The organism is Rhodococcus globerulus NBRC 14531 (assembly GCF_001894805.1).
Classification (GTDB): Bacteria; Actinomycetota; Actinomycetes; order Mycobacteriales; family Mycobacteriaceae; genus Rhodococcus_F; species Rhodococcus_F globerula.
This window is the reverse complement of the sequence record NZ_BCWX01000003.1, coordinates 115344-230686: the sequence shown is the minus strand read 5'-3', so window position 1 is coordinate 230686 and position 115343 is coordinate 115344. Positions and strand designations below refer to the sequence as shown.

Genomic DNA, 115343 nt, shown 5'->3' with positions numbered 1-115343 from the left:
TCGAACCCGCAGGCTTTCGGATCCGACGTCGACCTTCTCGTTCGCTACACGTACAGCAAGGGCGGCCTGTGGACCAAGACGTACGCCAAGTGGGACGACACGCCGCAGGCTCAGAGAATCTACGCCACGATGGACGAGGCAACTCGCGAGACGGACCCCGCCAAGCGCAGCACCCTCGTGCAGTCGTACCTGAACCAGATCGCCGAAAACGCTGTCTACTACCCGGTTCTGCATCAGGAACTGCTGACCGCGTGGGATCCGCAGAAGATCACCGACGTCACCCCGCTGCCGTACCCCGGCGTCAACCTGCTTGCGGCAAAGCCGGCCTGATCGCCCGCGCGCGGCAATTTCCCATCAACTGAGAGATCCCCCGATGGCCAGAGTCCTCCCCATGCTGATCAGGCGATTACTGATACTGATCCCCCTGATCCTCGGCATCATCGCGTTTGTTTTCATCGTGATGCAGTTCGCGCCCACCGATCCCGCAACGGCGGCGTTCAACGGTGGTAACCCGACGGCAGAACAGTTGCAGCAGTTCAAGGAAGAGAACGGACTGCTCGACCCACTGCCGCTGCAGTACGTCCACTTCGTCACCGATCTCCTCAGTGGGAACATGGGTGACAGCCTGATTTCCGGTACCCCGGTACTGGATTCGATCTCCACGGCACTGCCGCTGACGATTCAACTCACTGTTCTGGGCCTGGTGATCGCCATCGTGCTCTCACTGATCTTCGGTGTCACCAGCGCCCTGTTCCGTGATCGTTGGCCAGATCAGGTCATCCGGGTGGTTTCACTCGCCGGCGTCGCCGCACCGTCATTCTGGTTGGCGCTGCTCATGATTCAGTATCTAGCTGTCAAACTCGGGTGGTTCCCCACCGGCGGCTACGTCAATCCGGCCGACTCGGTCACGGACTGGCTGTGGTACATGGCGCTCCCCGCCTTGTCTCTGTCACTCCCCGTCGCGGCTCAACTCACCCGCATCATCCGCACGTCCATGGTCGAGGAATTGGACAAGGATTACGTCCGCACGGCCATCGGAAGCGGCCTGCCCTACCCCGTGGTGATCGGGCGAAACGTGTTGCGTAACGCGCTGATCAACCCGCTCACCGTTCTGGGTCTGCGCGTCGGGTATCTCTTGGGTGGCGCCGTTGTCATCGAGCAGATCTTCGGCCTTCCCGGCATGGGTCAGCTCATGATCAACGGCGTCACCAACGGCGACCCTGCAGTTGTCCAGGGTGTTGTCATCGTCATCGCAGTCGGTTTCGTCGTCGTCAACCTCGCGGTCGACATCCTCTACCTGCTTGTCAATCCACGACTTCGGAGCGCAGCATGATGAGAAGAAAACTCACCGAGAAGCTTTCGCGTCCCGGTATCACCTTTTCACGGTTTCCCCTCTCCGCCTGGCTGTCGATGGCCGTCCTCGCGATCATCGTCCTCGCCTGCCTGTTCGCGCCGCTCATCACGCAGTACAGCCCGCTCGAACAAGCTGTGGGTACGTCCGGCCCCAGCGCGGAACACTGGTTCGGCCAGGACAGTCTCGGCCGAGATCTGTTCAGCCGCTTGCTGTACGGCGGACGCTGGTCACTGACTATCGGCCTCGGGTCCACCTTCCTGGCACTGTGCGCCGGCGCCCTCATCGGTTCGGTGGCCGCAACCAGCCGAAAGTCCGTCGACGAGACCATCATGCGTGTGCTCGACGTCGTCATGGCGTTCCCGGGCATCGCGCTCGCAGCCGTCCTCGTTGCAGCGTTCGGCGGTTCGATCCCCGTCCTCATCGTCACCATCGCCTTCCTCTACACCCCGATGGTTGCGCGTGTCGTTCGCGCCAACGTGCTCGCCCAGTACGGCGAGGATTACGTCGCCGCTGAAAAAGTCATCGGGGCAAGCACTTCCCACATCGTCGTCAAGCACGTCGTCACCAACTGCGCTGCCCCTGTTCTCGTGTTCTGCACGGTCATGGTTGCCGACGCCATCGTGCTCGAAGCCAGCCTGTCGTTCATCGGCGCGGGCGTGCGACCACCGGACCCGTCGTGGGGATCGGTAATCGCCGACGGCAAGAACATGGTCCTGCTCGGTGGTTGGTGGGCAACGGTGTTCCCCGGTCTGCTGATTCTTCTGACCGTGCTCTCCCTGAACGTCCTCGCCGAGGGTCTCACCGACGCGATGGCTGATCCGAGCCTGAAGAAGACCAAGAAGACAGCTCTCGAATCAGCCAGCACCGCCGCTGCGGAGGAAACGTCCAACGAGCTCATCCTGGAAGAAGAGGCCGCGCGAGACGCCGAATCACTGGTTGTCAGTGATGACTTCGCCGACTCGAGTGTCATTGTCACCAAGGCGCTGAAACCGGTCGTCGCGCCGACGCCACTCGAAACGCACCTGAAAATCCTGGCGGAAACCGAACGGACACGCACCGATCGTCTTGTCTACGAAGGCGACGCCGCTCCACTGCTCGAGGTACGCAATCTGACGATCCGTTTCCCGGAACGCTACGGCGACACCGCAATCGTCGACAACGTCAGCTTCACGGTCCGTCCGAACGAGACGATGGCTCTGGTCGGCGAATCAGGCTGTGGCAAGTCGCTGACGTCACTGGCGATCATGGGCCTGCTGCCCAAGACCGCAGTGGTGACCGGTGAGATCCTCTTCGACGGCGTCAACGTCCTCGAACTGAACAACCGGGAACGAAACAAGCTTCGCGGACACGACATGGCCATGATCTACCAGGACGCACTCAGCTCCCTGAACCCGGCAATGTTGATCCGCGCCCAGTTCAAGCAGCTCACCAAGAGAGGCGGAACACGTACCGCCGAGGAACTTCTCGAACTTGTCGGACTCGACCCGGTTCGCACGCTTGCCAGCTACCCGCACGAGTTGTCGGGTGGTCAACGCCAGCGCGTCCTCATCGCGATGTCGCTCACGCGTAGCCCGCGCCTGATCGTCGCCGACGAGCCCACCACTGCTCTCGACGTCACCGTCCAGGCTCAGGTGGTGGACCTGCTCAACGATCTGCGGGAAAAGCTCGGCTTTGCGATGGTTTTCGTGAGCCACGATCTTGCACTCGTTGCTTCGCTCGCCCACAAGATCACGGTGATGTACGCCGGTCAGGTCGTCGAGTCTGCGCCCACCAGCGATCTGCTCATCGATCCGCGTCACGAATACACCCAGGGCCTCCTCGGCGCCGTTCTCTCCATCGAGGACGAGGCTCCGCGGCTCCACCAGATCCAGGGAACCGTGCCGTCGCCCGGCAGCTTCGCCACCGGTGACCGTTTTGCCGAACGTTCCCTGCGTCCGGATTCCGATCCCCACCGAAAGCCCGAGATGGTTCGGATCGGCGGGACCGAGCACTGGTTCGCCAACCAGTCCGCGGCACCCGTATCCGCAGAATCGGAATTGGAGAGCGTGCGATGACCACAGCCGAAACACCCATCCTGGAACTGAAGAACATTCACGTCGTCCACAAGACTCGTTCGGGATCGTTGTTCAAACCCGGAACCGTGCACGCCGTCAACGATGTCAGTATCGCCGTGCGACGAGGGACGACGATCGGCATCGTGGGCGAGTCCGGTTGCGGCAAGTCGACGCTCGCGAAGGTCATGGTCGGACTGCAGAAGCCGACGTCGGGCGACGTCGTCTTTCGTGGACAGAGTGCTCTGACCCGATCGGCGTCGGTCCGCAAGGAATTCGGGCGCGCTATCTCCATCGTGTTCCAGGACCCGGCCACCGCGCTCAATGCGCGAATGACGGTGGCCGACATCCTCACCGATCCACTCGACGTACACGGCATCGGGAATCGTTCCACCCGCTCTGCTCGGGTCCGCGAACTGGTCGGACTGGTCGGGCTTCCCCAATCCGCGCTCGAAGTCATCCCGAGTCAGATCTCGGGCGGACAGCGCCAGCGCGTTGCCATCGCCCGTGCGCTGGCACTCGAACCGGACGTGATCGTCGCCGACGAGCCGACATCCGCACTCGACGTGTCGGTGCGCGCGCAGATCCTGAATTTGCTCAGCGACATCAAGGCACGACTCGGGCTGGGAATGGTCTTCATCTCGCACGATATCCAGACCGTTCGCTACGTCTCCGACAGCATTGTCGTGATGAATGCCGGGCGGATCGTCGAACAGGGAACTGCGCAAGAAGTGTTCGACAACCCATCAGACGCCTACACCGCAAAACTGCTCGGCGCGGCCCCAAGCCTGCTGCAACGCACCGTGGATGCGTGATACCCGATGGAGTCGACAAGCGGACATAGGATGAAGGACGTTCAATTCGGAAAAGGGGAATCGATGTCTGTTCGGAGTGGCACACCGCGTGCTCGTTTCAGCGCGCAGAACCGTATGCGCGCACTTCAATCAGACATCATGAACCTGATCCTGGATCGTCGGCTCTCCCCCGGTGATCCGATGCCCACCGAGGCGGAACTCTCCGAAGAACTGGGAATCGGCAGGAACACTCTGCGCGAGGCTCTCAAGGTTCTGCAGGCCTTGGGCGTCGTCGAAATCCGGCACGGTTTCGGAATGTTTGTCGCTCCGAGTAACTTCGACGCGCTGGCCGACGGCCTGACGTTCCGGGGCAGATTGTCACTTCAGGGCACCGGCCACGAAGCGATGGAATTGGTCGATATCCGTCAGGCTCTCGAAACCGGTCTGATCGGCGCCGCAATGGCAGAGATGACCACCGAGGACCACGACGCTCTCGACGAACTCGTCACAGGGATGGAAGTCCGCGCAGCAGCCGGAAAGAATTTCTCCGATATCGATGCGACTTTCCACAGCCGGTTGTATTCACCGCTCGACAATCAGGTGCTTGCACAATTGATGGATGTCTTCTGGCAGGTGTACAGCGAAATCCAGCAGGCAATCGGGCATTCGGATACACCGCTCGTCGATATAGCGTCGAAGCATCGCGCAATTCTCGACGCTATTCGTACCGGCGATGCCATCGAAGCTGCGCACACTCTCGACGTGCATTTCGGTGGTCTACGACAGCGGATCGGAAACCTGCACGCGGACACATCGACCTAGGACATTCAAGGCAGCATTGATCTTCGACACGGTATCTCCCATGCCGACAGATCTTGCGGCAAAATTACAAGTATGAAGAATCCGAACCTGACGCCATCGCGCATCCTCGCGTTGGTCGCCGCCGCTGCCCTGGTCATTTTCGTGATCGCCCGTCGTCGAGACGACGGCGGCGTGCTCAGTCGCGGAGAATGGCTGGCCGACAACGTCGGACCGGACGACTTGGCGGGCTGAAACAACAAAAGGCTCTCGGCCACTGTGGCCGAGAGCCTTTTGCTCTGTCTGCTATTTCATGGAGCTGCTATTTCATGGAGTCGAGACGCGCACGCGCATCTTCGAATCCGGAAACCAACTCCGCCATAACCTCGGCGACCGGACGGATCTCGTTCATCCGCCCCACGATCTGACCGACCGGCATTGCGACGACGTCAGGATTCTCCGACGCCGAAATACGTTGGTGCGCATCACTGACCAGAAGATTCTGCAACGGCATCGGCAACGCGTCGGGTGCGCCGGGCTTCGACCACGCTTCGGTCCACTTCGTCTTGAGCAACCGCGCCGGCTTGCCCGAATAGATCCGGGACCGAACGGTGTCCGCCGACGTCGCTTTCAGCAATGCACGTTGAATTGCCGACGGCCCCTCCCCTGACGCGCTGCCCAGTTTGTACTCCGACGTGGTGAGCCAGTACGAACCCATCCACACTCCGGACGCACCGAGCGCAAGAGCTGCAGCCACCTGTCGACCGCTTCCGATTCCGCCGGCAGCCAACACGGCCGCAGAGTCACCGAGGGCGTCGACGATTTCGGGAACCAGCACCATGGAGGCGATCTCACCGGTATGCCCGCCGGCTTCGTAGCCCTGGGCGATCACGATGTCGACGCCGTTCTCCACATGACGACGGGCATGTTCGACAGCACCGGCCAGCGCCGCGACCGGGACCCCCTTTGCATGAGCCTGATCGATGACATCTTTCGGCGGTGAACCAAGAGCATTGGCGATCAAGGCAATTCGATGCCCCAGAGCAACATCGACGTGCGAGCGGGCAACGGAGTGCAGCCAGCCCAACACACCAGTGGCATGTTCGACATCGTCGGACAACGGCGGCACACCGAGCTCGTCGAGGGTGCGATCGACAAACGCGCGGTGCTCGGCCGGGATCAACTTGTCGAGATCGATCGCGCCGCCCTCGGTGGGAACCTTTGCGGGCATGACGATGTCGACGCCGTACGGTTTACCGTCGGTGTTCTCGTCCATCCAGGTCAGGGCAGCTTCGAGTTCTTCGGGGTCGTTGAATCGCACGCACCCCAGGACTCCGAGTCCGCCGGCGCGAGAGATCGCGGCCGCTACGTGCTCCGACGGCGTGAATCCGAAGATCGGGTATTCGATGCCGAACTTGTCGGCAAGATCGGATCTCATCAGGCTTCCACGCTCTCTGCACTGTTTGCCTCGGGAGCACCGTTGCCGTTGTGGTCGTCGGCCTCACGGGATTCTGTTTCGGCCTTCGCCCACCGGTAGTCCGGCTTGCCTGCCGGGTTGCGCTTGATCTGGTCGACAAACCACACGCTGCGCGGAACCTTGTATCCGGCAATCTCTTTGCGTGCTGCTGTGGCGATGTCGTGCAGCGTCGGAGACGTACCTTCACGAACCTGAACCACCGCGGCAACTCGTTGCCCGAAACGCTCGTCCGGGACACCGACCACCAGCACGTCGAAGATGTCGGGGTGCGCCTTCAACGCGCCTTCGACCTCTTCCGGGTACACCTTCTCGCCGCCGCTGTTGATGGATACCGAACCGCGTCCGAGCATCGTGACCGTGCCGTCGGCTTCGACCTGCGCGTAGTCGCCGGGAATCGAGTACCGAACACCATTGATGGTGCGGAACGTCTCGGCCGTCTTGACCTCGTCCTTGTAGTAACCGAGCGGGATGTTGCCCCTGCGCGCAAGCATGCCGCGCTGACCCGATCCCGGTTCGACCTCGTTGCCGTCGTCGCCGAGAACCGTTGTGGAGGCGTCGATCTTGACCGTCGGACCGCCAGTGTGCTTCTGCCCCTTGGAGAGAACCGCCAAGCCGCCGAAGCCGGTCTCCGACGCTCCGATGGAGTCTGTGAGCAGACGGTTGGGCAGCAGCTCCAGGAACTGCTCCTGAATGCTCGGCGAGAAGAGCGCCGCGCTGCTTGCCATGACGTACAGCGACGAAAGATCGTAAGGCTCACCCGTTTCCGAGTTTCCGGCAATCAACGCGTCGAGCATCGGTCGAGCCATCGCGTCGCCGGTGATGAAGATGAGGTTGACCTTGTGCTTGTCGATGTTCTGCCACACCTCGTGGGCGTCGAACTCAGGGTGCATCAAACAGGTTCCGCCGCCGAAGAGACTGTGGAACACCGCCGACTGCGAGCCGCCGTGGATCATCGGAGGAATCGGATAGCGAACCATGCTCGGGTTGGCGGCGCCGACCTTCGCCATCTCGTACTCGTCCTCGACCGCAACTCCGGTGACGAAGTTGATGCCACCACCGAGCACGCGCCACCAGTCTTCGTGGCGCCACATGACGCCCTTCGGGCTACCCGTCGTGCCGCCGGTGTAGAGCATGAAGATGTCGTCGTTGCTGCGATCCTCGAAATCGCGCTCGCCCGAACTCTGCGCCAGTGCGGCTTCGTACTCGATGCCGAACGACGAGTAGTCGCCGTCGGTGCCGTCTTCGATGACGACAACCGACTTGACGAGGGGCGCGTTCGGGAGAACGTTCTTGATCTTGTCTGCGTATCGACGCTCGGCGACCAGCGCAACCATGTCCGAATTGTCGAAGATGTATTGCAACTCGTTCTCGACATAGCGGTAGTTGATGTTGACCATCACCGCCCGGATCTTGAAGATCGCGACCATGGCCTCGATTGCCTCGATGACATTGCGGCAGTAGATGCCGACCTTGTCACCCGGCTTCACGCCATGTTCGCGCAGGTAGTGACCGAGCCTGTTGGCGCGGTCCTCGAGTTGCGCGTACGTCACCTCCCGATCATCGGAGACCAGTGCAACCCGGTCCGGAACGAGGTCGATCGAGTGCTCTACGAAGTCTGCGATGTTAAGGGCCACGCCCTTCAAAGTAGAACGTGTTACCTTTTCTGGCAAGACCCAATTTGAGAGCCAGCTCACAGACGCCCCAGGAGCCATCAGTGTCCTCTACGACGACCGAAAAATCCGACACTTCGGAAACTGCACCGCACTGCCTCGTGGAGAAACGCGGTCACGTCCTGATCATCACCATGAATCGCCCCGAGCGGAAGAACGCCATCACCGGCGACATGATGGCGATCATGGTCGACGCCTGGGATCAGGTCGACAACGACCCAGACATCCGCGTCGCCGTCCTCACCGGAGCCGGGGGCGATTTCTGCGCCGGCGCCGACCTCAAGAACATGTCCGCCAAACCCCCGGGAGACGCCTTTGCCGGCGGCGGCGTCGACATGTCCAAAATCGAAGGTCTCCTCAAAGGCCGACGGCTCACCAAGCCCCTCATCGCAGCCGTCGAAGGCGCCGCCATCGCCGGCGGAACCGAAATCCTGCAAGGCACCGACATCCGTGTTGCCGGCGAAAGCGCCAAATTCGGAGTGTCCGAAGCCAAGTGGGGACTCTTTCCGCTCGGCGGTTCAGCAGTGCGCCTGGTCCGACAGATTCCGTACACCATCGCCGCGGATATTCTGCTCACCGGACGCCACATCAAAGCCCCGGAAGCCAAGGAAATCGGTCTCATCGGCCACGTCGTCCCGGACGGTCAGGCTCTCGACAAGGCACTCGAACTTGCCGACCTCATCTCCGCCAACGGACCTCTCGCAGTCCAGGCGATCCTCAAGACCATCCGCGACACCGAGGGCATGCACGAGGAAGAAGCCTTCCGCATCGACGCGGAGCTGGGCATGAAGGTCTTCATGAGCGCGGACGCAAAGGAAGGCCCCCGAGCCTTCGGCGAGAAGCGGGCGCCCAAGTTCAAGGGAGTCTGAGGCTCCTCCCACTCCCCTTTTCGAGCGAACGTACCTTTCGGCGCATCCAAGGCGACGAAAGGTACGTTCGCTCGGTCTGTTTCGGTCCACTTCGTCCCGCTTATGCTGATTCTGATCAGTTCGCGACGGCGGACACTTGTGGTCGCGGACGAGAGCAAGCAAGCGCAAAATGTCTCTTGAGGTCGTCGATGACACGTTCAGGGTCGGTACGCAGCGCGCTCGGCACCGTGGGAAGCACGATAATTCCGGCGTTTTGCATCCGCGTCCGACGCTCGACCGTGCGTTTGTAGTCCGTCGGCGACAAGTGCCACTCCAACGAATCGATGTCCCACGCGAATGCGACGGAGTCGATCCATCCATCCGGAATTGCGATGAATTTTCCGTCCGCGTCGCGTATCTCTTGGTTGAACAACATGTCGGGCAGACCACTTCGCTTCCACAATTCGCGCGCCTCGATTTCCGGGACGGAATGCAGATTGGCGTTCACCTCACGCAACACTGCCCGAGGAAGGGCGGACCCACGACAACTTCCCGCATCGAGTTCCTTGGCGAGTTCACGCACCGACGCATCACCTCGTTGAATGACCTCCGCAATCAGCGCCCGAGTAGGACCGATGCCCCTACATCGCCGGGCCGCGTCGAGCAGTGAACGCGGAAGCGGCGCACAACGCAGGCCGCTCCGCGTCTCTGGTTCAGGTAGCCGAATAGTGCGCTCCGCCACCACAAATCCGACCGACTGCGCACGTCGATGGATCGGTATCAGAACCTGCACGTCACCCGAATTGCTGCGATATCCGTACTCTGCCAACGCGGACCGACCCGTGAGCATCGCGTCGGCGCCACTGAACATGAGCGCGGCTACCGCCCGCTGCCGTGGGGTCGGCTGCCCGTTTCCGAGCATGATGACCCCGGGAAGTATCCGTTGCCACGGCCCGCCGGCTCGGCATCTGCCGTGAACGGCTGAGTTCGACACTCGTAGTCTCGCCAACTCCGACACTCGGATTACTCCGCTCGTGCTGGCTCGGTAAATCTCATCGGGGTCCCGCCCCCACTCGCCTCGACGCATGAGTGCAGCATGACGCACAAGTCACCCTCACCATCGACGGCGACCTGGGGTTTTACCGGCACCTGTGGATAACTTTCGCGGTGCGAAAGTGGCGTTGATCGCCTCAGATGCGCTGAAAGGTACGTTCGCTCAAAAAATGTCAGCCCCGCACCGCTGCCGCCAATTCCCGCACATGATCGGCGTCGCGGCAGGTCACGAGGAGCATCGTGACGCCGGCCTCTTCCCAGCGCTTAACGCCGGTCCGAACTTCGTCGAGGTTGCCGATGATCATGGTCTCGGTGACCATTTCGTCGGGGACGACCGCCGCAGCTTCTTCCTTGCGACCGGACATGAAGAGCCGGCCGATCTCGTCGACCTCCTTCTCGTAACCCATGCGCTTGTAGACCTGGGCGTGAAAGTTCAACTCCGGTGCGCCCATTCCGCCCACGTAGAGGGCTGTCATGGGTTTGAGCTTGGCGATGGCTGCTGCGCGATCGTCCGTGACGATGACCTGGCAGGTAGCAGCTACCTCGAAGTCTTCACGGCTACGACGCGCTCCGGCGCGCGCGAATCCTTCGTCAAGCCACTTGTTGTACATCGGTGCGAGCCTCGGGGTGTAGTAGATGGCTAGCCAACCGTCGGCGATTTCGCCGGCGAGGGCAACATTCTTGGGTCCTTCGGCGCCGAGCCAAATGGGGATGTCGGCGCGCAATGGATGCGTAATCGCCTTGAGCGGCTTGCCAAGACCCGAACTTCCGGGCCCGTTGTACGGCAGCGGGTAGTGCGGTCCGGAGCTGGCGACGGGTTTTTCGCGAGCGAGGACCTGGCGGATGATGTCCACGTATTCACGGGTGCGCGCGAGCGGCTTTTCGAACGGTTGCCCGTACCACCCTTCGACAACCTGCGGCCCGGATACGCCGAGCCCCAGGATGGTCCGACCACCACTGAGATGATCGAGTGTGAGCGCGTGCATTGCGCAACTGGTGGGCGTGCGTGCAGAGATCTGGACGACGGACGTGCCCAACCGAAGGTTCTCTGTTCGCGATCCCCACCAGGCGAGTGGCGTGAAAGCGTCGGACCCCCAGGACTCCGCGGCGAAGACCGAATCGAAGCCCGCGTTCTCGGCTGCTTCGATCAGTTCCGGAGCGTTCGTGGGGGGCTGTGCGCCCCAGTATCCGAGTTGCAACCCAAGCTTCATCTTGCGCCTCCACGTCTCCGGTGATCAGAAGTGACCCTTGCCACAATCTCTAGAACCTGTTCTACTCGATCTTGTGACCATCGGAAAGAGCGGGGTGGCCGAAAAGCCACTGAGCGCACCACTGAATCTCCATTTCGACTACACCAGATCGACGGGGCCGACCATCGGCGCATTCGTAACTGCCTTGCGTGATCGCAAGGTGATCGGGGCGCGCGGGTCGAACGGTCGAGTTTTTGTGCCGCCACCCGAATTCGATCCGGATACCGCCGAACCACTCACAGACTTCGTCGGAGTGTCCGACGGCGGAACCGTCGTGAGTTGGTCGTGGATGCCGGAACCGATCGACGGGCAACCGCTCACGAAGCCGTTCGCGTGGGCCCTCATCAAGCTCGACGGCGCAGACACCGCCATGCTTCACGCGGTCGACGTCGACTCCCCCAGCGCAATCAGCACCGGTATGCGCGTGCGCGCTCGGTGGGCGTCGGAGCGAGTCGGTCAGATCACGGACATCGAGTGCTTCGAGCCTGGCGAAAGCGAAAATGGTATCGCCTCAGTCGATTCGAGCGCGGATCCAGTCACCATGATCACGACGCCTATCGACTTGAACTTCATGCACTCCGCGTCGGCTGAGGAGAGCTTCTACCTCCGCGGGCTCGCCGAGGGCAAACTCATCGGCGGACGTAGCGGCCCGGGCGACAAGGTCTACATTCCCCCGCGCGGCGCCAATCCCACCAATGGATTTCCGACGAAGGAACAGGTCGAACTGCCGGACAAGGGCACTGTCACGACGTTCTGCATCGTCAACGTTCCGTTTCTCGGCCAGCGGATCAAGCCTCCGTACGTCGCGGCTTACGTGCTGCTCGATGGCGCGGACATTCCGTTCCTGCATCTGATCTTGGAATGCGACGCGGCCGACGTGCGCATGGGGATGCGCGTCGAGGCCAAGTGGAAGCCACGCGAGGAGTGGGGTTACACGCTCGAAAACATCGAATACTTCAGGCCGACCGGTGAACCCGACGCCGAGTACTCCACCTTCCAACACCACCTGTGAGGGCTTCTGACATGACTTCTGCAGACATCGCAGTGGTGGGCTTTGCACAAGCCCCGCACGTACGCGAGACCCACGGCACCACCAACGGCGTCGAAATGCTGGTCCCCTGTTTCCAGCAACTGTACAAAGACCTGGGAATCACCAAATCCGATATCGGTTTCTGGTGCTCGGGATCTTCCGATTATCTTGCCGGACGATCGTTTTCCTTCATCTCGGCTATCGACTCCATCGGTGCCGTTCCGCCCATCAACGAGTCCCACGTCGAGATGGACGCGGCCTGGGCGTTCTACGAGGCCTGGATCAAGATCTTGACGGGTGAGGTCGATACCGCACTCGTGTACGGCTTCGGCAAGTCGTCCGCAGGACACCTGCGCAAAATCCTCACCATGCAACTCGATCCTTATCTTGTTGCGCCACTGTGGCCCGACTCGGTATCCATTGCCGGACTGCAGGCACGACTCGGTATCGACGCAGGCAAGTGGACGCACGAGGATATGGCCGAGGTAACCGCTCGTAGCCGTCGTCACGCGATGAGCAATCCCAACGCGCAGCTCGCCGGCGAGGTCGACATCGAGGCTTTGCTTGCCAGTCCCTTCCTCGCAGATCCGTTGCGCGCCCACGATTGTGCGCCCATCACCGACGGAGCAGCCGCTATCGTTCTGGCATCCGGCACCCGCGCTCGTGACCTGTGCGAGCGCCCGGCCTGGATTTCCGGCATCGAACACCGCATCGACTCTCCGAACCTCGGAGCACGTGATCTCACGACATCACCGTCGACGGCATCCGCCGCGAAGGCTGCTACGGGCGGCGATGTCAGCAACATCGACATCGCCGAACTCCACGCACCGTTCAGCCATCAGGAACTGATCCTCAAAGAGGCAATCGGTCTCACGGATGCAACGACGATCAACCCGTCTGGTGGCCCACTGAGCGGCAACCCGATGTTTGCGGGTGGTCTCGAACGTATCGGTTACGCAGCGCAGGCAATTTGGGGAGGCCAGGCGAATCGCGCACTGGCCCATGCAACCAGCGGCCCAGTGCTGCAACAGAACCTGGTAGCAGTATTGGAGGGACGGAACTGATGGCCGGAACGCCACAACTCGCGGCCGTGCTCGGCACCGGCCAGACTCATTACGTCGCAAAGCGTCACGACGTGTCGATGGCCGGCTTGGTCCGCGAAGCGATCGACGCCGCGATGCTCGACGCACATGTCGGCTGGGACGACATCGACGCCGTGGTGATCGGCAAGGCCCCCGACTTGTTCGAGGGATCGATGATGCCGGAACTCGCCATGTCGGATGCTCTCGGCGCCAACGGGAAACCGTTGCTTCGTGTCCACACTGCCGGGTCTGTCGGTGGTTCGACAGCGATCGTGGCATCGAGCCTCGTCAAATCCGGAGTTCACAAACGGGTTCTGACGGTTTCGTGGGAGAAGCAGTCGGAGTCGAATGCGATGTGGGCACTGTCCACGCCGATTCCCTTCAACATGCCGGTCGGCGCCGGGGCCGGCGGTTACTTTGCGCCGCACGTCCGTTCGTATATCCGTCGCTCGGGGGCACCCTCGCACATCGGTGCCATTGTTGCCGCAAAAGACCGTCTCAACGGCAGCATCAACCCGTACGCGCACCTCAAGCAGCCCGATATCACCGTCGAATCCGTTCAGGCGTCACAAATGCTGTGGGATCCCATTCGCTACGACGAGACGTGCCCGTCCTCTGACGGCGCGTGCGCGCTGGTGATCGGCAACGAAGAGGCCGCCGCCGAGGTCGAGGCTCGAGGCCGTACCGTCGCGTGGATTCATGCAACGGCGATGCGCACCGAGCCGACAACCTACGCGGGTCGCGACCAGGTCAACCCCCAGGCCGGACGCGATGCTGCGGCAGCGCTCTGGAAGGCCGCCGGAATCACGGATCCGCTCAGCGAGATCGACTGCGCCGAAATCTATGTGCCGTTCTCCTGGTTCGAACCGATGTGGCTCGAGAACCTCGGATTTGCCGAGGAAGGACAGGGCTGGAAGCTCACCGAAGCCGGCGAAACAGCTATCGGCGGCAAGCTCCCCGTCAATCCGTCGGGCGGGGTTCTCTCGTCCAACCCGATCGGCGCGTCCGGCATGATTCGGTTTGCCGAATCCGCGATGCAGGTAATGCGCAGGGCAGGCGACCACCAGGTAGCCGATGCACGCAAGGCCCTCGGTCACGCGTACGGCGGTGGCTCACAGTACTTCGCGATGTGGGTCGTCGGCTCCGAACGCCCCACCACGTAAACACGCCAACCGTCGATCAGGGAGAAGTCGAGAATGAAGTACACCGTCGGGGTTGCGATGAACCCCTTGGATCAGCTGCCCGGTATCGCCAAAACCGCTGAAGAGTGCGGCTTTACGTCCATTGCATTGCCGGATTCACTGTTCTTCATGGAAACCCAGACGGCGGACTACCCGTACACGCCGGACGGGTCTCGGATGTGGACTGCCGAAACCCCCTGGGTCGATCCGCTGATCGCCGCCGCCGCGATGGGCGCTGTCACCGAAAAAATCGAGTTCTACACGCAGGTACTGAAGCTGGGTAGCCGTAATCCGGTGCTCCTCGCCCGCCAAGTGGGGTCCGTCGCCGCTTTGACGAACAACCGTTTCGGCTTCGGCGTCGGAATCGGCTGGGCTCCGGAAGAATTCGAGTGGTGTGGGGCTCCCTACGAGCGTCGCGGTGCCCGGGTAGACGAGATGATCGACGTCATCAAGCTGATCCTCGGCGGCGGTATGGTCGAGTACCACGGCGAGTTCTTCGATTTCGATCGCCTACAGATGAGTCCGACTCCCACCAAACCGGTTCCGTTCTACGTCGGTGGCCACACCGAGGTTGCTCTCAAGCGCGCGGCGCGGGTGGGTGACGGCTGGACGTCGGCGATGATCAAGTTCGACGATCTTGTCGGCGTCATCGCCAGACTGCGCGAACTGCGCGCCGAGTACGGCAAGGAGAACGAACCGTACGAGATCCAGACCGTGTGCGTGGACCGGTTCGGAAAAGACGGCTACGCCGAACTCGAGGACGCCGGTGTCACCGACATCATCACGGTTCCTTGGGTTTTCGACGGCATCGGCTTCGACGCACCACTCGAGGCAAAACAGGATTCCATGCGCAGGTTCGCCGAGAAATACATTCAGTGAGGGAAACGATGACCACCGAACATCCCGCCCGTGTAGCGGGCAATGCATCGCGGGCAGCGGCAAGTGGGAAGAACAAGGAAGCCTGGCTGGATCTCTTTGCCGAGGACGGCTGGGTCGAAGATCCCGTCGGCCCGTCGGGCTTCGATCCCGAGGGCAAAGGCCATCACGGCCGCGAAGCCATTTCCAAGTTCTACGACATGACGATCGCCACCACGGAGTCGCTCGAATTCCTTATCGACGATTCCCTGGTGTGCGGTAACGAGAACGTCAACATCGGGAAGATTCGGAGCACGGTTGGTGGCATGGTCGTCGATGCGGAAGGCGTGTTTGTCTACCGCGTCAACGACGAGGGCAAAATCCAGTCACTTCGCGCGTTCTGGGAAGTGGAGCGCGCCATGAAAACAGCTCGCAAAGCCTGATCGTACAAACAAACAATTGAGGGCTCCGGTCACACTGACCGGAGCCCTCACTGTTGCGCCGGCTTCACGGAAATGGTTTCCTGGTTTTTATCGTCGCGTGTCGATGGCGGACTGCGCCAGGCATGGAGGCGTCGTACCCCAAGGGTTCTTCAATGACCATTTCGTTCAATCACACCATCATCGCCGCGCAAGACAGACAAGAGTCTGCGTGGTTCTTCACCCACATTTTTGGTCTTCCGGATCCTGTGCCGGCCGGATACTTCCTCTCCGTCGAACTCGAGCACGGAGTGATGCTGGACTACGCGCAGGTCGACGAAGGCGCTGAGATTTCACCGCAGCACTACGCATTCCTGGTATCCGAGAACGACTTCGACGGAATCTACCAGCGGATACTCGATCTGAGACTCGATCATTGGGCCGATCCTCGAAAATCGAGCACGGGCTTCAACACCAATGACGGTGGGCGCGGTGTCTACTTCCTCGACCCGTCGGGGCACTTCCTGGAAGCCATCACAAAACCGTACGGGGGCTGAAACAACCCGCCCCCGGAACTACAAACGGTGGCGCCTGCGGGAGATGAGGGATCCCACAGACGCCACCGTAGTTCCAAGTAGCCAGCTAGTGGCTCCTCAGAACGTCAACTGTAGTTCTGTGCAGTCGAAAGCGCAGCGCCAACCTTCGATTCCGTACACATACCTACATACACATACTTACCTGCCGGTTACCCTCTCAGTATAGGGCTGGTTCAGTGTTTGACCGGACAGCCGCCGGTCTTGTAATCAACCTGAAACTCTTTGATGCCGTTGAGCCAGCCCGAGCGCAGACGACGAGGATCTCCGAGCCGGCTGATGTCGGGAAGATGATCGGCGATCGCGTTGAAGATCAAGTCGATTTCGAGGCGAGCCAGATTCGCGCCGACGCAGTAGTGCGCACCGGTGCCGCCGAATCCGAGGTGCGGATTGGGGTCGCGCATGATGTCGAACTTCGTCGGGTTCTCGAAGACGTCTTCATCGAAGTTGGCCGACGCGTACATCATCACGACGCGATCACCCTTCTTGATCTGCTGTCCACCGAGCTCGGTGTCCTCGAGAGCGGTGCGCTGGAAGGACGTGACCGGCGTGGCCCAACGAACGATCTCGTCGGCAGCCGTCTTGGGTCGCTCCTTCTTGTACAGCTCCCACTGGTCGGGATTGTCCAGGAACGCCACCATGCCATGTGTGATCGCATTGCGAGTGGTCTCGTTTCCCGCGACTGCAAGAAGGATCACGAAGAAGCCGAATTCCTCAGGGGAGAGCTCATTTCCGTCGATGTCAGCTTCGATGAGCTTGGTGACGATGTCATCGGCGGGACACTTCTTGCGCTGATCCGCCATCTGGTACGCGTACCCGAGAATCTCCATCGACGCGGCCTGCGGATCGATGTCGAACTCCGGGTCGTCGTACGACGTCATCTGGTTGGACCAGTCGAAGAGCTTCATACGGTCTTCCTGCGGCACACCGAGAAGCTCGGCAATCGCCTGCAACGGAAGTTCCGACGCCACCTGCGTGACGAAGTCTCCGGCACCACTCTCGGCAGCGGTCTTCACGATCTGCTCGGCACGCTCGGTCAGTTCGTCGCGCAGGCTGTTGATCGCTCGCGGCGTGAACCCGCGCGAAATCAGCTTGCGGAGTTTGGTGTGCTCGGGAGCATCCTTGTTGATCAGGATGAATCGCTGCATTTCGACGTTCTCACGCGGGATGTCGTCGGCAAAACGCGGGATCGCGGTGTTCTCGTGGGTCGAGAAGATGTCACTGCGCTGCGAGACGTCCTTGACCTCTTCATGCCGAGTGACCACCCAGTAGCCCTCGTCCTGGAACCCGCCGATCTCCGGCGGCTGCGGATTCCACCACACGGGAGCGGTCTTACGCAGCTGAGCAAATTCCTCGAAAGGCATCCGCTCTGCGTAGATGTCGGGGTCCGTGAAGTCGATCCCCTGGGGGATTGCGGGCTGTGCCACTGATGTCTCCTGCCATGAGCCTTTTCATCACCGAGGTGATGACCATCCGTAATGTGGAACACGTTCTACTTACATTGAAACACAAGCCTGCTTACTAGGAAAGGAAACAGTAGACACCTCTTGCTTCTTGCTAAGAACTTGTTCTACTTTTTCAATACAAGGAAAGGAACCCACCGTGGGCACACCAGTAATCGTCGAGGCCGTCCGCACACCGATCGGTAAGCGTGGAGGCTGGCTCGCCGGCCTGCACGCTGCCGAAATTCTCGGAGCTGCTCAGAAGGGTCTTCTCGATCGCTCGGGAATCGACCCGATGTTGATCGAGCAGGTGATCGGCGGCTGCGTCACCCAAGCCGGCGCACAGTCCAACAACATCACCCGCACCGCATGGCTGCACGCCGGACTGCCATGGCAGACCGGTGCCACCACCGTCGACTGCCAGTGTGGATCCGCTCAGCAGGCCAATCATCTGATTGCCGGCTTGATCTCCACCGGCGCGATCGAGGCCGGAATCGCCTGCGGCATCGAAGCGATGAGCCAGGTCCCGCTTGGGGCCAATGTCGGAACTCTCGCCGGACCACGCCGTCCCGCCACCTGGGACATCGACATGCCCGACCAGTTCGGAGCCGCCGAGCGCATCGCACGTCGCCGCGGACTGACCCGTGAGGACCTCGAAGCTCTCGGCGTCCGCTCCCAGGCCCTCGCCAAGCAGGCCTGGGAAGAAGGCCGCTTCGACCGCGAGGTGCTCGAACTGTCCGCACCCCAGGTCGACAAGGAAGGCAACCTGACCGGCGAGACCAAGCTGGTCAATCGCGATCAGGGTCTGCGTGACACGACGGCCGAGTCCCTGGCTCGGTTGAAGCCGGTCATGGAGGGCGCAATCCACACTGCCGGAACGTCTTCGCAGATCTCCGACGGTGCCGCTGCCGTCCTGCTCATGGACGAGGACAAGGCCCGCGCTCTCGGCTTGAAGCCACGCGCCCGCATCGTCGCGCAGGCCCTCGTCGGATCCGAACCCGAGTTCCACCTCGACGGTCCGGTTCAGGCCACGACCCGTGTACTCGAGAAGAGCGGCATGAAGATCGGCGACCTCGACCTGTTCGAGGTCAACGAGGCCTTCGCTTCGGTTGCACTGTCCTGGGCTCAGGTTCACGAACCTGATTTCGACAACGTCAACGTCAACGGCGGCGCGCTTGCACTCGGCCATCCGGTCGGCAGCACCGGTTCGCGGCTGATCACGACGGCTCTGCACGAACTCGAGCGGCGCGACGGTTCGACTGCGTTGATCACGATGTGCGCGGGCGGCGCACTGGCAACCGGCACGATCATCGAGCGCATCTGACATGAGTACTCCCCCAGCTAAACCCAAGGGACTCGACGCTCCGGTGACAGTCACGATCATCAAGTGGATGTCGAAAGCCAACGTCGCGATGTATCGGGCGACCGACGGAATGCTGGGCAGCAAGTGGCGGGTCGGCAGCGCGTTTCCACGCGGGCTGCCGATCTGCCTGCTCACAACCACTGGCCGAAAGTCGGGCGAGGAACGGATCAGTCCGCTGCTTTTTCTCGAGGACGACGACAACGTGATTCTGGTGGCGTCACAAGGCGGTCTGCCGAAGAACCCGATGTGGTACCTCAACGTCAAGGCCGATCCTGTGGTGACCGTCCAGATCAAGTCGCGCGTGCAGTCGATGAAAGCTCGTGTCGCCACAGACGAGGAACGCGCCCGACTCTGGCCCAAACTGGTCGCGATGTACGCAGACTTCGACAATTACCAAGCCTGGACGGATCGGGTTATCCCGGTCGTCGTCTGTGAGCCGCTCGCAAACAAGTGAACAACTTGTTTACAACGAAGTGTTTACATTGCCAACGGATCGTGCAAACCTGAAAAGCATGACCGATGACCCATTTCGACCGATCGAGCCCGGCCGTGAGCGCGCACATCGCGAGTACGCCGGGCTCTTTCGCATCAACGAACGCCACGGATCAACAGAGGGCCAACGCGCCAGGCAATCCCTCCCCCACATGCTCGAACCGTACGGCGCGATCCGCGTCGTCGGCGGCCTCGCCGCGGGCAGCAGCACACGCGAACCCGGTGAACCGGACGTCGACGACGCCGACATCATGGCCGCCTTGAGTCTCATCCCCAAGGCTCGCGCCGAAATGGACCAGGACGAAGCACTCTTCCTCGCGCTCGCACGCAAACGCGGAATGACGTGGCAGGACATCGCGTTCGGACTCGGGCTCGGCAGCACCCAGGCTGCACGTCAGCGCTACGAACGGCTCGTCCGCCGCACCACAGGCTGAACACGTGCCATAACGTGCAAGGTGGAGCACTATTGACCAGTACGGTCCGCACGGCAATCGTTTGTAGCCTCGAACAACGTAGCCTCGAACAGCAAGGAGTCGCATTTATGACGACGCACATTCAAGATCAGATCCTGGACCGTCGCGAGCTCACCGCCGCACTTGTTCGCGCCTTGGAACGCCGACACGAGGTCCTGGACGCCGTTGTCGACAGCGCCGATCATCAGGCAGCAGTCGCGACGGTTGCAGAACTGCTCGGGACGTCGGAGTCCAACGCGGAAGCCGTGTTGGGCCTCAAGTTCAGCGCACTGACCAAGGCGGCACGCGACCGTATCCAGGGCGAACTCGAGAACCTCGACGCCACCTTGGAATGGACCGCCGTGGATCGCCCGGCAAGCAGCGGCGCGAACTTCAACCTGCGCCCGTTCACCGACAGCACCGACGATGCCGCACTGTTTGCGGAACGCTCCACGGAGCAGTTCGACGACGGCGGCGCTCCGTGGGCTTCGGATCGCGTCGAATCGGAGCGCGCCGCAGGCTTGGGGCGGATCGACGACGAAAGCGCGGCTTGGTTTGTCGCCGAGGACCTTTCGTCTGATACCCCGAAGAGCGTCGGCCTGGTTTTCGGTGAGCTCACCGATCAGGAAGTGAACGTCGCGATCTGGATCGCTCCGCAGGCACGGAAGAAGGGCTACGGCACCGCGTGCATCAAGCACGCTCGCCGCGAACTTGCAGCCGAGTTCCCCGGCACTGTTCTGGTGGTTCGGGCGAAGGCTTAGCGGTAAGCCCCTGTGCGCCTTTTTGGTAGTGGTCGCTACCAAAAAGGCGCACAGGGCCGAAGGCCCTACCGCGCATACATGATCACGCCAACCCCGACCAGGCAGATCAGCGCGCCGGCGATATCGAAACGGTCAGGGCGGAAACCGTCCATCACCACTGCCCACAGCAAGGATCCAGCGACAAATATGCCGCCGTACGCGGCCAGGATTCGACCGAAGTTCGCGTCGGGCTGCATCGTCGCGACCAGCCCGTACAGGCCGAGTGAGATCACGCCGAGGCCGACCCAGATCCAGCCTTTGTTCTCGCGAATTCCCTGCCACACCAGCCAGGCTCCACCGATTTCGAGTACGGCGGCAAGAACGAACAGCAGAAGCGAACGAGCAACGGTCATGCCCAGAACTGTAAGGCGCTTCTAGCGGTTCCAGTCACCCAGTCCGTCGGCGCCGCTGAGGATTCCACCGGCAGTGTTCTGCACGATCACGGGGTCGCCCTTGCCTGCGTTCTCGAAGAACCACTTGGCGTTCTCGGTACTGACATTGAGGCAGCCATGGCTCACGTTGGTGAATCCCTGTTGCGCAACGGACCACGGTGCCGCGTGGACGAAGATTCCACTGTAGGAAATTCGTGACGCGTATTCGACGTAGGTCCGGTAGCCCTCGGGTGAATCGATCGGAACGCCGTAGGTGGACGAATCCATGTACATGTCACGCAGTTGCTCGCCGACGATGTACGTGCCGTTGGGGGTTTCGTGGCCCGGCTTGCCGAACGACGTCGGCATGGTGCGCACCACTTCACCGTTGCGAGTGACGGTGATCTGCTTCGTGTTGTCGTCCGCAACCGTGACGAGTGCATCGCCGATGCTGAACGTGGAATGCGAATCACCGGCGTCGACGGTCACCGCGATGTTCGCGGGCCAGAACTGCGTCGGCTTCCACCGCACCTGGCTGTTGTTGATCCAGTAGAAGTTTCCCTCGACCGGCGGATTGGTGGTGACGCGAATTGCGCGTTCCGCGGTGGCGCGGTCGTCGATCGATTCGTTGAAACGAATGATGATCGGCTGAGCGATTCCGACACGCTCACCGTTGGACGGGTTGACCGACGGTGCCGAGAAGTTGGGAACCGGGGCGGGAATCTGATCCGCCGTGCCCATGAAACCCGGGAGCGCCGGATCAAGGCCGGCAACACCGGCGACGACGGGTACTGGAATCTCCGGACCACCGGGAAAGAGCGGGAAAGCCGCTGCCGGTCCGGCAAATGTGAGGCCTGCAGCCACTACTCCGACAACCGCTACAGCTATCCGGGATGTCCGACGCACTCGCTTGCTGACCATCTCACTACTTTCCTTCGACAACGTGCATTTGCTGGTCATGCGAGGCTGGCGTCGATACCCGCCTGGCATCGACGCCAACGCGCCATTCGGAGCAAACCGCACAATTCCCTTGTAATTAACACATAAAACGAGAAATCCAGCAATACGAAGGTTCGCTGAACCGTAGCTGTCAACGGTCGGGGAGCACGGTGTTCCAGGTTTGGCGGCATCCACTTCGGTGAATCCGCTTTTCAGCTTCCGTACCCGACGGGATCGCCTTTTCCGTTCTGCGACGGAGGTGCACGTGAACTGGAGCACCGCAGTTCCGGACAGTGCGCTGTGGCTGGCGAAGGCTTATACGATCACCGCCGCCGCCCTCGCGATCACGGCAATTCTGCTGGCCCGCTTCACTGCCTGGGGCAGCCAGTTTCGACGGATGGCCTGGCCGTACTTCAACCCCAGGCGCAGCCCCGTTCCAATACTGATTCTTGCAGTACTGCTGCTGCTCACGGTGTGGGCTGTGCGCGTGACGGTGTTGTTCTCCTACTGGTACAAGGATTTCTACGACACGATTCAGAACCTCGACGAAGCCGGGTTCTGGCACTATCTCAGAGTGTTCGCCGTCCTGGCGGTCATCCACGTCGTGAGTTCGCTCCTCACGTACTTCGTCGGCCAGGCCCTCGACATCAAGTGGCGCATCTGGCTCAACAACACCCTGACCGACGATTGGCTCGACGGTCTTGCGTACTACCGCGGCGAGTTCCTGCATAACCCGATCGACAATCCAGATCAGCGCATCCAGACCGATATCACCTCGTTCGTGACCTATTCCCGCACGTTGTCGATGGGTGCGGTCACCGCGATGGTGTCGATAGTGAGCTTTACCGCGATCCTGTGGAATCTCTCCGGACCGCTGACCATTTTCGGTACCGAGATTCCGCGCGCGATGATCTTCCTGGTCTACATCTACGTATTGGTGACCACCGCGCTGGCATTCTGGATCGGCCGACCGCTGATCATGTTGAACTTCCTGAACGAGAAGCTCGGCGCGACCTTTCGCTATGCCTTGGTGCGATTGCGGGAGTACGGCGAAAGTATCGCGTTCTATCGCGGCGAGGACGTCGAACGTCGCACGCTCGCAACACGCTTCGCTGCGGTGATCCGCAACATGTGGGCAATTGTCTTCCGGACGCTGAAGTTCAGCGGCTTCAATCTGGCGGTGAACCAGACCGCCGTCATCTTCCCGTTCTTGGTGCAAGGCTCTCGGTTGTTCAAGGGGCAGGTCACTTTCGGCGACGTCATGCAAACCGCGCAGGCGTTCGGCCAAGTCCACGAATCTTTGTCGTTCTTCCGTGAGTCGTACGCCGATTTCGCGAGCTTTCGCGCCACCCTCATACGCTTGACCGGCCTCGCCGACGCCGACAAGCGAGCCCGGGCACTACCGACGCTCGACGTTTCCGACGCCGGAGATCAGCTTGTCATCCGAAAACTCCACGTACGCAAGCCTTCCGGAGAGACTTTGATCGCCGAGCTGGATCTGACACTCGATCACGGCGACGCCCTGCTCGTCAAAGGTGCGTCGGGAAGCGGTAAGACCACCTTGCTGCGAAGCATCGCACAACTGTGGCCTTACGCGGACGGTTCGGTTACCCGGCCGGTGGGCAGGTCGCTTTTCCTTTCCCAGCGCCCGTACCTGCCGCTGGGGTCGTTGCGCACGGGACTGGCGTATCCGGATCGTTCGATCGCCAAGGACAGCAGGCTCCGAGCGGTACTTGACCAGGTGCATCTTCCGCATTTGACCGACCGTCTCGACGAAGTAGCCGATTGGACCCGAATCCTCTCTCCGGGCGAACAACAGCGACTGGCGTTCGCCCGGGTAGTTCTGGCCAAGCCTCGCACCGTGTTCCTCGACGAAGCGACATCCGCGATCGACGAAGGCCTCGAGCACACGCTCTACCGCATGCTGCGCAGCGAACTGCCCGACAGCATTATGGTCAGCGTGGGACACCGCAGCACGCTCAACGTCTTTCACAATCGGCAACTCGAACTGCAGGGTTCGGGACAGTGGTCTCTCACCGAGCACGTAGGTTGAACGATCTCCGCTAGCTTTCCTCGCGAGCGGCCGCAAGCATCGATTCGATCGAAATGAGCTTGGTTCGCGGACGACCGACAGCCGCCCCGGATGCGCGCTCGGCCTTGTCGATCCGCTGCCAACCTTGGTAGTCCACCTGATCCGGTGACCTGTCGGCCAGAAGTACCGTCAACTTCTCCGCTTCCGCACTTGGCGTTGCAAGGCGCCCAGCTGCGAAGTCGTCAAAAATCATGGACACGGTTTCAGCCGAGCAGTACTTGTTCGTGCCGATCACACCGGTCGGGCCACGCTTGATCCACCCCGCAGCGTAGACGCCGGGCATGGGCATCCCCGATTCCGGATCGATCACGCGGCCGTTCTCGTTGGGGATCACGCCTCGAGCATCGTCGAACGGTAGGTCCGCGACGGGCGTTCCTCGGTAACCGACCGAACGCAATACCAGTCCGGTGTCGAGGGTCTCGGTTTCCTCGGTGGGCCGTGCGGACAGTTGACCGGTGGGTGTTGCGACCAGTTGGTTCTTCACGATGCGAACCTGCTCGACACTGCCGTCGCCGAGGATCTCGACCGGGGAGGTGAGGAATCGCAGAACTATGCGCTTACGTGTGGGATCGGCTGTGCGCGAGGCAAATTCCTGGGCCTGCTTCACCTTGAGTAACACCGACGGCTCTGCGGCGTCGCTCTCGACAAAAGCCCGACTCGAATCGTCGAGTTCTGCCTCCACCGGATCCACAATGACGTCCACATCCGCCATCTGGCCCAGCGCCAGCAATTCGGGGTTGGTGTACGCGGCCTGCGCCGGACCTCGACGACCGAGAATCACCACTTCACGAATATTGCTGTTGCGCAACGCTTCGAGGGCATGATCCGCAAGATCCGTCTTGGCCAGAACCTCCGGGTCGGTGACGAGGATGCGGGCGACGTCGAGTGCAACGTTGCCGTTGCCGACGATGACGGCCCGCTCCCCGGACAGATCGAAACTGCGATCGGCGTAACTCGGATGACCGTTGTACCAGGCCACGAATTCGGTTGCAGCATGGCTTCCCGGAAGATCTTCGCCCGGGATATCGAGCTTGCGATCACCTGCCGCACCTACCGCGTAGATCACCGCATGATGATGCTCGAGCAGTTCGGTATGCGAAATATGATTGCCCACCTCGACATTGAAGTGGCAGTGCACCGTCTTCTTCGACACGACAGCGCGGAACTGGTCGGTGACGCCCTTGGTACCCGGATGATCGGGAGCCACGCCTGCTCGGACCAACCCGTACGGCGTCGGTAGGCGATCGAAAATGTCGACCTCGACCCGCGGCTTGCCGGCCAGTTCCATCGCCGCGTAACACGCCGCCGGCCCTGAACCGACGATGGCGACCCGCAGCGTCCCCAACTCGGGAGCGATCTTGGCCATGGTGATCGGCTCCGGCCAGTCCGGCCCCATCGGATGCTTCTCGAAGTACGACGCGTTCATCTCGAGGTACGGCGCGTCGGCTTCAGCAAGTTCGTTGTCGGAGTAGATGGCATCGACCGGGCACTCATCCACACACGCACCGCAGTCGATGCAGGTGTCCGGGTCGATGTAGAGCATTTCGGTGGTGGCGAACTGGGCTTCGTCAGGCGTCGGATGAATGCAGTTGACCGGGCACACGTCCACACATGAGGCGTCGTTACAGCACGGCTGCGTGATCACATACGCCATAGCTCTCCCCTATCCCTGAAACACATAAGCACATCCACTTTCCAGACTATAACGTGTTCCAATTTGGCGCGAGAACGGTTTTCAGATCACGCTATTGCGTTTCAACAGGGCAACTGCCGAAACTGTGGCATGACCACGCCATTCAAGCACGGCAGCGGGTGAATAGCTGTCGAAATCCACCATCCATCCGCCATCGTCGCACTGCCTCGCCGCCAATGCGGACAGTTCCTCATCGATCACTCCCGCACTGAACAGCGTGCGGGTCGGACCTGAAGGATACGGCGAGAAATCGAGCGGACGCATGTACTCGTCGACAGCTCCCCCGTCCACGTGCACCAATCCGTCCGGAGGAATGAGCGCACCGAGTTTTGCCACCAACCGGACCTCGTTCGCCGCATCGAGGAACTGCAACGCAAATGCCAATTCGAGAGCACTCAACGTCTCGGCACGCTCGATCGCACCCAGGCAGAACCGAACCGCCGAATCGAGCCAGGGATGTTTGGCCACTGCGGAATCGAATTCGGCTACCCGCAACGCCGTGGCGCACACGATGGCCGTGATCTGCAACGACGATTCCGACGGATCCGCGTCGACCCAGAACGGTGCGCACCCAGCCGGTTCGGAAATCGGAAGAGCAAAGGGCAGACCACCGTCGACGGTCGATACCGTCTGCAGCCAGTCACACAATTCCAGGGCCCGCGGGGTCACCGCGGCGACATCGGCAAAAACCTCGAACGCATGCAGTGCTCCACCGGGTTGGCTACCTGGCGAACGCAGGTCCGGCTCGAGACCCCAGCCGTATCCGCCGTCGGGATTTCGGTAGCCGTCGACCGCCGCCAATGCAGCATCTCGATCGCCTTGCCCCAGAACTAAATTCAACCGGTGACGGTCGAGTATCCGGCCGTTGCCGGCCAGAAATCGTGTTGCTGCCGCAAGATCTACGACCATTTTCACCTCACTCGTTATCCCCGACGCGCGAGCTCCTGTGCTTCGGCTCCCAGCCTGGCGAGACGAAGGTCGCCAAGTGCTGTTACGGCACTACCCAATCGGTTGGTCGTGAAACCCAACGACAAGCCGCTGTCGAGGTCGGCATACGCGCCCGAACCACCGACGCCGTAGTGTCCGATGGCGTTTCGCGGTTGACGCCGTGCCGCGATGATCGGCGGGTGGTAACCCAGCGCCCAATTGGGCCGAACCGCGAGTACGTAGTCACGCTCTCGCGTTTGAATGGTCGCCATCTGATCGATGGTCGACTCTGTCAGGAACCGCTTTCCGTCGAGCATGCCGCCGTTGGCGATTGCCGCATACATCCTCGCCAGCGCCCGCGCGCTGAAGACTCCGTTCCAACCGGGCATCACTGTGTCATGCACCGCCGGATTACGAACCATCACGTCGAATCCGTCGGGCATCGCAGCCTCGGCCAGACCGCGAGTGGGGCCGACATGAGAGAGAACCGTAGACGCAAACGCCCAGTTGAGACCCGCTGGATTGATGTGCGGAAACAGCTTCGCGATACGCGTCCGCTCGGAGATGAGTACGCGGAACCAGAATTCGTCGACACCGAGCGGCTTCGCGATCTCCGCCTCGACGACGTCCGTGAAGGGCAGTCCCGTCACCCGCGCAACCAATTCGGCTACCAACCATCCGTATGTCACCGCGTGATATCCGGGGCCCTTCAGCCGGCGCGGATCCGGCTTGCTCGCAGCCAGTGCGGCAACAACTGCGTCGTAGTCCATGAGATCGAGCGGATTGCGCATCAATCCACGCACCTTGTGCAGGCCGGCGCGATGCGTCATCAAGTCACGAACGGTGATCTTGTCTTTGCCAGCGGCACCGAACTCGGGCCAGTACTGCGCGACCGGCGCGTCGTAATCGATCAATCCACGCTCAGCCAAACGATGTACGACGGTACTGGCCACACCTTTGCCCGTGGAGAACGAAAGTGAGATGGTGTCGTGGTCCCAGCGGCGGTCACGGTCGGCATATCCGGCCCAGATGTCGAGGACCTTCTCGCCACCCTGGTAGGCAACCAAAGCGCCGCCGCCTTGCTGCGGTTGCCGGTACATCGCAAAGAACCGGTCTGCCAGTGGCAGGAATCGACGATCGACGTACAGTTCGGTCCGCGCCGGCACCTCTGTGCGTGCGATTGAACCGCGTCGTGCGTTTGCAGTCATCGCGTCCTCCGATCCCCGTTTGATCACGGCAGCTGCCCTGATCGACCCACCACAGCTTTACATCTTTGTGACCGGTGTCACGAAGTGAACTGTAGTGCGGGGCACCGTCACGGCAGCGTCCAGGTCGAAATTCCATCGCTGAAACATCCCTGAGCAGTCGCGATATTGAAAACCAGCGCAGGACCCCCGGCGCAGATTGCGCCAACGTCGGCATCACCGACAGCAGCGCGACCGCCTGGGCCTGCCAGGACGACCGCAAACGGCGATGCGGTGCGCCCGAGAGCTAACGAATCCCGCCCGAAAGCAACGGCAGCAAGCATTCCACCGCGAGTTTCCGCGGCCGCGACGCCACCGAACATCGCAAGCCCAGCAGACGTGCCGCCGTCGCGCGAGTCTGCGGCCCCTACTCCGTCACCTTCGACATGCGAGATGGCGGAACTGTCCGCATCGGCAACCGCCCGGCACGCCGACGAGCCGTCCACCAGAGTCTGATCGAGCCCTCTCGCAGAGCAGTCCAATGTTGCGGCCGACGCCTGCGAAGTAGCGCCGACAATGCTCAGAGCTGCGATTATCCCGCCGCCCACTATCAATCCTGTAACCCGTGCGCCCCGGTGATCCATTTCAACCTCACAATGCACTCGCGAGTCTCGGATTTGTCCGATTCAGACGCTACTCGGTTTCTGTCTGCTTCCGATCTCGATCGCGACTCGGTTGTACCCGTTTCGGTTCACCCGGCATTTTGGGGTAGTTGGGCGGATATGGGAGGTCTCCCAATCCTGCTGCGATGTCCTTCTCGAACATTTCCAGGAGAACATCGAGTTCAAAGGCCTTCTCGTGCATCGCTGCCATCGGATCACCGCGGTCGGCGAGCAGATTCGGGACCGTCGCGATAGTGCAGTCGTCGGGGTGTACGTCGCGCAGTTCGTCCCACGTCACCGGCGTCGACACGGTTGCAATCGGAGTTTTGCGCGCAGAATAGGCCGCGGCAATCGTTCTGTCCCTGGCATTTTGGTTGAAGTCGATGAAGATCCGCTCACCACGTTCTTCCTTCCACCAGGCCGTTGTCGCCCGATCGCCGCTGCGTCGTTCGACTTCACGAGCCAGTGCAATTCCCGCGTGTCGAACCTCGATGAAATCCCAACGCGGCGCGAGCGGAATGTAGACGTGCAGGCCCCGTCCACCGGACGTCTTGGGGAACCCTTCCAGGCCCAGTTCCGAGAGAAGTGGACGCAGTACCTCGTCGGCGATCGCGACGGCCTCCGCAAAACCGGTTCCGGGCTGCGGATCAAGATCGATCCGCAATTCGTCGGGATGATCGGTGTCCGGGCAGCGCACTGCCCACGGATGAAACGTGATGGTTCCGAGGTTTGCCGCCCACACGATGTTGGCAGCGTTCTGCACTCGGAGGACGTCGGCCTTGCGCCCGGACGGAAACGTCACCTCACAGGATTCGACATGTTCAGGTCGTTTCGCCGGCAATCGTTTCTGGTAGACCTCTTCGCCCTCGATACCGTCGGGAAAGCGTTGCAGGTGTGTCGGTCGATCCTTCAGGGCGGCCACCGCGGCGCCCTGCAACGCCACTGTGCGGTAGTACTCCACAAGATGACGCTTGGTCCCGCCGTCGGTGCCCAATTGCGGATAGTAGATCTTGTCGGGGCTGGAGAGACGGACCGCGATTCCGTCGACATCCAGTTCCACTGCCGGACTGGCCATCACACACCACCTGCAAGGACATCCGCGAAGTCGTACCGCACCGGAACCTCCAACTGATCGAACGTGCACTCGTCGGGAACCCGATCCGGACGCCACCGCAGAAAGCGCGCTGCGTGCCGGAAGCGTTCCCCTTCCATTTGGTCGTACGCCACTTCCAATACCCGCTCCGGGCGGAGCGGGACCCACGAGCGGTCGGCTGCCGACTTCCATCGACTTGCCTCGCCTTCCGCCACCACGTCGTCACCGACGCGTAGTGGTTCGAGTTCTTCCAGCAACTCGATTCGCCGCGCCGCGGTGAATGCCGAAGCGCCACCGACCATCTTCAAATCGGAGCCGTCGAACAAACCCAGCAGCATCGAACCGATACCCGGTTGACTCTTGTGCGGACGGTATCCGAGCAGTACGACATCCGCGGTTCTGGCGTGCTTGACCTTGATCATCTCGCGCTTGTTCGGCAGGTAGGGGCCGACCAGCTTCTTGGCGATCACACCGTCAAGACCAGCGCCTTCGAACATCTCGAACCACCGCATCGCCTCACCGCTGTCGAAAGTTGCAGCTGTGACATGACAGCTCGGACCGCCGCCGATCGTGTCGACCAGCAATGCGCGTCGAACGGTGAAATCTTCGGAGGCTACGTCCCGATCTCCCAACGCCAACAGGTCGAATCCGACAAATTGCGCTGGTGTCTGTTCGGCGAGCAGCGTCACTCGACTGGCTGCGGGGTGGATGCGCTCGGACAGCGCTTCCCAACTCAGCCGCGTCACGCCGTTCACTTCCCGGGGCACGACAAGCTCGCCGTCCACCACACATTTGTCCGGCAGTTCCGCCTTCACCGCTTCGACGATTTCGGGGAAGTACCGAGCCAGGTCTTTTCCTCCGCGTGAACCGAGGACTACCTCGTCCCCGTCGCGGAAGATTATCGACCGAAAGCCATCCCATTTCGGTTCGTACGACCACGTCGGCTGGTCGGATTCGGGTTGTACCGGCACTGTCGTAGCGGCCTTCGCCAACATCGGGGCGAGCGGCGGCATCTGAGGGAGGTCCACCCACTCATACTGACAGCCCGATTCGCTATTCGACTAGCAGTGAAGTGGAATAGAGCCCGAATAATCCAAGATCAGCAAGGGAGACTTGAATGTCCGGAATCGTCGGACGGCTGTGCACAGCACTGATCGCGACGTCTGCAATCGCCATTTTCGCCACTGGGTGCGGATCTGACGTCGAGCCTAAAGCCATCGCGGAATCATCATCCACCGTGGCAGATTCGAACACCACGTCAGCGAGCACCACCACCTCGAAGATCGACGGCCAAGAGGGCACCGACGCGGGCGGCGACGTTGATATCGACGTGAACATCGGCGACTGCGTCAAGATCGGCGGCACCACGAACGACGCCGAAATCGACCACGCCGTGTGCGGCAGCGACGAATCCAACTACAAGGTTGTCGCCAAAGCCCCCACGTCGGATGAGTGCGCGTCCGACATCGATCAGACCTACTACGAGACTCTGCTCGGCCAGGAACAGGGCGCGGTCTGTCTCGACATCGACTGGGTCGTCGGCGGATGCATGGACCTCGGACCGGGTGGCCTCGACGACGAGCCGGCCCGTATCGACTGCGCCGATTCGGGAAGCGACGTAGTCCAGGTAATCGAAATCCTCCAGGGTTCGACGTCCATCGAAGATTGTGGTTCCGAAGCAGATTCGGGATTCGAGCACGCCGAACGCAAGTTCACCGTTTGTACGGCAACGCTCTAACCTGTTGTGCGCCTTTATCAACCGCCCGCGGTTGATAAAGGCGCACGGTCAGAGCCAGCCTCGCCGCTTGAAAATCGTGTAGAGACTTCCACACGTCAGCACCATCATCGAGAGCGCAAACGGATAGCCCAACTGCCAGTGAAGTTCCGGGATGTCGTCGAAGTTCATGCCGTACACAGTTCCGATCAGTGTCGGGGCAAAGAGAATTGCCGCCCAGGCCGACACTTTCTTGATCTCCTCGTTCTGCGCGTAACTCGCCTGCGTGAGATTTCGCATTTCCTCGTTCTGATTCTGCGATACCAGGGTTGCATTGACGGTCAGGATGTTTCCCAACAGTTGACGGAACCCGTCGGCCTGCTCGACCACTGTTGTCGCGTGGTCGGTGACATCGCGAAGATAGCGCTGCAGTTCTTCGTCGGTGTGGTATTTGTCGAATCCTGCCGACAATCCACGGAGCATCCCGAGCAACGGCCGTGTGGCCCTCTGGAATTCGATCACTTCACGGGTCAATTCGTAGATACGACGCGACACTCCGGGATCGCCGCTGAATACCTCGGTCTCGATCTCGTCGATGTCGTTCTGCAGGCCGGCGACAACCGGCGCATAGCCGTCGACAACGGCGTCGAGGATTGCGTAGAGAACAGCTTCGGTCCCCAGACGGAGGAGGTCGGGATCGTTCTCCATTCTGGTTCGCACGGCCGTGAGATCCGGTGATTCACTGTGGCGGACAGTAAGAACGAAGTTGGGACCGCAGAACACATGCAGTTCACCGAATTCGACGCGTTCGGTCTCGTCGCGATAGCGCGCAGCGCGCAACACGACAAAGAGTGTCTCACCGTATCGCTCGAGCTTGGGACGTTGATGTGCGGCAATCGCGTCTTCGACAGCCAACTCGTGAAGATCGAAATGCTGTGCTGCAGCGTACAATTGAGTGTCGTCGGGACGGTACAGCCCGATCCATGCCATCGACTGCGAATCCGGCAGGCACGACAACGCTTCGGCGAGGGTGGACGGCGACGCGATCCGAGCTCCGTCGCGGTACACACCACTATTCACGACCGTGGCTTCCACAGGCGCAATCGCATCGGTCGTTGCGGCCTTCACGATGGTGCGGGCGACGGGCGTGTGACCGGTTCGACTATCACCGAAACCTGCCGAGCGACGCGGGAAGGACGACCGGCGGGACTTGAATTCAGACATGCTGCAACAGCTTTCAAGGAAGAGTGAACGGCCAAGGCGCGCTTCACAGCGAAGCAGAGGCCGATGAACACACGATGAAGCTGCAGCAAAATACCCGGCGACCCGGGCGGTCTACAGCTTCAGTTGGTACTCGGAGGTTGGCCACGCATTACAAGCCACACCTCCTCTTCCCTGAATTACTGCTCGTTCGCCATGCGCTCGGACGGCGCACGACGCCCACACATTACCCCTCTTCTGAGAACGGGACAAACCAAGGATTTTCGCCAGTTAGAGAGTGATCGCGTCCAGCCTGAGTTTGATGAAGTCGGCCGACACGACGGGTTCCAGGCCGGACACTCGCCCGATCGGCAACTCCAACGGGGTGACTAGCGCATCGTGATTGAGTTCGTAGAAGTAGATGAGCGAGACCAGATCTTCCTCCGGAGCGTCCGCTTGGGGAGGAAGTACGCGGTGCCGGCCCGACGGCCAGCGTTTCCCACTCCAGTATTCGAGGAGGTCTCCGATGTTGACCGTCAACGCTTCTGCGTCGTACGGGGCGTCTTCCCATCCGCCTTCGTCCGTGTACACCTGCAGTCCACCGGATCCGAGCTCACGATCGAGAACTGTCACCGTTCCGAAGTCTGTGTGCGGACCGATGCGGAACTGTCCCGGCTCAGGCTCACCCACGACGCTCATCGGTGGGTAATGGTTGATGTTGCACGTCCACGTGGGGAGGTCGGCAAGCCCGTCGAACGGGTTGTTCGCCAAACCTAGTGCAGCTGCGAACATCTCCAGCAAATCGTCCGACAGTCGACGCATCTGCGCGGTGTAGACGGTCAAGAGCTCGTGTAGTTCGGCAACCTCGCTCGGCCAGACGTTGGAGAGAAACCAGACGTCGTCGACCAGCGGATCGCCCGTCCGAGTTTCAGCCCCGATCGCAAAGGTCTCCTTGAGATCCGGCGGGGTCTCGGTTCCCTCCGAGTAGCCGTTGGCCTCCATCCCCGGGCCGATCCATCCGCGTTCACCGACTATTGCGGCGTACTTCGCTTTGGTCGACTCGGGTAGCGCAAAGAACTTCCGGGCCGCGGCTCGCACGTCTGCGGCAAGTTCGCGGGTGATCCCATGCCCGCGCACGAGAAGGAAGCCCGCACGTTGCAGCCCTTCGTCCACCTCACGCGCGACAGCTTCAGCGCCCGGACCGCCCGCCCGCCAGAGGGAAATATCCACGGTCGATACAGCCTTCATTCCGCTACTCCGATGTCTTCGTTCCACAGTGCCGGGTTTGTTTCGATGAACTCGGTCATCAAATCGATGCAGTGTTGATCTCGCAGAACGGTGACAGACACCCCGTTTTCGCGGAGCCACTCGTGCCCACCGGTAAATGTCACGCTTTCACCGACGATCACGGATCCGATGTTGAACTGACGCACGAGCCCGCTGCAGTACCAGCACGGCGAGAGCGTGGTGACCATGATGGTCTGCCGGTAGTCACGTTGCCTTCCGGCCGCACGAAAGGCGTCGGTTTCACCGTGCACCGACGGATCGTCGTGCTGGACTCGACGGTTTCGTCCACTACCGAGAAGGGTGCCGTCGGACGCGAAGAGTGCCGCACCGATGGGAATTCCGCCCTCACTGCGGCCGAGTTCGGCCTCGGATATCGCTGCCTGCAACATTGTCTGGGGGTCGAGAGCGCGGGAAGCGCTCGTCACAGTCGTCGACATCCCTCTACTTTCTGCTGTTCGGACTACATCCACAACTGACACATTGTTGTAACGAGCCGCCCTTATGGTGGACATACTGTCGCCCAGAGTGAGGAACGCCGAACCGATGACTCTGACCGTGCGCGAGCTACTCGACAACCAGTTCCGTGGGGCCGATCCACAGGTTCTGGCCGGTGGCAGTCAGTTGGGACGTGTGGTCCGCTGGGTCCATTCGAGCGAGATCTACGAAATCAGCCCGTTGCTGTCCGGGGACGAGTTGTTGCTCACCACCGGCTTGGGTCTGTCCGGGGTCGATCCGGGGACCAGGCGGCACTATCTGCGAGAGGTCGGGAACCGAAACGTCGCCGGAGTTGCCGTAGAACTCGGCAGAACCTTCGACGCGATTCCGTCGGACATGATCGAGGAAGCGGCGATCATGGGAATGCCGCTGATCGCACTCCGGACTGTTGTCCCTTTCATCGAACTGTGTCAGAACGCAAATACCGAAATCATTTCGCGTGAAGTCGCTGTGCTGCGCCTGGGAAATGATCTCGCTCGCGTGCTCGAACTCGAGTTGATGGCGGGCAGTGGTGTGGCCACTCTGCTCGAGCGCATCAGTGACGTAACGGGGTGCCCTTTGATCGTGACAAGCGGCAGTGGCGCCCTCGTCGCAGCACATGGCGTCGACGACGATCGGTCAGCCTGGCGTGCCGCTGACGCCGGAACTGCCACTGCCGCTATCCATTCCAGAGACGGAGCCTGGGGGACTCTGACGGCCGGGCCTGGTTCGACACTGAATCCGGCAACGTTGCACGGGCTGTTGCAACGCTCAGCCGGTTCATTGGGGCTGGCACTGACCTATTCGGGAAACCTAACCGGTCGTCCCCAGCGGGCGGCCGCTACTCTCGTGTCGGATCTGCTGGAGCGCACCGACGTACGGCAGATCGACCTTCGCGTCAGATCCGCGGCCGCTGGGTTCCATCCCACTCCCGGCCACCGCGTCGTTGCGATCGCGATCGACTCCCCTGGTTCGCGAATCGCCACTCGCCTCCTCGATTCCGCGGCCAAACTCCTCGGCCAACCGAACTTGGGAGCCGAAGTACATGCCAGCACGTTCGGTCTTGTTGCAGTGCCGGCCAAGACGATCGATGCTGTCGGTGCCGTGAGTGCGGCATTCGGAACATCCCTGTCGTCCAACATCACCGACGGAGTCACGGTGGTGATCGGAGACCCGTGTGCGTTCACTCCGTCCGAGGTCAGTGCGGCACTTCATGCTGCCCGATCAGGGCTTCGCCTTGCGACGTCGGCTCGTCGGACCTGGCTCGCCGGGCGCGTGGTGACAACCACTCGTGAACTGGCCCCGGAACTCGCGGTGGACCAGTTGCCGGTGGACGTTCGGGAACGGATGGTTGCCGTCGTCGCTCCCCTGATTTCCTGGGACGACACCCATTCGAGTGATCTCACCAGAACACTCGAGGTTCATCTCCGTCATGGTTGCAGCGCAACACGTTCGGCGGCTGCGCTGCACCTGGGCCGGCAATCGCTCTATCAGCGACTCGACCGTATCCGGGCGCTACTCGGATACGACCCGTCGACGCCGTCGATGTACGCGACTCTGCTTCTAGCGCTGTGCGCTCACCGGCTTGTCGCGCGAGATCTTCGAACCGTTGACGAGGAGGTAAAGCCCGCCCGCGATGACAAATCCCACGAAGAACGTAATGTCGCCCAGCTCGGGGACTGACCGTACGACGTACCCGACAAACTTCTCTTGGTTGGAGAACAGCAGAACCGAGGTGAGGAGTGCGATCACGAAAGCTGAGAATCCACCCCAGTTGGTGTGTTCCGGGTCGTAGAGGAGATTGTCGATGCGCTGCCCGCGGCGCAGGTATTGGTCGGCGAACATGATGCCGAGCCACGGACCGATCCAGTAGGCGACGACAAGGAGGAAAGCTTCGTAGCTTGCTGCTGCGTCGGCGAGTGCCCACCACGCAACCAGGAATCCGACAACTCCGAAAACCATCGCGACCATGGCTCGCTGCGTTTTCACCGGGAGTTTCAATCCGATGGTCACAAAGGCCATCGAGCCGGAGTAGACATTGAGCGCATTCGCGGCGACGGCACCGAGCGCGATGGCCAGTAGCGTCAGATTGGCAAGTGCCGAAGGAAGATTGGATGTGAACGCGTCGGCAGGGTTATCCGACGACGGCGCGCCGATCGTGACCGATGCCGCACCGACCACCGACAGTGCCACGCAGGAGACAAACAGTCCGGCCGACGCGAACAGACCTGTTCGGAATGTCGAGACCGACGCCGGAAGGTAGCGCGTGTAATCAGCGGCATAGGGCGTCCACCCGGCGGCGTACCCGAACGCGGTGCCCACGGTAAGGAGGAAACCGCCGAGTCCACCGACGCCGCCCTCGATCGCCGGCGCACCTGGATTGGCTTTTGTCAGAATGACAATCGCAGTGATGGCAAAGATCACGGCAAGTACGGGAAACGCATATCGCTCGAAAGCCTGAACCAGGTTGTGCCCGAAGAAAGCGAACACGGTCTGGATGACGACGATCACCAACAGTGAAGGCACCGGCGGCAATCCGGTCAGGGTGTTGAGCGCAAAAGCGCCGCTGACACTGTTGGTTGCAAACCATCCGACGCCGCACATGATCGACATGAACGCCGACGGCAGAGCGTTACCTCGGTATCCGAAACCCAATCGGCCGAGCACCATTTGCGGCACACCGTGCAACGGTCCGCGTGCCGACAGCACGAAGTGCGCGGCCGCACCGAGAGCGGTTCCGACGACCAGTCCGAGCGTCGCCTGCCAGAACGTCATCCCGAATACGGATACGGAGAGAACTCCGATGAAGATCGTGGCGAATTCGAGGTTCGGGGACATCCACGTCCAGAACAGCTGACCAGGGGTGCCGTGGCGATCCTCGTCGGGAATGAACTCGTTTCCGCCAGGTTCGACGGCAAGTACGCGATCTCCGTACTCGCGATCCACCCCGGTCTGCTCGCCGGTTACACCCTCGGTAATTGCCATAAGAGAACCTTGGGGTGCGGCGAGAGCTGCGACAACCGACAGACTGTCTGCCACGACAGTCAGTTCTACGGACAGTCTGGCGCCGCGCTAGTGTTCCGCGCGCAACCCGCCGATCAGGAGTTCGACGATCTCGTCTGCCAGCGCCTCGGTTTCGGCGACCGACTGGCCCTCGCGACGGCGATACCAGAGATCGATACCGTTAAGGCTACTGAGCAGAACCTTTGCCGCCATGCGCGGTGACGAGGCGCGGATCGAACCGTCTGCGACTCCTTCGATCATCACCTGTTCGAAAAGCTTCTCGTAGTCCAAGCGCAGAGCGTTGAGTTCGACGAGCGCCTGCTGCTGGCGCGGCTTGAGCGCCGAACTCATCTGCCCCCGCACGCCCTGGTGGATTGCATGATGATGTCCGAGGTGCGTCATGAGATTGATCAGATGCGCCCGCGACATCGCCGCGAGCTTGACCAATCCGGTGCCGCCCGCCGCCACTTCTCCGTCGACTTCCGCTCTGAGCCTGCTCATACCCTGCTCGAAAATAGCCAGGTAGATATCGAATTTCGACCGAAAATGGTAGTAGACAAGACCCTTGGTGGCGCCGACGCGATCGGCGAGGTCGTCAATGGTCGTGGCGGCATATCCGTCTGCCGCAAATGCGTCTGCCGCGGTCTCGATGATCACCGAGCGCATATCAGGTGCGTCAGCACTCATCGTTCGCCCTTCACTGCCTTGACTTGTTTCCACATTTTGACATAGTAATACTCAGTAGTATCCCAGATCAGAGAGGTTTTTCCCATGTCATTGGATTTCTCAGGCAAGGTCGCGATCATCACTGGTGCAGGCGGCGGTCTCGGCCGAGCTCACGCCATGGCGCTCGCCGCTCGCGGCGCACGCGTTGTAGTCAATGACATGGGCGGATCCGTCAACGGCAGTGGCGGCGCCGATACCGCAGCCGCGAAGGTAGTAGCCGAAATCGAGACTCTTGGCGGCGAAGCGCTTGCAGATCACTGCGACATCACCGACGCCGACGCAGTTGCCGCCATGGTCGCCGCTGCTATCGAGAAGTGGGGGCGCGTCGACATCCTCATCAACAACGCCGGCATCCTGCGCGACAAGTCGTTCATCAAGGCCGACTTGGACGACTTCCGCAAGGTCATCGACGTTCACCTCATGGGTTCGGTCATCGTGTCCAAGGCTGTCTGGCCGCACATGGTCGAGCAGAACTACGGCCGTATTCTCATGACCACGTCCGCGTCGGGCATCTACGGCAACTTCGGCCAGGCCAACTACGGCGCCGCCAAGTCGGGCGTCGTCGGTTTGATGAACGTGTTGTCCATCGAAGGTGAGCGCAAGGGCATTCGAGTGAACTCACTTGCCCCGACAGCGGCTACCCGCATGACCGAGGACCTGCTCGACGAGAAGACCCTTGCACTCCTTGCTCCCGAGTCGATCTCACCGGGCGCGCTGTTCATGGTCTCCGAGGACGCACCAACCAAGACGATCCTCAGCGCCGGCGCCGGCGTGTTCGCGATCGCCCGGATGGAGGAGTCGCAGGGCGTCTACATCCCGCAGGAGGCGCTCTCGCCCGAGGTGGTCGCCGAACGCTGGGCTGAAATCAGTGACATGACCAACTCGATCCAGGTAGCCGCTGCATTCGATCAGACCCACCGTTTCGTGGGGAAGGCAGTGGCCGAGCAACCTTCAGCCTGACGGACGTCGCCGCCCGTGGTCCCGAGCTCGGGCCACGGGTCGCTCGAACAAACGAATATCGTTGCTGCACTTCTAATTTCGCCGCCAACCGGACCGATCTTCGCCGAGGACATCACCGAACCGTTTGTCATCGAGGACGGGCACATCGCTGTGCCACAAGGGCCGGGCTTCGGTGTGACTCCGCGCCTGGAGGTGCTGGAGCGATTTACTGTCGGGACCGACTTAATGTGACTGTCGGGTCCGACTCAATGTAGGTCGAGAGGCTTCGGGCCAGTTCTTGTCGGTGCCTGCGTGCATAGTGAACCGGACATGAACTTGAACACCGAAAGGCCCCCGATGAACAACTGGTCCGATCGCCCGATCTGCGCGTTCGACCTCGAGACCACGGGGCGCGATCCATCCACAGCCCGGATCGTCAGCGCGTGTGTTGCCGTCGTGGATGGCTCGAGTGTCGAAACCCGCACGTGGTTACTCGACCCGGGCGTCGATATTCCGGCCGGGGCCATCGCTATTCACGGCATCACCACCGAATATGCGGCTGAGCACGGTCAGGACTACGCCGAGGGCTACGAGGAGATCCGTGAGGCTCTCCACAATTCGTGGGCACGTGATCATTCGGTTGTTGCGTTCAACGCGTCCTACGACCTCACGGTCATGCACTCCGAAGGCCTACGAATCGGCAAACCGGCGCTGGTTCCCGGCTTGGTTGTCGATCCCTACGTGATCGATCGCGCGATGGACAAGTTCCGCAAGGGAAAGCGAACGCTGTCTGCGGTCTGCGAGTTCTACGGAATCACACTCGAATCCGCGCACGAGGCAGAGGCCGACGCGATGGCCGCGGCAGCTCTGGCACGAGAACTAGCACTGCGTTTTCCGGAGATCAACGATCTTGATCTCATGGTCGATCAGGCACAGTGGCACGCCGAACGTCAACGGGATTTTGCCGAGTTTCTGAGCAGTCAAGGGAAAGACGTGTCAGATGTGAACGGCCAGTGGCCTATTCATTTCGTAGCTTGATACCTGTGCGTACAGGTCACAATCTCTGCGAAACCTGCTTGCGTAGTTCTTCTCGTGATCGTTTGCCGGTGTGCGTTGTCGGGAACATCTCCAGCTCGACAAAGATGCGCGGCACCTTGTAGGCACTTAACCGTTCCTTGCAGAAATCGATCAGATCCTCGGAATCGACGGAGTACCCGTGGACCGGAATGATGCAGGCAACCAGCCGTTGTCCTTGCCGTTGGTCGGCCACGCCGATCACCGCGACTTCGAGAATCAACGGGTGATCCATCAATACCGTCTCCACTTCTTGCGGGTAGACGTTGAATCCGCTGACGATCACCGTGTCTTTGGCCCGCGAAACGATATACAGGTGCCCCTCGTCGTCCGACCAACCGATGTCGCCGGTTCGCAACCAACCGTCACCGTCTACTGCGTCGTCGGGCGTTGATTCCGGATCGTCTACCCCTCGCAGATATCCGTGCATGATGTTGTACCCGGAGCAGAGAACGTGGCCGTCCTCGTCCGGAGGCAGCGGATAGCCGTAGTCGTCGACAATCCGAATTTCGAGTCCGTCGACGGGGGTCAACATCGCGAGCGAACCCGATTCGCCTTCGGTGATACTGCCCATGGCGACGGTTCCACAGGCTTCGGTAAGCCCGTAGCCGACAACCATATTCACGATTCCGAGTTCGCGGCACGCTCCGCGCATTCTGTCGAGTGGCACTTCGGAACCGCCGCTCACCGCCATTCTGCATACCAACCCGATGTCGTCGCGGCCACTGCCGACCAGATCGAAGAGGATGGTCGGCGGCCCCATCACCACGCTGACGCGGTCACGGACGATCACATCGGCAAGGTCGGCTCTGTCGTAGTGTTCGACGACGCGCACCGAGGCTCCGGCGCACATTGCGGTCAGCAGCACACCGTTGAAACCGAACGAATGTGCAAACGGGACGGCACCGATCACTCGATCCGCACTGGTCAGCTCGAGCCGGTCTGCCACTGCCGAGTACAACCGCGACAGCTGTCCGTGGGTCATGGGAACTTGCTTGGACACCCCGGTCGAGCCGGAGGTCGAGAGAATCACCGCGATGTCGTCGGGCCCCGCTGCCGGTCTATCCGGGTGAGGGGCGGTAGTTCTGGCGGCTGCCATGATGTCGGCGATCCGTGGTTGGTCGACTACGAGCGCCGGTTCGGTGACATCAAGGATCCGTGAATATTCGGGACCACTGACACCGTGGCCCACCGGAACAACGGTTGCCCCAGCGCACAGTATCCCGAGTGCGATACAGACCCAGTCGGTGGTATTCCGGCCGCTGAGGACCACCCGTGCACCCGGTCGCACACCGGAATCTGCCAGAACAGCGGCCACTCGCAGTGCCTGATCGGTCAGTTCGCCGTAGGTGATCTCCTGGCAGCCGTCGAGCAATGCCACCCGGTCTCCGCACCGGTGTGCCAAATCCACACAGAGCGCGTCGAGCGTCGATACCAAAAGATCACGCGGCATATCTGCATTGAAACACTCGGCCGACGTAGGCTTGACGCCTCTCCCGCTCAGTGGTCCTACGGGAGCGGCACGCAGACAGCTGTTCACAGGCACCTTCTACGACATATTGCCAGCATATTTCTAACCGAAATACTCTCTTTAGGTCTACCGCCAGGTAATCTTTCGACTATGGCAAAGGACAAAACACCTGCAGACGCGCCCACTCTGCGACCGACAAGTTGGGCCGTCCTGGGTCTGCTGTCCTTCGGATCCGAACTCTCCGGTTACGACCTCAAGAAATGGGCCGACTGGAGCCTGCGATTCTTCTACTGGGCACCGTCGTACAGTCAGATCTACAGCGAACTGCGTAATCTCGAGGCGCACGGCTTTGCCACGTCCCGCGTGGTGAGCACAAACGACGTCAAGAGTAAGCGCCTGTACGCGATCACTCCGGCCGGAACCGACGCGGTAGCGACGTGGGCAAACGAATCGCCGGTCGAACCCGCAGTGCTCAAACACGGCGTAATGCTCAGGATGTGGCTCGGCCATCTGGCCGACCCTGACAAACTGCAATCGGTACTCACCGAACATCGCGACCAGTCCGAGAAGATGCGCATCCGCGCAATTGCCGACGCCGAAGGCGCGTCCGAAGAAGCTGGATGGGCATATCCCGAACTGGTGCTGCGATGGTCCGAGATGTACTACGAATCCGAGCGTGACCGCGCAAACTGGATGTTGGAGAACATTTCTCGACTCGGATCCGACAAATCCAGCGCCGGCAAAGCACGCCGGAAGAAGCCTGAACCCCGTACCCCGGACGAGCTCCGCAAACACGAAGACTAATGCTCGTATCGCTCTGATACTGAAGGTGTCAGAGCGCTAGAGGCCGATATCTCAGCAGAGCGCTCGAGGCCGATATCTCAGCAGAGTGATGTCTCGATCCGGATAGTCGCAGAACACGGGTTCCACGCGCATACCGACAGTCAGTTCCAGATCGCCGACATCGACCAGTTCGGTACTGAACCGCGGCCCCTCGTCCCACTGCACCACCGCCAACATCTGCGGCAACGCATCCGACCACGGCGGTGCTGTGGGACGGTCAGCCACCGTATAGGTGTAGAGCGTGCCCAATCCACTGATCTCACGCCACTCGAGGTCGTCGGCCAACGTGCGCGGAGCCAGCAATCTCGGATAGAAGACAAATTCGTCCGATGACGGCGAGTACTGAATCTTTATCTTGCTTTCTCGCAAAGCATTCCAGAACGGTGCGGACACCGGCGTCGGTTCCGGAAACGGCTTTTCGTTCGACATCCCTAATCTCCCTGGAGTATCAGTGCGACTTGCTCACTCATGATGCCGCCGTTCCCGGTCACGAAAGCGGTATTGCAGTCGGCAACCTGCGCCGCCCCGGATCGGCCCATCACCTGACGTACGCCATCGCATACGTGGTGCATCCCGCCCGCCATTCCGGCTTGCCCGTAGGATAATTGGCCGCCGGCGGTATTCAACGGGAAGTCCCCTCGGAAGGTCAGGTCTCTCGACGACACGAACTCCATACCCTTCCCCTTCTCACAGAAGCCCGCGTCTTCGAGGCTCATCACCACCGTGATCGTGTAGCAGTCGTAGATCGACGCGACATCGATTGCCGAGCGTGAGATACCCGCCATGTCGAATGCCGTGTCCGCAGCCTTCGCAATCGGGGTGCGCACCATGTCTTCTGCATAGGTCGGTGTCTTGAACGACAGGTGTTCGCCAAACCCCTTGACCCAGACCGGCCTGTTGCGACCGCGACGCGCGATGTCAGCGTTCGCCACGACAATGCCTGCTCCACCTTGCACCCGCATCACAACCTCGAGCATCCGAATGGGATCGGCGATCATCGGACTCGCCAGAACGTCGTCGATCGTGATCGGCTTTCCATGGAACACCGCACCGGGAGTACTGCAGGCGTTGGTTCGCTGGTCCACCGCGATCTTGGCGGTGGCACGGTCGTCGTACCCGAATTCCGACGCATACCGCCGAGCGATCTGGGCGTACGGCGCGTTCTGGCCGAGATTACCGTACGGAATCTCGAATTCGGCTTGAGGAGAACCGAACTTGCCACTCGAGGCACCGAGATACCCTGGATCCACAGCGGGCTGAATCTGCGACTTCGGTGTCATGAACGACCCAGGAACAATGACCAGTACCGCGTCGCAGATACCGAGTTCGACGGCTGCGGCAGCTCGCCACACCATCCCTGCCGCCGTTGCGCCGCCGAGGTCTACTCGCTCACCGAAGTTCAAGGGAATCCCGAGATACTCGGACAACGTGGCCGGGGCAAACATATCGGATTCAGCAATACCATGCGTGACAAGACCATTGATCTGCGACGCCTTCAGACCCGCATCCTCGATTGCCAGCTTCGAGAGCATTGCCCACTGCTCGATGGTGAACAACTCAGGACGGGTCTGCTTGCGCTGGGCGGGCAATTCACAGAACCCGACGATGGCGGCCTCACCGCGCAGTCCCGCCATCAGGACGCTCCGGCGGAGACAGCACTGTCACGGCGTGGCAGCAGCACGGTGGCCGTTCCCGGCATCAGCACCTCACCACCCCGCACTCCGGCAAGTTCCAAATCGACCAGCGCTCTACCGTTCTCGTCGCGTTTTCCGGTCACTGTCCCCGTGAATTCCAACGGTTCGCCGGGAAAGGCCACAGCCCGGTTCGAGGCCGAGAAGTTCACCAACGATCCCCCGCCACCGATCCAGTCGGTGACAACGCGCGCCAGAAGCGCCGCCTGAAGCGGGCCCTGTACAACGACGTCCTGATAGCCCTCGACGTCGACAGCCCAACTCCGGTCGTAGTGAATGCGGTGCCCGTTGTACGTCGCTGCGCTGAAGAGGAACATCTGCAGTGCAGTGACACTGACAGCCAACACCGGAATCGTGTCGCCGGTGTTGATATCATCGAAATATACTTGTGTTGACATAACTTTCAACTCCTCGCGCTACGGTCGGGCGATCATCGAGGTGGTCGCTTCGGCAACAACCTCGTCGTTCTGATTGGTATACGTGGTCTTCCACGTCACCAGGACGAATCGGCCGGACCGACCGCGCTTCTCGACCACCGAATCCACGACGCGCACACTGGTGATCACATCTCCGTCGTAGGCCGACCGAAGAAAGGTGGTGTTCTCGCCACCTGCCATTCGCTTGGGGCACAACGGGAAAACAAGATTCCCGGAGGCAGCACCGGATGAGCCGTCTACCCGAAGTTCCGGTATCGGCGTCACCCCGAGAATCGCGTACTGCAAATACAGCGGCGGAGCGACAATATCGCGATAGCCGTGCTCACGGGCATAGTTGCTGTCGAAGTACAGCGGGTTGGTTTCGCCGACGGCCACAGCCCACCGTTGCCAGTCCCGCGCGACCACAGCTCCGCTCGCCTGGGAGACCACCTCCCCGACACGCTCGGCAACATTGACGGGGATCAGAGATTCCGAATCCGGAATCACGGCTACGTTTTCAGTCATGTTCTTTCTCTCTCACGCTATTTGATGGTCGGTGACCAGTCCGGAATTCTCGAGTTCGGCATACTTCTCATCGGAATAGCCGAGGATCTTCTTGTAGACGTACTCGTTGTCTTCACCGAACCCTGGGAGTACCCGCCCGAATGCCAGATCGAATCCCTCTACCCGCCAGGGATGTCCTGGATATCGATAGGTTCCCACCGACGGATGTGACCGCTCCTGGAACCAGTCACGCTCGCGCAGATGGTCGTCTTCGAGCAATCCGGTTTCGCTCATCACTTCACCTGCGGGAACGGCACACTCCTGCAACACCGAAACAACCTCGGAAGCCGACATCGAGCGGGCCCACTTCGCAATTCGATCCCTGATCGACGCGGAGTTTGTCCGTCTGGCGACTGTATCGGCGCCCATTTCTGCAAGTTCGTCCCCGCCGATTACCGAGGCCAATGCCGTCCACTCGCGATCGCTGCGAACGGATATCGCCACCCACCGATCCTCATCCGCACTGAGGTAAACATCCTGCAGCACATGAGGATCGGAGTTGCCGAGGATCTCCGGAACTCTCCCGTTCACCTGCGCGTCGAGCACGAACTCCCCGATCTCCGCCATGACGTTCTCCGCCTGCGCAAACTCGACAAGTCCCCCAATGCCGGTGTGCTCGCGGTCCAACAGTGCGGCCATCACCGCAAAGGCCAAACCTGCCGGAGCTGCCTCGTCCATGTGGTAGTTCTCGCCGGCCGAGTCGGCTTCCTCACCCTCGTAACCGTCCATCGCGGCAATCCCCACCAGCGAGTTGAAATTGGGGCCGTAACCGAGATAGTCACTCATCGGTCCGGCCATTCCGAGGGGTGGCATGCGAGCGACGATCAATCGAGGGTTGAGTTCGAGCAAACGCTCGTGCCCAAGCCCCAACTTCTCGAGAGTTCCGTTGGAATTGTTCTCCACCAGAACATCACTGACTTTGATCAGTTCGATCACAGCTGCGTGTCCCTCAGCGGTATCGAGATTCATACACGCCGACAGTTTGTTCCGGGAATGCCAGTTGAAGAGAGCTGTGCGGTCGTACGGTCGCTCGCCGGGATCCTTCTCCGGATAGGTGCCGCCGTGATACCCGGTCTGCGCGATCGATTCCTTCGTTGTCTTTGCCGAAACTTGTCGGCTGACGCGGTTGTTCCCCTCCACGCGTATCACTTCTGCGCCCAAGTCCCCCAGCATCGCTGTCGCACCGGGGCCGGACCACACAACCGTCAGGTCGACAACACGAATCCCTTCGAGCGGATAACTCATACTCGCTCCCCTGTTTGTGTCAGTGACTCACGGATCTGTGGGCCGTGCTGGTCGAGAGTTGGTGCGGTATGACGCAACTGGTACCCGTTGGCCATCCGCCACGGCGCACCCGTGTACTCCAACGTGCCCGCAACCGGATGTGTACCGCTGACAAATGCGCCTCGGCTACGAAAGTGATCGTGACTCAACAATTCCGAGACGTCGAGATACGCCGTGACGGGAATACGTGCCGCCTCGCACTGTTCCATGATGGCGACTTTGGGCCGCTGCGCGAACCACTCGGTGACATATTCCATGAACTCGTCACGATCCCTTCCCATGATCGTCTCGCGCCCGTGGTACCGCGTATGGAACGCGTCGTCGTGCTCGCCGACTATGTCGACCAACCGATTCCAGAAGGCCTGATTGGTCACGTACAGCATCACAAATCCGTCCTTGGCCCGGAACGGTCCGGTGAACGTCGCGCCGTGACGGTGCGGGCTTCGCACTCCGCGTGGAGCATTCATGCCGGAATACGCCGCCGAAACGAGGTACGACGCTCGCCGGTCGGCGCCGGCGAGCAGAACCTCCTGCCCGGACACGTCGATCACGGAACCTTCTCCTGTGCGCTTGGCGCTGAAGATTCCCGCCATCGTGGCTTCGCCGGCGGTACGGCCGATCGTGTAGTGCTCGAGCAGTCCCGGTTTACGCAACGGCGCACGATCAGCCGCACCAGTTGCGTTCATCGGGCCACCGGCAGCCTGAAGGACCAGGCCGCTCGCTTCACGATCCCGGTACGGTCCGGTCTGGCCGAAAGCACTGATCCGCGTGATCACCAGCGATGGGTTGCGCGCGTGCAGCACTTCCGGTCCGAGGCCCAATTTCTCCAGCTGGCCGGGACGGAAGGACTCCACCACCGCGTCCGCCGTGTCCACGAGGTTCAGGAGAACCTCCCGATCGGAATCCGAGGTCAAGTCGAGGACAAGCGATTTCTTGTTGGTGTTCAGATGCAGGAAGAGTGCGCTTCGCTCGACGTTCGGAATGTCGCCGGGGAACGGTCCCCACGCCCGCGTCAAGCTGCCCGTCTCCGGCTTTTCGACTTTGACAACGTCCGCACCAAAATCTGCGAACATCTTTGTTGCGTATTCTCCTGCCACCCACCTCGACAAATCCACGATCCGAAGATCCTGAAGTGCCTGCCGCGGTCCGGGTTTCGCTTCGCTAGGCAAGGTTCAGCTCCTTCTGCAGCCAACCCGCCGCAATATCTGCTGTGCCGTATCGGATTTCCGTGACCTTCGCCCGCTCCGACCACAGGTGCAAATCAGTCTCGAGGACGTATCCCATACCACCGTGCAATTGATGTGCATCCAGGGTCGCGCGCTTGTAGGCCTCGTTGCACTGCATTTTTGCAATCGCGACCGCACGGGTGGCGGATTCACCGCGAGCCACCCACCACACCGCGTGCGCGGCAGCCAAGCGGGCACCTTCGAGCGCGATGTGCATGTCCGCGACAATGTGTTGTGCGGCTTGGAAACTACCGATCGGACGCCCGAACTGCTCACGCTGGGCAATGTAGTCGACGGTGCGATCCAGAACTGCGGCGCCGCCGCCTGCCATCTCCATGCATTGAAGCGCCACTGCCGCATTGGCGACCCACCGAAGATCGTCGGCGCTCAGCCCATTTCCGCTGCCCCCGAGAGAAACGGCCGCATCCGAGGCGAACACGTCGACAAGTTCGACGCGAGATAGCCTCTCTCCGGACATGTTCGACAATGGGACGGCATTCCAACCTTCGGCTGTCGGCTCGACGAAGGCGCAGATCAACCGTTCCGGTTCGGCAAACACCGATGTGCGAGCGGTCACGAGAACCACGTCGGACATCGAGGCGTTCACGGCAAATGGCAGGGTTCCGTTGAGCAGCCACCCACCCGGAGCTGGTGTTGCGGTCAGAGTGGGTCGAATATCGCCGGCGTCCCCGGGATTCCAGGCGGCAACGCCGGCGCGAAGGCGACCTTCGGCCAGCGCAGGCAGATAACGCCTGCGTTGTTCCGACGTAGCCAGTCGCCCGACGGCAATACCGAATTGCAGTGTGCTGTAGACAATCGACGGGCAGAGAACCCGACCGGCCTCCCGAAAGAACACACCGAGTTCGTACAGGCTGGCTCCACCGCCGCCGTATTCTTCATCGATCGCCAGGCCAAGTACACCAACCTCGGCAAGCGCCGTCATCAGTTTGTCCGGGCTGCTTTCGGACATCGGCTCTGCCAGTTCTCGTACCACACTGATCGGGCATTGTTTGGCCAGGACGGCAGCCGACATTGCCTGCAGATCGAGTTGGTCTTGGTTAGCAACAAGTTTCATCGGCAAACTCCTACGCCGTCAAGGAAGGTCGGAATCATGTCAGCGTCCGTAACTCGGTAGAGAGTGCCCGCGCTGGGCGATAACATCTCGCAGAACTTCGTTGGCTCCGGCACCGAATCGCAGCAGTGGCGCGGCGCGGTACAGTCGCTCGAATTTTCCTGCCATCACTGCGTGAGGGTCCGATCCCGCGATCAAACCTGCCGGACCGAGCATCGCCGTGCCGACATCGGCAATCCGTTGTCTGAGTTCACTGGAGAAAATCTTCTCGACGCTGACGAGCACCGACGGAATGGTTCCACTTTCCAGCAGCGACGACGCCTCGAATCCCATGAGCTGCGCGAGTTCGACATCCGCATCCAACTGAGCGAGCTTGCGTCGTACATCTGCGTTGTCGAGCGGACGTGTTCCGTCTTCTCGGATCTCCCGCGCGAGAATCAACAGATCGTCGACGGCTCTGCGCAGGTCGCCTGCATTCGTGAGGGCACCACGTTCGAGATCCAGTGCACCGGTGATGTACTTCCATCCCTTGTCGACTTCACCGATCAGGTTGGTCGCTGGAACACGGACGTTGTCGAAGAACGTCTCGTTGGTTCGATATCCGGACCACGCGGTGATCGGACGAATCACAACACCGGGAGCGTCGATCGGCACGATGATCACCGAGATACCCTTGTGTTTGGGCACCTCGGTATTGGTGCGAACACACAGCCATTCGTGAGTGACGCGCTGCGCCATACTGTTCCAGATCTTGGAACCGTTGATCACCCACTCGTCACCCTCACGCACCGCCCGGGTTTTCAGACTCGCAAGGTCTGTTCCGGCATTGGGTTCGGAATAACCGACGGCGCAGGTCAGTTCACCTCGTGCAATGGGCGGCAGGAATTCTTCCCGGTTCTGTTGCGTGCCGTGGCGCATGATCATCGGAGCCACCGACGTAACGGTCAAGTCCGGTCCCGGCACGCCCCAGTACTCGAATTCGCTGACCAGAAGATGCTGATACACCGCACCGAGACCAAGCCCACCGAACTCCTTGGGCCAATTGAGCCCGAACCACCCTTTTGCCCCGATCTTCCGGCGAAAGGCCGTGAGCTCGCCGCCGATGAACTCGAGATCGTGCTCGGCCATCTCCGCGCGCAATTCCGGTGTGACATTGTCGCGAAGAAACGTGCGTATCTCCTCTCGCCACGCTCGCTGATCTGCGTCTAGTTCAAAATCCATGAGTATCCGTTCCGGAGTGGCTGATGGCCGCAGAGCCTTGGTTGTTCATTGGGAGACCTGAAGGCTCTCGGCCAGTTCAGGATCCGAGCGCAACGCAGCGCGCACCGCAGCCTCCCAGAAGCCGTGGTAACTGTTTCCGTCACTACCGGCCATTCGATCGAGCCACCAGTCGGGCAGAGCTGTCTTCTCCGGTCCACCGGCCACCCTGACCATCCAGGCATTCTTACAACGTTGTTCGAGAGCGACCGCCCGCAAATAGACTGCTGCGGCGGTACTTCCGGTGACAAAAACGCCATGCCCTGCCAGGAGTGCGCGATCAGCGGGCCCGATCGACCGGATCGCGACCTCGGCTGCCTCCATGTTGTCGACGCCGCCGTCGTACTCGTCGACCAGCACTACCTCACCGCCGCCGAGGCTGGAACTCTGATCGTAAGCGGGTGGAACCTCGCCCAGATCAGCCCAGACCGTTCCGAACTCCGAATGATTGTGTAGCGCAATGCCGACATCGGGACGTGCTCGGTGAAGCGCAAGGTGCAGAGGAATTCCCAGCGGGACAGGCCAATCACCCTGTAGGACATTGCCGTCGATGTCGATGCGAATGATGTCGGCGGGGAGGATCTCCTCCCAGGTGAGCAGCCACGGGTTGCACAGCATGGTGCCGTCACCGAGGTTGTACGTGATATGCCCGGCGAGATGATCCCGGTATCCCTCCGCCCACAGGGCGCGTGCAAGCAGAACTATCTCCTCCGCCGGAGTCAGGTTCGGGATCAATTGATCGACAGTGGGTTTGAACTTCTTCACAGCAACCTCTCGGTAGTGCACTGGACCGCCAGCGGGAAGGAAAGTGCGAACTTTCAGGAAGATCGTCTTCACAGCAAGTATCTCTATGTGATACTGTGTATCAATTCTTTAATCACAGTAGGGGTGATTCAGATCGCAGTCAAGACAATCAGTGGACTCACGCGCGGACTCCGCGTCATCGAAGCCATTGCTGCCCATCAGCCAATCGGCTTGACCGCGCTTTCACGGCTACTCGAGGTCGACAAAAGCGCCATGCAACGCACCCTGGCAACCCTCCATGAAGCGCAATGGATCCACCCTGTCGGCGAGGCTCCACCCCGCTGGGAGCTCTCCACCCGTTGTGTTGTCGTAGCCGGACAGGTCTACAACGGCTCGTCGCTGGCTGCCCGAGCACAACCCGTCATGACCAAGATCCGGGATACAACCGGCGAGACAGTACATCTCGCAGTCGCGGAGGAAGAACACATGATCGTCCTCGGGGTGGTTGAAGGTACCCACATGGTTCGGACAGGCCTGAAGCCCGGGCAGATACACGTACCCGAGACAAGTGCAGCGGGACGGGTCATCCACGCGTACCAGTCGCAGGAAGAACGCATGAACAGCTCGGGTCAGCCCGATCTCCTCCTCGCAGATGCCGAGTACCAGGAGATTCGCAGGCGTGGATGGGCCGCAAGCGAGGAAGCCGTCCAGCAAGGATCAACCAGCCTCGCCGCAGCGGTGCTGGATGCGTCGGGATCGCCACTGGCTGCGATCGTGATCAGTGGTCCGGCGACTCGACTCACCGAGGAGTACTTCGCGCGGTACGGCGAGCTGCTCCGATCGGCGGCGGATCAACTCGGCGGCTCCTACTGAGTGGGCTCACTCAGCGTCGCGAAGACAACCAGGGCCAGGTTCGTGCGATCGGACTGTCCCGAAAGCCCCTCCAGTGCAACAGCAGACTCGAACGGAATGAGACTTCCCGACGGCAATGTACGGTCGCCGAACGCAACACTGCCGGACAACACAACTGCATACCCCCGACCCACACATTCAGCGAGCGCATCGGCGGTCAATACCCCACCGAGGTCGAGCGCAACACCGAATGCTGCGGCGCCACGTCTGGTACGGGCCAGTAGATCCAGCTTTCCCGTCTCTCCTGCGGCGTCGTCGATCGCACAGGTGAAATGTTCGCCGGCTCGCGTCTCACCTTTGACGCGTGATTCTGGCATGTAGTTCAATCCAGCGGCGGGGTCGAGCCGAAGGGTGAAGTACGACAGACCGTCGGGAGCGTCGGCGAAGATCGGCCCGTACACCGTGTACGCATCGCTGTAATGCACAGTGCCCGCGCCGATGGCGTGCCTACCGAGGCGTCCACTGCCGTCGAGAACTACCTGAAACTGATCCACCTCGTGATAGTGGGGCCGAAGCTTTTCCGCCTTCTGGCCGACAAGATACGCCTGAAAGCCCCCGGTTGCCGATCCGTCGGAGTGCTCACCTAGATAGTCACTCATCAGAAAGTCGCCGGACTCCGTGGTGCGCAATATGGTTCGAGACTGTGCGGGTGCCACTGCCATCGGTGCCGATGTCATCGAATTCTCCTCAACTGACAGGTTCGGCTCGGACGCCCTCGAATTCCTGCCCACGGACAGATCGTGGAACGGGTACCGGAATAGCGTCGAGCAATGTTCGGGTGTACTCCTGCTGCGGGCGACGGAAGATGTCCTCCACCGACCCACTTTCCACAACCTCACCGCGCGCCATCACCAGCACACGATCGGCGATCACTTCGATCAACGCCAAATCATGACACACGAACAGATACGCAAGACCCAGTTCCTCTTGCAGATCCCGCAACAAGTTCAGCACCTGAGCCCGCACCGAAACATCCAGCGCAGCAACAGGTTCATCACAGACGATCATCTTCGGATTCAACGTCAACGCCCGAGCAATAGCAACACGCTGAAGCTGCCCACCGGAAAGCTCCGCCGGATACCGGCCGAAATAACGCGAACCGATCCCCACCTTGTCCAACATCGCCGTCGCCAACTTCTCACGCTCACCCCGACCCATGTCGGTATGCACGATCAGCGGTTCCACCACGGCATCAACAACGGTCATCCGTGGATTGAGAGAACTGTGCGGATCCTGGAAAATCATCTGCATACCGCGGCGCATCGAACGCAACTCGGCAGGTTTTGCGGCCCGCACGTCAACGCCATCGAACGTGATCGAACCGGTATCCGGCTCGATCAACCGCAAGGCAATCCGGCCCACCGTCGACTTACCCGCACCCGACTCCCCGACCACGGCAAGACATTCACCGGCTTCGAGACTGAAACTGACGTCCTTGACCGCATGCGACCACTTGGTGCGACGGCCCAGAAAATCGCGGCCCGATGCAAACGACTTCGACACGTTCTTCACTTCGAGAAGACTCATCGCACACTCACTCCCTGCAGATCGAGGTCCTGCACACGCAGGCATCGCGCCTCTCCGGTCGGAACCTGCGCCATCGCAGGATGCTCCACATCGCACAGTCCCGGCGCCACATGCGGGCACCGCGGCGAGAACCGGCATCCTGTCGGCCAATCGGCCGCCGCGGGAATCCCGCCCGGGATCGCATGCAGCCGACGATCCGCATTCAGTCCCGGCTGCGGGATCGAAGCCAGCAAACCCGACGTGTACGGATGCTGGGGACGGAAGAACACTTCTTCTGCCGCAGCGTTTTCCGCGATCTCACCGGCGTACATCACCACCACCCGCTGACACAATTCCGCCACCACCGCAAGATCGTGACTGACGAACAGCAACGCGACACCGGTCTGCTCCTGCAAATCCCGCAACAGATCGAGGATCTTCTCCTGCACCGTCACATCGAGCGCAGTGGTCGGCTCGTCCGCGATCAGCAACCGCGGATTACATGCCATCACCATCGCGATCATCACACGCTGACACATGCCACCACTGAACGCGTGCGGATAATCGCCTACCCGCTCCTTCGCCCGGGGAATCTGCACCAATTCGAGCATCTCCACCGCCCGAGCCATTGCTTCCTTGCGGCTCAAACCCAAGTGCTTGCGCACGGATTCAGCGATCTGATCACCGACCGTGTAGGCCGGATTGAGACTGCGAATAGGCTGCTGAAAAATCATGCCCATTCCGGTACCGCGGAGCTTGCGCCACTCCCGCTCCGGAACCTTCGTCAGATCACGACCGTCGAATTCGATGGAACCCCGCGAAATCCGGCCGCCGGTAGCCTGCGTCAAACCCATCACCGCAAGCGAGGACACCGTCTTGCCTGATCCGGACTCACCGACCAACGCCACCGACTCGCCGGCACCGACGTCGAACGAGACACCTTCGACCGTCGTCTGCCAACCGCCTCCGCCGCTGGGGAATTCGATGGTCAGATCCCGAACCCGCAACAGTGGTTCAGTGCTCGCATCGAACTGCTCTTTACGCATCAGATCAGTCATTGTCACCATTACGACTCCGTAGCAAAGATCGGCGAACACCGTCGCCCAGATAGGTGAAGGACAGGACCGTCAAGAAAATCATCACGCCGGGAGGCCACACCAGGTACGGCGCCAACTGCATATTCGACGCCGCGGTGCTGAGCATCGAACCCCAACTCGCCGCCGGAGCCTTCGCCCCGAGACCGAGGAAACTCAGGCTCGCTTCCGCCGCAACCGCAGCACCGAGAGAGACGGAGATGACCAGCACCACCGGCGGCATCACGTTCGGAAGGATATGCCTGATAATGGTTCTGCCCGGACGACAGCCCAACGCGATTGCGGCCTCGATGTATGTCTCGTGCCGCACATCCATCGTCGACGCCCTTGCAACCCGGAAAAACCTGGGCGCCATGACCAAACCGATGGCGAGCATCGCGTTGGTGATTCCCGAACCGAGGACCGCGACGATCGTGATCGCCAGCACCAGTGACGGAGCCGACATCAACGCATCCATCACCCGGGTGATCAGCGAATCGACCCAGCCGCCGCGATAACCGGCGATGACACCGAGTGGAAGTCCCAGGATCAGCGCCACACTCACCGCCTGCAACGACGCCGTCAACGAAATCCGCGCGCCGTAGATCAACCGGCTCAACACATCTCGGCCGTAATCATCGGTGCCGAGCAGATGATTTGCACTCGGCGGCTGCAATCGGTTGACCAGGTCCTGCACATACGGATCGTGCGGCGCCAGAATCGGAGCGAACACCGCCATGATCACCAGAAGCAGGATGAAAATACCCGCGACCATCGTCACCGGCTTACGCAGAACAGCTTTCAAGCCTTGGCCCCTCGCAGGCCGCTCCGCCGTCTCGGATGTGGTCACTACCTTCGGATCAGTCATGCGCGAACCTTAGGGTTGAAGTAGCCGTAGGAAATGTCGACAAGCAGGTTCACCAGCACCACCACCACGGTGGTGAACAGGACAAACCCGAGCAGCACCGGAATATCGTGGTTCTGGACACTGTTCACGGCCAGAGAGCCCAACCCCGGCATGCTGTAGATGATTTCGATGGTCACCGCACCGCCCAGCACTTCCGCGACACGGAAACCGAGCACCGTGACCACCGGGATGCACGCGTTCTTGAGTCCGTGCTTGAACACGACACGTCCGCGCCCGAGACCCTTCGCCTCCGCGTTGAGGATGTAGTCGCTCTTGAGTACCTGCCCCAGCGACGACCGCAGCTGCAACGTCACCTCCGCCGCAGGCAACAACGCCAACGCAGTACCCGGCAAAATGAGGTGCTGAATCCACGGCACAAACCCGTCTGAGAGTGGCGCATACCCGAAGGCCGGGAAGATCTGATTGGTCACCGCGAATACCGACACCAGCACCAGACCGAACCAGAACGCGGGAATCGCGATCGCAATCGACGCCACCACATTCACCAGACGATCGACAATTCCGCCGGGACGAAGCGAGGCAACAACACCCAGGATCAACCCGATCGTCACCGCAAGCACCATCGCAAAAACAACCAGCGACAACGTCGTCGCCATCCGGCGGAAAATCAGCTCCGTCACCGACTGATTCGACAGAAACGACGTACCCAGATCACCCTGCAGAACACCGCCCACCCACCGGACGTACCGCAGAAAGATGTTGTCGTCCAAGTGAAGTGTCGACCGGATTTCGGCCAACCGCTCCGGAGTCGGATCATCACCGGCAAGAATCGCAGCCGGATCCCCCGGCGCCAAATCGATCAACAGAAAAATCATCAAAGGCACAATCAACAACAGCGGCACCGCCGCCAGCAGCCGTCGCCCCGCGTAACGCAACATAAGCACCCCTCACCGGCGCTTACAGCCGGTCTTGTCGGCGGTTCTCCTTCGCAGGTGATGCGTCTGCGTGAATTCTTTGTCGCATCACCTGCGAAGCAGATCGGTCTATCAGCAAGATTTCTGAATCTGCAGTGCTACTTGGTCATTCCGACGTAGCGCAGATCGAAGATTCCGGTGTCAACCCACGGGATGTTGTCGGCGTTGACTACCTTGTCACTGAAGATCGTCGCGTTCGTCTGATTGCAGATCGGGACGAACATGGCCTCGGCCAGTGTCTTCGACCAGATCTCGTGGTACAGCCCGGCCCGCTCGTCCTGCGACAACGTCGGGTTGGCAGCCTTTGTCGCCAGTGCGGCGATCTCGGGATTGCCGTTGCCGAAGTCGTAGGGACCCACGACAAAGGTATTGACGGTCTCAGCGGGGTCTACCTTGGGGCTGAAGCTGTTCGACACCATCGACTGGAAGGTGCCGGCGATGTAGCCGGGCTCGTTCTGGGTGTTCGGAACGGGATTGAGCTCCGCCTCGAATCCTGCTGCTGCCAGCGAGGACTGGATAACGTTGGCAGGCTTTTCGGTATTTGTTCCGGCACCGAAGGTCAGTGTGATCTTGGCTCCACCAGCACTCTCGACCAGGCTCTTGGCCTTGTCCACGTCGAAGGTGTACGGGTACTGGTACGACGGGTCGGCCGCCCAGCTCGATTCCGGATACATCTGTCGGTACGGGGTGCAGGTTCCCGAGAAGAGCGCGCTGATGGCCTCGGGATCGATGGCGTGTGCAACAGCCTGGCGCACTTCGGGTTTCGCGAGGTCGTCACGTGCTCGCATGAAGACACCAAGCACATTGCGGAACTTAACCTTGTCGATACCCAGCACGTTGCGGTCCGCGAGCGACTGCGCCTGAACGATCTCGTTGGCCGAGCTCACCCAGCTGATATCGGTGGCGGCGGTCTGCATTCCGTTCAAACGCGTTGTCGCGTCCGGCATGGTCTTGAAGCTGATTCCACCGAGCAGTCCGGCCGCTGGATCCCAGTAGTCGCCCTGCGCACGAGTAACCTCGAGAGATTCCTCGGGTACGTAGTTGGTGACGGTGTACGGTCCGGATCCGCTCTGGCCCGGATCGTTTCGGATGTCCGTGCCGGCTTCTATGGTCTTGGGGCTGACCATCATGCCGACATTGGTGCTGAACAGCCCGGGTAGCTCCACACCGGAACCCTTGGTCAGGTTCAGCCGGGCAGTAGTCGGGTCGACAACATCAACGGACGTAATGTCGTCGAGCGCGGCGACAACCGTGCTGCCTGCCATCGTCTTTCCACGCTGGACGTTTGCGGCGAGGGCGGCGGCGTCGAACTTGGTGCCGTCGTGGAACGAAACGTCGTCTCGTAATTTCAGCTCGAGATAGCCACCGTCAGAGGAAAACTCCCACGACTCCGCAAGTCCCGGAACAAGATTTCCGTCCTTGTCCACCATGGTCAAGCGATCGAACATCGGAGTCAGATATCCCCAACCGCCGTAGCTGGTCTGGAGGTACGGATCGAGGTTTCGGGTCGGCGCAGACGCGGTGACGCGAAGTACGGCCGCTCGGTCGATATCCGCGGCCGATGCAGTGGAGCCGCCTGCAGTGCTGGTGCCGCCGCCCCCGCCGCATCCCGCGACGGCCAAGGCAGCCACCAGCGACACTGCGGCAATTTTGCCTTTGCCGTTCCATTTTCCGCTCATCGAATTCCCTCTCGAGATAGATCAAAGTCGGCGAGAAACCCCACGCACACGGTCTCTTCGGCTCACAGGCAGACTAACCCGGATATGTCTATTAGGTATACGTTTTTTCGGAACTAGTTTTGACAATGGCAACCTGCACAGGAGTTATCCATCCTTGTCCCGATCACCGGGAAGGTGACTATCGAAAAACGTCTGCTCAGGAGTCTGCGTTCGCTGCTCGTCGTTGCTCCAGCACCGAACGTGTTCTCGCTCGGGCGTCCTCGTACTCTGCGACTGTTTCGCGAACTACTTCCGAAAGGGGGCTGCGTCGTTTCACCCCCGACACCGAATGGCCCGCACTCCAGACGTCGGTCCACCTTCTCGGCCCCGGTTCTGATGACCCCGGTCCGAACAGCTCGGCCGATTCTTTCACGGAGATCTGCTCGTTCAGTGTGTCGGGATCAAGCCCCTGCGCTCTGATGGACGGTGCAAGCATGTTCGTCCGCAGTCCGGTGAAAGCGTTGGTCAGCACCACGTCGTCCATCGTGCTCTCGACCAGCATGTCCTTGTACTGCGCCGACGCCGAACTCTCGTCGCTCGCGATGAAACGTGTGCCCATGTACGCCGCGTCGAAGCCTGCCACCTCGGCAGCCCACAACGCCTGCCCGTCGGAGATTCCGCCCGCGAGAATCACTGTGCCGTCGAAGAACTCACGGACACCACGGATGAAGGCAAACGGGTTCATCCACCCCGTCTGCCCACCCGCTCCGGCCGAGAGCAGCACGAGTCCGTCCGCACCGGCTTCAACTGCCTTTTCGGCATGACGAAGCGTGCCGACGTCGGCAAAGACCGCAGCGCCGATATCGTGGAGCGGTCCGATGATCGGGGCCGGTGAGCCTACGCTCGCGATGACCATTTCCACTCGGCGGCGAACCAAGCACGCAACGTCGTCTGCCAGTCGCGGCGCTCTCATGATCAGATTGGGGCAGTACGGTGCCAGTTCTCCGCCGCTCTCCTCATTGGCACGATCGAATGTCGCCAGCCACGAATCGAGTTCCTCTGCCGTGCGCGCGTTTGCCGTCGGAAAGGCGCCGACGACGCCCGCCGCGCAGGCTGCCGAGACGACTTCCGGCCCGCTCACTCTCAGCATGGGTGCGGCGATCAGCGGAATCCGCAGTCGAGCGCCGAATCTGGTCCGAAAGCCCGGTGGCACGTCGGATTTCACTAGGGCAAGTATCCGGTGTGCACTACCGGGGCAACCGGCTCCGCATCTCGCCCACTCGACAGCCTCAGCGCACCGAGCAGCGCGTTGCGTAGTTCGCGTGGATCGATGACGTCGTCGTACGTCACCGAACTTGCCAGACGCCACGGACCTGCAGCCTCGTTCTCAATCAATGCACGCTGTGTCCGCTCGTCCGCCTTCGAGGTGCTCCCACCCACGGCAGCCGGAATACCTCCCAGCATCCCTCCCGGGAACGACAACGACACGGTTTGATTGTCGAAAGCATTCTGACCCATGACCGAGCCCCCGAATCCGAAGGCTTTGCGCACTGTCACATGCATTTTCGGCACGGTGGACCGATGCTGCGCCGCGAACATTCGAGCGCTCGCCCGCAGTATGCCGTCCCGTTCGGACTTACTTCCCGCAAGAACTCCCGGGTTGTCGGCCAGGAAGATCAACGGGATATGGAAAGCTCCGGTCATCTCGATGAACCGGCATGCCTTTTCCGCCGCGGCCACATCCAACGCACCGGCAAGCACCAGTGGCTGATTGGCGACAACGGCGACGACCCGGCCACCCATCCTTGCCAGCACTGTGATGACAGAAGAACCGTGCTGCGGTTGCAGCTCGAACAGGGTGCCCTCGTCCACCATCACGGACAACACGTCGTGCATGTCGTACGGGATACGAGGATTCGGCGGAACTACGTCGAGAAGAGAATCGAGGGAGCGCGGCGCCGCAACCGAAGTGTCAGGATCCGCCAGTGGCGCGCGACTCCACGCGTTCGACGGGAAATAGGACAGGTATTTACGCGTCAACTCGAGCGCCGAGTCTACATCCGCCGCAACATTGTCGGCGATTCCGCTCACTTCAGCGTGCACGGCGCTACCGCCGAGGTCTTCCTTTGTCACCTTCTCGGCGAGCGACGCCTCCACCAGCGGTGGACCGGCTGTGAACATCGCGGCGTGGTCTTTGACCATGATGACAAAATCCGACATCGGTGCAGCAAGAGCCCCGTGCCCAGCCGAGGGTCCACACACAATCGAAACCGTCGGGACCAATCCGGCAAGCTCGGCCATTGCCTGCAGATCGTTGGGCGCCGGCCGGTGCGGGTGCAGTGCGTTGGTTGCCCTGTGCCCGGCACCTTCGAGCATCATCACCAGTGGAGTGCGCTCGCGCTTGGCAAGTTCTGCGATCCGGGCGCGCTTGGTGGCCGCTGCCGTTCCGATGGATCCGCCGGCAACCGTGAAATCCTCCGAACCGACCAGCACCGGACGGCCGTCGACAAGTCCGGACCCCGCAACGAAGGCGTCGGACGGGATCGACGCGTCGCCGGCCAGTACGCCGATTTCCTGAAATGTATCCTCGTCCAGGAACTTCGATACTCGTTCGCGCGCATCAACGCGCCCGAACCGCCGGTACCGCAGTAGCTTGTCGGGGCCACCCATCCCCTGTGCAGCCCGACGACGCTCGTCGAGTGCCGTCAGCAGCGAAGTCCACGCATGACGATTCTCCGAGACTATCGCCGGTTCGCCGTCAACGTCGAGTTGTTTACGCACGACCTTTCCGGTTGCATTGCGCGGCAACGGTTCTGTGGTCAGTCGCCATCGGGAAGGCACCTTGTACTTAGCGAGACGCTCCCGCACGTACCCGAGCAACTCTGCCTCCGAGACGGATCCCGGCTCCTCGACCACAACAATTGCGGCCACTTCTTCGCCGTAGTCCGCGTGGGGAATTCCGATCACCGCGCATTCCTGCACCGACGGGTGCTCACTCAGGACGTTCTCGACTTCGACGGGATAGACGTTCTCCCCACCACGCAGAATCAAGTCCGATCTACGACTGCTGACGCGGAGGTGACCGTCGGACATGAATCCCAAATCGCCTGTACGCAGCCATCCTTCATCGTCGAGCGCGGCGGCCGTCGCGGCATCGTTGTTCCAGTAGCCCACCATCACGTGCGGTCCGCGTAGGCAGATCTCACCCTCGTAACCGTCCGGGAGCCGATGACCGTTGTCGTCCCGGATCTCGACGCTCATCGTGACGACGGGGCGGCCCACGGAATCCGGGTACTCCTCCAGATCGGCAGCTGTCGCCAAGGTGGCTCCTGTCGACGACTCGGTGAGCCCGTACGTCGTCCCCAACGAACGCCCCGCCACCGGCAGCAGTTCGCGAACCTTCTCCTTCAGAGCGGTTGACGACGGCGCCGATCCCAGTGACATCGTCTTGAGCGAGGACAGATCGTATCGTGACAGATCACCATGTGAAACAAGGCGATTCGCCATGGTCGGCACAGCACCCCAGTTGGTGACCTGCTCGCGCTCGATCAACCGGAGCACACGTTCGATCTCGAATCGCCCGCTGTAGATAACTGCGGTGTCGCCGATCGACAACCGCGGCACGGCGAGGTTGTGCAGTGACGCGATATGGAACAGTGGATTCGACAGCAGAAACCGACGGTTCGCGGGTGGGTTTCCGAAATGCGTTGCCAAGGCGTCGTTGAATCGATGAAAGTCGTTTGCCGTGATGATGTTCCGGTGCGAGTGCGTCGCACCTTTCGGCCGTCCGGTTGTGCCACTGGTGTACAGGATGACGGCAGGGTCGTCCTCGTTGATGGCGCAGGTCGACAGTTCCGCGTCGGCGTGCAACGTGGACAACCGAGGTACGTCGACTTCGGTGGACAGCACCGGCACGCCGACCTCACCGAGCAGTTCTCGTCGTTTTGCATCGGCGACAACAAGTTTCGGAGTGGAGTGCTTCATGCCGTAGTCGATCTCGGGAGCGGACCACATCGAGTTCATCCCGACCACTATCGCCCCGAGGGACGTCGCCGCCCAGAAGGTGATGATCCACTGTGCGTTGTTCGCAGACAGAATCGCCACGCGGTCGCCCTTGCCGATCGAATACGCGCTTCGCAACTCCTCGGCCATTGATGCCACACGAGCGAAGTGATCGGTGTAGGTAATCCGCAGTTCGTCGCACACCAGATACTCGGTGTCGCCGTGCTCGACCGACGCCGCCAGAAGCTCACGGAGCGTGTGCGCACGATTCTTGAACACCGGCATGACGTGCCCGCGCACGGGTTCTTCAGCCACCTCGAACAACTGCCCCGGGCCTGTCAGTTCTGCCACGGCCAGAGAGCGCCGATATGCCATGTCCGGTTGAACGACCATCCTTGATCCATTTCTGTGACAACGCAGTTCGATCGCGCTGGGCGGCCCCGTCCGTGTGGATCGGAGCCTGTTCGCTCCACACCGACGCAACTACTCACCACCGCTCATTGTGGATACTACGCAGAAAAGTCGTTCGATATGCGATATTTCGATTAGAAATACTTTTTGAATTTCCGCGGGCTTGTCGAACGCCTCCACACACGACAAAGCGGCCCGGCAGCGGGCATGAAACCACCGCCGGACCGCTACTGCGCACTGTTATCCCTGGATCGGCGGCCACACCGGAGCGATGGACCACGGGCGCGCCGTTTCGAGTTGCGACGCAACCTGAATCAGCACATCTTCGCGCCCGAAGGCGGCAACCAACTGGACGCCGATAGGCACACCGGCCGAGTCATGACCCATCGGCAACGAAATCGCCGGCTGACCAGAGCTGTTGAACGGACTGGTCAATCCGCTGTATCCGGCCGAGTGCTCCCAGATCGACATGGGATTTGCCGTATCGAGGAGACCAAGCGGAGCGGCCGGGCGAGCCATCGTCGGGGTCAGCAACAGGTCGTGATCGACGAAGAACGCACCGATCACCTGCGCTGCTCGCTCGAGTTCCTGCAGCGCCTTGACGACGTTGGTCGCGGTTTCGGACTTCGCGCGGTCGTAGATCATCCGAGCCATCGGTTCGAGGTCGTCGTCGCGGATTGCGCGGTTCACGGCCTCGAGTCGTGCATCGACCTCGATGGTCATCGGTATGCCCATCAACACGGAAAGCCCGGAAGTCAGTGCATCGAGCGGAAAGTCCGGGGCGCCTTCGGAAACATGGTGGCCGAGTTCTTCGAGCAGACCGGCGACGCTCGAGGTGACGGCCGCACACTCCGGGTCCACCGGCGTGCCGTCCGGCAGCGCGTTGCTCAGAGCAATCCGCAAGCGTCCGGGATCTGCGCCCACTTCCTCGACGTACGGCCGCTTCGGCGCCAGGATCACGTACGGATCGCCCACAGTGGGTCCAGCGGAAAGATCGAGGAGCAGAGCGGTGTCGCGCACACTGCGAGTAAGCGCGTGGTGAACACCCATCGGCGACGCAAACAGAGTTCGTGCCGGCGCCGTCGGGGTACGACCACGGCTCGGCTTGAGACCAACCAGGCCGCACGCAGACGCCGGGATGCGGATCGAGCCGCCGCCGTCACTGGCATGGCCCGCGGGCACGATTCCCACTGCAACAGCTACAGCCGTGCCTCCCGACGACCCACCGGGTGAGCGATCGAGGGCGTAAGGGTTGCGGGTAGGGCCGAACAGTGCAGGTTCGGTACTCGCATTCTTGCCGAACTCCGGAGTGTTCGTCTTACCGACAATCACCAGCCCGGCACGACGGTATCGCTCGACGAGCGCCGAATCCTCCTGCGCCACAGCGTCGGCGAACAAACGAGATCCGTTGGTACTCGGCAGACCCGCGACATCAAGTCCGAGGTCCTTGATCACGAACGGCACGCCCTGCAGTGGGCCTTCGGGAAGACCGGCAGCGACCTCGTTCCGAGCTTCGTCGCGGCGTTCGCTGATCACTGCATTGACGGCCGGGTTCCGCTCGTCGAGGCGGTCAAGGCTGAACTCCAGGACCTCCTTGGCGGATACGTCCCCCTTGCGAATCGCCCCGGCCAGGCCCGTCATGTCACTGTTGTCGAACAAATCCTGCATCGATGCCCTCATCACTCGTGTGCTGCTTTGTACGATTGTGAGGTCCGTCATATCAACCACAACGGCGGCGGGTCTCGAGGATTCCGCTTACCGGGACAAGCGCGATGGCGGATCGCAATCAAGCAGGCCATCGCCGGTAAGGGTTCGTGAAGGCCGAAAATAACTTTCACGTTCCAGATCGGCTACGCGTCGGATTTCCCGGCCGGCCCGGGCAGCGCTACGACGGGAAACTGAAAGAACGCACAGGTAACACCCTTGTACTCGCGCATGTCCACAAAATCGAAGCCAACCTTCTCGAGCACCCGCATACTCGCTCGATGTCCGGCCTCTACATGCGCGCACAGACCACGCGACGACAGGTCGAACGCCGGATATTCGAAGTGCCAGTCCACCAACGCCGAGGCAACCTCAGTGGCAAATCCGCGTCCCCACTGATCCCGCCGAAAGGCATACGCCAGTTCACGACTCGAGCCGAACTCACCGAATCCTGCCCGGCCGATCATGTCGCCGGCGCGGTTCTCCACGCGCCACTTGGTCCAACCCCGAGTTCTCTGTTCATCGAGATACCCGTCCAGCCGCGACTGCGCCTCGTCCCGAGTGTCTGGTCGTCCGTACCCGATGAACCGCATGGTCAGGGCATCAGCGTGTAGCGCAGCGAGGTCCTCGAAGTCGGACGGGAGCCAAGTCGTCAACGTCAGTCGTTCGGTATTCAGAATGATGCGACGACCCATGCCGGTATCTTTGCACCTCTATTTGTGCGTGATCACAGAATCAGACCGTGACGACGAGCTTCGACAACCGCCTCATGACGACTTCGCACATCGAGTTTGGCCATGAGATTGCGCATGTACGTCTTGACGGTTTCGACGCTCAAGGACAGACGCTCCGCGATTTCGGCGTTGCGCAGCCCCAACGCGACGTACCTCATCACGTCCGTTTCACGCGGCGACAGCACTACCGCACTCGCGATCTCTGCAGGCGCCGTCAAGGCCCGAAGTTTTGCCTCGACGGCGTGAACCTGCGCACTGAGTTTCTCGTCCTGCAGACCTGCCACGATCTCACCCAACGCGAGGAAACTTTCCGTCAACGTCTCCGATACTTTTGCCTCGCGGATCGAAACCTGTTCCACCGCAGCAGTGTCGATCATCGCGACACGACGATCAACCTCGTCGCGGATCTCGATTTCGCGTGCCAACGAGTACGACGCACGCATCATCTTGTCTGCAACAACATCTCCGATCGGCAGGTTGGCGCGCAGTCCGCCATAGAGCGCGCCGCGGGTTTTCCCTCGAACGACCACGGGAACCGCCATCAACGATTCGATTCGCTCGGTGCCGACCTCGTAGTCGTAGTCGTGGGTGATCTGAGACGAATTGGCGTAGTCCTGCACCACAGCTGTGCGCTGCTCGGCGATAGCCCGCCCACCGAGTCCGCATGCCGCGTTGATCTCGAGGTTGCGCAGCAGAGTGCTGTGCGTACCGACGTAGCTGGTGATGGTCAAGGAGTTGCCGCTCATTCCCCCACCGAACAGGACCGGCAGTTCCGTCTGCGGCTGCAGCCGGCGCAGCGCCGCCCGCAACGCGTCGTCGTCGCTCGGCCTTAAAACCCTGTTCACGTGCACTCCTGGTCGGGGAAAACGCGGATACCCACTTCGTAGGGTAGCGGCCGGTGGGCTAGCCCAATATCGTCCAACACGAGCGTTTGTAGCGCCGATCACATTCACCGTGACGGGTGAGCTGCAACGTCCGACCACGCGAACCTCGGAGGAACCCGTGTCTGCACCCACCGCACTCACAGCCAACAACACCCCGCTCAGCCCGCTGCGCTTTCTCGAACGCAGCGCGTCGGTGTTCCCAGATCGCACCGCCGTCATTCACGGTGATCGGACGTACACCTACCGCGAGTTCGGCGAAGAGGTAGCCGCTCTGGCACGTGTTTTGCGGGACCGTATCCAGCCCGGCGATCGCGTCGCTTACCTGGCGCCGAACATTCCCGAAATGCTGTTTGCGCATTTTGCCGTGCCTCTGGCCGGCGGAATCCTGATCGCCCTCAACTCGCGCCTCGCCGGACCTGAACTCGAGTACATCCTTGATCACTCGGGAACCACGATCCTGTTCGTAGACTCCGAGTTCGTCGGTTCCGTCGCGTCGTCGAAAACAAACGTGCCGAGCCTGCGCGAGATCATCGAGATCCCGGACTCCACCGTCCCGTACCCGGAGGTTCCCACCGGAATCGTCACCGGGCAGTACGCCGATCTGTTGGCAGAAGGTGAAGCGATCGCCGATCAGCCACTGCACTGGGGGGTCGACGACGAGCAGCAGTGCATCGCCATCAACTACACGTCGGGTACCACCGGAAAACCCAAGGGCGTCATGTACTCCCACCGCGGCGCGTACCTGAACTCCCTCGGTGAAACCTTCCACAACGGGTTCACCGGCTCCACCAAGTACCTGTGGACACTGCCGATGTTCCACTGCAACGGTTGGTGCACACCGTGGGCAGTTACCCAGGCCGCCGGCACCCACATCTGCCTGCGCGCCGTCCGCGCCGATTCGATCTGGGATGCGATCGACAACCTGGGCGTGACCCACCTGTGCGGCGCACCAACTGTCTGTTCCACCATCGCCGACGCGGATCAGGCCCACAAGGTCGACGCCCTTCGCATCACCACCGCAGGTGCTCCCCCGTCGCCGACGATCATCGGCAAGCTCGAGGACATCGGTGTGACCGTCGTCCACGTGTACGGCCTCACCGAGGTGTACGGGCCGTACACGATCTGCGAATACCAGGAAGCCTGGGACGAGAAGCCACAGTCCGAACGCGCCGCGCTGCTTTCCCGGCAGGGCGTTGGCATGGTCCAGGCGGAAAATGCACGGGTCGTCGACCCCGACATGAACGACGTTCCCGCCGACGGTCAGACCATGGGCGACATCGTGCTCCGCGGCAACAACGTCATGCTCGGGTACTACCGTGACGAGGCCGCAACCGCGGAAGCCTTTGCCGGCGGGTGGTTCCATTCAGGAGACCTCGGCGTCATGCATCCCGACGGATACATTCAGCTCAAGGACCGCGCGAAGGACATCATCATCTCCGGTGGCGAGAACATCTCTACCGTCGAGGTGGAGCAGGCGATCATGAGCCACCCCGCCGTGATCGACGTGGCCGTCGTCGGCGTTCCGGACGAGAAGTGGGGCGAGCGCCCGAAGGCATTCGTGGTGCTGGGCAAGGGATTACAGGCATCCGCGGATGACATCATCGAACACACCCGCACCTTGCTGGCCGGGTACAAGGTACCCCGCGACATCGTCTTCCCACTCGACCTTCCCCGCACCCCGACCGGCAAGGTTCTCAAGTTCGAGCTTCGGGCGTCGAACTAACTCGGCCGTAGGGGCTCAGGGCACCGGAGTGGAACGCCGACGTAGATCGACAGGTTGTCCGTCGGACGGGAACGGCAGGGATGTGAAGTTGAGTGGGGCGACATAGTCGGCGTCGACGTGCCAGTCGAAGCGTAGGAGTAGGTGATGCACGATTGCTTTGATCTCGGCACCGGCGAAATGCATTCCGAGGCATTTGTGCACACCACCGCCGAAGGGCTCCCACGCGAATCGATGCACCTTGTCTTCGCGTCGATGCTCCGCGAAGCGGTCGGGATCGAAACGCTCGGGATCAGGCCAGTACTGCGACATGTGGTGGGTGAAATGAGGAGCAACCGCGGTATACGTTCCCGCAGGCACGAAGTGCCCCTGCACTTGGGTATCGCGGATCGCTCGGCGCGCCATAACCGGTACCGGAGAGACGATTCGGAGACATTCCTTCATGACCAGATCAAGGCTGGCCAGTCCGTCGAGATCTGCATAACTCGGCGTCGACGTCCCCAACGCGAGCGACTCCGCCCGGCACCTGTCCTGCCACTGTGGGTGTTGGCCCAGGTATTGCATCATCGTGGAGATGGTGATCGTGGAGGTGTCGTGCGCGGCCATCAGGAGGAAAATCATATGGTCGATCACCTCGTCATCACTGAAGCGTTGTCCCGCTTCGGATTCGATGTGACACAGCACGGAGAACAAGTCGTCGGTTTCGCGATTTCGACGCGCCGGTAGGTAGCGACGAAAGAAAGCTTCCAGGACTCGGCGGCCGTCCAGCCCACGCTTCCATCGAGTCCCGGGTACGGGATAGCGGACCAACGAGGTTGCCGCCTGAACGCAATCGACGAAAGCCTTTTTCACCGCCGATATTTCGCTTTCGCTACTTCCTTCCGCCCCGCCCATGAAGATGTCGGTGGCGAGATCGAGGGTGAGCGTTTTCAGTGCCGCATAGGCACGAAATCCGTCAGTGGGCGTCCATGCGTCGAGTGCCGAGTCGATCGCCGGGTTGAGAACGTCGACAGTCTTCTCGAGTCGTGATCGGGTGAACGCCTGCTGCATGATTCGACGATGTCGTAGATGTTCGTCCGAGTCGAGAAGCATAAGCCCGCCGTGAAAGAAGGGGCCGATAAGGACCGACCAGCCGTCACTGTTGACGAATGCTCGATCTTTGTTCTGCAGCACTTCTTGGCACGCGTCAGGTCCGAGAACAGCGATCCAACGCCTACCGACCATCGAAAACCAGGAGACCTCGCCGTAACGATCCCAGTTCTCTTGCATCAAGGCGAGCGGATCACGGATGTACTCGAGTGCGTGCCCGACGAAGGGCAGCCCTGAGCGGCCCGAAACCGGGTGTAACTGCGAGTGTGCGGGTGGGCGAGCCAGGATCTTGGACACTATGACCTCTACTCCCGTTCTATCTGACATTGCATCCTGTCAGATGTATGTAGTCTGCGTCACACCTGCTGCGTCTGTCAATATCGACCTATGACTCCTCCGATGCCGCGTCGATATGCCGGCCTGAGCGGCGATCAGCGGGCAGCGCTGCGGCGGGAAAGCTTGCTAGAGGCAGGGCTGGAAGTATTTGCTGCCGCAGGTAATCGCGGCGCCACGATGACCGCAATTTGCGCCCAGGCCAAGTTGACGGAGCGATACTTTTACGAAAGCTTCACCAGCAGAGACGAACTGCTGCAGAAGGTATTGGACAAAATCGCCGACGAGGTCCGCGACGCGGGCCTGGCCGCGCTTCGAGCGAGCACCGGGACGCTCGAGCAACGCGTACGAAATGCGATCGCGTCGTTCGTCACCCTCCTCACCGACGATCCCCGCAAGGGGCGTGTGGCAATGATCGAATCCGCTGCATACGAACCCCTCCGTGCACACCGGCGCGCGGTACTGCACGGCTTCGCGCAAATGGTCGCGGACGAAGCCACGCGAATGTACGGCGACCGAGCGTGGCCGCCACATCAAGGTCAGATCAACGGACTGCTGTTCGTAGGCGGCCTTGCCGAACTGGTCACCGCGTGGTTGAACGAGGAGATCTCCATTACGCCCAAGGAGATCGTCGAGGCGGCAACATACCAATTCACGTCCACCGCACACCGTTGAGAGACAGCCGATCCGGTTACTGCCCCATCACACCGGGTAACTAGCGTCAGGCGCAATACTTGTCCCCATGAGTGAACGCGCAGACATACCCGGAACTGACCCCGCGCAGTTTCGGGTGCACGTCGCATCTCAAGCGATCCGGTTGTTCTCGGAGAACGGCTACGAAGCCACCACCGTCGAGCAGATTGCCATTGCTGCCGGGGTATCGCGTCGCACGTTCTTTCGGCAGTTCCGTTCCAAGGAAGACGTGATCTTTGCCGATCACGAGTCTCTTCTCACGCATGTCGCACAGTTCCTGTCCACCGAATCCGCGGACCCGTGGGCATCAGTCTGCGAAGCTGCCGGACTGGTCTTCGACTTCTTCCAGCAGAACCGCGATCTGTCGATGCGGCGATACCGCGTCGTGCAGCATGTTCCCGCTCTCCGCGACCGCGAACTGGTCACCGGGTTCCGGTACGAGCGACTTTTTGTCGACTATCTGCGGAGCGCTGTCCCCCGTGAACCGGTGCTCGAGGTTGTCGGATTCGCGGCCGCTGTCACCGCGTGCCACAACTATCTCTTGCGCAGCATGATCAAGGGCGATTCCGACGCCACGGCCGATGCACTCCGCCTAGCGCTGCTGAATGTGCGTCGTACGTACGGAGTTGCCCCTGGGTCCAAGACCAGCACCCCCGCCGAGAAGTCTGTGCTGGTAGTAGCGTTTCCTCCAGGCACCTCGGCCGACGAAATCAGCAGAAAAATTCACGAACAACTCGGCTGACACGCATCGTGCACCACAACGTCACACTCCGTTTCCTTGACCTGGCACTGAGTGCCGTGTTTGACTGACGTCATTGGCACCAGTCCGCCGACGGGCCATGCTGGTTCTGTTGGCGCCGTTCGATCCACCTTCCATCAAGGAGTGCTCCCATGGCCGGAAACCCAGACTTCAATCTCTTCGCACTGAACGAAGAGCACGACGAGCTGCGGGCAGCTATCCGCGGACTCTCCGAGAAGGAAATCGCGCCGCACGCCAAGGACGTCGACGAGAACGCCCGGTTCCCCGAGGAAGCACTCACCGCGCTCAACGCGTCGGGCTTCAACGCCATCCACGTCCCCGAGGCCTACGACGGCCAGGGCGCCGATTCCGTTGCCACCTGCATCGTCATCGAAGAAGTTGCCCGCGTCTGTGGCTCCTCCTCACTTATCCCCGCCGTCAACAAGCTCGGCACCATGGGCCTGATCCTCAAGGGCTCCGAAGAGCTCAAGGCCAAGGTTCTCCCGGACCTCGTGAACGGCGGAATGGCGTCGTACGCACTGTCCGAGCGCGAAGCCGGATCCGACGCAGCCGCCATGCGCACCCGCGCAAAGGCTGACGGCGACGACTGGATCCTCAACGGCTCCAAGTGCTGGATCACCAACGGCGGCAAGTCCACCTGGTACACCGTCATGGCTGTCACCGACCCCGACAAGGGCGCAAACGGCATCTCCTCCTTCATGGTCCACAAGGACGACGAGGGCTTTGTCGTCGGACCGAAGGAAAAGAAGCTCGGCATCAAGGGCTCCCCCACCGCTGAGCTGTACTTCGAGAACTGCCGCATCCCCGGCGACCGCATCATCGGCGCACCAGGCACCGGCTTCAAGACGGCACTCGAAACCCTCGACCACACACGTCCTACCATCGGCGCACAGGCCGTCGGCCTTGCTCAGGGCGCCCTCGACGCGGCACTGGCGTACACCAAGGACCGCAAGCAGTTCGGCAAGTCCATCAGCGACTTCCAGGCTGTGCAGTTCATGCTCGCCGACATGGCAATGAAGGTCGAAGCCGCACGTCTGATGGTCTACACCTCCGCTGCTCGCGCAGAGCGCGGCGAGAAGAACCTCGGCTTCATCTCCGCTGCAGCCAAGTGCTTCGCTTCCGACGTTGCCATGGAGGTCACCACCGACGCAGTGCAGCTGTTCGGCGGCGCCGGCTACACCACTGACTTCCCCGTCGAGCGCATGATGCGCGACGCCAAGATCACGCAGATCTACGAAGGCACGAATCAGATCCAGCGCGTCGTGATGTCGCGTGCGCTGTTGAAGTAAGGCGCTTCGCGCCCCCGTGCGCCTTTCTGGTAGTTCTGACTACCGGAACGGCGCACAGGGGCTTGCCCCTAATTTTGAGGAGAATTGTGGAACTTGTAGGCGTAATCGGCGGCGGCACCATGGGTGCCGGCATTGCCGAGGTATGTGCAAAAGCCGGTAGCTCGGTACTGGTGCTGGAAACCAAGGAAGAATTTGCCGCTTCCGCACGCGAGCGGATCGCCAAGTCGATCAACCGCGGCGTAGCCAAGGGCAAGATCACCCAGGAAGAAGCAGACGCCGCCATCGCTCGCGTCCGCGTCACCCTGGACATGGAAGAGTTCGCCGATCGCGATCTGGTGATCGAGGCTGCTCCCGAGATCGAAGCCCTCAAGTACGAGATCTTCGGCAAGCTCGACAAGATCGTGAAGCCTGCGGGAATCCTGGCGACCAACACGTCGTCGATCCCCGTCATCAAGATCGCCAAGGCCACCTCGCGCCCCGGCCAGGTTGTCGGCGTTCACTTCTTCAACCCCGTGCCGGTCATGCCGCTCGTCGAGATCGTGGTCAGCCTGACCACGTCCGAAGAGACTGTCCTCGCGGTCACCGACTACGCGAAGAACACGTTGCGCAAGAAGACAGTTCGCGCGGGCGACCGTTCGGGCTTCATCGTCAACGCACTGCTCATCCCGTACCTGTGCCAGGCAATCCGGATGCTCGATTCCGGCTACGCCACCGCCGAAGACATCGACGAGGCAATGAAGGGCGGCTGCGGTTACCCGATGGGCCCGCTGACGCTCCTCGACACCGTCGGCCTCGATGTTGCTCTCGCAGCGGCAGAGTCGCTGTACGCAGAGTTCGCCGAGCCGCACTACGCTCCCCCGGCACTGCTGCGCCGCATGGTCGACGCCGGCCGCCTCGGCAAGAAGACCGGTCGCGGCTTCTACGACTACGCGTAACCTGTTCGGCATTTGCATTCGGCCCCATACTTTTTCGAAGGTGTGGGGCCGAAAGTCTTTCTGTATCCTTCAGCTCTCGTAGGCAGACTTGTTGAATCTCTCCAACAATGTGACGAACGTCGACACATCCTCTGGAGACCAATCGCCGATCGCGGCGGCGATCCGATCACGATTCACCCTGCTCGCCTCACCGAACTTTGCCGCAGCGTCCGGCGTCGGAGAGAACAGCGAGACCCGGCCGTCATCCGGATCGGATTCGGACACCACGTAGCCCTGCTTGGTAAGAGCAGTCAGATTTCGACTCACGACACTTCGATCCAAACCTGTAACCGCGATGACGGCCGCGGGAGACACCGGAAACATGTCGACGACGCGCGTCATGATGACAAAAGCAGCGGGAGTCATCTCCGGTACAGCCGCACCCGCGTCGGCGATCAGCGTCTTCCGGGAACCTTGCACCAGTCGCCGGATCGCCCATTGAATCGCGTGAATATCAGCTTCAGGTTTTGTCGACCTCACCTGGTCAGCATAGGACCTTCCACGTCACCCGTTCCGCAATATAGTTGCTGAAATCAACTAAATGTGATTGACTTAGGTCACATACTTTGACGGCTAGGCGAGGAACCCCATGACGGAATCGACCGGCGAAAGCGGACCAGCGCCGACAATGTCTCGACGCCAAGTGAACGAAGCATTCGGCGGAATCCTCATCGGAATGCTTGTCGCCGTGTTGTCGACGTCGGTGATCAACACGTCCCTCCCGCGCATCGTCACCGATCTCCATGGCGATCAGACGACCCTTACCTGGGTCGTCACCGGATCACTGCTCGCAGTCACCGTCTGCACACCGATCTGGGGCAAGCTGGCCGACCTCTTCAGCCGTCGACTTCTACTGCACATCGCGCTCCTGATCTTCATGGTCGGCTCACTTGCGGCCGGTTTCGCGAGTGAACCCACACTGATGATCGCAGCGCGGCTGGTTCAGGGAATCGGAACCGGCGGGCTGATCACCCTCTCTCAGATCGCCATCTCGGACATCATCAGCCCTCGCGAACGCGGCAAGTACATGGGCGTCCTCGGGGCTGTCGTCGTGGCAGGCACCGCCGGCGGACCTCTCGTGGGCGGCCTCGTCACCGATACCATCGGCTGGCGTTGGAACTTCTACATCGTCATTCCCTTTGCGGTAGTCGCGATGATCGTCATCCAGTTGAAGCTCATCCTGCCGAGACGAAAGGGCACCGGACGGATCGACTACATCGGATCGGTCCTTCTCACTGCCGCGATCTCGACACTCCTCATCTGGCTCTCGCTCGGCGGCAAGGTATTCGAGTGGAACTCCGCGGTGTCCTGGTGCATGGGCATCGGCACAGCGGTGCTGATCGCCGTGACGCTGGTTGTCGAGAGCAAGGTGAAGTACCCCGTACTCCCCCTGCATATGTTCCGCGGAAAAACCTTCACCCTGTCGATCGTTGCCAGCGTGTGCGTCGGGATAGTCCTCTACAGCGTCGCCATTTTCATCAGCCAGTACATGCAACTCAGCCGAGGCGCATCGGCCACCGGAGCGGGCCTGATCACGCTCCCCCAGGTCGCCGGAAACCTCATCGCATCCACTGTCGTGGGTGGGCTCATCTCGCGCACCGGGCACTGGAAACCATGGCTGATCACGGGAGCATCTCTACTTACCGTGGCCAGCATCCTGCTCTCGACCTTGCGAGTCGACACCAATATCGTCGTGCTCTTTCTTGCTTTACCGCTCGTCGGTCTCGCCCTCGGCATGCTGCTGCAGAACCTTGTCCTTGTTGTACAAAATGCCACGGACGTGCGCGAAATCGGCGCGGCCAGCTCGGCCGCCGCATTCTTCCGCAGCTTGGGCGGCGTCCTTGGCGTGACGATGCTCGGAGCATCCCTCTCTGCGCGAGTCGATACCGAAATCGAGAACGGGCTACAAGAATCCGGTATCGCGAGATCGGCAAGCGGACTGACGGAGGGGGCACTCCCGAACATCGACACGTTGTCAGATCCCGTACGCGACATCGTCGAATCGGCATACGGGCAGGGAGTCGGGGAGGTATTCCTCATCTCGATTCCGTTTGCCGTCATTGCCCTGATCTGCGTCATCTTCCTCCCGAATGCCGTTCTCGGCACCAAGACCGGTATCGAGCAACTAGCGGACATCGAGCAAGACGAGCCGGCGGACGCCTCCACTACCCTCAAGGTTCCGTAGTCGCATCACCACTCACACGGCCGGTATCGTCGTGGCCATGGCCCAACTACCTCCCGACGCGATCAGTGTCCGCGTGGACAGTTGGACGTGGGCTGTCCGCCTCTTCAAGACCCGGTCCCAGGCTGCGGCGTCGTGCCGATCCGGCCATGTGCGGGTGAACGGAACTTCGGCAAAAGCTGCTCAGCAAGTGAAAGCCGGCGACGAGGTTCGGGTACGCGTTTCGGGCGTCGAACGCATCGTGGTCGTGGTCAAGCCCATCACCAAACGAGTTGGCGCAGTGCTGGTCGACGATTGCTTGAAGGACATTTCACCGCCGCCCCCACCCCCGGAATTGCTGGCGTCGATACCGATGCGCGATCGCGGAGCGGGCCGCCCCACCAAACGTGAACGACGCGATCTCGAGAAACTACGGGGCATCGATCTCTGAACTTCGATGGCGTCAATCTCCGCATAACCATTGACATTTCTGCCCGGTGACGCGAAAGTCGAAACATGACAACATGCGTTGTCATGTCCGCGCGAGAGACAGAGGTCACCGGAATGACCAACGATGCAGATACGGTTTCCGAGAAGTCGGTCAGCAATCCCGAGCCGCGAACACTTCGAGCTGCTCCCATCGGACCCGGCTCCCTGACGTGGTTGCACTTCGGCGACATTCGCGGCTTGCTGTACCTCGCACGCGCTGGAACCCTTCAGAATATGCATCCAGCGGTCAGCGGTGCGCTGCAAGATCATTCGAACTTCTTCACCGATCCTCTCGATCGGCTGTTCCGCTCGCTTCCCCCCATTTACGGCGTTGTGTACGACCGGAACGATCACGGCACCGGAACGCTCGTCCGTAACTTTCACACCGAACTCAAGGGAACCGACGAAACCGGCCGGCGGTATCACGCACTGGCTCCGGACACTTTCTGGTGGACCCACGTTACGTTCTTCGAGGTAATCCTCGATTTCAACGAGCGGTTTGCGTACAAGAAATTCACCGAAGAACAGAAGGATCAACTCGTCCGCGAAGCCGTAACGTGGTGGCGCTGTTACGGTCTCACTGATCGGCCGGCTTTCGACAACTACGCGAGCTTTCACGCATACTGGGAAGACATGCTCGACAATCAGTTGATCAATACCCACACCACCAAGTGGTCGACACGCGTCGCCGAACACCGAATCGCCCCACCACCCAAGGTGCCACGTTGGGCGTGGACGCTCATCTCGCGCCCGACGGTTGCTGCCTCGAACTGGATCTGCAAGGCACTGATGCCCGACAAGGCACGTCAGACCCTCGAATGGGAATGGACTGCGCGAGATGAGCGCATATACGTCTGGTTCGCGCGCTTTCTGACGTTGTCGGATCGTTTCTGGCATCTTCTACCACTTCGCGCACGATATGCACCACGCGCGTATGCCGGGATCCGCAATCACGGCCTCGAAACAGGCTGACGCAGAACCGTCTTGAGCTTCTCGGGCTGCGTCCGGCGTGCATCACTGAGGTAGATCTCGTGATGATCACCGTTGAAACTCAGATTGTTCGCCGGAATGAAGGTGTGGTGCAGGCGATCCAAGGTCGGAGCTTCGTCGTCGTACGACCCGATGTGGAGGATCTGCACAGACAGGCCCTCCTCCAGTTCGAGGAACCGCACCTTGTCGAGAGCTGCGAGGTTCTTCTTTGCACCGACTGCGGTAATCGAGGCAGTGAGTTCGGCTGACGTGATCCACTCCGGTTGCGAGATCATCATCGTCCAGTCCCACGACGCTTTGTCGCGCGTTACGAACGCCTCGGGGTCGTCGGCCCGCCACAATCCTTCGAGCGGGCCAACCACATAGTCCCGGTCCAGTTCCTTCTTGCTCGCAAATTTGGTGGCATAGGACACTGCATAGAGCGCTTCGAGCGCCTCGGAGTACTCGGTGGCGGTATTGGGATCACCGTGGCCATCGACGGCAAAGTAACTGAAACGCGGCACGGTCACCAGCGAAAAATCGCGCCGACTCGGTGCATACAGTTCCTTGTATGCCTTTTTGACGTCGAACTTTTCCATGTGCCACCCACCTGGTCTCGGGTCGAGTTCCAACGCCTCGCAACCTATCCGAAGGTACCGACGTCCAAATAGCGGACCGCCGTCCCCTTGTTAATAGACCACTGGACCTTTACTCTGGACGGGGTGACTACACCACCGGCGACCGAAGTTGCCCACGTCCAGCGCCGCAAGCCACTGAGGATCGTCGCCATCAGCGCGATCGTCGCCTCGATCTTGGCATTGCTGTTCGCCTATCCCTGGTGGAGCTTGGTCATTCGACCGGACTGGCCGGGCGCCGTGACGATTATCGGCACCGTCGTGTTTGCTGCCCTCCTGATCGCCCTGCCCGCCAGCATGGTGCTGAGCAACGGACACACCGATCGTGATCGACTTCGACTGGTCGGCGATGCGCTCCTCGGAATCATCTGGGTCGTGTTCGTCTGGACATTGCTCGGCGAGGTCTTGCGGCTCGGCCTACTCGTCGGCGGGGTGGAGAACCCACTTCGCGGACGCGTTGTTGCCGTTGCGGCACTGATCATCTCGGCAGCTCTACTGATCTGGGGTTATCGCGAAGCGATGCGATTGCCACGGATCAAGCACGTGGACGTCACGATTCCGCGCCTCGGCGCCGGCATGGACAAGCTTCGTGTCGTCGCAATCACCGACACCCATTTCGGTCCGATCAACCGGGCGAAGTGGTCGTCTCGGGTTGTTGCCGCCGTCAACGAACTCGACGCGGACATCGTGGCCCATGTCGGAGACATCGCCGACGGAACAGTCGAGCAGCGACGCAACCAAACGTCTCCGCTCAGTTCGGTGGACGCCAGGCTTGCCCGCGTCTACGTGACCGGCAATCACGAGTACTTCCATGAAGCACAGGAGTGGCTCGACTACATGACGTCGATCGGCTGGGACTCGCTCCACAACCGCCACATCGTTGTCACCAAGGGCGACGACAGTCTGGTGATCGCCGGCGTCGACGACGCCACCGCATTGGGGTCACGGCTGGAAGGACACGGTGCGAACTTCGAGGATGCATTGACAGGAGCCGATCCTGAACTGCCCATCCTGATGCTCGCCCATCAACCGAAGCAGGTTCCCCAATCCGCTTCTGCCGGAGTTGATCTACAGCTGGCCGGACACACCCATGGCGGTCAGATCTGGCCCTTCAACTTCCTGGTCAAACTCGATCAACCGTCAGTGTCGGGGCTCAGCCGTCACGGCGAACGCACCCAGCTGTACACGAGCCGCGGCACGGGATTCTGGGGCCCACCGTTCCGAGTCTTCGCGCCGAGCGAGATCACCGTACTGACCTTGCACAGCTCCTGAGATGTCAGTCAGCTCGTTCGGGTTGCCGCCCGTGCCGACAACCCGACGAGTTGATTGACCAGACCTTCCCGGAGCCCCGTGGCAAACATTTCCGCGGCGGGTGGCGCGTGCATCTCACCCAGAACAACAGCCATGGACTTTGCCGGTTCAGCGTATGGCCACATTCCTGCGACGATCACCAGAGTTGCCTTGGCAAAATGTGCCGCGTCCTCATCTGCAAGATCAGGCAATTGCGAATGCACAAGTGATGCAAGCCGAGTCGTGTTGACCGCTGCACGTTTCTTGAAGTCGCGGGCAAAGTCCTCCGAAATGTTCTTCTCGAGAACACTCCCCATCACGCTCAGCAGTTCGCACAGCAAACGCTGAGGGACAAGCGATTCCGCGATGGTCGACGCCAGATGGATCTCGGCGGCAAACGGCGAGCTGTCGTCGGTCGGGATCACCGAGGCTTCCAAACCGTCGAGCCACGCCACCCAGTTCTCGTCCAGAACTTCCAGGAAGATGGCCTCACGACTGTCGAAGTACCGCAGCACATTCGACTTTGCCAGTCCGACGGTTTCACTGAGTTCACGCAAACTGATGTCTGCAACGGACCTGGATCCGAGTAGAGCGCGGGCGGTGTCGAGAATGGCGCATCGCCGAGCCTCGATCTGCTCCGGTTTGCGCGCGCGCTGAAATCCGTGAGTCGCCACCATCCGGCCAGAATATCAGACCACCAGTCTATTGTTATCTGCCCAGCGAATCAGTTCTCCGACGGCGAGCGCCGCGGCAGAGCACTCCTCGACGCCAATTCGCGGCGCAGCGCATCAGTGTCGACGGACGTGAGATCGACGCCCTGCGCCCGCGTAGCCAATGATCGAACCTCCTCGGCCAGATCCGCCACCTGTTCCGACGTCCACGCAGTGCGGCGGTTCACCGACTTCGACGATTCGTTCATCGGGGAAGTCTGACACCACCGCCTGCGCCGGGACGGCAAAACCCCTTCCGGTTACACAGGTTCAGCGCTCAGAATCCTCAGAGCCTCCGGCACTGCTTCGATCGTGATCGGTAGCGGCCCCACTCGGTCACCGTCGGCGTAAGCGATGATGCCCTCGGAGATGAGCCGGACCTTCTTGGATCGGTACGTCGACACCGCGTCCAGATGGATGTGCGTTCCCTTGTAGACCCGCGGAAAGAGGCGCACCAGACGCAGCCGTGAACCATGCCCGACAACAGTCAGATCCAGCAAACCGTCGGTCTTGGATGCACCAGGCGTAATGAGCATGCCGCCGCCGTAGGATCGCCCGTTACCGACTGCCACGAGCGTCGCATCCATGGTGATCACCTCGTCGTCGAGTTCGATCCGGTACGGCAGCGGCCGCATCTTCGCCAGCTCGGCAAGCATCGCCAGGTTGTAGCGCATTCGCCCCTTGGGCCAGGTCATCTTGTTCGCCCGCTCGCTGACCAACGAGTCGAAGCCACTGGCGATGATTGTGCCTGACCACACAACGGACCCGTCGGCCAGCGTGATCTTCGCGAGGTCTGACTGCTGCACGATCCCGTTGGCAATCACGTCAGCGGCAGCTTCGGGATCACCTGTGGGAATTCCGAATTCGCGGGCGTGATCATTTCCCGTGCCCGCCGGAATGAGTCCGATCGGCGTGTCGGTCAGCGCCGCCGCTTGCAGTCCGATGCTGATGGCACCGTCTCCACCGACCACCACGAGAGCGTCGGTACCGTCTTCGATCGCCCGACGCGCCAATTTCTTGGCGTCGTCAGCATCAGTGCCGATGATCTCGGTGACGGCAACTCCACGTTCACGCAGTCGCGCAACACCTTTGCGGCCGGCTGTGGGCGCATGCCCATGTCCCGCCATCGGATTGATCAGGACGGTTACCTTCTCGATCTGACTGCGGGTTTGGCTCAAGGAATCAGCTTTCCAGGATTGAGGATGCCGGCGGGGTCCACTGCATTCTTTACTGCGCGAAGAATATTCGCGCCCAATTCACCGATTTCGTCCTTCATCCACGGCCGATGGTCCGCACCGACAGCGTGATGATGAGTAATCGTGCCACCGGCAGCGATGATGGCGTCGCTGGCTGCTGTCTTGGCCTTATGCCACTGAGCAATCGGATCTTCGGTCTGAGCGCACACCACGGTGAAGTACAGGGATGCACCGGTCTTGTACGTGTGCGAAATATGGCACATCACAAGCGGCTGGGTGCCCTGCTCGACCAATGCCTTGGTCAATGCCTCTGTGACCGACGAGCGCAGGTTCGCAAGATTGCCCCACGTTGTTGCCGTCTCGAGAGTTTCGCACAGCGCGCCGACGTCGAGCAGTGCGTCACGCAAATACGGTGCATCGAACCGTCCGTGTTCCCAACTGTTTCCAGGCTCAGCGCCGAGCGACGTTCCGCCGTGCGCGGTGAGAATTGCGCGGGCTTCTGCCATTCGCTCTGCGGTATGCGAGGCCGTGCCTTCATAGGTGGTGATGCCGAGGCATCCACCCGTGAAGGCATTTTCGCCGATCTTGTCGGTGGTCGCCAGGTTCACCCCGCTCTCGGCTTCGTCCGACAACCGCAGCACTGTCGGTGCTGACCCTTCCTGGACAAGCTCGCGCAATGCTGCTGCACCGGTTGCGAAGTCGGGAAAACTCCATCCCTCCCGAACCGTCGTCTCCGGAAGTCGGTGAACCCGCACTCGCACATGCGTAATGACGCCGAAAGTACCCTCGGAGCCGACAAACAGTTCCCCGAGATCAGGACCCGCGGCCGATGCCGGCGCTCTACCGGTCTCGAGCACACCACTCGGAGTGACCACAGTGAGACCCTGGACCATATCCTCGAAACGTCCGTAACCGGCCGACGCCTGTCCCGAGGAACGCGTCGCCGCGAAACCACCGAGCGTGGCAAAGAGGAAACTTTGCGGGAAGTGTCCGACGGAGAAGCCGTGCTCGTGCAGTAATTCCTCGGCGCGCGGTCCCGTTGTTCCGCCGCCGAACGTGGCGATGCCGGATTCCTCGTCCAGTGAGACAAGCTGATCGAACCGTCGAAGATCAAGAGAAAGTACCGCGTCGAACCCGTCCCGGATGGGATCCAATCCGCCGACGACGCTGGTACCGCCGCCGAACGGCACTACGGCAATCTTGTTGGCCCCGCAGTACCGCAGAACCTGCTCCACCTCGGCGTCCGTGCCGGGTGTGACTACTGCATCCGGCGCGTCCTGGGGCTCGGTGCTTCGGCGGCGCAACAAGTCCGGGGTGCTCTTGCCACCGGCTCGAAGAATCCGATCCGAATCCTCGGTAGTTATGTACTCCGCGCCGACCACGTCAGCCAGCGCGTCGACGTGCGCCTGAGACAGAGCGGACGGCGTCACTCGCACGTCCCCAATGGCCAGTCGGGATTGCTTCGGGGCCGATACACCAAGAAATCCGGTCAGCAAAGCTACGACCGCGTCCGACAGCTCACGCTTCTTCGCTGGATCGCCCCACGCGTCCCATTGCATCGGCGGTTGCAAGGCAGATTTCTCGGTACTCATGCCTACCAGTGTTACACATCAGTGTGATGTGTAAACATAGGTGGGTCGATCATCCCATTGTCTTGGAACCGTCGATCGCTTCGCGAAGTATGTCCGCATGGCCTGCATGCTGGGCAGTCTCGGCAATGATGTGGAGCAGCGTACGCCGGGCCGACCAGCGCGCACCAGGCTCGAACCACGGCGCAGACGGCAGCGGATGCGAGATGTCGAGACTGTCCAAGGATGCCACCAACTCATCCGTCCTCGCCGCGATCTGCTCATATTCGGCCACAATGCCGGCCAAGGTCTCGTCTCCCACCATGGCAAACTCGTCCACGCGCGCCTGAAGCATCTCCGGCGTGAATTTCGCCGGATCAACATCCCCACCCATACCGGATGGGCCTTCCAGGATGAAATCCACACATCCCCGCTCGGTGTGGGCCACATGCTTGATCAATCCGCCGAGGCACAGTTCACTCACGGTGGGCCGCGACGCTGCCTGTTCGTCGGTCAAGCCCCGAACAGTGACAAGCAGAAACCCGCGATGCTCGCGCAAGGTCTGGATAAGGTCCGCGCGCTCGCCTGTGAGGGTGCTGGTCGATGTGTTCATCGGTTCGTCCTTTGTTTGTGGGATCTTGCCTGTGAAAACAACGGTAGAACCCATTGCGGACAGAAACGGTCCTCATTAGAACTTCTCCACAAAAAAACTCCCGGCATCCGCCGATGAAGGCGGATGCCGGGAGTTCAACCGAACTGGAACGAAGATCAGACGGTGCGAGCCAAACGGTCAGCCAGCAGGCGCGTGAAGTGGGCCGGATCGCTCAACTCGCCACCCTCGGCGAGCAGTGCCATCCCGTACAACAATTGCGCTGTCTCCGTAAGGTTTTCAGCAGAACCATCTGCCGCCTGCGCATCGCGCAGACCCGTTACGAGAGGATGCGACGGGTTGAGTTCGAGGATCCGCTTACTGTGCGGAACCGGCTGACCCGACGCCCGGTACATCTTCTCGAGCGTCGGCGACATACTGAATGCGTCGCCGACGATGCAGGCAGCCGACGTGGTGAGTCGCGTCGAGAGTCGCGTCTCCTTGATGTCGTCTGACAAGGTTTCGGTCAGCCACGTCAGCAGCGCACCGAATTCCTTTTCCTTCTCTTCACGTTCAGCCTCGGCTGCCTTCTTCTCGTCCTCGGTGTCGAGGTCGACCTCCCCCTTGGCGATCGACTGGAAGGTCTTGCCGTCGAAGTCCGAAACGGCGTCGACCCACATCTCGTCGACCGGATCGGTGAGAACCAGAACCTCGAGGCCCTTGGCCTTGAAAGCCTCCATGTGCGGGGAGCTTTCGATGAGGTGGCGAGATTCGCCGGTCATGAAGTAGATCTGTTCCTGACCGTCCTTCATGCGCTCGACGTACTCGGCGAGAGTGGTCACGCCGTCTTCACTGTTGGTCGAGGCGAAGGATGAGATGTCGAGCAACGTCTTACGGTTGTCGGCATCGGCCATCAGGCCTTCTTTGAGTGCCCGTCCGAATTCGGTCCAGAAGGTCGAGTACTTTTCGGGCTCGTTTGCCTTCATGTCCTTGATCGTCGAGAGGACCTTCTTGGTCAGTCGACGACGGATCGCCGAAATCTGACGGTCCTGCTGCAGAATTTCTCGAGAGACGTTGAGCGAGAGATCTTGTGCGTCAACAACACCCTTGACGAAACGCAAGTAGTCGGGCACCAACTCTTCGCAGTCGTCCATGATGAAGACGCGCTTGACGTACAGGTGGATGCCGGCCTTGCGCTCACGCATGAAGAGATCGAACGGCGCCGTCGACGGAATGAACAGCAGCGCTTGGTATTCGAACGTACCTTCGGCCTTCATCGGGATGACCTCGAGCGGCTCGTCCCACGCATGGCTGACGTGCTTGTAGAACTCCTTGTACTCCTCCTCGGACACGTCGTCCTTGGCGCGAGTCCACAGAGCCTTCATCGAGTTGATGGTCTCGGTCTCGATGGTGACCTCGGACTCTTCACCCTCGGCCGGCGTCGACGTGCGAGCGACATCCATACGAATGGGCCACGCGATGAAGTCGGAGTACTTCTTGACCAGTTCCTTGATCTTCCATTCCGACGTGTAGTCGTGCAGGCCGTTCTCGGAATCCTCCGGCATCAGGTGCAGTGTCACGGAACTGCCCTGCGGCGCCTCGTTCACATGCTCGAGCGTGTACGTGCCTTCGCCGGTCGACTCCCAGCGCGTCGCGTGGTCTTCACCGGCGCGGCGGGTCAGCAGCGTCACCTTGTCCGCGACCATGAACGTGGAGTAGAAACCGATACCGAACTGGCCGATCAGTTCCTCGGAAGCTGCGGCATCCTTTGCTTCCTTGAGCTTGCGACGGACCTCGGCAGTGCCGGACTTCGCGAGCGTGCCGATCAGGTCGACGACCTCGTCACGCGACATACCAATGCCGTTGTCGCGGATCGTGAGCGTGCGTGCGTCCTTGTCGATGTCGATCTCGATATGAAGATCGGAGACGTCGACGTTGAGGTCTTTGTCCTGGTATGCCTCGAGACGGAGTTTGTCCAGCGCGTCCGAAGCGTTGGAGATCAACTCACGAAGGAAACTGTCCTTGTTCGAATAGATTGAATGAACCATCAAATCCAGCAGCTGACGTGTTTCTGCTTGGAACTCGAGCTGCTCGGTATGCGCGGTCACTTCGATCCCCTTCTCTTCTCGTTACTGGTCACAGGGATTTTACTTGACCTCGAATGCCCGGGATCGGCGCCCGCGAATCACTTGCTGTGCGCAGCACATTCAGGCCTGCCCGCCCGACTTCTCGACCACCCAGGCTGCGATCTGCGCCCGCGAGTTGAATCCGAGTTTGGTGAGAATGTGCTCCACATGGCCCTGGGCGGTGCGGAGCGAGATCACCAATTTGGCAGCAATCTGTTTGTTCGTCAGTCCCTGAGCGACGAGTTCGGCGACCTCACGCTCACGTTTGGTCAGCACCACCGACGACCCGGTGGGCGTTGCATCCAGAGGTTGCCGGCCGAGCGCAAATGCGACCGCCTCATTCATGCTCATGAGTCGACCTTGACGACGTGCCGTTCCGAATGCCTTCTCTCCCAATGCACGCTGCGTCGTCGCCGCACTTTCCTCATGGTAAGGCTGCAGGGAGGGAAAGACGATCGTAATGCTGCCCACGGAGTGACCCAACTCCTCTGCTGCTCCCATCAGCACGGCGGCGCGTCGAGGATCCGGTTCCGCGGCGGCAATCCAGGCCAACACCTCCAGACATGCCGAGCAGGTGAGTGGATCGTTCACCTGCTCGGTGAGCTGCAACGCCTGCCCGAGCAACGCCACGGCACGATCTTGATCACCCTGCCGCCACACCGCGACAGCCATGGCCCACAGGGTGTACGACCGATAGACCGATTCCCCGTGAGATTCGCAGATCGCGAGCGCTTTTTCGTAACAGCCAACAGACCGCTTCGTTTCACCGAGCAGCTCGTACACCAACCCGAGTATCTGCAGCACGCCCACCTGAAGTGTGAGGTCACCACGGGTGTCGAACACGTCGAGTGCGCTCTCCAGCCCCGAGGATGCGCGGGGAAGATCATCGCGATAAAGCGCCAGCATCCCGTCCAACTGGTCGAGGAGTCCGTGAACAAGGGGGTCGGTGAGGTGCTCGGCAAGAGCGTGACCCTCCTCCACCAACGCGGTTGCTGCCAAAAGATCGCCCTGCACCACTGCCAGGAGGCTGTCTGCGTGTATCGCCCAAATGCGTTCCACCGTGGGCTTTCCGGCGTCGCGGGCCAGGAAAGTATCGAGCCAATGCCGCGACTCGGTGTACAGACCGCGAGTCAGCGAGAAGTGATAAAGCGCGGTGGACATACTCAGTCCGGCGGCGACTCCGTCGTCGTTGTCGGAGAGGCAATACTCGAGCGCCTCCCGCATATTCGGAACTTCCCGGTCTAGCCGATCAATCAACTCGAGTTGCCGGGGACTGATCCATCCGGCTGCCGCGTCGAGCGCCAACTGCTGGTACCAGTCCCGGTGCCGACGACGCAGCACCTCGTACTCGCCGGTCTCGACAATCTTCTCCCGGCCGTAGTCACGGAGCGTCTCGAGCAATCGGAAGTGAACCACTGTGTCCGATTCCTCCCGGATCAGGATCGACTTGTCCACCAGCGACCCCAACGTGTCGAGCAGCCCCTCGGGTGTCAGGTCGCCACGACATATCTCCTCCGCCGCGTCGAGTTCGAAACTTCCCGCGAACACCGACAACCTGCCCCAGAGATGCTGCTCGCCGGGCGTACACAAGTCGTAGCTCCAGTCGATACTCCATCGCAAGGTCTGCTGACGCGTCGGCGCGCCCCGGCTGCCGCTGGTCAGGAGCGTGTAACGATCGTCCAGCCGCTGCAGGATCTGCTCGGGCGACATTGCCCGCAGTCTGGCAGCCGCCAGCTCGATCGCCAGCGGCAGCCCTTCCAGACGCTGGCAGATCCGGGCCACCGTCGCCTTGTTCTCCTCCGTGATTTCGAAGCCGCGCACCGCAGCCGCCGCCCGTTCGGCGAACAACGTCAACGCGTCGTACCGGGGCAAGCCCCGCAGCGACGGTTCCCGATCCGGGTCGGGGACCGCTAGCGGGGACACTCGCAATACGGATTCCCCGCCGATGCCCAGGGGCTCGCGCGAGGTCGTCAGAATCCGCAGCTGCGGGCACGCACGCAGCAGCACTTCGGCCAACCCCGCCACGGCATCGATCACCTGCTCGCAGTTGTCGAGGACCAGTAGCAATGTCCGAGTGGCCAGGAACTCCACCAAAATCTCCGATAACGGCCGCGACGACTGGTCGCGCACGCCGAGTTCTGCGGCCACCGCTCCGACCACAAGCGACTCGTCGTGCAACTCGCCCAGCTCGACCAGCCACACGCCATCGGCGAAATCCCGCTGAACATTGCTCGCGACCCGCAACGCGAGACGCGTCTTACCGACACCACCGATCCCCGTCAACGTCACCAGCCGGGACACCGACAGCAGATTCTTCACCTCGGCCAGCTCGGTGCGACGACCGACGAAGCTCGTCAGCTCCAGCGGCAGATTTCTATCGGCTTTCCGAGCCACTGGAGATGCGGGTGGATGCCATCGCGCCGACGGCGGCTGCGGATCCCGCGGGTCGGCCCCTGGGGCGGCGCGTAGCGCCATCTCATCGACCGGCAAACCGCGGCGGACCTGCAACTCCCTAAGATTCTCACCGAGCACCGACGTAGAAGGACGGTCCCCTGGATCGCGGGACATTGCCTTCTCTATGACGGCACATACGTCGTCGGGGAAACCGTGCTCGCGCATGTCGGGAACTGGCTGCGCGGTGATCCGTAGGAACTGGGCAACAACCTGCTCGCCGCTGCGGCGCTCGAATGCCGCGTGCCCGGTGAGGGCGCTGAACAGAGTGGCCCCGAGCCCGTACACATCCGAGGCGGGACTTGGCGGTTCACCACCGAGAACCTCCGGGGCAGTGAACGCGGGCGAGCCCGTGACAGTGCCGGTCGCGGTCTTGAAACCGTCTGCAATGTGTGCGATTCCGAAGTCCGTCAGGGCCGGTTCACCGTAGTCGGTGAGCAGAATATTGGCAGGCTTGACGTCGCGATGCAGAATGCCGAGTCGGTGCGCGGTCTCGAGCGCCCCCGCCATCTTCACCCCGAGCCGCAGGACTTCCTCCAGGTCGAGCGGCCCGTTCTCGCGAATCTTGGTGTCGACGGACCCTTGACGGTGGTAGGGCATCACCAGATAGGGGCGACCGGTATCGGTGGTTCCAACCTGCAGGACGCCCACAATATTCGGGTGCCCGGTCAGTCTCCCCATTGCTCGCTGTTCCCGAAAGAAGCGTGCCCGATTCTCCTCGTCGAGGTCGGCGGTAAGGACCTTCACGGCCACCGTGCGGTCCAGCCCGGCCTGCGTGCAGCGGTACACCACACCGAAGCCGCCGCGCCCGATCTCACGGGCATCGTCGAATCCCGCCTCTCGCAGCTCATCCGAAATGAACGGAAGCACGTCACGACGCGTTTGGAGTGGATCGTTCTCGTCCATCTGCTACTTCGATTCCGCGGCATCGTCGATGATGCACCGTCGCGTTACCTCTCGATAATGTGCCCACACGGGCCCGGCCGTCAACGCAGCGCGCTTTCGCGACCCGGCCGCAGACGCCCCAAAAAAAGGAGTGCGGTCGGAACGGCCACAGGTGCCGATCAACATACGAAATGTGAGACATATCACTTCATTTTGATGATTAGTTTCAACCCACAATGCCCTACCTGCCACCTATGCAAACGTCCAGGTCAGTGCCCTGACATGTCGAATAGCGCCGACCGTGCCAGGGCTGTAGAACCGATAGCGAGATACTTCAATGTGACTTCGACCACGCCTAAAGTCCACGACCGATCGATAACACCCACTCGAATACCAGTTCTCGGGAAGAGCCACGCGCACCAACCCCGATCATGAGTGAAGGACATGCATGCTGTTACCGATGGCACCCACCGATTCGCTATTTCTTCTCGGCGAGTCCCGCGAGAACCCGATGCACGTCGGTGGCCTGGCGATCTTCACCCCACCCGACGGAGCATCCGCAACCGACATGCGCGCGATGTTCGATATCGCCCTCACCGGCGGCAAAGTAGCCGAAGTGTTCCGTAAGCGGGCCCGGCGCTCCCTCACCTCGCTTGGCCAGTGGGGATGGGAAACCCTCGCCGACAACGAGATCGATATCGAGCACCATGTACGCCGCGACGCACTTCCCACCCCGGGCGGCATGACCGAACTCACCGCATTGATCTCGAGATTGCACGGCACTCTGCTCGACCGCAGCCGCCCACTATGGGAAATGCACTTGATCGAAGGGCTCACCGACGGCCGCTACGCCGTGTACACCAAGATCCACCACGCCCTCGCCGACGGAGCCAGCGCGATGAAACTGCTCCGCGAGAGCATGAGTGAAGATCCCCACCGTCGAAACATGTCCGCCCCCTGGCAGGTTCCGCACTCACTGAGATCGGTGCCGACACCTGTCGCGGCAAAGTCCAGCCCGCAAGGATCGTCCCTACCAGCAACCTTGTGGGGAGCATCTCGGGCCGCCGTCGGTGAGGTGGCCGGACTGATACCGACGACGGTCCGCACCATGGACCGTGCCGTACGCGGCAAAGGCAGCGCTGTCTCCGTGACCGCGCCCCACACGTTGTTCAACGTTCCGATCGGTGGAAGCCGCCACATCGCCGCCCGTTCCTTCCCTCTCGAACGGATCCGATTGCTGGCCAAGCACTCCGACGCCACCATCAACGACATCATTCTGGCAATGTCCGCCGGGACCCTCCGCCACTACCTGCACGAGCGAGACGCGCTACCGTCCGCCCCCTTGGTTGCTATGGTCCCCGTGTCATTGCGCGCCACCGACAACGCCGACGATCGCACCGCTGGCGGTAATCGCGTGGGACTGCTCATGTGCAACTTGGCTACTCACCTCGACAACCCCACCGACCGACTCGACGTGATACGCAATTGCATGAATGAAGGAAAAGACTCACTCCGCGCGATGAGTCCCGCCCAGGTACTCGCCATGAGCGCCCTCGGAATCGCTCCCCTCGGAATGGAAATGCTTGTCGGGCAGCGGGGACCGCAGCGGCCGCCGTTCAACATCATCATCTCCAATATTGCCGGTCCGCGTACACCGTTGTACTGGAACGGATTCCGTCTCGACACCCTCCACCCCCTGTCGATCCCGACAACCGGACAAGCTCTCAACATCACCTGCACCAGCAGCGACGATCAGATTTCATTCGGGCTGACCAGCTGCCGAAGAACCGTTCCGGACCTCAACCCCCTGCTCGATCACCTAGGCACCGAACTCGAACTCCTCGAAACCGGCGCCGGCCTGTAATCCACCACTCCTGCAACGATCGCCACATCCGCAACCAGGACAGGGACATTCACCATGGGCTTCCAGATTCCGCAATCCTCGACATCCCCGATTACCGCCACGAACTCTGCCCCACGCGGTGGAGCAATCAGTACCGCAGAGATCAAAGCTCGGATGGAGGTCATGTTCGCCGACCGTGACCGGGACCGCAGGGCAAGAAATACCCTCTGACACGGACTCTGAATCTTGGTGTTCTGCTTCTATAGAGAACATGCACACCGATACGACAACAACCCGACGACGAACTCTACGTCGCCTCGCGATGATTATCGGGGTGGCGGGAATCGTCGTCGGGCTTGTTGCCTTGATCGCAACGCGTCTGGCCGTAGAGCGCAATGTGGTGATTGTTCTGGCGTCCTTCGCCCCGGTGGCGATGCTTGCACCCTTGATCGGTGGGGTGGCGGCAGGCTTCGGCCGACGCTGGATCTTGTGCGCAGGATCGGCGGTAGTCCTTGGCCTGTTCGCGTGGACGGTGGGTCCGCTGTACGTGGGTGGACCGACCGGCGCCGCGAACGGACCGTCCATTCGAATCATGCAGGCGAACCTGATGGTCGGTTCAGCGGACCCGGAATCTCTGGTTGCCACCGTCCGCGACCGCAATGTGGATGTGTTGACGGTGCAGGAGTTGACGTCAGGTGCGGCCGAAGCACTGAAAACCGCTGGGCTCGAGGATGTTCTGCCCCACCAGTTCTTGGTTCCCTATGGCGGCGGCGGAGGCGGAGCGGGAATTTACAGTCGCTTCCCTCTGTCCGCCACACGAAGTTTGGACGGCTTCTCCCCCGAAACCCTAGCGGCCGAGTTGAATGTCGGCCTGGCGCAGCCGGTCACACTGTTTGCCGTCCACACCGCACCGCCGTACATCTCCCCCGCCTCGATCTGGGCAGCGGAACAGCGCACGCTCGGCAGCTACCTGGCCGACGTCGACGGTCGCGATAACGTCATAGCGAGCGGAGATTTCAATGCAACTTACTCACACAAGGAGTTTCGTGATCTCCTCACGAACGGGTACACCAGCGCAGCCGATCAGGTAGGTGCGGGGCTGATCCCGACCTACCCGACCGACAAGCCATACCCCGCAATAGTCGGCATCGACCACATCCTCACCAGAGGCCCGGTGGCGACGTCACTCGACCGTATCGACGTCAAAGGATCCGACCATCACGGTCTGATTGCCGACATCACGCTGGCGTGAAAGCTAACTGAGCAACCGAGCTTTTGCCGCCGCAAATTCTTCGTCGGACAAGACTCCCGATTGATGCAAGCGACCTAGTTCCTGAAGCTTCGAGACAAGGTCGTCACCGGCCGGCGGCGCTGCCGGGGCAGCCTGTTGCTGCGGCGGCGGCGCCTGTTGCTGCTCGTACTGGTCATACTGCGCCTGCTGCTCGCTCGCCTTCCGCTGGCTACGCCGATCCATGGCATTGGATGTCGCCTTTGCCGTTCCGGCCACCACTGCTGTGCGCGCGACGGTGCCGAGCAATCCCGGCCGTCCTCTGCGTCCACCTCGAAAAACCATGCTGATCTCCTCTGCTTTAAGACGATGCCTGAGCTACCTAGAGCGCCGCAGCGACTGCGGCCACTACGACGTCGTGTGGGATCTGAACATGGAGAACTACCTCGCCACCGCCTGCGCGGGCTTTCGTGGTGAAGTCTCGCGCCCACGTCTGCTCGTAGACGATGACTGCCGCTGAGGTACCTGGTTCCAGGGACTCACGAACCACGTCGAGATCCTCGTCGCTGATCAGAGCTTTTGCCTCGATCGACAGGATCGCCAGGCCGATGTCGGTGAGGTCTTCATCGACGTCGACCTGTCTGATGTTGCCGTCGAGATCTTTGGCGATGTACACGAGATCGAGCAGGGTCACGAACCCACGCTCGACGATATTCTGCAATGCGGCGACGGTATCCGGGTCCACTCTCGAACCTGGGAACCCCAGCACCACCAATTCAACCGGGCCGATGTCCAATGGATCGTTCATCCATCAAGGGTGGTACGAGCGCACATGCACTCGCTTCACCCGTCGCGGATGAATTACTGCCGACGACCTCGGATGACCTCGCGCATCGGACGGAACCGAACTCCGTCTGCCTCGAGTTGGCGTCGGGCTTTGCCCCGGGTGACAAGCACACCGATGATGCCGAGAATCCAGACCGGGTACTGAACCAACCAGGCCACCCGGAAGCCGTCGAAGGTATAGCCGCCCATGTGGCCGAGAATCACACCCATCACCTGGATCACGATCAACGACGCCAGGAATCCACCGATATTGACCATTCCCTGAGCGGTGCCCATCGACGAACTGGGATTGGACGTGCGGGCGTAGTCGAAGCCGATCACCGAACCCGGACCGCCGATTGAGATCACGATGATCAATATCGTCAGCAACCACAGCGGTGACGGTTCGCTGCGGGCCAGCACGATCGTCCACATCACCGCACTGCTCACCATGATGGAAAGGACGAGCCAAGATCGGCGCATCGGATACCGGCCGGTGAGGATGCCGAGGATGGGGCCCGCAACGATGGCGGAGATCACCGACAGGGTCAGTAGCGAACCGACTGTTGCGGCGTCGAGTCCTTGCGCAGACGACAGGTACGGGACTCCCCACAACAGCGCAAATGTCGTGATCGAGAATTGTGTACCCATGTGACTGAAGAAACCGAGGCGTGTGCCCGGACGCATCCAGACCGTCTTGATCTGGCGGCCGATCTCCTTTGCCCCGGCGGGAACCGCAACAATCTCGGTTCCCGGCGGAGAATCACGAATCAGGCTGAGCGCCAATGCAAAAGCGAGTAGCCCCAGACCGGCCGCGCTGCCGTACGCCAGCGTCCAACCGGTCCCGGTCAGCAGCAACATGAACGGCAGGGCCGAAAGTACTTGTCCCAGTTGACCGAGAATTCCCGTGAACTGTGACACCAGTGGTACCTGCCGCGGTGGGAACCACTGCGGAACCAGTCGAAGCACGGAGATGAAGGTGAGAGCGTCGCCGGCCCCGACCGCGATGCGTGCGCCAATCGCGACGGGCAGCGATTCCGTGAACGCCAACGTCAGCTGCGCACACGTCAGAATGAACGCGCCGACGCCGATCATGATGCGAGAGCCGTATCGATCGAGCAACACTCCCGCCGGGATCTGCATGCCCGCGTACACCACGATCTGCAGCACCACGAAACTGGACAGCACACTGGGAGTAATCGAGAAACGTTCTGCTGCAGCCAGACCCGAGACACCAAATGAAGTGCGGTGAAGGACGGCGATTACGTACGCGAATACACCGATACCCCAAACCAACCACACTTTTTTCATCGCGCAATTATCTTACTAGTAGTTCGCCAGGCTTACGGCTTTGACTACTCGCGGCCTTGCGAGATCCAGTTCAGATCTGCCGAACGCTCCCCTTCGGTGATGGCCGCAAGCGCGTCGAGTCGGGCGATCTGATCCTCGGTCAGCACGATGTCCAGCGCGCCGGCGTTCTCGCTCACGCGCGCCGCAAAACGGGTGCCGGGAATGGACACCGACGGCAGACCGTAATGCCGTCCCTTGGCGTCGAGCCACGCCAGTGACACCTGCGCCGGAGTGGCTCCTGATTCGGCGCCCACGTCACGCACGACGTCGAGCACCTTCTGGTTTGTCACAAGCGCTGACTCCGTGAAACGCGGGAAGCGTCGACGCAGATCGTTCTCGCCCCACTCGCTGGGATCGAACGACCCGGCGAGGAACCCTCGTCCCACGGGAGAGAACGGAACAAATCCCACGCCGAGCTCAGCGGCGGCGGGCACCACCTTGTTCTCCACGTCGCGACTCGAGATGTTCCATTCGGACTGAATCGCGGAGATGGGATGGACCGCATAGGCGCGGCGCAGTTCGTCTCCCGTTGCTTCCGAAAGACCGATGTGGCGGATCTTGCCGGCCTTCACTTGCTCTGCCATCGCGCCGACGGTGTCCTCGATCGGAACGCTCGGATCAACACGATGGAGGTAGTAGAGATCGACGTGGTCGACGCCGAGTCGACCGAGCGATTCCTCGAGTGCCTGTGCCACGTAGGCCGGATCGCCGTTGATCCCCCGCTGACCTGCCGACATGCCGCCCACCAACCCGAACTTGGTGGCCAACTGAACCTCGTCGCGCCGACCTTCGAGCAATTTACCCACGGCCCGCTCGCTCGCACCGTCGCCGTAGATGTTTGCAGTGTCGATGAAGGTGATCCCGATATCCACCGCATGATGAAGCGTGGCGAGTGCTTCTGCCGGATCCACCGGGCCGTACACGGGGGCTACCGACATAGCGCCGTAGCCCTGCGCGCTGACGGTCAGACCTTCGGCCAGGGTGACGGTGGAAACAGGCATGAACACTCCTCGAGATCGAATGAAGGAACAACCCTCACAGTGTGTACCGAAACTACCGGCGGCGCATTCAGGCCAGGACAGCAAGCTCCGGCAACCCCGCCACCACAACGGCGAGGTTGTAGCCTGTCATCCGCAATTCACCGTTGTCTCCGGTTCTTGCGTACTCCGCATGCCCGAAGGCGCGTTCATGTTTCACGCCGTCGGGGGTGATTCCCTCCGCTGTGGACAATCGCTGAAACTCCGTACGCGTCGGATCACCACCGAAGCGCCCGAAGCCGGCGATACTGTCCCCTTCGGCCTTCATGACGTAGACGTGTCGATCCGCGATCCCGAGATCCGCCTCCACCTTTGCTCGCACACCCGGAGATCCGTAGAACACCACATCGTCGACCGATGCACTTGCACCCCGTTGCAGCGCAAGCGAAGTCGCGAGGGATCCGTAGGAATGACCGAGTGCGGTGATGTGCACATCCAGCTTCGCAGCGCCCGCTCGCAGGCCGTGAAAGAAGCTCCCCAGCGCATCGGCCGCGATACCCGCTTTCGCGGAACGGCTCACGTCGAAACTTGCCCGACCGAGGTCGAATTTTCCGGGGCCGATGACTTGAGGGGCGTCGTATCCGATCCAGGCGATCGTGGCAACGCTTTCGTCACGTCCGGCACTGTGGAGCTGACGCTGTGCCTCGTCGCGCAATCGTGTTGCCTCCCCGACCATTCCGCGCAGTGAGTCTTTGACATTGGTGTTGAGCCCCGGAACGGTCACGGCAATGTGATCAGCCGTATCCGGATCGCCGATCGCTATCGCGGCAAACCCGCGCTCGCCGGAACGCATATCCATCAGGACCAGCTTGCGATCGGGTTGTTCGTGCAGGAGCTCGTCCAGCGCATTCAGATCCTCGAGTTTCCGCTGCGCATACCAGAGGCCCGCACCGGTATTGCTCAAACGCCCACCGAAATATTCGCGGTGCAGTTCCTGAGAGATACGCACCGAATCATCTTGTAGCCGTGCCCGTTCGGCCTGCACACGTCGCAGATTCACCGGACTGCGCACACCTGTCGGGATACCGTCGAGATTCGCAATCAGATCCGGCGCGCGCTGCACTATTTCTCGTCGGCGCGCCGGACTGAAACCGCGCCACTCTTCGTTGACACGAAAAGCCTTGTCCCGCAGATCCGTACCCACCTGCGACCGCACGGACAGTGCGTGGTGCAGATCCGCGGATACCAGCAGAGCTTCCCCGATCAACTCACGCGCGGCAGCCGAGAGCAGCTCTGCGTGAACGTGAAGGGGATGCCCTTCGGCAATGGGAGCGACTGCCGATACCGAACCGTCTTCGCGGATCTGTAATTCGTCGGAGGCAGCCTCCCTGCGCAACAAGTCCAGCCGTCGTCGCATGTCTCGAACACGGTGCGCAACCAGGACACCCTCGAGTCCACCGGCAAGTTGTTCGAGTGGTTCGACGTCCCACACGTCGATGTCAGTGAGATCCACTCGGGTCAGGACGAACGAGCAGCGATTCGAGCCTGAACCTCGGGTCGGCGCAACGGCGGGACGGTTTGGGGTGGCTGCTTGCGCGGCGGCAGTGCACTCAGCAAACGCGTCGTGGTTTCGGTGACCTCGCGAACTGCCTGTTCAAAGGCATCACGGTTGGCATCGGAGACCTTGGCAATCCCACTCACCTTACGTATGTATTGGCGAGAGGCTGCCTCGATCTCCTCCGCTGTGGCAGCTGGTTCGAGTCCTCGGAGTTCGGTGATGTTTCGGCACATAGTTCGACGATAACCGCGCTCAGCCACCTCGTCACGGACCGATACACGAATGCATCCAAATGGCCACGCAAACCCAAGCATCACGGTAGTTTCAGTAAAATTCTCCCCAAGTGACTGGAAGTGGCCACATGGACTCAGCTCTCACATCGGTCGGTCTTCCGATTGCACTCGCGATCATCATGTTCGGCCTCGGACTCTCACTGACCCTCGAGGACTTTGCCCGTGTCGCAAAAGCACCCAAAGCAGTCTCGATCGCCCTCGTCTGCCAGTTGATACTGCTGCCGGCCGCCGCGTTCGGGCTTGTCACCGCCTTCGATCTCGATCCCCTGCTCGCTGTCGGCATGATGCTCCTGGCAGCATCGCCAGGTGGCACCACAGCCAACTTGTTCAGCCACCTCTTTCGCGGCGATGTTGCGCTCAATGTGACACTCACAGCAGTAAATTCAGTGATCGCCGTGGTTACCCTGCCGGTGATCACCAACTTCGCCCTCGGCTATTTCGAACCTACCGACGCCGACGGCACCCTCGGCCTCCAGTTCACTAAGGTTGTGCAGGTTTTTGCCGTCGTCCTGATTCCGGTGGCAATCGGGATGTGGGTTCGCCTGCGCAGTAGCGCTTTTGCCCAGCGAATGGACAAGCCGGTGCGCATCGGGTCGGCCATCGTGCTGGCGCTGGTCATAGTCGGCACTGTCATATCGGAGCGCGAGAACATTGCGGACTACCTCGTCGACATCGGAGTTGTCGCAGCACTGTTCTGCCTGCTGAGTCTGTCGATCGGATACATCGTTCCCAAGCTTTTCGGTATCGAGGACCGCCAAGCCATTGCCAGTTCGATGGAAATCGGGATCCACAACAGCACCTTGGCCATCACCATTGCCGTCAGCTTGATGGACAACGTGCGTCTGGCAGTACCGGCCGCGGTCTACGGCGTCGTCATGTTCCCGTTGGCAGCGGCCTTCGGTGCGGCCATCACGCGAAAATCTCGAAACATGGCCGAGATCGACTGAGATCGGCCTGTTTTCGCTAATTCTCTTGCGTGCTGCTCAGATCTGTTCCGAGCGCCCCGGCAAGAGTGCGAAGACAGATCACACGCAATTCTTCCTGCGGAATCGACGGTTGATCGAGCCAGTTCAGGCACACCGCACGAACGAAGGCGATCCAGCCGCGCACCGCGACAGCGGCAATCTGCCTGCGCTCGTCGTCGAATCCCAGCGCGTCGAGGATCCGAATCTGTTGCTGTTCCAACTCGCGCTCGACTATTGCCCGGATACCCGCTTCAGCCGACAACGTCCCGACATTGATTGCGCGCACTCCCTTACTGTGCGACTTCACGTACGCAAAGTAGGCATCCAGCCCAGCCGCGATTTGCTCCTGGATGGGCAGCGTCGAATCCGGCGCCGTCACGTCGAGGAGGTGCTGGGACTCTCGCTCGACTATCGCCGCGAAGAAGTCGCGCTTGGTCGGAAAGTAGTGGTACATCAGCCCACGCGAGACGCCCGCGATTTCGGCGACCTCTTCGATCCAGACATCCTCGTACGACCGGTCGGCAAATAGTTGCGCACCGATGTCGAGGAGTTGCGTGCGTCGCTGCTCGCGATCGAGACGCTTACGTGGGGTGACCATGGCGAACTCAGATTACTACTTGACACCGATTCAGTAAGGCGTACTTTGCGTACTAGACACCAATTCAGTAAGCGAACTCTTCTCGGGGGACAACGATGAGCGTCGACGCAACGCCGAACACGGGCGCGCCTGCTATTCCGCATCCGGCCTGGCGCCTCCCCCTCCTCGGCGACATTCTGGGTGTCAACGTCCGTACACCACTGCAGAACTCAGTGAGCATCGGCCGCGAACTCGGCCCGATCTTCGAACGCAATGTAGTCGGAAATCGCTTTGTCTTCGTATCCGGCGCAGACATGGTTGCCGACCTTTCCGATGAGTCCAGGTTTGCAAAACACCTGGCACCAGGCGTCAAAGCCCTACGAGGGATCGGCGGCGACGGACTCTTCACGGCCTACAACAGCGAACCCAACTGGGCCAAGGCCCACAATCTTCTGGCTCCGGCGTTCAGCCAGACGGCCATGCGCTCGTACCACCGCACGATGCTCGACGTGGCCGGCGAACTGGTTGCGTACTGGGACCGTCATGGCACCGACTCCCCCATCGACGTCTCGGCTGACATGACCAAATTGACGCTCGAGACAATCGGCCGCACGGGGTTCAGCTACTCCTTCGATTCGTTCGAGCGCGAAGAACAGCATCCGTTTGTGAAGGCGATGATCGGCACCCTGTCCCATTCACAGCGGACTACGTTCCTCAAATCCACAGCCCTCGGCCGACGCCTCGCACGGCGAGCAGACCAACGCGACGACGTGCGCAAGGCATACATGGCCGAAGTTGTGGACGAGGTGATTCGCGCTCGGCGAGAGAACCCCGGCGGCGCACACGAAGATCTTCTGGAACTGATGCTGCGTGCTGCCCGGGAGAACGATCCCAACCGGATCGACGAGCTGAACATCCGGCACCAGGTCGTCACATTCCTGGTCGCTGGGCATGAAACAACCTCCGGCGCTTTGTCCTTCGCGCTCTACTACCTGTCGCAGAATCCGGAGGTCTTGGCCAAAGCACAGGCAGAAGTAGATGCCGTGTGGGGCACGGAAGAACCGGCATTCGAGAAGATCGCAAAACTGCGGTACGTCCGACGCGTCCTCGACGAATCATTGCGGCTGTGGCCGACGGCCCCGGCCTATGCCCGCGCCGCTCGGCAGGACACCACGTTGATCGGCAAATACCCGATGAAGAAGGGTGACTGGATGCTTGTCCTCATCCCGTCGCTGCACCGAGATCCCGTATGGGGCAACAATCCGGAAGCCTTCGATCCGGACAGATTCTTGCCCGCAAATATCAAAGCGCGCCCCGCCCACACGTACAAGCCCTTCGGAACCGGCGAACGCGCGTGCATCGGAAGACAATTCGCCATCCATGAGGCAGTTCTCGTTCTGGGAACGATCCTGCAGAAGTACACCGTCGAACCAGATCCCGAGTACCGGTTGAAAGTTGTCGAGCGTCTGACCCTGATGCCGGAGGGGTTCACGCTGTCGGTTCGCCGACGCTGATCCATCGTGCCCGAATCGTCCAAAGAGCTGATTCCAGGTCTACTATCAGCGAGGGCCTGCCGGTCCGAGGCTGGAACCGCGCTCACCTGGGAGAACACAGTGAAGAGAAAATACCTTGTCGCGGCAATCTGCGTAGCTGCCGCACTGGCTTCCGGCGCGTGCTCGGCATCGGTCAGCGTCGGCGACAAGCAGGTACCTGCCGACAAGGTCGCAGCCCAGATGTCCAGCCAGCTCGCAGCGACCGTCGGTAGGGCACCCGACGACGTCACCTGCCCAGAGGGACTCGATGCGGAGGTCGGTGCGACTGTCGTGTGCGCCTTGACCGACCAGGGCACCGAGTACGACGTGACGGGAACTGTGACCAGCGTCGACGGCGACAACGTCAAGTTCGACGTGCAGGTGGCGGATACCCCGAACTAACTGCTGTGCGCCGTTGTTAACCGCGGGCGGTTAACAACGGCGCACAGCAGATTTGTCAGAGACGCTCGATAATCGTCACATTTGCGGTGCCGCCACCCTCGCAGATGGTGAGCAGGCCGTAGCGTCCACCGGTGCGCTCGAGCTCGTTGAGCAGCGTTGCCATCAGTTTGGTGCCGGTGGCGCCGAGCGGGTGACCGAGGGCAATTGCGCCACCGTTGACGTTGACCTTGGCCGGATCCGCGCCGATTTCCTTGATCCACGCGAGGACGACGGGAGCAAAGGCTTCGTTGATCTCGACGATGTCGATGTCCTCGATGGTCAGCCCCGTCTTCTCCAGCGCATGCTGCGTTGCCGGAATGGGCGCGCTGAGCATGAAGATGGGGTCGTCACCGCGGGCGCTGAGGTGATGAATCCGGGCGCGGGGCTTGAGGCCGTGCTTCTTGACGGCTTCTTCCGACGCCAGGAGCAGTGCGCTCGCTCCGTCCGAGATCTGGCTTGCGACAGCAGCTGTCATCCGGCCGTCTTCGACGAGGACGTTGAGCGACGCCATCTTCTCGAGGCTGGTCTCACGGGGGCCTTCGTCGACGGTCGCGTCGCCCATGGTGACGATCTCGTTGTCGAAACGGCCTGCTGCGATGGCGGCCTTGGCGCGCTCATGGCTCTGCAGTGCCCACTTCTCGAGGTCTTCGCGGCTGACATCCCACTTCTCGGCGATCATCTCTGCGCCCTTGAACTGCGACACTTCCTGATCGCCGTAACGCTCGGTCCAGCCGACGGAACCGGAAGAGGGAGTGTCGAATCCGTACTGCTGGCCGACGATCATGGCTGCCGAGATCGGGATCTGGCTCATGTTCTGCACGCCACCGGCGATGATCAGGTCTGCGGTGCCGGAGAGGATTGCCTGTGCACCGAAGTGGACGGCCTGCTGGCTGGAACCACACTGACGGTCCACCGTCACACCGGGAACGTGCTGCGGCAATCCTGCTGCGAGCCAAGACATGCGGGCGATGTTGCCGGCCTGGCCACCGATGGCGTCGACGCAACCGAAGATGACGTCGTCGACCTCTGCCGGATCGATACCGGTGCGCTCGACAACCGCCTTGATGACGTGTGCGCCCAAATCGATGGGGTGCACTCCCGACAGTGCGCCGCCGCGCTTACCGATCGGGGTGCGGATAGCATCGACGATGTAAACCTCGGACATGATCTTTACTCCTAGTTCGATAGTGCAGCAGTAGTTTTGGGTGCGGCAGCTGCCGCAGACGGATCAGAGAGTCCGTCGAGAACAATTGCGAGGTACTGAGCTGCAACAGTGTGCGCGGTCAATGTGCCACCCGGCCGATACCAACGCACGGCAACCCAGACGGTGTCGCGCATGAAGCGGAAGACCAGTTCGATATTGAGATCGGAGCGGAAACTTCCGTCGGCGACCCCCGCCTCGAGCACTCCCACCCACAGGTCCCGGAACTCGGTGTTGCGTTCGACCAGGTACGAGAATCGCTCGTTGGCTACCAGGTGCTTGACCTCGTCCTGATAGATCGCGACGGCCGAATGCGACGCGTCGATCGCTTCGTACGACGTGACGATCAGCGCTTCGAGCGTTGCCCGACTGTCAAGACCTGCAGCCACGATCTCGCGGTACTTGCCGAACAAGTCGTCGAGGAACTGGTGCAGAATCTCGTCGACCATCGACTCCTTGGAATCGAAATGGTGATAGAGACTGCCCGACAGTATCCCGGCTGCATCGGCAATATCGCGTACCGTCGTCGCCCGTACTCCGCGGTCGGCAAACAGGCCGGCTGCGATCGCGAGAAGTTCGTCGCGGCGACCGGATTTTCCTGCAGTGTCGTCGGAATTTCGGGATGGCGTCATGATTTCAATCCTATCCAGGGCTTCACTGTGCGCCGCTCTGGTAGTCGGTGCTACCAGAAAGGCGCACGGCAGGCCTACGCCCTCTGCGAAGAAACAGAAACGATCTCACCGGTCATGTATGTCGTGTAGTCGCTCGCCAGCATCGCGATCACCGAAGCGATTTCCCACACCTCGGCCGCGCGGCCATAGGCCTCACCGGACGCCAACTGGTCCAGCAGTTCTTCGCTGGTGACCTTCGCCAGGAAGGCATGGCGGGCGATGGACGGCGAGACGGCGTTGATTCGGACGCCGTACTCGGCAGCCTCGATCGCACTGCAACGCGTCAGGGCCATGACGCCGGCCTTGGCCGCTGCGTAATGGGCCTGCGAATGCTGTGCACGCCAGCCGAGAACCGATGCGTTGTTGACGAGCACACCGCCGTGCTCGACGCTCTTGAAGTAACGCAGTGCGGCGCGCGTCGCACGGAACGTGCTGTTGAGGGTGATGTCGATGACACGATCCCACTGGTCATCGGTCATGTCGACGACCGGTGTTTCCCCGCCGAGGCCTGCATTGTTGACCACGATGTCGATGCGACCCAGCTTCTCGGCTGCGCCGTCGAAGAGTGCGTCGACCTGTGCGGTACTGGAGACGTCGCAGATGATCGATTCGACCTGCTGGCCGGGGAATTCGGCCTTCAACTTCTCGACGGTCTCGCCGAGACGACGCTCGTGGAAGTCGGAGACGAGGACGTCGCCGCCTTCCATCAGGACACGACGCGCGGTCGAGAAACCGATACCCGTTCCCGCGGCGGCGGTGATGACGGCCTTCTTGCCCTTCAGCAATCCGTGGCCCGGAGTTTCCTCCGGCGCTACGGACAAGGGCGAAACCACTGTGGAGTCAGACATTTAGCGAGCCTCTCGGGGAAGACCGAGCACACGCTCGGAAATGATGTTGCGCTGAATTTCGTTGGAGCCGCCGTAGATCGTGTCGGCGCGAGTGAAGAGGAACAGTCGCTGCCACTCGTCCAACTCGAGATGTTCGGGATCGGTGATGTCCGATGGCTGGCCTTCGGAATTCTCCCACGGTGCAACCAACGACGACGCACCTTGGACGTCCATCGAGAGCTGCCCGAGGTCGCGATGCCAGTTGGCCCACAACAGTTTTGCGACGGACGCTTCGCCGCCACCGGTTCCGGCGTCGACCGCGTCGAGAGTACGCATAGCGTGGGCGCGCATGACGCGTAGCCCGACCCAGGCGCGGGCGATCTTCTCGCGGATGTGCGGATCCTGGTCGCTGCCATTGGCTTTCGCCAGGTTTACGACGCCTTGAAGTTCGCGGGCGAACCCGATCTGCTGACCGAGTGTGGACACACCACGCTCGAAAGTGAGCAGGCCCATGGCAATCTTCCAGCCTTCGCCCGGTTCGCCGACCACGAGGTCTGCGTCCGTGACGGCGTCGTCGAAGAAGACCTCGTTGAATTCGGAGGTGCCGGTGAGCTGCTGGATGGGACGCACGGTCACACCGGGCTGATCCAAGGGCACCAGCAGGAAGCTCAGGCCCTGGTGACGCTTGGATCCGACCTCGGTGCGGCACACGACAAAGCACCACTGCGCAACGTGCGCGAGCGACGTCCACACTTTCTGGCCGTTGATGATCCACTTGCCGTCTTCGAGACGGGCCGTCGTCGAGACGTTGGCAAGGTCGGAGCCGGCTCCGGGCTCGGAGTACCCCTGCGCCCACAGCTCGCTGACCGTGTTGATGCCCGGAAGGAAGCGACGCTTCTGCTCGTCGGTTCCGTAAGCGATCAGGGTCGGACCGAGAAGTTCCTCGCCGATGTGACTGACGCGTGCCGGGGCACCCGACTTCGCGTACTCCTGATGAAAGACAACCTGCTGGGAGATGGTCGCTCCGCGGCCACCGAACTCCTTTGGCCATCCAAGGCACGTCCAGCCCGCGGCCGCGAGATGCTTGTCCCACTCGAGGCGTTGCTCGAAGAACTCATGCTCGCTGCCCGGTCCGCCCTTACCCTTGAGCTGGGCAAATTTGCCGGTCAGGTTCTCTGCCAGCCACTGCGAAACTTCTGCCGCAAACTCGTCGTCGGTCATCTGCCCGTCCGGGCTCTCGCTCTGGTCCACATATGTAAGATAACCTACCAAGCACTTGCTAGGTAGCGTGTCAGGTAGGAGTCCAGTGACCGATCAACCGAGAACCATCCCATCAGCCCTTATCAGGGCCGCCGAGGAGTTCGGTGAGCTCGCGGCAATTGCCGATGGCGACACCCGACTGACCTTTGCACAGTTGCACCAGCGTGTTCGTGATTTTGCGGGCGCACTGATCACACGTGGAGTGAAGGCAGGCGACCGTGTTGTCATCTGGGCGCCCAACACCCACCACTGGGTGATTGCACTGCTGGGCGCGCAGTACGCCGGAGCAGCAATTATCCCGATCAACACCAGATACACGGGCACCGAGGCACTCGACATCGTCGAGCGCGTCGACGCGGCTGCCCTGGTAGTCGTCGGCAAGTTCCTCAAGGCCGATCGATACCAGCAGTTGCTCGACGCTAATCCCGACCTGTCGATTCCGACGGTGATCCGCGTACCGGTAGACGGCGACGACGCTCGCGCCGGCGTCATCGAGTTCGAGGACTTCCTCGCCCTCGCGACGGACGACACCCGCACCGAAGCCGACGCTCGGGCTACAGCGGTGACGCCCGACGATGTCAGTGACATCCTCTTCACCTCCGGTACGACGGGTCGCAGCAAGGGCGCCATCAGCGCTCATCGCCAGTCGATCGGCGTCGCACAGGCATGGGGAGACAATGCCGAGGTCACTGCCGATGACAACTTCCTGATCATCAGCCCCTTCTTCCATACCTTCGGATACAAGGCCGGAATTCTGGTCTGCCTTCTCAACGGTGCAACCATCGTGCCGGTGTCCGTCTTCAACATCGACGAGACCCTGTCACTGATCAACCGTGAGAAGGTCAGCATCCTCCCGGGCGCGCCGACGATCTACCAGACGATCCTCGATCACCCTCGCCGCGGCGAGTACGACCTCTCGTCGCTGCGCATCGCCATCACGGGCGCCGCTCCGGTTCCCGTCGCGTTGGTCGAGCGCATGCAAAGCGAACTGTTCGACGCCGTTCTCACCGCCTACGGCCTGACCGAAGCAGTGGTGGCCACCATGTGCCGCACCGACGACGACCCGGTCACGGTGTCCACGAGCTCGGGCCGCGCGACGGCTGATTTCGAGGTCAAGATCGGCGACCAGGGCGAGATCCTGCTTCGCGGACCGAACGTCATGCTCGGATATCTCGACGATCCCGAGTCCACAGCCAAGGCCGTCGACGCCGACGGTTGGCTGCACACCGGAGACGTCGGAACCCTCGACGAGCGTGGATATCTCGACATCACCGACCGTCTCAAGGACATGTACGTCAGCGGTGGCTTCAATGTCTACCCCGCCGAGATCGAAGGAATGCTGGCTCGCCTGCCCGGTGTCCACGAATCGGCTGCCATCGGCATTCCCGATCACCGGATGGGTGAGGTGGGCCGTGTCTACATCGCTCAGCTCGACGGTGCCGGACTGACCGAAGAATCCGTCATCGCTTTCCTCAAGGAGAAGATCGCCGGATTCAAGGTGCCGCGCGAAGTGCGCTTCGTCGATCACCTCCCGCGTAATCCCTCCGGCAAGGTCCTCAAAACAGTTCTGCGCGAGGAACAGTCATGACCGTTCCTTTCGAAGCCGATGTCGTGACCTACGAGGTCCGCGGCACTGTGGCCGTCGTGACCCTGAACCGTCCCGACTACCGCAATGCCCAGAACTCGGTAGTGACGTACGCACTCGACGCCGCTTTCCAGCGCGCTGTCGACGACGACGACGTCAAAGTCATCGTCCTGGCAGGCAACGGCCCGCACTTCAGTGCGGGACACGACCTGGGAACTCCGGGCCGCGACCATCACGTCGAGTACGAGAACAAAGCCGCCATGTGGTGGGATCACGTCGACAAGCCCGGTGGTGACCAACGTTTCGCGCGCGAGATGGAGGTGTACCTGGGAATGTGCCGCCGGTGGCGGGAGATCCCCAAACCCACCATCGCCATGGTCCAGGGCGCCTGCATCGCGGGCGGCCTGATGCTCGCGTGGGTCTGCGACATGATCGTCGCCGCCGACGACGCGTTCTTCTCCGATCCCGTTGTCCGCATGGGCATCCCCGGTGTGGAGTACTTTGCCCATCCGTGGATGGTGGGCTCGAGATTTGCAAAGGAAATGCTCTTCACCGGCGATCGATTCACCGCGCAACGTGCCTACGAAATCGGCATGGTCAACCGCGTTGTTTCCCGCGACGATCTCGAGAAGGAGACGTTTGCACTTGCCGAACGCATCTCCGAGATGCCGCGCTTCGGATTGGCACTCACCAAGAAGGCCGTCAACCAGTGTGAGGATCAGATGGGGATGCGTAACGGCATCGATTCCGTCTTCGGTCTGCATCACTTCGCTCACGCTCACAACGCCGAGGTAGGCAAAGACTCGCTTGGTGGTCTCGACGCCAAAGCTATGGCTGCCAGTGCTCGCACACCGCAGGAAGGAACAAACTAGTGGATCTCGTATTCGACGACGCCACAACCGCATTCCGTGACGAGGTCCGCTCGTTCCTGGAGGCGAATGTGCCCGCCACTCCCCTGAAGTCGATGGATACCGCCGAGGGCTTCGAAGAGCACCGTCAGTGGGAGCACACTCTCGCCGACGCCGGCTACGCCGTTGTCTCGTGGCCCAAGGAACTCGGCGGACGCGACGCGTCACTGCTCGAGTGGGTCATCTTCGAGGAGGAGTACTACCGCTCGGGTGCACCCGGACGCGTGAGCCAGAACGGCATCTTCCTGCTGGCTCCCACACTTTTCGAACATGCAAACGCCGAGCAGCTGGCACGCATCATGCCGCGCATGGCACGCGCCGACGACATCTGGGCACAGGCCTGGTCCGAACCCGAGTCCGGTTCCGACCTCGCCAGCCTGCGTTCGAGCGCGAAGAAGGTCGACGGCGGCTGGCTGCTCAACGGCCAGAAGACGTGGAGCTCACGCGCCAGCTACGCGGACTGGGGCTTCGGCCTGTTCCGCTCCGATCCGGATGCACAGCGTCACAAGGGCATTACCTACTTCATGTTCGACCTCCGTTCGCCCGGCGTCACCGTGCGTCCGATCGATCAGCTCGACGGTGAGCCCGGCTTCGCCGAGATCTTCCTCGAAGACGTCTTTGTTCCCGACGACCCGGCCAACCCGGGTGAGTCCGGTGTGATCGGCAGCGTCAACGAAGGATGGCGCGTCGCGATGAGCACCGCCAGCAACGAGCGTGGCCTCTCGCTGCGTAGCCCCGGCCGCTTCCTCGCGACCGTCGACCGCCTTCTCGAGCTGTACAAGGCCAGCGGACGCACGGACGACAGCGCTCTGCGCAATCAGGTCGCCGACGCCTGGATCGGCGCTCGCGCCTACCAGCTCAACACGTTCGGGACCGTCACCCGTCTCGCCGACGGTGGACAACTCGGTGCCGAGTCCTCGATCAACAAGGTCTTCTGGTCCGAGTGGGACATCGCTACCCACGAGACCGCCCTCGAACTGCAGGGCCCCGAAGCTGAACTGGCCGACAACTGGATGGACGGATACCTGTTCTCCCTGTCCGGCCCGATCTACGCAGGCACCAACGAGATTCAGAAAAATGTCATCGCTGAGCGTCTGCTCGGCCTACCTAAGGCGGACCGATGAGATTCGCGCTCGACTCCTCCCACCAGGACTTCGCTGCGAGCATCGATGCGTTGCTCACCAAGTCCGACATGCCCGCCGTCATCCGATCCTGGAACGACGGTGACACCGCACCAGGCAAGAAGCTGTGGCAGCGCCTCGCCGAGACCGGCGTCAACGGACTTGTCATCGCCGAAGAGCATGACGGCCTGGGCGCCGACGCCGTCGACCTGGTTGTTGCTCTCGAGCAGCTCGGTCGCCATGCGGTACCTGGCCCGGTCGTCGAAACCATCGCAGTAGCACCGACTCTGCTGGCTTCTGTTGCACCCGAGCGCCTCTCCGCTCTTGCCGAAGGTTCGCTCGCCACGGTCGCAGCTCCCCCGCACACACCGTTTGCGCTCGATGCCAACTCTGTTGACCTGGTTCTTCTGGCACAGGACGGCGAAGTCAGCCTCGGCGTTCCCGGCGAAGCCAAGGCGTCGGTTGACCTCTCGCGCAAGCTCTTCGAGGTATCCGCCGGCGAGTCGCTCGGCTCCGCCGACTTCTCCGCCGCATTCGACATGGGCGCCCTCGCCACTGCTGCTCAGCTTCAGGGCCTCGGGCAGACTCTCCTCGAGGTCACCACCGAATACGCAAAGCAGCGCAAGCAGTTCGGCAAGGTCATCGGACAGTTCCAGGCCATGAAGCACCACTTGGCCGAGGTTGCCGTTTCTCTCGAAATGGCTCGCCCGCTCCTACACGGTGCCGCGCTGTCGGTGCGCGATCAGTCGGCCGATGCCTCGCGTGACATCTCCGCTGCCAAGGTTGCCTGCGGCGACGCCGCCTACAAGGCCGCTCGCGTCGGGCTCCAGGTTCACGGCGCCATCGGATACACGATGGAACACGATCTCTCGCTGTGGCTCACCAAGGTACGAGCATTGCTTACCGCGTGGGGCACTCCGTCCGAGCACCGCGCCCGGGTCGTCGCATCCCTGGTTGCGTCATGAGCATCGACACCGAAGACCAGGCAGCATTGCGCGCGTCGGTACGCGACCTCCTGAGCAAGCATTCCGACTCAGCTTCCGTCCGCACCGCCATCACCACGGACAGCGGCTACGACGCCGCTCTCTGGAGCAAGCTGTGTGAGCAGATCGGCGTCGCCGCACTGGCGATTCCCGAGGAGTTCGACGGCGTCGGAGCAAGCTTGGCGGAAGTTCATGTGGTCCAGGAAGAACTCGGACGCACGCTGACGCCGTCGCCGATGCTGGGTTCCGCGATTCTCTCTGCGCAGGCCCTGTTGCTCTCGGGCGATGCCGACGCCTGCTCGCGTCTGCTCCCCGGCGTTGCTGCCGGCGAAAGCACACTTGCACTGTGCTGGGCGGGTGCGAGCGGTTGGGATTCCTTCGGAGTCTCCGCCACTGAAGACGCGTTGAACGGCACCGCTGCCTATGTCCTCGACGGACACGTCGCCGACACCTTACTGGTGCTGACGGCCGACGGCTTCTACGAAGTCGATCCCGAAGCCGAAGGTGTTTCCCGCCGACGCGTCCCCACCATGGACCCGACGCGGACGCTCTCGGAGGTCACGTTCTCCGGTGTTCGCGGGCGGCCTCTCGCATGGTCTGCGGATCTGGTCGATCGCATCCGAACGGTTGTCTTGATTGCACTGTCCGCCGAACAGGTGGGTGCTGCCGCAGCCATCGTCGAACAGACGGTGGAATACACGAAGTCTCGCAAACAGTTCGGTCGCGCAATCGGGTCCTTCCAGGCCCTCAAGCACCGGATGGCCGACATGTACACGCTGGTCGAGACGGCTCGGTCCATGACCTACGCCGCAGTGGCCACACAGTCAGTCGGTGACGCAGCGATCGCCAAGGTCTACTGCTCCGAGGCTTTCCAGCAGATCACCTCCGAAGCCGTTCAGTTGCACGGCGGAATCGCCATCACCTGGGAGCATGACGCTCAGCTGTACTTCAAGCGCGCGCACAGCAGCGCGCAGTTGTTCGGCCAGCCGAGTGCATACCTGCCCGAGTTGGCAACGGCCGCAGGCCTGTAGCAACGACACCCGAAGCCCCCTCAGCCTCGCAAAGGCCGAGGGGGCTTTTGTGTCGAGCACACAGCACGATCACGTTACGAAGTTGCATCTTTCGCCCTAACGCTCGCCGAAGACCTCGCAGCAGGAATACGGTCAAAGAGCTTTGGCGTCAAACTCGCTCCACCCGTGACTCATGGCGGTTGGGGAATGCATGGTCGGCGAGCAGGATTCCTCCTTTCATCTCGCGGTGACCCGACCAGCGCCGCGCTACGTACAGCCTTGCGCTGTACGTAAATTGGATTGCGGCAGTGCGTTAACTGCCACTGGTTCGCTCAGCGTCGACCACCACGTGTTCGCTCAATGGGATAACCCCTGGTTTCGAGCTTTTCTTCTCCGGAGAATCAAAAGTAGCAGCGCCGTTTTCTTCCACAGACCGGAGATTTTTCATGAACCGATTCGACAACAAGCGCATCCTCATCAGCGGTGCCGGGTCCGGCATCGGGCAAGCCACGGTGGCTCGAATCCTGGAAGAAGGCGGCACCGTCGTTGCCGCGGATATTTCCGAAGCAGGACTCGAACTCACTCGAGCCGCAGCAGCTGCCGCCGGCCATGGCGACCGCCTCACCGTCGTCACCGTCGACATCTCGAAAGAGGACTCCGTTCGGCAACAGATCGGTTCTGCGATCACGGCACTCGGTGGTTTGGACGTCCTCGTCAATGCCGCTGGAATTCTGCGCTCCGAACGCACCCACGAGATGTCGCTCGACTTCTGGAACACCGTCATCGGCGTCAACCTCACCGGTACCTTTCTCATGACACGCGAGGCGCTTCCCGCTCTGCTGGAAAGTGGCAGCGGTGTTGTCGTCAACTTCAGTTCCACCTCCGCGACGTTTGCCCACCCGTACATGGCGGCCTATGCGGCGTCCAAGGGCGGTATCCAATCCTTCACGCATGCACTTGCTCTCGAATACAGCAAGCAGGGACTGCGTGCCGTTGCCGTCGCGCCAGGAAGCATCGCGTCGGGAATGACGTCCGACCCCGGATTCCCCGCCGATATCGACTACACGTTGCTCGGCAAGCTGCTACCGGCCATCGGTGACGGTTTTGCTCCCCCGTCCGCGGTGGCAGGCGTGATCGCGATGCTCGCATCCGAGGACGGCTCATTTGTGACCGGAACCGAAATCCGCATCGATGGCGGCACGCATATGTGATCGCCTACTGTGCGCCTCTCTTAACCCCTCGCGGTTAAGAAAGGCGCACAGCGCGAGGCGGCATACTTGTCCGAGAGTCCCCTGGCACCCGTCCGGCGGTACGAACTTCGGTGGGAGCGCGCGATGAGTGAACAGAGTGACACTACGAATCTCGAACCCGTATTGATCAGTCCCGTCGTCAGTGGAATGATCCGCACCTGGTCCGAGGACGAGACCCGTCTGTGGAGCATCGATAATCCCGAAGGTCTTGCCGAGCTGCTCGGTCGTGGACGTATCGCCCGTACCATGATGCCGGACAACAGATCTCGAGAAATTGCCTTCCTGGACACACAGTCTGGCACCCTGTCGGTGCAACCGCGCTTCGCCTCTGCCGACAACGCCGCAGCCGCCGGATCGTTCCAACTCGGCGAACCCATCCCCGTCGACGGAGATCCGTGGGACGAACTCGAGCTGGCACTCGCACACGTTGCTCTCTCCGCTGCGGCGCGCAGCGAATTCTGGCTGGTAGAACAGGGCGGCTGGGACGCTCCAGCGCAGCCGCATTGTCTGTTTGCCGTGATCAGCGAGGACGGCGCAGCCAATGCCGTCATGGAGGCAGCACCCGCACCCGCTGATACCGGCGTCTGGCCTGAGGTTCCCAGCGATCAACCAGGGGTTTCCGTCGCGGCGCCGGCGTCGCAGGAGACCATCGAAGCGGCAGGCATCTTCGCCACAACAGCCATCCAGACGTGGAACGTCCATCCCTGGGATGTTGGCCTGACCTTCGGAAAGCTCGAGGATTTTGCCTGATCCGCAGCCAAGTGAGTTCTACGTCTCCCGCCGCAACAGCAATCGCGGTTCGTCACAACACCCGGTATGACCACGACAGGACGACCTGCAATGGGCATACTGAGGGAACTGGGGTAACTCCCGGTCACAAATACCGTGAATCCGCGTCGGGGCGGAGATGCGGCCATCACAACACGCGAGCGCTGGACAAACCGGCCGCTCCGAAAGGCTCAACCATGGCAACCGATCAATTGCAGACCGTTGTACTGCACGGTGACCAGCTGAAATACGTCGACCAGGGCAAAGGCCCCGTTGTCGTCCTGATCCACGGCCTTCTCGGCGCACATACCAATTGGGAACCGCAGATCGAGACGCTGTCGCGGCGCTACCGCGTCATCGCACCCGACCTGTTCGGGCACGGAGCGTCCGACAAGCCGGCCAGCGACTACTCCCTGAGTGCCCACGCCGCGACCGTGCGCGATCTCCTGGAAGCACTCGACATCCCCTCCGCCACGTTGGTCGGCCACTCCCTCGGCGGCGGTGTTGCCATGCAAGCCATGTATCTGTTCCCCGACCGCGTCGAGCGCCTGTGCCTGGTGGCCAGCGGTGGCCTGGGCCCCGAAGTCAGCCCACTCCTTCGGGCCGCAACCTTGCCCGGCAGCGAACTGGTTCTTCCCGTCCTGGCGTCCAAGACGCTGACCGACGTCACCGACAAAGCTCTCGAACTGTTCAACAAGATCGGGCTGTTCAAATTGGGTGCCAGCGCCAGTGAAGCTCGCAAGAGCCTTGCGACGGTATCCGACGCCGCAACCCGGCAGGCTTTCCTTGCCACTGCCCGCTCGGTGATCAATTACCAGGGCCAAACCGTGGCCGCTACACCACATTTCGCGAAGTTCCAGAACTTGCAGGCACTCTTGGTCTGGGGCGCCGAAGACACCATCATCCCCAACGCGCACACCGAGAACGCCCGCGCCGAACTACCCCTGGGTCGGGTCGAGATCTTCCCCCGCGCAGGACATTTCCCGCACCTTGACTACCCCGACCGGTTCGATCGCGTGTTTACAGAATTCATGACGGACTGCGGCGTGGGCTTCGGACCTAAGGCTGTCACGGGCTGAAATTGCCGCCGCGCCTCGCGTCCACTACCGATGGTCGAATAACAACACGACCCGTTCGAGCGGGGCTACCAGCACGATGTTTGTCGAATCATGTGTGGGGTAGGGCTTTGGCAGAGGAATTCTAGTTGCGCCCGACCCGGAGGAAGCGGTCAACGCCCTGACAGAACTCTTGAAGACGCACCGGGTGTGGGACCGCTTTCGCGCGCCTTCTGCGAACTGAAAGGACAACAAGGTGAGCACCGATCCCCAACCCGCACTCCCCACTGAACGCGGCCTCGACGATGTGTGCGAACAATTGGCAACCGCAGCAACAAGACGCGGTTTGACCGTCGCAACAGCGGAATCACTGACCTCCGGAAATATCGCTGCGCACCTGGGAAAGGCGCCCGATGCCGGGTCTTGGTTCAGTGGTGGGATTGTCGCGTACAGTCCGGCGGTCAAGCATTCCGTGCTCCACGTTCCGGACGGCCCCGTCGTCTGTGAAGACGCGGTGCGAGTCATGGCCCACAGCACTGCAACCCTGATGGGTGCCACGCTGGCTCTGGCCGTCACCGGGGAGGCAGGCCCAGAACCCCAGGAGGACCAAGATCCTGGAACAGTGTGGTTCGGGGTTGTCGATCATGGTGTCGCCGAGACTGAGAAACAGGTATTCAGCGGCGAGCCGGAGGACATTCTCGCCGCGACAGTCGAGCATGCGATCAAACTGTTAGCGCAGCATGCCGCCGGCGGCGATCACACCAGACTGGCGAGTTAGCCGTGGTTCGAAGATGCCAATTCCTCCAGGTAGCTCGCCACCCCGTCCTCGTCGTTGCTCGCCAGCACTCGGTCTGCAAGTTCGAGAATTTCCGGTAGCGCGTTCGACGGCGCCAAGGCGGTACCTGCCCACATCAACATCGGCAGGTCGTTGACGGCGTCACCTGCGGCCGCGACCTCCGACGGGTCAATGCCTTCAGCGGCGCACAACTGTGCGAGTGCACTGGCTTTGGACACCCCGGATGCCGCCATTTCCATGTACGGGGCACCGGAATGAGTGAGTTCGACGCCGGTAATTCCGGCTGCCGCGGCGGTTCGGTAGAGATCGGAACTCGACACGTCCGGATGCCGGGCAACAATCTTCACCATCGGTTCGATCTCCAGCGGCAACGTATCGGCAAGAACCATCTCGTGGACGTGCCTGTGGTGATCCGTGAAGTCGCACAGCGCAGCGTATTCGGGTTCCGCAAAGAACTGTGTCGGCCCGACATTCGCGAACACGACGCCGGGAACGAGTGTGCGGATTTGTTCCATTGCCGTTGCCGCCAAGGATGTTTCGATCGAGACAGTATCGACGATCTTCGGTGTACCGTCGGCAAGATCTAGAATCACAGCACCGTTGGCGCACACGGCCTTGCCCCGAAACCCGCATGAGCTCGCCAACGTATGCACCGAATGCCGAGCCCGAGCCGTCGCCCACACCACTTCGATTCCCGCCAGGCGTGCGCTCTCCATCGCCTGCGCCGTCCGCTCCGAAATCGTTCGATCGGAGCGCAGCAGGGTGCCGTCGAGGTCGGTGGCAAACATTCGGATTCGGGTCACGTGAATACATGATGCCAGGCAATCCGTCGGCAGCCTCGCTAGCCTGAATACATGAGCATCCCCGACATCAGCCTGAATTCCGGAACCACGATCCCGCAACTCGGCCTAGGAGTCTGGCAGGCCACCAACGACGAAACCGAACACGCCGTGCGCTTTGCGCTCGACGACGCCGGCTACCGCCACATCGACACCGCTGCCGCGTACGGCAACGAAGAGGGCGTAGGACGCGGCATCGCGGCATCATCGGTTGCCCGTGAGGACGTTTTCCTCACCACAAAGCTGTGGAACTCCGATCAGGGCTACGAACCGGCGTTGGCAGCGTTCGATACCAGCATCAAGAAATTGGGCGTCGACTATGTCGACCTGTACCTAGTCCATTGGCCGCTCCAGGACAAGGAACGACTGCTCCGCACGTGGGACGCCATGGAGAAGATCGCTGAATCAGGCCGCGCGAAGGCCGTCGGCGTCTGCAACTTCGAACCCCACCACCTGCAACTTCTTGTCGACCGAGGTGGGCTGCTTCCCGCTGTGGACCAGGTGGAATTGCATCCCCATCTCCCCCAGCACGCCATTCGCGACAAGGCTGCCGAGCATGGAATCGCGGTCGAGTCGTGGAGCCCACTCGGTGGGACCAGTAACGCAGGATGGGGTCCGGCGTCGAAGCCGAACACACTTTTGACGGACCCGATCATCACCCGAATCGGTGATCGGCACAGCAAGTCAGCCGCGCAGGTACTGATCCGCTGGCATCTGCAGAACGGCCTCATCGTCATTCCGAAGTCCGTGCACGATGCCCGCATCGCCGAGAACATCGACGTCTTCGACTTCGAACTCACCGAACTCGACCTCAGCGAAATCGCCACGCTCGACGACGGCACTCGCGTCGGCGCCCATCCCGACGAACTTAATATCGGTGCGCCACAGTAGTTTCCGACAGATCCTGCAGAGTTGACATCACTCGTTCGAGGGGTTCGATGCTGCGCGTCGTCTGACACAGCGCAACGGCCCCCTCGATCGAGGCGATGGTCACATTTGCCATCGATCGCGCCTGATCCGGCGGTGAGCCTGCCTCGCCAAGCGCGGTCTCGACAAGTGTCTGCCAACCCGCCAGAACCTCGGCAGCGGCCTGCGCAACTTCGGGTTCGCTCGCCCGAGCGAGCCCACCGGCGATGATCGGACAGCCGATCGCAAAATCGGAGTTCGCGAGGTTGCGACGCCAGATATCGCCGACGGCATCGATGATGTCGGCCGGCGATCCGGTAGCCGACGCCGCACTGATCCGACGCGTGATGACGGCGCCTGCAGCTTGCACGGCCTCGACCATCAGCTGAGTTTTGCCGCCAGGAAAGTGGTGGTAGATGGACCCGCGCGGGGCGCTGCTGTGTTTGATCACGTCGTTGAACGAGGTCGCGTCGACGCCGTTGCGGCTGATCAACTCGACGGCGCTGCGGATCATCCGCTCACGCGAGCTCAGGTCTGCCATCGCAACTGCGCCTCCGTTCCTCTCGTTCATCTGTCGGGTTCATGCTACGTCCCGGAGCTAGCACCCTTTCTGCACAGTGCGCACGGTTTCCCGCCTGCTGAAGTCCATGCTCACTCGAGACAAACCGTGCTCACTCGATCCTCGCCCAGTCCACAGACCGAGACGGTTCAGCAACCATGCGGGCACTCGATGTACCATCGGCTCGTGACCTTCCCCGCCCCGCACAGCTGGTGGCCTGACCGCTGACGGTCAGCCGCAACTGTGTGCTGCCCAGACGAGATCGGGTGGTCCGCAACGCTCCAGCATTGGATCACCCGATACCGCGAACCAGGTACCGAAATCCATGAAGGAGAGTTAGTTGACCACCACCCCACTCAACCGTTCGCTCGAACCATTGGGCGTTTCCATCCCGTCGAAGGTTCCGACGCAC

111 protein-coding genes and 1 pseudogene (2 of these 112 cut by a window edge) are annotated in these 115343 nt (G+C 61.3%); 49 read left to right on the top strand and 63 right to left on the bottom strand.

The genetic code is table 11. The features are described 5' to 3' along the window. The 6 genes from RG2_RS16295 to RG2_RS31830 form a co-directional block, all read left to right on the top strand. Nucleotides 1–330: the 3' portion of an ABC transporter substrate-binding protein gene (locus tag RG2_RS16295; RefSeq protein WP_051730369.1), read on the top strand. The gene continues 1296 nt to the left of window position 1, outside the view; the window shows 330 of its 1626 coding nt (coding positions 1297–1626); the start codon falls outside the window, past its left edge; its stop codon occupies nt 328–330. 43 nt (nt 331–373) lie between these two features. Continuing rightward, nucleotides 374–1333 carry an ABC transporter permease gene (locus RG2_RS16290; RefSeq protein ID WP_033232310.1) on the top strand — a complete coding sequence of 320 codons (960 nt, stop codon included), beginning with the start codon at nt 374–376 and terminating at the stop codon, nt 1331–1333. Then, entirely contained in the window at nt 1333–3408 is a 2076-nt protein-coding gene (locus tag RG2_RS16285; protein WP_033232614.1) for a dipeptide/oligopeptide/nickel ABC transporter permease/ATP-binding protein, read from the top strand. The genes RG2_RS16290 and RG2_RS16285 overlap by 1 nt, the downstream gene beginning before the upstream one ends. Next, nucleotides 3405–4220 (top strand): ABC transporter ATP-binding protein, encoded by an 816-nt coding sequence (locus RG2_RS16280; protein ID WP_033232312.1) that lies wholly within the window; start codon nt 3405–3407, stop codon nt 4218–4220. The genes RG2_RS16285 and RG2_RS16280 overlap by 4 nt, the downstream gene beginning before the upstream one ends. Before the next feature lie 63 nt (nt 4221–4283). After that, nucleotides 4284–5021, top strand: coding sequence for a FadR/GntR family transcriptional regulator (locus tag RG2_RS16275; protein ID WP_033232618.1), 738 nt, complete (start codon nt 4284–4286; stop codon nt 5019–5021). 72 nt (nt 5022–5093) lie between these two features. After that, nucleotides 5094–5252 (top strand): hypothetical protein, encoded by a 159-nt coding sequence (locus RG2_RS31830; protein WP_165826328.1) that lies wholly within the window; start codon nt 5094–5096, stop codon nt 5250–5252. 67 nt (nt 5253–5319) lie between these two features. Here the strand turns inward: RG2_RS31830 and RG2_RS16270 are convergent, their stop codons facing one another. After that, the gene (locus RG2_RS16270; protein WP_033232313.1) at nt 5320–6435 is read right to left on the bottom strand and encodes an NAD(P)H-dependent flavin oxidoreductase; all 1116 of its coding nucleotides are present in this window, start codon (nt 6433–6435) and stop codon (nt 5320–5322) included. Beyond that, entirely contained in the window at nt 6435–8108 is a 1674-nt protein-coding gene (locus RG2_RS16265; RefSeq protein ID WP_033232314.1) for an acyl-CoA synthetase, read from the bottom strand. Before RG2_RS16265 ends, RG2_RS16270 begins: the two co-directional genes overlap by 1 nt. An 80-nt stretch (nt 8109–8188) precedes the next feature. On the opposite strand from RG2_RS16265, the gene RG2_RS16260 reads away from it, so the two are divergent. Then, the gene (locus tag RG2_RS16260; RefSeq protein WP_033232316.1) at nt 8189–9013 is read left to right on the top strand and encodes a crotonase/enoyl-CoA hydratase family protein; all 825 of its coding nucleotides are present in this window, start codon (nt 8189–8191) and stop codon (nt 9011–9013) included. A 115-nt stretch (nt 9014–9128) separates the two neighbouring features. Here RG2_RS16260 and RG2_RS16255 read toward each other — a convergent pair whose 3' ends face one another. Together RG2_RS16255 and RG2_RS16250 are read right to left on the bottom strand one after the other, a co-directional pair. Then, nucleotides 9129–10079: a hypothetical protein gene (locus tag RG2_RS16255; RefSeq protein WP_033232619.1), complete on the bottom strand. Its 951-nt coding sequence runs from the start codon at nt 10077–10079 to the stop codon at nt 9129–9131. A 139-nt stretch (nt 10080–10218) separates the two neighbouring features. Next, nucleotides 10219–11256, bottom strand: a complete 1038-nt coding sequence (locus RG2_RS16250; protein WP_033232317.1) for an LLM class F420-dependent oxidoreductase — start codon at nt 11254–11256, stop codon at nt 10219–10221. 73 nt (nt 11257–11329) lie between these two features. On the opposite strand from RG2_RS16250, the gene RG2_RS16245 reads away from it, so the two are divergent. The 6 genes from RG2_RS16245 (at nt 11330) to RG2_RS16220 (ending at nt 16419) form a co-directional block, all read left to right on the top strand. Continuing rightward, on the top strand, nt 11330–12307 hold the full coding sequence (locus RG2_RS16245) for a Zn-ribbon domain-containing OB-fold protein (RefSeq protein WP_179300839.1): 978 nt from the start codon (nt 11330–11332) through the stop codon (nt 12305–12307). An 11-nt stretch (nt 12308–12318) separates the two neighbouring features. Then, on the top strand, nt 12319–13389 hold the full coding sequence (locus RG2_RS16240; protein WP_033232319.1) for a thiolase family protein: 1071 nt from the start codon (nt 12319–12321) through the stop codon (nt 13387–13389). Continuing rightward, nucleotides 13389–14570 carry a thiolase family protein gene (locus RG2_RS16235; protein ID WP_033232320.1) on the top strand — a complete coding sequence of 394 codons (1182 nt, stop codon included), beginning with the start codon at nt 13389–13391 and terminating at the stop codon, nt 14568–14570. The genes RG2_RS16240 and RG2_RS16235 overlap by 1 nt, the downstream gene beginning before the upstream one ends. Nucleotides 14571–14603: 33 nt before the next feature. After that, nucleotides 14604–15467, top strand: coding sequence for a TIGR03619 family F420-dependent LLM class oxidoreductase (locus tag RG2_RS16230; RefSeq protein WP_033232321.1), 864 nt, complete (start codon nt 14604–14606; stop codon nt 15465–15467). A gap of 8 nt (nt 15468–15475) precedes the next feature. After that, complete coding sequence (locus RG2_RS16225; RefSeq protein WP_033232322.1) at nt 15476–15886, top strand: nuclear transport factor 2 family protein; 411 nt, start codon at nt 15476–15478, stop codon at nt 15884–15886. A 152-nt stretch (nt 15887–16038) separates the two neighbouring features. Then, entirely contained in the window at nt 16039–16419 is a 381-nt protein-coding gene (locus tag RG2_RS16220) for a VOC family protein (RefSeq protein WP_033232620.1), read from the top strand. Between the two features lie 212 nt (nt 16420–16631). Here RG2_RS16220 and RG2_RS16215 read toward each other — a convergent pair whose 3' ends face one another. Then, nucleotides 16632–17882, bottom strand: a complete 1251-nt coding sequence (locus tag RG2_RS16215) for a cytochrome P450 (RefSeq protein ID WP_033232323.1) — start codon at nt 17880–17882, stop codon at nt 16632–16634. Between the two features lie 175 nt (nt 17883–18057). On the opposite strand from RG2_RS16215, the gene RG2_RS16210 reads away from it, so the two are divergent. The 4 genes from RG2_RS16210 (at nt 18058) to RG2_RS16195 (ending at nt 20965) form a co-directional block, all read left to right on the top strand. Further along, the gene (locus RG2_RS16210; RefSeq protein ID WP_033232324.1) at nt 18058–19221 is read left to right on the top strand and encodes a steroid 3-ketoacyl-CoA thiolase; all 1164 of its coding nucleotides are present in this window, start codon (nt 18058–18060) and stop codon (nt 19219–19221) included. A gap of 1 nt (nt 19222) precedes the next feature. Beyond that, a complete protein-coding gene (locus RG2_RS16205) occupies nt 19223–19714 on the top strand; it encodes a nitroreductase family deazaflavin-dependent oxidoreductase (protein ID WP_033232325.1) in 492 nt (163 codons plus the stop codon). A gap of 58 nt (nt 19715–19772) precedes the next feature. Beyond that, entirely contained in the window at nt 19773–20186 is a 414-nt protein-coding gene (locus RG2_RS16200; RefSeq protein ID WP_033232327.1) for a hypothetical protein, read from the top strand. Nucleotides 20187–20293: 107 nt separating this feature from the next. Continuing rightward, nucleotides 20294–20965, top strand: a complete 672-nt coding sequence (locus tag RG2_RS16195) for a GNAT family N-acetyltransferase (protein WP_033232328.1) — start codon at nt 20294–20296, stop codon at nt 20963–20965. Nucleotides 20966–21030: 65 nt separating this feature from the next. On the opposite strand, the gene RG2_RS16190 is transcribed toward RG2_RS16195, so the two are convergent. Both RG2_RS16190 and RG2_RS16185 read right to left on the bottom strand, forming a co-directional pair. After that, nucleotides 21031–21357, bottom strand: a complete 327-nt coding sequence (locus RG2_RS16190; RefSeq protein WP_033232329.1) for a YnfA family protein — start codon at nt 21355–21357, stop codon at nt 21031–21033. Between the two features lie 21 nt (nt 21358–21378). Further along, nucleotides 21379–22296 carry a L,D-transpeptidase gene (locus RG2_RS16185; protein ID WP_033232330.1) on the bottom strand — a complete coding sequence of 306 codons (918 nt, stop codon included), beginning with the start codon at nt 22294–22296 and terminating at the stop codon, nt 21379–21381. Nucleotides 22297–22579: 283 nt separating this feature from the next. Here RG2_RS16185 and RG2_RS16180 point away from each other — a divergent pair, with 283 nt between their 5' ends. Then, nucleotides 22580–24367 carry an ABC transporter ATP-binding protein/permease gene (locus RG2_RS16180; protein WP_033232331.1) on the top strand — a complete coding sequence of 596 codons (1788 nt, stop codon included), beginning with the start codon at nt 22580–22582 and terminating at the stop codon, nt 24365–24367. Nucleotides 24368–24377: 10 nt separating this feature from the next. Here the strand turns inward: RG2_RS16180 and RG2_RS16175 are convergent, their stop codons facing one another. The 6 genes from RG2_RS16175 to RG2_RS16150 form a co-directional block, all read right to left on the bottom strand. After that, nucleotides 24378–26060 (bottom strand): FAD-dependent oxidoreductase, encoded by a 1683-nt coding sequence (locus tag RG2_RS16175; protein WP_033232332.1) that lies wholly within the window; start codon nt 26058–26060, stop codon nt 24378–24380. Nucleotides 26061–26141: 81 nt separating this feature from the next. After that, complete coding sequence (locus tag RG2_RS16170; protein ID WP_033232333.1) at nt 26142–27008, bottom strand: hypothetical protein; 867 nt, start codon at nt 27006–27008, stop codon at nt 26142–26144. Between the two features lie 14 nt (nt 27009–27022). Further along, on the bottom strand, nt 27023–28234 hold the full coding sequence (locus RG2_RS16165) for a serine hydrolase domain-containing protein (RefSeq protein ID WP_033232334.1): 1212 nt from the start codon (nt 28232–28234) through the stop codon (nt 27023–27025). Nucleotides 28235–28341: 107 nt separating this feature from the next. Beyond that, complete coding sequence (locus RG2_RS16160) at nt 28342–28854, bottom strand: DUF6764 family protein (protein ID WP_033232335.1); 513 nt, start codon at nt 28852–28854, stop codon at nt 28342–28344. 49 nt (nt 28855–28903) lie between these two features. After that, nucleotides 28904–29947, bottom strand: coding sequence for a non-homologous end-joining DNA ligase (gene ligD, locus RG2_RS16155; protein WP_033232336.1), 1044 nt, complete (start codon nt 29945–29947; stop codon nt 28904–28906). Further along, nucleotides 29947–30993, bottom strand: a complete 1047-nt coding sequence (locus tag RG2_RS16150; protein ID WP_033232338.1) for an ATP-dependent DNA ligase — start codon at nt 30991–30993, stop codon at nt 29947–29949. The genes ligD and RG2_RS16150 overlap by 1 nt, the downstream gene beginning before the upstream one ends. Nucleotides 30994–31082: 89 nt before the next feature. Between RG2_RS16150 and lppU the strand changes: the two genes are divergently transcribed. Continuing rightward, complete coding sequence (gene lppU, locus RG2_RS16145) at nt 31083–31703, top strand: LppU family putative lipoprotein (protein ID WP_033232340.1); 621 nt, start codon at nt 31083–31085, stop codon at nt 31701–31703. A 48-nt stretch (nt 31704–31751) separates the two neighbouring features. On the opposite strand, the gene RG2_RS16140 is transcribed toward lppU, so the two are convergent. The 3 genes from RG2_RS16140 to RG2_RS16130 form a co-directional block, all read right to left on the bottom strand. Beyond that, the gene (locus RG2_RS16140; RefSeq protein WP_033232341.1) at nt 31752–32903 is read right to left on the bottom strand and encodes a magnesium and cobalt transport protein CorA; all 1152 of its coding nucleotides are present in this window, start codon (nt 32901–32903) and stop codon (nt 31752–31754) included. Nucleotides 32904–33170: 267 nt separating this feature from the next. Beyond that, nucleotides 33171–34127: an isopenicillin N synthase family dioxygenase gene (locus RG2_RS16135; protein WP_033232342.1), complete on the bottom strand. Its 957-nt coding sequence runs from the start codon at nt 34125–34127 to the stop codon at nt 33171–33173. Next, on the bottom strand, nt 34124–34603 hold the full coding sequence (locus RG2_RS16130) for a nucleoside deaminase (protein WP_033232343.1): 480 nt from the start codon (nt 34601–34603) through the stop codon (nt 34124–34126). The genes RG2_RS16135 and RG2_RS16130 overlap by 4 nt, the downstream gene beginning before the upstream one ends. A 106-nt stretch (nt 34604–34709) precedes the next feature. On the opposite strand from RG2_RS16130, the gene RG2_RS16125 reads away from it, so the two are divergent. Next, nucleotides 34710–36323: a PucR family transcriptional regulator gene (locus RG2_RS16125; RefSeq protein ID WP_116102301.1), complete on the top strand. Its 1614-nt coding sequence runs from the start codon at nt 34710–34712 to the stop codon at nt 36321–36323. Here RG2_RS16125 and RG2_RS16120 read toward each other — a convergent pair. Together RG2_RS16120 and RG2_RS16115 are read right to left on the bottom strand one after the other, a co-directional pair. Beyond that, nucleotides 36204–37625 carry a purine-cytosine permease family protein gene (locus RG2_RS16120; RefSeq protein WP_033232621.1) on the bottom strand — a complete coding sequence of 474 codons (1422 nt, stop codon included), beginning with the start codon at nt 37623–37625 and terminating at the stop codon, nt 36204–36206. The two genes, RG2_RS16125 and RG2_RS16120, sit on opposite strands and share 120 nt — an antisense overlap. A gap of 87 nt (nt 37626–37712) precedes the next feature. Beyond that, nucleotides 37713–38330: a TetR/AcrR family transcriptional regulator gene (locus RG2_RS16115; RefSeq protein ID WP_033232344.1), complete on the bottom strand. Its 618-nt coding sequence runs from the start codon at nt 38328–38330 to the stop codon at nt 37713–37715. An 84-nt stretch (nt 38331–38414) separates the two neighbouring features. On the opposite strand from RG2_RS16115, the gene RG2_RS16110 reads away from it, so the two are divergent. Both RG2_RS16110 and RG2_RS16100 read left to right on the top strand, forming a co-directional pair. Beyond that, nucleotides 38415–39329 carry an SDR family NAD(P)-dependent oxidoreductase gene (locus RG2_RS16110; protein ID WP_033232345.1) on the top strand — a complete coding sequence of 305 codons (915 nt, stop codon included), beginning with the start codon at nt 38415–38417 and terminating at the stop codon, nt 39327–39329. 336 nt (nt 39330–39665) lie between these two features. Next, nucleotides 39666–40346, top strand: a complete 681-nt coding sequence (locus RG2_RS16100; protein WP_033232348.1) for a 3'-5' exonuclease — start codon at nt 39666–39668, stop codon at nt 40344–40346. A gap of 16 nt (nt 40347–40362) precedes the next feature. Here RG2_RS16100 and RG2_RS16095 read toward each other — a convergent pair whose 3' ends face one another. After that, nucleotides 40363–41835, bottom strand: coding sequence for a class I adenylate-forming enzyme family protein (locus RG2_RS16095; RefSeq protein WP_033232349.1), 1473 nt, complete (start codon nt 41833–41835; stop codon nt 40363–40365). Between the two features lie 168 nt (nt 41836–42003). Here RG2_RS16095 and RG2_RS16090 point away from each other — a divergent pair, with 168 nt between their 5' ends. Next, on the top strand, nt 42004–42657 hold the full coding sequence (locus RG2_RS16090) for a PadR family transcriptional regulator (protein WP_033232351.1): 654 nt from the start codon (nt 42004–42006) through the stop codon (nt 42655–42657). A gap of 51 nt (nt 42658–42708) precedes the next feature. Here RG2_RS16090 and RG2_RS16085 read toward each other — a convergent pair whose 3' ends face one another. The 9 genes from RG2_RS16085 to RG2_RS16045 are packed head-to-tail and all read right to left on the bottom strand — an operon-like array spanning nt 42709 to nt 50971. Next, on the bottom strand, nt 42709–43125 hold the full coding sequence (locus RG2_RS16085) for a Zn-ribbon domain-containing OB-fold protein (RefSeq protein ID WP_033232353.1): 417 nt from the start codon (nt 43123–43125) through the stop codon (nt 42709–42711). Nucleotides 43126–43127: 2 nt separating this feature from the next. After that, nucleotides 43128–44330, bottom strand: coding sequence for a thiolase family protein (locus RG2_RS16080; RefSeq protein ID WP_033232354.1), 1203 nt, complete (start codon nt 44328–44330; stop codon nt 43128–43130). Continuing rightward, entirely contained in the window at nt 44330–44785 is a 456-nt protein-coding gene (locus tag RG2_RS16075) for a hotdog family protein (RefSeq protein WP_033232356.1), read from the bottom strand. The genes RG2_RS16080 and RG2_RS16075 overlap by 1 nt, the downstream gene beginning before the upstream one ends. An 18-nt stretch (nt 44786–44803) precedes the next feature. Beyond that, nucleotides 44804–45328: an FAS1-like dehydratase domain-containing protein gene (locus tag RG2_RS16070; RefSeq protein ID WP_033232358.1), complete on the bottom strand. Its 525-nt coding sequence runs from the start codon at nt 45326–45328 to the stop codon at nt 44804–44806. A 12-nt stretch (nt 45329–45340) separates the two neighbouring features. Continuing rightward, a complete protein-coding gene (locus RG2_RS16065) occupies nt 45341–46612 on the bottom strand; it encodes a CaiB/BaiF CoA transferase family protein (RefSeq protein ID WP_033232359.1) in 1272 nt (423 codons plus the stop codon). After that, on the bottom strand, nt 46609–47820 hold the full coding sequence (locus RG2_RS16060; protein WP_072782590.1) for a CaiB/BaiF CoA transferase family protein: 1212 nt from the start codon (nt 47818–47820) through the stop codon (nt 46609–46611). The genes RG2_RS16065 and RG2_RS16060 overlap by 4 nt, the downstream gene beginning before the upstream one ends. After that, entirely contained in the window at nt 47813–48952 is a 1140-nt protein-coding gene (locus RG2_RS16055; protein WP_033232360.1) for an acyl-CoA dehydrogenase family protein, read from the bottom strand. Before RG2_RS16055 ends, RG2_RS16060 begins: the two co-directional genes overlap by 8 nt. A gap of 39 nt (nt 48953–48991) precedes the next feature. Next, nucleotides 48992–50170: an acyl-CoA dehydrogenase family protein gene (locus RG2_RS16050; RefSeq protein ID WP_033232361.1), complete on the bottom strand. Its 1179-nt coding sequence runs from the start codon at nt 50168–50170 to the stop codon at nt 48992–48994. Nucleotides 50171–50215: 45 nt separating this feature from the next. Further along, nucleotides 50216–50971, bottom strand: coding sequence for a class II aldolase/adducin family protein (locus tag RG2_RS16045; RefSeq protein WP_033232625.1), 756 nt, complete (start codon nt 50969–50971; stop codon nt 50216–50218). Between the two features lie 123 nt (nt 50972–51094). Between RG2_RS16045 and RG2_RS16040 the strand changes: the two genes are divergently transcribed. Next, nucleotides 51095–51823, top strand: coding sequence for an IclR family transcriptional regulator (locus tag RG2_RS16040; RefSeq protein ID WP_033232627.1), 729 nt, complete (start codon nt 51095–51097; stop codon nt 51821–51823). On the opposite strand, the gene RG2_RS16035 is transcribed toward RG2_RS16040, so the two are convergent. The 12 genes and pseudogenes from RG2_RS16035 to RG2_RS15975 all read right to left on the bottom strand — a co-directional run bounded on the left by RG2_RS16035 (nt 51817) and on the right by RG2_RS15975 (nt 65637). Then, entirely contained in the window at nt 51817–52539 is a 723-nt protein-coding gene (locus RG2_RS16035) for a hypothetical protein (protein ID WP_051730356.1), read from the bottom strand. The genes RG2_RS16040 and RG2_RS16035 overlap by 7 nt on opposite strands. Nucleotides 52540–52549: 10 nt before the next feature. Beyond that, entirely contained in the window at nt 52550–53389 is an 840-nt protein-coding gene (locus RG2_RS16030; RefSeq protein ID WP_051730357.1) for an ATP-binding cassette domain-containing protein, read from the bottom strand. Beyond that, nucleotides 53386–54435 carry an ABC transporter ATP-binding protein gene (locus tag RG2_RS16025; RefSeq protein ID WP_033232362.1) on the bottom strand — a complete coding sequence of 350 codons (1050 nt, stop codon included), beginning with the start codon at nt 54433–54435 and terminating at the stop codon, nt 53386–53388. Before RG2_RS16025 ends, RG2_RS16030 begins: the two co-directional genes overlap by 4 nt. Then, nucleotides 54419–55309 carry an ABC transporter permease gene (locus tag RG2_RS16020; protein ID WP_080711646.1) on the bottom strand — a complete coding sequence of 297 codons (891 nt, stop codon included), beginning with the start codon at nt 55307–55309 and terminating at the stop codon, nt 54419–54421. The genes RG2_RS16025 and RG2_RS16020 overlap by 17 nt, the downstream gene beginning before the upstream one ends. Further along, nucleotides 55306–56247, bottom strand: coding sequence for an ABC transporter permease (locus tag RG2_RS16015; protein WP_033232363.1), 942 nt, complete (start codon nt 56245–56247; stop codon nt 55306–55308). Before RG2_RS16015 ends, RG2_RS16020 begins: the two co-directional genes overlap by 4 nt. 134 nt (nt 56248–56381) lie before the next feature. Then, on the bottom strand, nt 56382–57962 hold the full coding sequence (locus RG2_RS16010) for an ABC transporter substrate-binding protein (RefSeq protein ID WP_033232365.1): 1581 nt from the start codon (nt 57960–57962) through the stop codon (nt 56382–56384). Nucleotides 57963–58158: 196 nt separating this feature from the next. After that, nucleotides 58159–59166 (bottom strand): NAD(P)H-dependent flavin oxidoreductase, encoded by a 1008-nt coding sequence (locus RG2_RS16005; protein ID WP_072782588.1) that lies wholly within the window; start codon nt 59164–59166, stop codon nt 58159–58161. Next, nucleotides 59166–60611 (bottom strand): acyl-CoA carboxylase subunit beta, encoded by a 1446-nt coding sequence (locus RG2_RS31535; protein WP_116102378.1) that lies wholly within the window; start codon nt 60609–60611, stop codon nt 59166–59168. The genes RG2_RS16005 and RG2_RS31535 overlap by 1 nt, the downstream gene beginning before the upstream one ends. Before the next feature lie 90 nt (nt 60612–60701). Further along, nucleotides 60702–62336, bottom strand: a pseudogene (gene casG, locus RG2_RS31530) (steroid-24-oyl-CoA synthetase); the annotation flags it as partial. 258 nt (nt 62337–62594) lie between these two features. After that, on the bottom strand, nt 62595–64022 hold the full coding sequence (locus RG2_RS15985) for an amidase (protein ID WP_033232366.1): 1428 nt from the start codon (nt 64020–64022) through the stop codon (nt 62595–62597). Between the two features lie 182 nt (nt 64023–64204). Beyond that, nucleotides 64205–64753, bottom strand: coding sequence for a GNAT family N-acetyltransferase (locus tag RG2_RS15980; RefSeq protein WP_072782586.1), 549 nt, complete (start codon nt 64751–64753; stop codon nt 64205–64207). Between the two features lie 32 nt (nt 64754–64785). Continuing rightward, nucleotides 64786–65637, bottom strand: a complete 852-nt coding sequence (locus RG2_RS15975) for a LuxR C-terminal-related transcriptional regulator (RefSeq protein WP_033232367.1) — start codon at nt 65635–65637, stop codon at nt 64786–64788. A 157-nt stretch (nt 65638–65794) separates the two neighbouring features. Here RG2_RS15975 and RG2_RS15970 point away from each other — a divergent pair, with 157 nt between their 5' ends. After that, nucleotides 65795–67399, top strand: a complete 1605-nt coding sequence (locus tag RG2_RS15970; protein ID WP_033232640.1) for an acyl--CoA ligase family protein — start codon at nt 65795–65797, stop codon at nt 67397–67399. Between the two features lie 15 nt (nt 67400–67414). On the opposite strand, the gene RG2_RS15965 is transcribed toward RG2_RS15970, so the two are convergent. Next, nucleotides 67415–68782, bottom strand: a complete 1368-nt coding sequence (locus RG2_RS15965) for a cytochrome P450 (protein ID WP_080711647.1) — start codon at nt 68780–68782, stop codon at nt 67415–67417. Nucleotides 68783–68872: 90 nt separating this feature from the next. On the opposite strand from RG2_RS15965, the gene RG2_RS15960 reads away from it, so the two are divergent. The 4 genes from RG2_RS15960 to RG2_RS15945 all read left to right on the top strand — a co-directional run bounded on the left by RG2_RS15960 (nt 68873) and on the right by RG2_RS15945 (nt 72495). Then, nucleotides 68873–69493 (top strand): TetR/AcrR family transcriptional regulator, encoded by a 621-nt coding sequence (locus RG2_RS15960; protein WP_033232369.1) that lies wholly within the window; start codon nt 68873–68875, stop codon nt 69491–69493. Between the two features lie 67 nt (nt 69494–69560). Continuing rightward, entirely contained in the window at nt 69561–70253 is a 693-nt protein-coding gene (locus tag RG2_RS15955; protein WP_033232370.1) for a TetR family transcriptional regulator, read from the top strand. A 149-nt stretch (nt 70254–70402) separates the two neighbouring features. Next, nucleotides 70403–71560 (top strand): acyl-CoA dehydrogenase, encoded by a 1158-nt coding sequence (locus RG2_RS15950; RefSeq protein WP_033232371.1) that lies wholly within the window; start codon nt 70403–70405, stop codon nt 71558–71560. A gap of 86 nt (nt 71561–71646) precedes the next feature. Then, on the top strand, nt 71647–72495 hold the full coding sequence (locus RG2_RS15945; protein WP_033232372.1) for a 3-hydroxybutyryl-CoA dehydrogenase: 849 nt from the start codon (nt 71647–71649) through the stop codon (nt 72493–72495). Between the two features lie 69 nt (nt 72496–72564). Here RG2_RS15945 and RG2_RS15940 read toward each other — a convergent pair whose 3' ends face one another. Next, the gene (locus RG2_RS15940) at nt 72565–73014 is read right to left on the bottom strand and encodes a MarR family winged helix-turn-helix transcriptional regulator (RefSeq protein ID WP_033232373.1); all 450 of its coding nucleotides are present in this window, start codon (nt 73012–73014) and stop codon (nt 72565–72567) included. Between the two features lie 109 nt (nt 73015–73123). Here RG2_RS15940 and RG2_RS15935 point away from each other — a divergent pair, with 109 nt between their 5' ends. The 3 genes from RG2_RS15935 (at nt 73124) to RG2_RS15925 (ending at nt 76156) form a co-directional block, all read left to right on the top strand. Then, complete coding sequence (locus tag RG2_RS15935; protein ID WP_051730358.1) at nt 73124–74719, top strand: MFS transporter; 1596 nt, start codon at nt 73124–73126, stop codon at nt 74717–74719. 37 nt (nt 74720–74756) lie between these two features. Next, the gene (locus RG2_RS15930) at nt 74757–75146 is read left to right on the top strand and encodes an RNA-binding S4 domain-containing protein (protein WP_033232374.1); all 390 of its coding nucleotides are present in this window, start codon (nt 74757–74759) and stop codon (nt 75144–75146) included. 65 nt (nt 75147–75211) lie between these two features. Continuing rightward, nucleotides 75212–76156 carry an oxygenase MpaB family protein gene (locus RG2_RS15925; protein ID WP_230590046.1) on the top strand — a complete coding sequence of 315 codons (945 nt, stop codon included), beginning with the start codon at nt 75212–75214 and terminating at the stop codon, nt 76154–76156. On the opposite strand, the gene RG2_RS15920 is transcribed toward RG2_RS15925, so the two are convergent. Beyond that, a complete protein-coding gene (locus tag RG2_RS15920; RefSeq protein WP_033232375.1) occupies nt 76135–76752 on the bottom strand; it encodes a GyrI-like domain-containing protein in 618 nt (205 codons plus the stop codon). The two genes, RG2_RS15925 and RG2_RS15920, sit on opposite strands and share 22 nt — an antisense overlap. Nucleotides 76753–76875: 123 nt before the next feature. Between RG2_RS15920 and RG2_RS15915 the strand changes: the two genes are divergently transcribed. Then, nucleotides 76876–78060 carry a metallophosphoesterase gene (locus RG2_RS15915; protein WP_033232377.1) on the top strand — a complete coding sequence of 395 codons (1185 nt, stop codon included), beginning with the start codon at nt 76876–76878 and terminating at the stop codon, nt 78058–78060. A gap of 8 nt (nt 78061–78068) precedes the next feature. Here the strand turns inward: RG2_RS15915 and RG2_RS15910 are convergent, their stop codons facing one another. The 7 genes from RG2_RS15910 to RG2_RS15880 form a co-directional block, all read right to left on the bottom strand. Beyond that, complete coding sequence (locus tag RG2_RS15910) at nt 78069–78755, bottom strand: TetR/AcrR family transcriptional regulator (protein WP_033232378.1); 687 nt, start codon at nt 78753–78755, stop codon at nt 78069–78071. Nucleotides 78756–78802: 47 nt separating this feature from the next. Next, the gene (locus tag RG2_RS15905; RefSeq protein ID WP_033232380.1) at nt 78803–78997 is read right to left on the bottom strand and encodes a hypothetical protein; all 195 of its coding nucleotides are present in this window, start codon (nt 78995–78997) and stop codon (nt 78803–78805) included. A gap of 51 nt (nt 78998–79048) precedes the next feature. Further along, the gene (locus RG2_RS15900; protein WP_080711648.1) at nt 79049–79966 is read right to left on the bottom strand and encodes a diacylglycerol kinase; all 918 of its coding nucleotides are present in this window, start codon (nt 79964–79966) and stop codon (nt 79049–79051) included. Further along, the gene (locus RG2_RS15895; RefSeq protein ID WP_371851321.1) at nt 79963–81576 is read right to left on the bottom strand and encodes an FAD-binding oxidoreductase; all 1614 of its coding nucleotides are present in this window, start codon (nt 81574–81576) and stop codon (nt 79963–79965) included. Before RG2_RS15895 ends, RG2_RS15900 begins: the two co-directional genes overlap by 4 nt. Nucleotides 81577–81625: 49 nt before the next feature. Next, nucleotides 81626–82165 carry a DinB family protein gene (locus tag RG2_RS15890; RefSeq protein ID WP_033232650.1) on the bottom strand — a complete coding sequence of 180 codons (540 nt, stop codon included), beginning with the start codon at nt 82163–82165 and terminating at the stop codon, nt 81626–81628. A gap of 155 nt (nt 82166–82320) precedes the next feature. Next, entirely contained in the window at nt 82321–84249 is a 1929-nt protein-coding gene (gene htpG, locus RG2_RS15885) for a molecular chaperone HtpG (RefSeq protein ID WP_033232382.1), read from the bottom strand. Between the two features lie 99 nt (nt 84250–84348). Next, nucleotides 84349–87624, bottom strand: a complete 3276-nt coding sequence (locus RG2_RS15880; RefSeq protein WP_033232384.1) for a protein kinase domain-containing protein — start codon at nt 87622–87624, stop codon at nt 84349–84351. 427 nt (nt 87625–88051) lie between these two features. Here RG2_RS15880 and RG2_RS15875 point away from each other — a divergent pair, with 427 nt between their 5' ends. Together RG2_RS15875 and RG2_RS15870 are read left to right on the top strand one after the other, a co-directional pair. Further along, nucleotides 88052–89467 carry a WS/DGAT/MGAT family O-acyltransferase gene (locus RG2_RS15875; protein ID WP_033232385.1) on the top strand — a complete coding sequence of 472 codons (1416 nt, stop codon included), beginning with the start codon at nt 88052–88054 and terminating at the stop codon, nt 89465–89467. A gap of 250 nt (nt 89468–89717) precedes the next feature. Continuing rightward, nucleotides 89718–90698 carry an endonuclease/exonuclease/phosphatase family protein gene (locus RG2_RS15870; protein WP_051730359.1) on the top strand — a complete coding sequence of 327 codons (981 nt, stop codon included), beginning with the start codon at nt 89718–89720 and terminating at the stop codon, nt 90696–90698. Between the two features lie 3 nt (nt 90699–90701). On the opposite strand, the gene RG2_RS15865 is transcribed toward RG2_RS15870, so the two are convergent. The 6 genes from RG2_RS15865 to RG2_RS15840 all read right to left on the bottom strand — a co-directional run bounded on the left by RG2_RS15865 (nt 90702) and on the right by RG2_RS15840 (nt 95617). After that, nucleotides 90702–91019 (bottom strand): SHOCT domain-containing protein, encoded by a 318-nt coding sequence (locus tag RG2_RS15865; protein WP_033232387.1) that lies wholly within the window; start codon nt 91017–91019, stop codon nt 90702–90704. A gap of 37 nt (nt 91020–91056) precedes the next feature. Beyond that, complete coding sequence (locus RG2_RS15860; protein ID WP_033232388.1) at nt 91057–91482, bottom strand: DUF6325 family protein; 426 nt, start codon at nt 91480–91482, stop codon at nt 91057–91059. A gap of 53 nt (nt 91483–91535) precedes the next feature. Next, entirely contained in the window at nt 91536–92810 is a 1275-nt protein-coding gene (locus RG2_RS15855; RefSeq protein ID WP_033232389.1) for an MFS transporter, read from the bottom strand. A gap of 44 nt (nt 92811–92854) precedes the next feature. Then, on the bottom strand, nt 92855–93850 hold the full coding sequence (locus RG2_RS15850) for an aldo/keto reductase (protein ID WP_033232391.1): 996 nt from the start codon (nt 93848–93850) through the stop codon (nt 92855–92857). 67 nt (nt 93851–93917) lie between these two features. After that, nucleotides 93918–95339 carry an alpha/beta hydrolase gene (locus RG2_RS15845; protein ID WP_033232392.1) on the bottom strand — a complete coding sequence of 474 codons (1422 nt, stop codon included), beginning with the start codon at nt 95337–95339 and terminating at the stop codon, nt 93918–93920. Between the two features lie 5 nt (nt 95340–95344). Further along, on the bottom strand, nt 95345–95617 hold the full coding sequence (locus tag RG2_RS15840) for a DUF2277 domain-containing protein (RefSeq protein ID WP_033232393.1): 273 nt from the start codon (nt 95615–95617) through the stop codon (nt 95345–95347). Nucleotides 95618–95745: 128 nt separating this feature from the next. Between RG2_RS15840 and RG2_RS15835 the strand changes: the two genes are divergently transcribed. Then, complete coding sequence (locus tag RG2_RS15835; RefSeq protein WP_033232395.1) at nt 95746–96624, top strand: bile acid:sodium symporter family protein; 879 nt, start codon at nt 95746–95748, stop codon at nt 96622–96624. Between the two features lie 16 nt (nt 96625–96640). Here RG2_RS15835 and RG2_RS15830 read toward each other — a convergent pair whose 3' ends face one another. After that, complete coding sequence (locus RG2_RS15830) at nt 96641–97240, bottom strand: TetR/AcrR family transcriptional regulator (protein ID WP_033232397.1); 600 nt, start codon at nt 97238–97240, stop codon at nt 96641–96643. 95 nt (nt 97241–97335) lie between these two features. On the opposite strand from RG2_RS15830, the gene RG2_RS15825 reads away from it, so the two are divergent. Beyond that, the gene (locus tag RG2_RS15825; protein ID WP_033232398.1) at nt 97336–98733 is read left to right on the top strand and encodes a cytochrome P450; all 1398 of its coding nucleotides are present in this window, start codon (nt 97336–97338) and stop codon (nt 98731–98733) included. Between the two features lie 99 nt (nt 98734–98832). Next, on the top strand, nt 98833–99153 hold the full coding sequence (locus RG2_RS15820; protein ID WP_033232399.1) for a DUF4333 domain-containing protein: 321 nt from the start codon (nt 98833–98835) through the stop codon (nt 99151–99153). A 55-nt stretch (nt 99154–99208) separates the two neighbouring features. Here RG2_RS15820 and RG2_RS15815 read toward each other — a convergent pair whose 3' ends face one another. From RG2_RS15815 to RG2_RS15800, 4 genes are all read right to left on the bottom strand, one after another. Next, a complete protein-coding gene (locus tag RG2_RS15815) occupies nt 99209–100357 on the bottom strand; it encodes an acetyl-CoA C-acetyltransferase (RefSeq protein WP_033232400.1) in 1149 nt (382 codons plus the stop codon). Between the two features lie 11 nt (nt 100358–100368). Continuing rightward, complete coding sequence (locus tag RG2_RS15810) at nt 100369–101025, bottom strand: TetR/AcrR family transcriptional regulator (protein WP_045068555.1); 657 nt, start codon at nt 101023–101025, stop codon at nt 100369–100371. A 74-nt stretch (nt 101026–101099) separates the two neighbouring features. Next, a complete protein-coding gene (locus RG2_RS15805; RefSeq protein ID WP_033232401.1) occupies nt 101100–101912 on the bottom strand; it encodes an SDR family oxidoreductase in 813 nt (270 codons plus the stop codon). After that, nucleotides 101913–103142 carry an acyl-CoA dehydrogenase family protein gene (locus RG2_RS15800; RefSeq protein ID WP_033232403.1) on the bottom strand — a complete coding sequence of 410 codons (1230 nt, stop codon included), beginning with the start codon at nt 103140–103142 and terminating at the stop codon, nt 101913–101915. Between the two features lie 55 nt (nt 103143–103197). Here RG2_RS15800 and RG2_RS15795 point away from each other — a divergent pair, with 55 nt between their 5' ends. The 9 genes from RG2_RS15795 to RG2_RS15755 all read left to right on the top strand — a co-directional run bounded on the left by RG2_RS15795 (nt 103198) and on the right by RG2_RS15755 (nt 112609). Continuing rightward, a complete protein-coding gene (locus tag RG2_RS15795) occupies nt 103198–104739 on the top strand; it encodes a FadD3 family acyl-CoA ligase (RefSeq protein ID WP_033232405.1) in 1542 nt (513 codons plus the stop codon). After that, nucleotides 104736–105608 (top strand): enoyl-CoA hydratase, encoded by an 873-nt coding sequence (locus RG2_RS15790; RefSeq protein ID WP_033232406.1) that lies wholly within the window; start codon nt 104736–104738, stop codon nt 105606–105608. Before RG2_RS15795 ends, RG2_RS15790 begins: the two co-directional genes overlap by 4 nt. Beyond that, complete coding sequence (locus tag RG2_RS15785; RefSeq protein ID WP_033232408.1) at nt 105608–106768, top strand: acyl-CoA dehydrogenase family protein; 1161 nt, start codon at nt 105608–105610, stop codon at nt 106766–106768. The genes RG2_RS15790 and RG2_RS15785 overlap by 1 nt, the downstream gene beginning before the upstream one ends. Beyond that, complete coding sequence (locus tag RG2_RS15780) at nt 106765–107730, top strand: acyl-CoA dehydrogenase family protein (protein WP_033232409.1); 966 nt, start codon at nt 106765–106767, stop codon at nt 107728–107730. The genes RG2_RS15785 and RG2_RS15780 overlap by 4 nt, the downstream gene beginning before the upstream one ends. Beyond that, the gene (locus RG2_RS15775) at nt 107727–108779 is read left to right on the top strand and encodes an acyl-CoA dehydrogenase family protein (protein ID WP_033232410.1); all 1053 of its coding nucleotides are present in this window, start codon (nt 107727–107729) and stop codon (nt 108777–108779) included. Before RG2_RS15780 ends, RG2_RS15775 begins: the two co-directional genes overlap by 4 nt. Nucleotides 108780–109204: 425 nt before the next feature. After that, entirely contained in the window at nt 109205–109969 is a 765-nt protein-coding gene (locus tag RG2_RS15770; protein WP_033232411.1) for an SDR family NAD(P)-dependent oxidoreductase, read from the top strand. Between the two features lie 123 nt (nt 109970–110092). Beyond that, entirely contained in the window at nt 110093–110758 is a 666-nt protein-coding gene (locus tag RG2_RS15765; RefSeq protein ID WP_033232412.1) for a hypothetical protein, read from the top strand. Nucleotides 110759–110973: 215 nt separating this feature from the next. Continuing rightward, nucleotides 110974–111855 carry an alpha/beta fold hydrolase gene (locus tag RG2_RS15760; protein ID WP_033232413.1) on the top strand — a complete coding sequence of 294 codons (882 nt, stop codon included), beginning with the start codon at nt 110974–110976 and terminating at the stop codon, nt 111853–111855. A 232-nt stretch (nt 111856–112087) separates the two neighbouring features. Next, a complete protein-coding gene (locus tag RG2_RS15755; protein ID WP_033232414.1) occupies nt 112088–112609 on the top strand; it encodes a CinA family protein in 522 nt (173 codons plus the stop codon). Here RG2_RS15755 and RG2_RS15750 read toward each other — a convergent pair. Continuing rightward, nucleotides 112606–113430, bottom strand: a complete 825-nt coding sequence (locus RG2_RS15750; RefSeq protein ID WP_033232415.1) for an HAD family hydrolase — start codon at nt 113428–113430, stop codon at nt 112606–112608. The two genes, RG2_RS15755 and RG2_RS15750, sit on opposite strands and share 4 nt — an antisense overlap. A gap of 51 nt (nt 113431–113481) precedes the next feature. On the opposite strand from RG2_RS15750, the gene RG2_RS15745 reads away from it, so the two are divergent. Further along, nucleotides 113482–114357 carry an aldo/keto reductase gene (locus RG2_RS15745; protein WP_033232416.1) on the top strand — a complete coding sequence of 292 codons (876 nt, stop codon included), beginning with the start codon at nt 113482–113484 and terminating at the stop codon, nt 114355–114357. Here the strand turns inward: RG2_RS15745 and RG2_RS15740 are convergent. Continuing rightward, nucleotides 114335–114913 (bottom strand): TetR/AcrR family transcriptional regulator, encoded by a 579-nt coding sequence (locus RG2_RS15740; protein ID WP_033232654.1) that lies wholly within the window; start codon nt 114911–114913, stop codon nt 114335–114337. The genes RG2_RS15745 and RG2_RS15740 overlap by 23 nt on opposite strands. Nucleotides 114914–115271: 358 nt before the next feature. Between RG2_RS15740 and RG2_RS15735 the strand changes: the two genes are divergently transcribed. Continuing rightward, nucleotides 115272–115343: the 5' portion of a TrpB-like pyridoxal phosphate-dependent enzyme gene (locus RG2_RS15735; RefSeq protein WP_033232418.1), read on the top strand. The gene runs 1230 nt beyond the window's last position; the window shows 72 of its 1302 coding nt (coding positions 1–72); the start codon lies at nt 115272–115274; its stop codon lies off the right edge, out of view.

Excerpts from the sequence above, each read along its gene's own strand:
- RG2_RS16085 (WP_033232353.1), bottom strand. The coding sequence starts at position 43,125 with ATGTCGAACGAAAAGCCGTTTCCGGAACCGACGCCGGTGTCCGCACCG.
- RG2_RS16095 (WP_033232349.1), bottom strand. The coding sequence starts at position 41,835 with ATGCCGCGTGATCTTTTGGTATCGACGCTCGACGCGCTCTGTGTGGAT.
- RG2_RS16175 (WP_033232332.1), bottom strand. The coding sequence starts at position 26,060 with ATGGCGTATGTGATCACGCAGCCGTGCTGTAACGACGCCTCATGTGTG.
- RG2_RS16135 (WP_033232342.1), bottom strand. The coding sequence starts at position 34,127 with ATGAAGGCTGTATCGACCGTGGATATTTCCCTCTGGCGGGCGGGCGGT.
- RG2_RS16020 (WP_080711646.1), bottom strand. The coding sequence starts at position 55,309 with ATGACTGATCCGAAGGTAGTGACCACATCCGAGACGGCGGAGCGGCCT.
- RG2_RS16275 (WP_033232618.1), top strand. The coding sequence starts at position 4,284 with ATGTCTGTTCGGAGTGGCACACCGCGTGCTCGTTTCAGCGCGCAGAAC.
- RG2_RS16170 (WP_033232333.1), bottom strand. The coding sequence starts at position 27,008 with ATGGTCGTAGATCTTGCGGCAGCAACACGATTTCTGGCCGGCAACGGC.
- RG2_RS16250 (WP_033232317.1), bottom strand. The coding sequence starts at position 11,256 with ATGAAGCTTGGGTTGCAACTCGGATACTGGGGCGCACAGCCCCCCACG.
- RG2_RS15810 (WP_045068555.1), bottom strand. The coding sequence starts at position 101,025 with ATGACGCCATCCCGAAATTCCGACGACACTGCAGGAAAATCCGGTCGC.
- RG2_RS15925 (WP_230590046.1), top strand. The coding sequence starts at position 75,212 with ATGACAACATGCGTTGTCATGTCCGCGCGAGAGACAGAGGTCACCGGA.
- RG2_RS16070 (WP_033232358.1), bottom strand. The coding sequence starts at position 45,328 with ATGACTGAAAACGTAGCCGTGATTCCGGATTCGGAATCTCTGATCCCC.
- RG2_RS15775 (WP_033232410.1), top strand. The coding sequence starts at position 107,727 with ATGAGCATCGACACCGAAGACCAGGCAGCATTGCGCGCGTCGGTACGC.
- RG2_RS15850 (WP_033232391.1), bottom strand. The coding sequence starts at position 93,850 with ATGCCTGTTTCCACCGTCACCCTGGCCGAAGGTCTGACCGTCAGCGCG.
- RG2_RS31830 (WP_165826328.1), top strand. The coding sequence starts at position 5,094 with ATGAAGAATCCGAACCTGACGCCATCGCGCATCCTCGCGTTGGTCGCC.
- RG2_RS15815 (WP_033232400.1), bottom strand. The coding sequence starts at position 100,357 with ATGTCCGAGGTTTACATCGTCGATGCTATCCGCACCCCGATCGGTAAG.
- RG2_RS15895 (WP_371851321.1), bottom strand. The coding sequence starts at position 81,576 with ATGAGTACCGAGAAATCTGCCTTGCAACCGCCGATGCAATGGGACGCG.
- RG2_RS16120 (WP_033232621.1), bottom strand. The coding sequence starts at position 37,625 with ATGGCAATTACCGAGGGTGTAACCGGCGAGCAGACCGGGGTGGATCGC.
- RG2_RS16280 (WP_033232312.1), top strand. The coding sequence starts at position 3,405 with ATGACCACAGCCGAAACACCCATCCTGGAACTGAAGAACATTCACGTC.
- RG2_RS16285 (WP_033232614.1), top strand. The coding sequence starts at position 1,333 with ATGAGAAGAAAACTCACCGAGAAGCTTTCGCGTCCCGGTATCACCTTT.
- RG2_RS16225 (WP_033232322.1), top strand. The coding sequence starts at position 15,476 with ATGACCACCGAACATCCCGCCCGTGTAGCGGGCAATGCATCGCGGGCA.
- RG2_RS16055 (WP_033232360.1), bottom strand. The coding sequence starts at position 48,952 with ATGAAACTTGTTGCTAACCAAGACCAACTCGATCTGCAGGCAATGTCG.
- RG2_RS15765 (WP_033232412.1), top strand. The coding sequence starts at position 110,093 with ATGAGTGAACAGAGTGACACTACGAATCTCGAACCCGTATTGATCAGT.
- RG2_RS16195 (WP_033232328.1), top strand. The coding sequence starts at position 20,294 with ATGACGACGCACATTCAAGATCAGATCCTGGACCGTCGCGAGCTCACC.
- RG2_RS15740 (WP_033232654.1), bottom strand. The coding sequence starts at position 114,913 with ATGGCAGACCTGAGCTCGCGTGAGCGGATGATCCGCAGCGCCGTCGAG.
- RG2_RS15825 (WP_033232398.1), top strand. The coding sequence starts at position 97,336 with ATGAGCGTCGACGCAACGCCGAACACGGGCGCGCCTGCTATTCCGCAT.
- RG2_RS16220 (WP_033232620.1), top strand. The coding sequence starts at position 16,039 with ATGACCATTTCGTTCAATCACACCATCATCGCCGCGCAAGACAGACAA.
- RG2_RS15780 (WP_033232409.1), top strand. The coding sequence starts at position 106,765 with ATGAGATTCGCGCTCGACTCCTCCCACCAGGACTTCGCTGCGAGCATC.
- RG2_RS16255 (WP_033232619.1), bottom strand. The coding sequence starts at position 10,079 with ATGCGTCGAGGCGAGTGGGGGCGGGACCCCGATGAGATTTACCGAGCC.
- RG2_RS31535 (WP_116102378.1), bottom strand. The coding sequence starts at position 60,611 with ATGGGTGGCCCCGACAAGCTACTGCGGTACCGGCGGTTCGGGCGCGTT.
- RG2_RS16065 (WP_033232359.1), bottom strand. The coding sequence starts at position 46,612 with ATGAGTTATCCGCTCGAAGGGATTCGTGTTGTCGACCTGACGGTTGTG.
- RG2_RS16140 (WP_033232341.1), bottom strand. The coding sequence starts at position 32,903 with ATGTCTGAATTCAAGTCCCGCCGGTCGTCCTTCCCGCGTCGCTCGGCA.
- RG2_RS15910 (WP_033232378.1), bottom strand. The coding sequence starts at position 78,755 with ATGGTGGCGACTCACGGATTTCAGCGCGCGCGCAAACCGGAGCAGATC.
- RG2_RS15835 (WP_033232395.1), top strand. The coding sequence starts at position 95,746 with ATGGACTCAGCTCTCACATCGGTCGGTCTTCCGATTGCACTCGCGATC.
- RG2_RS16075 (WP_033232356.1), bottom strand. The coding sequence starts at position 44,785 with ATGTCAACACAAGTATATTTCGATGATATCAACACCGGCGACACGATT.
- RG2_RS16125 (WP_116102301.1), top strand. The coding sequence starts at position 34,710 with ATGACTCTGACCGTGCGCGAGCTACTCGACAACCAGTTCCGTGGGGCC.
- RG2_RS16270 (WP_033232313.1), bottom strand. The coding sequence starts at position 6,435 with ATGAGATCCGATCTTGCCGACAAGTTCGGCATCGAATACCCGATCTTC.
- RG2_RS16100 (WP_033232348.1), top strand. The coding sequence starts at position 39,666 with ATGAACAACTGGTCCGATCGCCCGATCTGCGCGTTCGACCTCGAGACC.
- RG2_RS16205 (WP_033232325.1), top strand. The coding sequence starts at position 19,223 with ATGAGTACTCCCCCAGCTAAACCCAAGGGACTCGACGCTCCGGTGACA.
- RG2_RS16090 (WP_033232351.1), top strand. The coding sequence starts at position 42,004 with ATGGCAAAGGACAAAACACCTGCAGACGCGCCCACTCTGCGACCGACA.
- RG2_RS15905 (WP_033232380.1), bottom strand. The coding sequence starts at position 78,997 with ATGAACGAATCGTCGAAGTCGGTGAACCGCCGCACTGCGTGGACGTCG.
- RG2_RS16030 (WP_051730357.1), bottom strand. The coding sequence starts at position 53,389 with ATGAGTCTTCTCGAAGTGAAGAACGTGTCGAAGTCGTTTGCATCGGGC.
- RG2_RS15805 (WP_033232401.1), bottom strand. The coding sequence starts at position 101,912 with ATGTCTGACTCCACAGTGGTTTCGCCCTTGTCCGTAGCGCCGGAGGAA.
- RG2_RS16165 (WP_033232334.1), bottom strand. The coding sequence starts at position 28,234 with ATGACTGCAAACGCACGACGCGGTTCAATCGCACGCACAGAGGTGCCG.
- RG2_RS16160 (WP_033232335.1), bottom strand. The coding sequence starts at position 28,854 with ATGGATCACCGGGGCGCACGGGTTACAGGATTGATAGTGGGCGGCGGG.
- RG2_RS15870 (WP_051730359.1), top strand. The coding sequence starts at position 89,718 with ATGCACACCGATACGACAACAACCCGACGACGAACTCTACGTCGCCTC.
- RG2_RS16240 (WP_033232319.1), top strand. The coding sequence starts at position 12,319 with ATGACTTCTGCAGACATCGCAGTGGTGGGCTTTGCACAAGCCCCGCAC.
- RG2_RS16185 (WP_033232330.1), bottom strand. The coding sequence starts at position 22,296 with ATGGTCAGCAAGCGAGTGCGTCGGACATCCCGGATAGCTGTAGCGGTT.
- RG2_RS16015 (WP_033232363.1), bottom strand. The coding sequence starts at position 56,247 with ATGTTGCGTTACGCGGGGCGACGGCTGCTGGCGGCGGTGCCGCTGTTG.
- RG2_RS15955 (WP_033232370.1), top strand. The coding sequence starts at position 69,561 with ATGAGTGAACGCGCAGACATACCCGGAACTGACCCCGCGCAGTTTCGG.
- RG2_RS15950 (WP_033232371.1), top strand. The coding sequence starts at position 70,403 with ATGGCCGGAAACCCAGACTTCAATCTCTTCGCACTGAACGAAGAGCAC.
- RG2_RS15980 (WP_072782586.1), bottom strand. The coding sequence starts at position 64,753 with ATGGGTCGTCGCATCATTCTGAATACCGAACGACTGACGTTGACGACT.
- RG2_RS15920 (WP_033232375.1), bottom strand. The coding sequence starts at position 76,752 with ATGGAAAAGTTCGACGTCAAAAAGGCATACAAGGAACTGTATGCACCG.
- RG2_RS15880 (WP_033232384.1), bottom strand. The coding sequence starts at position 87,624 with ATGGACGAGAACGATCCACTCCAAACGCGTCGTGACGTGCTTCCGTTC.
- RG2_RS16130 (WP_033232343.1), bottom strand. The coding sequence starts at position 34,603 with ATGTCGACGACTGTGACGAGCGCTTCCCGCGCTCTCGACCCCCAGACA.
- ligD (WP_033232336.1), bottom strand. The coding sequence starts at position 29,947 with ATGGCCAGTCCGGCAGTGGAACTGGATGTCGACGGAATCGCGGTCCGT.
- RG2_RS16230 (WP_033232321.1), top strand. The coding sequence starts at position 14,604 with ATGAAGTACACCGTCGGGGTTGCGATGAACCCCTTGGATCAGCTGCCC.
- RG2_RS15985 (WP_033232366.1), bottom strand. The coding sequence starts at position 64,022 with ATGCAGGATTTGTTCGACAACAGTGACATGACGGGCCTGGCCGGGGCG.
- RG2_RS16290 (WP_033232310.1), top strand. The coding sequence starts at position 374 with ATGGCCAGAGTCCTCCCCATGCTGATCAGGCGATTACTGATACTGATC.
- RG2_RS16110 (WP_033232345.1), top strand. The coding sequence starts at position 38,415 with ATGTCATTGGATTTCTCAGGCAAGGTCGCGATCATCACTGGTGCAGGC.
- RG2_RS16025 (WP_033232362.1), bottom strand. The coding sequence starts at position 54,435 with ATGGTGACAATGACTGATCTGATGCGTAAAGAGCAGTTCGATGCGAGC.
- RG2_RS16035 (WP_051730356.1), bottom strand. The coding sequence starts at position 52,539 with ATGACATCGGCACCGATGGCAGTGGCACCCGCACAGTCTCGAACCATA.
- RG2_RS15840 (WP_033232393.1), bottom strand. The coding sequence starts at position 95,617 with ATGTGCCGAAACATCACCGAACTCCGAGGACTCGAACCAGCTGCCACA.
- RG2_RS16050 (WP_033232361.1), bottom strand. The coding sequence starts at position 50,170 with ATGGATTTTGAACTAGACGCAGATCAGCGAGCGTGGCGAGAGGAGATA.
- RG2_RS15865 (WP_033232387.1), bottom strand. The coding sequence starts at position 91,019 with ATGGTTTTTCGAGGTGGACGCAGAGGACGGCCGGGATTGCTCGGCACC.
- RG2_RS15860 (WP_033232388.1), bottom strand. The coding sequence starts at position 91,482 with ATGAACGATCCATTGGACATCGGCCCGGTTGAATTGGTGGTGCTGGGG.
- RG2_RS15935 (WP_051730358.1), top strand. The coding sequence starts at position 73,124 with ATGACGGAATCGACCGGCGAAAGCGGACCAGCGCCGACAATGTCTCGA.
- RG2_RS15745 (WP_033232416.1), top strand. The coding sequence starts at position 113,482 with ATGAGCATCCCCGACATCAGCCTGAATTCCGGAACCACGATCCCGCAA.
- RG2_RS16080 (WP_033232354.1), bottom strand. The coding sequence starts at position 44,330 with ATGGCGGGACTGCGCGGTGAGGCCGCCATCGTCGGGTTCTGTGAATTG.
- RG2_RS15855 (WP_033232389.1), bottom strand. The coding sequence starts at position 92,810 with ATGAAAAAAGTGTGGTTGGTTTGGGGTATCGGTGTATTCGCGTACGTA.
- lppU (WP_033232340.1), top strand. The coding sequence starts at position 31,083 with ATGTCCGGAATCGTCGGACGGCTGTGCACAGCACTGATCGCGACGTCT.
- RG2_RS15760 (WP_033232413.1), top strand. The coding sequence starts at position 110,974 with ATGGCAACCGATCAATTGCAGACCGTTGTACTGCACGGTGACCAGCTG.
- RG2_RS15930 (WP_033232374.1), top strand. The coding sequence starts at position 74,757 with ATGGCCCAACTACCTCCCGACGCGATCAGTGTCCGCGTGGACAGTTGG.
- RG2_RS15960 (WP_033232369.1), top strand. The coding sequence starts at position 68,873 with ATGACTCCTCCGATGCCGCGTCGATATGCCGGCCTGAGCGGCGATCAG.
- RG2_RS16235 (WP_033232320.1), top strand. The coding sequence starts at position 13,389 with ATGGCCGGAACGCCACAACTCGCGGCCGTGCTCGGCACCGGCCAGACT.
- RG2_RS16200 (WP_033232327.1), top strand. The coding sequence starts at position 19,773 with ATGACCGATGACCCATTTCGACCGATCGAGCCCGGCCGTGAGCGCGCA.
- RG2_RS16115 (WP_033232344.1), bottom strand. The coding sequence starts at position 38,330 with ATGAGTGCTGACGCACCTGATATGCGCTCGGTGATCATCGAGACCGCG.
- RG2_RS15770 (WP_033232411.1), top strand. The coding sequence starts at position 109,205 with ATGAACCGATTCGACAACAAGCGCATCCTCATCAGCGGTGCCGGGTCC.
- RG2_RS16010 (WP_033232365.1), bottom strand. The coding sequence starts at position 57,962 with ATGAGCGGAAAATGGAACGGCAAAGGCAAAATTGCCGCAGTGTCGCTG.
- RG2_RS15790 (WP_033232406.1), top strand. The coding sequence starts at position 104,736 with ATGACCGTTCCTTTCGAAGCCGATGTCGTGACCTACGAGGTCCGCGGC.
- RG2_RS15890 (WP_033232650.1), bottom strand. The coding sequence starts at position 82,165 with ATGAACACATCGACCAGCACCCTCACAGGCGAGCGCGCGGACCTTATC.
- RG2_RS16190 (WP_033232329.1), bottom strand. The coding sequence starts at position 21,357 with ATGACCGTTGCTCGTTCGCTTCTGCTGTTCGTTCTTGCCGCCGTACTC.
- RG2_RS15830 (WP_033232397.1), bottom strand. The coding sequence starts at position 97,240 with ATGGTCACCCCACGTAAGCGTCTCGATCGCGAGCAGCGACGCACGCAA.
- RG2_RS15875 (WP_033232385.1), top strand. The coding sequence starts at position 88,052 with ATGCTGTTACCGATGGCACCCACCGATTCGCTATTTCTTCTCGGCGAG.